This window comes from Shewanella sp. Actino-trap-3, assembly GCF_002836275.1.
Classification (GTDB): Bacteria; Pseudomonadota; Gammaproteobacteria; order Enterobacterales; family Shewanellaceae; genus Shewanella; species Shewanella psychromarinicola.
On the sequence record NZ_PJCE01000001.1, the window covers coordinates 3,056,587 to 3,171,929 of the forward strand.

The 115,343-nt window shown below is 42.6% G+C and carries 97 protein-coding genes, 3 pseudogenes and 1 riboswitch (2 of these 101 only partly in view); of the genes and pseudogenes, 57 read left to right on the top strand and 43 right to left on the bottom strand.

Annotation, left to right across the window (positions count from 1 at the left end):
• Window positions 1–263, bottom strand: the beginning of a protein-coding gene (gene rph / locus CXF80_RS13080; protein WP_101033273.1) for a ribonuclease PH. It extends 451 nt beyond the left edge of the window; the window shows 263 of its 714 coding nt (coding positions 1–263); it begins with the start codon at window positions 261–263; its stop codon lies beyond the left edge, outside the window.
• Between the two features lie 166 nt (window positions 264–429).
• Between rph and CXF80_RS13085 the strand changes: the two genes are divergently transcribed.
• The 5 genes from CXF80_RS13085 to CXF80_RS13100 all read left to right on the top strand — a co-directional run bounded on the left by CXF80_RS13085 (window position 430) and on the right by CXF80_RS13100 (window position 3,790).
• Entirely contained in the window at window positions 430–1,293 is an 864-nt protein-coding gene (locus tag CXF80_RS13085) for a YicC/YloC family endoribonuclease (protein ID WP_101033274.1), read from the top strand.
• Window positions 1,293–1,505: a hypothetical protein gene (locus tag CXF80_RS13090; protein WP_101033275.1), complete on the top strand. Its 213-nt coding sequence runs from the start codon at window positions 1,293–1,295 to the stop codon at window positions 1,503–1,505. The genes CXF80_RS13085 and CXF80_RS13090 overlap by 1 nt, the downstream gene beginning before the upstream one ends.
• 69 nt (window positions 1,506–1,574) lie before the next feature.
• Window positions 1,575–1,820: an Arm DNA-binding domain-containing protein gene (locus CXF80_RS20490; RefSeq protein ID WP_232772101.1), complete on the top strand. Its 246-nt coding sequence runs from the start codon at window positions 1,575–1,577 to the stop codon at window positions 1,818–1,820.
• 54 nt (window positions 1,821–1,874) lie between these two features.
• The gene (locus CXF80_RS20495; RefSeq protein ID WP_443019089.1) at window positions 1,875–2,606 is read left to right on the top strand and encodes a tyrosine-type recombinase/integrase; all 732 of its coding nucleotides are present in this window, start codon (window positions 1,875–1,877) and stop codon (window positions 2,604–2,606) included.
• A gap of 113 nt (window positions 2,607–2,719) precedes the next feature.
• Window positions 2,720–3,790 (top strand): Fic family protein, encoded by a 1,071-nt coding sequence (locus CXF80_RS13100; RefSeq protein WP_101033276.1) that lies wholly within the window; start codon window positions 2,720–2,722, stop codon window positions 3,788–3,790.
• 279 nt (window positions 3,791–4,069) lie between these two features.
• On the opposite strand, the gene tnpB is transcribed toward CXF80_RS13100, so the two are convergent.
• On the bottom strand, window positions 4,070–4,486 hold the full coding sequence (tnpB, locus tag CXF80_RS13105) for an IS66 family insertion sequence element accessory protein TnpB (RefSeq protein WP_101033277.1): 417 nt from the start codon (window positions 4,484–4,486) through the stop codon (window positions 4,070–4,072).
• Window positions 4,480–4,785, bottom strand: coding sequence for an IS66 family insertion sequence element accessory protein TnpA (tnpA, locus tag CXF80_RS13110; protein ID WP_101033278.1), 306 nt, complete (start codon window positions 4,783–4,785; stop codon window positions 4,480–4,482). Before tnpA ends, tnpB begins: the two co-directional genes overlap by 7 nt.
• Before the next feature lie 360 nt (window positions 4,786–5,145).
• Here tnpA and CXF80_RS13115 point away from each other — a divergent pair, with 360 nt between their 5' ends.
• From CXF80_RS13115 to CXF80_RS13140, 6 genes are all read left to right on the top strand, one after another.
• Window positions 5,146–6,432: an ATP-grasp domain-containing protein gene (locus CXF80_RS13115; protein ID WP_101033279.1), complete on the top strand. Its 1,287-nt coding sequence runs from the start codon at window positions 5,146–5,148 to the stop codon at window positions 6,430–6,432.
• Between the two features lie 31 nt (window positions 6,433–6,463).
• A complete protein-coding gene (locus tag CXF80_RS13120) occupies window positions 6,464–8,479 on the top strand; it encodes a CocE/NonD family hydrolase (protein ID WP_101033280.1) in 2,016 nt (671 codons plus the stop codon).
• Between the two features lie 421 nt (window positions 8,480–8,900).
• Window positions 8,901–10,124 carry a winged helix-turn-helix domain-containing protein gene (locus CXF80_RS13125; protein ID WP_101033281.1) on the top strand — a complete coding sequence of 408 codons (1,224 nt, stop codon included), beginning with the start codon at window positions 8,901–8,903 and terminating at the stop codon, window positions 10,122–10,124.
• Window positions 10,125–10,479: 355 nt separating this feature from the next.
• The gene (locus CXF80_RS13130; protein WP_101033282.1) at window positions 10,480–11,796 is read left to right on the top strand and encodes an anaerobic C4-dicarboxylate transporter; all 1,317 of its coding nucleotides are present in this window, start codon (window positions 10,480–10,482) and stop codon (window positions 11,794–11,796) included.
• A 313-nt stretch (window positions 11,797–12,109) separates the two neighbouring features.
• A complete protein-coding gene (locus CXF80_RS13135; protein WP_101033283.1) occupies window positions 12,110–12,436 on the top strand; it encodes a hypothetical protein in 327 nt (108 codons plus the stop codon).
• A gap of 239 nt (window positions 12,437–12,675) precedes the next feature.
• Window positions 12,676–12,888 carry a hypothetical protein gene (locus CXF80_RS13140; RefSeq protein ID WP_101033284.1) on the top strand — a complete coding sequence of 71 codons (213 nt, stop codon included), beginning with the start codon at window positions 12,676–12,678 and terminating at the stop codon, window positions 12,886–12,888.
• Here the strand turns inward: CXF80_RS13140 and CXF80_RS13145 are convergent.
• A complete protein-coding gene (locus CXF80_RS13145; protein ID WP_101033285.1) occupies window positions 12,860–14,065 on the bottom strand; it encodes a type II restriction endonuclease in 1,206 nt (401 codons plus the stop codon). The two genes, CXF80_RS13140 and CXF80_RS13145, sit on opposite strands and share 29 nt — an antisense overlap.
• A 164-nt stretch (window positions 14,066–14,229) precedes the next feature.
• On the opposite strand from CXF80_RS13145, the gene dcm reads away from it, so the two are divergent.
• On the top strand, window positions 14,230–15,906 hold the full coding sequence (gene dcm, locus CXF80_RS13150; RefSeq protein WP_101033286.1) for a DNA (cytosine-5-)-methyltransferase: 1,677 nt from the start codon (window positions 14,230–14,232) through the stop codon (window positions 15,904–15,906).
• Here dcm and CXF80_RS13155 read toward each other — a convergent pair.
• Window positions 15,903–17,009, bottom strand: coding sequence for a Fic family protein (locus CXF80_RS13155; RefSeq protein ID WP_101033287.1), 1,107 nt, complete (start codon window positions 17,007–17,009; stop codon window positions 15,903–15,905). The genes dcm and CXF80_RS13155 overlap by 4 nt on opposite strands.
• A 233-nt stretch (window positions 17,010–17,242) precedes the next feature.
• On the opposite strand from CXF80_RS13155, the gene CXF80_RS13160 reads away from it, so the two are divergent.
• Both CXF80_RS13160 and CXF80_RS13165 read left to right on the top strand, forming a co-directional pair.
• Window positions 17,243–17,980, top strand: coding sequence for a sulfotransferase family protein (locus CXF80_RS13160; RefSeq protein WP_101033288.1), 738 nt, complete (start codon window positions 17,243–17,245; stop codon window positions 17,978–17,980).
• Between the two features lie 609 nt (window positions 17,981–18,589).
• Window positions 18,590–19,999, top strand: a complete 1,410-nt coding sequence (locus CXF80_RS13165; RefSeq protein WP_101033289.1) for an FAD-binding oxidoreductase — start codon at window positions 18,590–18,592, stop codon at window positions 19,997–19,999.
• Between the two features lie 405 nt (window positions 20,000–20,404).
• Here the strand turns inward: CXF80_RS13165 and mdoH are convergent, their stop codons facing one another.
• The gene (gene mdoH, locus CXF80_RS13170) at window positions 20,405–22,618 is read right to left on the bottom strand and encodes a glucans biosynthesis glucosyltransferase MdoH (protein WP_101033290.1); all 2,214 of its coding nucleotides are present in this window, start codon (window positions 22,616–22,618) and stop codon (window positions 20,405–20,407) included.
• Between the two features lie 8 nt (window positions 22,619–22,626).
• Window positions 22,627–24,309 carry a glucan biosynthesis protein G gene (locus CXF80_RS13175; RefSeq protein WP_101034773.1) on the bottom strand — a complete coding sequence of 561 codons (1,683 nt, stop codon included), beginning with the start codon at window positions 24,307–24,309 and terminating at the stop codon, window positions 22,627–22,629.
• Window positions 24,310–24,737: 428 nt separating this feature from the next.
• Here CXF80_RS13175 and CXF80_RS13180 point away from each other — a divergent pair, with 428 nt between their 5' ends.
• Complete coding sequence (locus CXF80_RS13180; RefSeq protein WP_101033291.1) at window positions 24,738–25,499, top strand: substrate-binding periplasmic protein; 762 nt, start codon at window positions 24,738–24,740, stop codon at window positions 25,497–25,499.
• A gap of 348 nt (window positions 25,500–25,847) precedes the next feature.
• On the opposite strand, the gene CXF80_RS13185 is transcribed toward CXF80_RS13180, so the two are convergent.
• Together CXF80_RS13185 and CXF80_RS13190 are read right to left on the bottom strand one after the other, a co-directional pair.
• The gene (locus CXF80_RS13185; protein WP_101033292.1) at window positions 25,848–27,251 is read right to left on the bottom strand and encodes a methyl-accepting chemotaxis protein; all 1,404 of its coding nucleotides are present in this window, start codon (window positions 27,249–27,251) and stop codon (window positions 25,848–25,850) included.
• Window positions 27,252–27,641: 390 nt separating this feature from the next.
• Window positions 27,642–28,430 (bottom strand): AraC family transcriptional regulator, encoded by a 789-nt coding sequence (locus tag CXF80_RS13190; protein WP_101033293.1) that lies wholly within the window; start codon window positions 28,428–28,430, stop codon window positions 27,642–27,644.
• 106 nt (window positions 28,431–28,536) lie between these two features.
• Here CXF80_RS13190 and CXF80_RS13195 point away from each other — a divergent pair, with 106 nt between their 5' ends.
• From CXF80_RS13195 to CXF80_RS13205, 3 genes and pseudogenes are all read left to right on the top strand, one after another.
• Window positions 28,537–29,745 (top strand): MFS transporter, encoded by a 1,209-nt coding sequence (locus CXF80_RS13195; protein WP_101033294.1) that lies wholly within the window; start codon window positions 28,537–28,539, stop codon window positions 29,743–29,745.
• A gap of 379 nt (window positions 29,746–30,124) precedes the next feature.
• Window positions 30,125–30,378: pseudogene (locus CXF80_RS20500) on the top strand (catalase family peroxidase); the annotation flags it as partial.
• Between the two features lie 445 nt (window positions 30,379–30,823).
• Window positions 30,824–32,695 (top strand): methyl-accepting chemotaxis protein, encoded by a 1,872-nt coding sequence (locus tag CXF80_RS13205; RefSeq protein WP_101033295.1) that lies wholly within the window; start codon window positions 30,824–30,826, stop codon window positions 32,693–32,695.
• 196 nt (window positions 32,696–32,891) lie between these two features.
• Here the strand turns inward: CXF80_RS13205 and CXF80_RS13210 are convergent, their stop codons facing one another.
• Window positions 32,892–33,668 carry a class I SAM-dependent methyltransferase gene (locus CXF80_RS13210; RefSeq protein ID WP_198554828.1) on the bottom strand — a complete coding sequence of 259 codons (777 nt, stop codon included), beginning with the start codon at window positions 33,666–33,668 and terminating at the stop codon, window positions 32,892–32,894.
• Window positions 33,669–33,797: 129 nt separating this feature from the next.
• Between CXF80_RS13210 and CXF80_RS13215 the strand changes: the two genes are divergently transcribed.
• Window positions 33,798–34,643 carry a 23S rRNA (adenine(2030)-N(6))-methyltransferase RlmJ gene (locus tag CXF80_RS13215; protein WP_101033296.1) on the top strand — a complete coding sequence of 282 codons (846 nt, stop codon included), beginning with the start codon at window positions 33,798–33,800 and terminating at the stop codon, window positions 34,641–34,643.
• A gap of 127 nt (window positions 34,644–34,770) precedes the next feature.
• Here the strand turns inward: CXF80_RS13215 and CXF80_RS13220 are convergent, their stop codons facing one another.
• The 6 genes and pseudogenes from CXF80_RS13220 to CXF80_RS13245 form a co-directional block, all read right to left on the bottom strand.
• Window positions 34,771–36,141 carry a M28 family peptidase gene (locus CXF80_RS13220; protein ID WP_372491461.1) on the bottom strand — a complete coding sequence of 457 codons (1,371 nt, stop codon included), beginning with the start codon at window positions 36,139–36,141 and terminating at the stop codon, window positions 34,771–34,773.
• An 82-nt stretch (window positions 36,142–36,223) separates the two neighbouring features.
• Window positions 36,224–36,853, bottom strand: a pseudogene (locus CXF80_RS20630) (lytic transglycosylase domain-containing protein); the annotation flags it as partial.
• A gap of 370 nt (window positions 36,854–37,223) precedes the next feature.
• Window positions 37,224–37,760, bottom strand: a complete 537-nt coding sequence (locus tag CXF80_RS13230; RefSeq protein WP_101033298.1) for a hypothetical protein — start codon at window positions 37,758–37,760, stop codon at window positions 37,224–37,226.
• A 417-nt stretch (window positions 37,761–38,177) separates the two neighbouring features.
• Window positions 38,178–41,333 (bottom strand): efflux RND transporter permease subunit, encoded by a 3,156-nt coding sequence (locus CXF80_RS13235; protein ID WP_101033299.1) that lies wholly within the window; start codon window positions 41,331–41,333, stop codon window positions 38,178–38,180.
• Between the two features lie 9 nt (window positions 41,334–41,342).
• The gene (locus CXF80_RS13240; RefSeq protein ID WP_101033300.1) at window positions 41,343–42,491 is read right to left on the bottom strand and encodes an efflux RND transporter periplasmic adaptor subunit; all 1,149 of its coding nucleotides are present in this window, start codon (window positions 42,489–42,491) and stop codon (window positions 41,343–41,345) included.
• 326 nt (window positions 42,492–42,817) lie between these two features.
• Window positions 42,818–43,927 carry an MBL fold metallo-hydrolase gene (locus tag CXF80_RS13245; protein WP_101033301.1) on the bottom strand — a complete coding sequence of 370 codons (1,110 nt, stop codon included), beginning with the start codon at window positions 43,925–43,927 and terminating at the stop codon, window positions 42,818–42,820.
• A 96-nt stretch (window positions 43,928–44,023) separates the two neighbouring features.
• Between CXF80_RS13245 and CXF80_RS13250 the strand changes: the two genes are divergently transcribed.
• On the top strand, window positions 44,024–44,641 hold the full coding sequence (locus tag CXF80_RS13250; RefSeq protein ID WP_101033302.1) for a TetR/AcrR family transcriptional regulator: 618 nt from the start codon (window positions 44,024–44,026) through the stop codon (window positions 44,639–44,641).
• A gap of 17 nt (window positions 44,642–44,658) precedes the next feature.
• Here the strand turns inward: CXF80_RS13250 and CXF80_RS13255 are convergent, their stop codons facing one another.
• Entirely contained in the window at window positions 44,659–45,348 is a 690-nt protein-coding gene (locus CXF80_RS13255; protein WP_101033303.1) for a DNA-3-methyladenine glycosylase I, read from the bottom strand.
• Between the two features lie 135 nt (window positions 45,349–45,483).
• A complete protein-coding gene (locus CXF80_RS13260; protein WP_101033304.1) occupies window positions 45,484–46,014 on the bottom strand; it encodes a thioesterase family protein in 531 nt (176 codons plus the stop codon).
• A 276-nt stretch (window positions 46,015–46,290) separates the two neighbouring features.
• Window positions 46,291–46,465, top strand: a riboswitch (FMN riboswitch).
• A 93-nt stretch (window positions 46,466–46,558) separates the two neighbouring features.
• On the opposite strand from CXF80_RS13260, the gene ribB reads away from it, so the two are divergent.
• Window positions 46,559–47,215: a 3,4-dihydroxy-2-butanone-4-phosphate synthase gene (gene ribB / locus CXF80_RS13265; protein ID WP_101033305.1), complete on the top strand. Its 657-nt coding sequence runs from the start codon at window positions 46,559–46,561 to the stop codon at window positions 47,213–47,215.
• 141 nt (window positions 47,216–47,356) lie between these two features.
• Here ribB and CXF80_RS13270 read toward each other — a convergent pair whose 3' ends face one another.
• Genes CXF80_RS13270 through CXF80_RS13280 form a run of 3 tightly spaced genes read right to left on the bottom strand, consistent with a single transcriptional unit; the run spans window position 47,357 to window position 49,020 of the window.
• Window positions 47,357–48,220, bottom strand: a complete 864-nt coding sequence (locus CXF80_RS13270; protein WP_101033306.1) for an alpha/beta hydrolase — start codon at window positions 48,218–48,220, stop codon at window positions 47,357–47,359.
• 15 nt (window positions 48,221–48,235) lie between these two features.
• Entirely contained in the window at window positions 48,236–48,445 is a 210-nt protein-coding gene (locus CXF80_RS13275; protein ID WP_101033307.1) for a helix-turn-helix domain-containing protein, read from the bottom strand.
• Window positions 48,445–49,020: a DUF2975 domain-containing protein gene (locus CXF80_RS13280; RefSeq protein ID WP_232772104.1), complete on the bottom strand. Its 576-nt coding sequence runs from the start codon at window positions 49,018–49,020 to the stop codon at window positions 48,445–48,447. The genes CXF80_RS13275 and CXF80_RS13280 overlap by 1 nt, the downstream gene beginning before the upstream one ends.
• 330 nt (window positions 49,021–49,350) lie before the next feature.
• Between CXF80_RS13280 and CXF80_RS13285 the strand changes: the two genes are divergently transcribed.
• The gene (locus CXF80_RS13285; RefSeq protein WP_101033309.1) at window positions 49,351–49,707 is read left to right on the top strand and encodes a MerR family transcriptional regulator; all 357 of its coding nucleotides are present in this window, start codon (window positions 49,351–49,353) and stop codon (window positions 49,705–49,707) included.
• 58 nt (window positions 49,708–49,765) lie between these two features.
• The gene (locus CXF80_RS13290; protein ID WP_101033310.1) at window positions 49,766–50,143 is read left to right on the top strand and encodes a carboxymuconolactone decarboxylase family protein; all 378 of its coding nucleotides are present in this window, start codon (window positions 49,766–49,768) and stop codon (window positions 50,141–50,143) included.
• A 135-nt stretch (window positions 50,144–50,278) separates the two neighbouring features.
• Here CXF80_RS13290 and prlC read toward each other — a convergent pair whose 3' ends face one another.
• Complete coding sequence (prlC, locus tag CXF80_RS13295; protein ID WP_101033311.1) at window positions 50,279–52,318, bottom strand: oligopeptidase A; 2,040 nt, start codon at window positions 52,316–52,318, stop codon at window positions 50,279–50,281.
• 538 nt (window positions 52,319–52,856) lie between these two features.
• Here prlC and CXF80_RS13300 point away from each other — a divergent pair.
• The 3 genes from CXF80_RS13300 (at window position 52,857) to gorA (ending at window position 55,667) form a co-directional block, all read left to right on the top strand.
• Entirely contained in the window at window positions 52,857–53,621 is a 765-nt protein-coding gene (locus CXF80_RS13300; protein ID WP_232772105.1) for a hypothetical protein, read from the top strand.
• An 82-nt stretch (window positions 53,622–53,703) separates the two neighbouring features.
• Window positions 53,704–54,234, top strand: a complete 531-nt coding sequence (locus tag CXF80_RS13305) for a hypothetical protein (RefSeq protein ID WP_101033312.1) — start codon at window positions 53,704–53,706, stop codon at window positions 54,232–54,234.
• 77 nt (window positions 54,235–54,311) lie between these two features.
• Complete coding sequence (gorA, locus tag CXF80_RS13310; protein ID WP_101033313.1) at window positions 54,312–55,667, top strand: glutathione-disulfide reductase; 1,356 nt, start codon at window positions 54,312–54,314, stop codon at window positions 55,665–55,667.
• Window positions 55,668–55,800: 133 nt separating this feature from the next.
• On the opposite strand, the gene CXF80_RS13315 is transcribed toward gorA, so the two are convergent.
• On the bottom strand, window positions 55,801–56,433 hold the full coding sequence (locus tag CXF80_RS13315) for a TetR/AcrR family transcriptional regulator (RefSeq protein WP_101033314.1): 633 nt from the start codon (window positions 56,431–56,433) through the stop codon (window positions 55,801–55,803).
• A 122-nt stretch (window positions 56,434–56,555) separates the two neighbouring features.
• On the opposite strand from CXF80_RS13315, the gene CXF80_RS13320 reads away from it, so the two are divergent.
• Window positions 56,556–57,422 carry a LysR family transcriptional regulator gene (locus CXF80_RS13320; RefSeq protein ID WP_101033315.1) on the top strand — a complete coding sequence of 289 codons (867 nt, stop codon included), beginning with the start codon at window positions 56,556–56,558 and terminating at the stop codon, window positions 57,420–57,422.
• Window positions 57,423–57,492: 70 nt separating this feature from the next.
• Here CXF80_RS13320 and CXF80_RS13325 read toward each other — a convergent pair whose 3' ends face one another.
• Window positions 57,493–58,620, bottom strand: a complete 1,128-nt coding sequence (locus CXF80_RS13325; protein WP_101033316.1) for a hypothetical protein — start codon at window positions 58,618–58,620, stop codon at window positions 57,493–57,495.
• A gap of 41 nt (window positions 58,621–58,661) precedes the next feature.
• Window positions 58,662–59,906 (bottom strand): hypothetical protein, encoded by a 1,245-nt coding sequence (locus CXF80_RS13330; RefSeq protein WP_101033317.1) that lies wholly within the window; start codon window positions 59,904–59,906, stop codon window positions 58,662–58,664.
• A gap of 387 nt (window positions 59,907–60,293) precedes the next feature.
• Between CXF80_RS13330 and CXF80_RS13335 the strand changes: the two are divergent.
• A pseudogene (locus tag CXF80_RS13335) lies at window positions 60,294–61,231 on the top strand (IS30 family transposase).
• A gap of 147 nt (window positions 61,232–61,378) precedes the next feature.
• Here CXF80_RS13335 and CXF80_RS13340 read toward each other — a convergent pair.
• The 3 genes from CXF80_RS13340 to CXF80_RS13350 all read right to left on the bottom strand — a co-directional run bounded on the left by CXF80_RS13340 (window position 61,379) and on the right by CXF80_RS13350 (window position 65,467).
• A complete protein-coding gene (locus CXF80_RS13340; RefSeq protein WP_101033318.1) occupies window positions 61,379–61,732 on the bottom strand; it encodes a cytochrome c3 family protein in 354 nt (117 codons plus the stop codon).
• 28 nt (window positions 61,733–61,760) lie between these two features.
• Window positions 61,761–63,281, bottom strand: coding sequence for a flavocytochrome c (locus CXF80_RS13345; RefSeq protein WP_101033319.1), 1,521 nt, complete (start codon window positions 63,279–63,281; stop codon window positions 61,761–61,763).
• Window positions 63,282–63,931: 650 nt separating this feature from the next.
• Window positions 63,932–65,467 carry a DUF3612 domain-containing protein gene (locus CXF80_RS13350; RefSeq protein ID WP_101033320.1) on the bottom strand — a complete coding sequence of 512 codons (1,536 nt, stop codon included), beginning with the start codon at window positions 65,465–65,467 and terminating at the stop codon, window positions 63,932–63,934.
• A 153-nt stretch (window positions 65,468–65,620) separates the two neighbouring features.
• Here CXF80_RS13350 and CXF80_RS13355 point away from each other — a divergent pair, with 153 nt between their 5' ends.
• The gene (locus CXF80_RS13355; RefSeq protein ID WP_157822232.1) at window positions 65,621–66,133 is read left to right on the top strand and encodes a malate synthase; all 513 of its coding nucleotides are present in this window, start codon (window positions 65,621–65,623) and stop codon (window positions 66,131–66,133) included.
• A gap of 140 nt (window positions 66,134–66,273) precedes the next feature.
• Here the strand turns inward: CXF80_RS13355 and ccoG are convergent, their stop codons facing one another.
• From ccoG to CXF80_RS13370, 3 genes are all read right to left on the bottom strand, one after another.
• Window positions 66,274–67,737 carry a cytochrome c oxidase accessory protein CcoG gene (gene ccoG, locus CXF80_RS13360; RefSeq protein WP_101033322.1) on the bottom strand — a complete coding sequence of 488 codons (1,464 nt, stop codon included), beginning with the start codon at window positions 67,735–67,737 and terminating at the stop codon, window positions 66,274–66,276.
• Window positions 67,738–67,908: 171 nt separating this feature from the next.
• Window positions 67,909–69,351, bottom strand: a complete 1,443-nt coding sequence (locus CXF80_RS13365) for a sigma-54 interaction domain-containing protein (RefSeq protein WP_101033323.1) — start codon at window positions 69,349–69,351, stop codon at window positions 67,909–67,911.
• 288 nt (window positions 69,352–69,639) lie between these two features.
• Complete coding sequence (locus CXF80_RS13370; protein WP_164839417.1) at window positions 69,640–70,278, bottom strand: paraquat-inducible protein A; 639 nt, start codon at window positions 70,276–70,278, stop codon at window positions 69,640–69,642.
• Between the two features lie 166 nt (window positions 70,279–70,444).
• Here CXF80_RS13370 and CXF80_RS13375 point away from each other — a divergent pair, with 166 nt between their 5' ends.
• Genes CXF80_RS13375 through CXF80_RS13385 form a run of 4 tightly spaced genes read left to right on the top strand, consistent with a single transcriptional unit; the run spans window position 70,445 to window position 74,084 of the window.
• Window positions 70,445–71,128: a methylamine utilization protein gene (locus tag CXF80_RS13375; RefSeq protein WP_101033324.1), complete on the top strand. Its 684-nt coding sequence runs from the start codon at window positions 70,445–70,447 to the stop codon at window positions 71,126–71,128.
• A complete protein-coding gene (locus CXF80_RS13380) occupies window positions 71,118–73,448 on the top strand; it encodes a putative bifunctional diguanylate cyclase/phosphodiesterase (RefSeq protein ID WP_101033325.1) in 2,331 nt (776 codons plus the stop codon). The genes CXF80_RS13375 and CXF80_RS13380 overlap by 11 nt, the downstream gene beginning before the upstream one ends.
• A complete protein-coding gene (locus CXF80_RS20510; protein ID WP_157822233.1) occupies window positions 73,448–73,597 on the top strand; it encodes a hypothetical protein in 150 nt (49 codons plus the stop codon). The genes CXF80_RS13380 and CXF80_RS20510 overlap by 1 nt, the downstream gene beginning before the upstream one ends.
• 37 nt (window positions 73,598–73,634) lie before the next feature.
• A complete protein-coding gene (locus CXF80_RS13385; RefSeq protein WP_232772106.1) occupies window positions 73,635–74,084 on the top strand; it encodes a group I truncated hemoglobin in 450 nt (149 codons plus the stop codon).
• Window positions 74,085–74,176: 92 nt separating this feature from the next.
• Here the strand turns inward: CXF80_RS13385 and CXF80_RS13390 are convergent, their stop codons facing one another.
• On the bottom strand, window positions 74,177–75,370 hold the full coding sequence (locus CXF80_RS13390) for an HD-GYP domain-containing protein (protein WP_101033327.1): 1,194 nt from the start codon (window positions 75,368–75,370) through the stop codon (window positions 74,177–74,179).
• Between the two features lie 415 nt (window positions 75,371–75,785).
• On the opposite strand from CXF80_RS13390, the gene CXF80_RS13395 reads away from it, so the two are divergent.
• Together CXF80_RS13395 and CXF80_RS13400 are read left to right on the top strand one after the other, a co-directional pair.
• Window positions 75,786–77,141 carry an isochorismate synthase gene (locus CXF80_RS13395; protein WP_232772107.1) on the top strand — a complete coding sequence of 452 codons (1,356 nt, stop codon included), beginning with the start codon at window positions 75,786–75,788 and terminating at the stop codon, window positions 77,139–77,141.
• Window positions 77,142–77,669: 528 nt separating this feature from the next.
• Window positions 77,670–78,350, top strand: a complete 681-nt coding sequence (locus tag CXF80_RS13400) for a 7-cyano-7-deazaguanine/7-aminomethyl-7-deazaguanine transporter (protein ID WP_101033329.1) — start codon at window positions 77,670–77,672, stop codon at window positions 78,348–78,350.
• 615 nt (window positions 78,351–78,965) lie between these two features.
• On the opposite strand, the gene CXF80_RS13405 is transcribed toward CXF80_RS13400, so the two are convergent.
• Both CXF80_RS13405 and CXF80_RS13410 read right to left on the bottom strand, forming a co-directional pair.
• Window positions 78,966–81,059, bottom strand: a complete 2,094-nt coding sequence (locus tag CXF80_RS13405; protein WP_101034778.1) for a sensor histidine kinase — start codon at window positions 81,057–81,059, stop codon at window positions 78,966–78,968.
• A gap of 56 nt (window positions 81,060–81,115) precedes the next feature.
• A complete protein-coding gene (locus tag CXF80_RS13410; RefSeq protein WP_101033330.1) occupies window positions 81,116–82,504 on the bottom strand; it encodes a sigma-54-dependent transcriptional regulator in 1,389 nt (462 codons plus the stop codon).
• A gap of 354 nt (window positions 82,505–82,858) precedes the next feature.
• Between CXF80_RS13410 and CXF80_RS13415 the strand changes: the two genes are divergently transcribed.
• The 8 genes from CXF80_RS13415 to mutM all read left to right on the top strand — a co-directional run bounded on the left by CXF80_RS13415 (window position 82,859) and on the right by mutM (window position 89,873).
• Window positions 82,859–83,623 carry a substrate-binding domain-containing protein gene (locus tag CXF80_RS13415; protein ID WP_232772220.1) on the top strand — a complete coding sequence of 255 codons (765 nt, stop codon included), beginning with the start codon at window positions 82,859–82,861 and terminating at the stop codon, window positions 83,621–83,623.
• Complete coding sequence (locus tag CXF80_RS13420) at window positions 83,620–84,327, top strand: ABC transporter permease (RefSeq protein ID WP_101033332.1); 708 nt, start codon at window positions 83,620–83,622, stop codon at window positions 84,325–84,327. The genes CXF80_RS13415 and CXF80_RS13420 overlap by 4 nt, the downstream gene beginning before the upstream one ends.
• Window position 84,328: 1 nt before the next feature.
• Window positions 84,329–85,078 (top strand): energy-coupling factor ABC transporter ATP-binding protein, encoded by a 750-nt coding sequence (locus CXF80_RS13425; RefSeq protein ID WP_101033333.1) that lies wholly within the window; start codon window positions 84,329–84,331, stop codon window positions 85,076–85,078.
• Entirely contained in the window at window positions 85,062–85,652 is a 591-nt protein-coding gene (mobA, locus tag CXF80_RS13430) for a molybdenum cofactor guanylyltransferase MobA (protein ID WP_101033334.1), read from the top strand. The genes CXF80_RS13425 and mobA overlap by 17 nt, the downstream gene beginning before the upstream one ends.
• Window positions 85,653–85,669: 17 nt before the next feature.
• Complete coding sequence (locus tag CXF80_RS13435; RefSeq protein ID WP_101033335.1) at window positions 85,670–87,487, top strand: bifunctional molybdopterin-guanine dinucleotide biosynthesis adaptor protein MobB/molybdopterin molybdotransferase MoeA; 1,818 nt, start codon at window positions 85,670–85,672, stop codon at window positions 87,485–87,487.
• Between the two features lie 8 nt (window positions 87,488–87,495).
• Window positions 87,496–88,482 (top strand): GTP 3',8-cyclase MoaA, encoded by a 987-nt coding sequence (gene moaA, locus CXF80_RS13440; protein WP_101033336.1) that lies wholly within the window; start codon window positions 87,496–87,498, stop codon window positions 88,480–88,482.
• 107 nt (window positions 88,483–88,589) lie between these two features.
• Window positions 88,590–89,048 carry a hypothetical protein gene (locus CXF80_RS13445; protein ID WP_101033337.1) on the top strand — a complete coding sequence of 153 codons (459 nt, stop codon included), beginning with the start codon at window positions 88,590–88,592 and terminating at the stop codon, window positions 89,046–89,048.
• A gap of 9 nt (window positions 89,049–89,057) precedes the next feature.
• Entirely contained in the window at window positions 89,058–89,873 is an 816-nt protein-coding gene (gene mutM / locus CXF80_RS13450; protein ID WP_101033338.1) for a bifunctional DNA-formamidopyrimidine glycosylase/DNA-(apurinic or apyrimidinic site) lyase, read from the top strand.
• Window positions 89,874–89,968: 95 nt separating this feature from the next.
• On the opposite strand, the gene CXF80_RS13455 is transcribed toward mutM, so the two are convergent.
• The 3 genes from CXF80_RS13455 to CXF80_RS13465 all read right to left on the bottom strand — a co-directional run bounded on the left by CXF80_RS13455 (window position 89,969) and on the right by CXF80_RS13465 (window position 92,862).
• Window positions 89,969–91,471: a capsule assembly Wzi family protein gene (locus CXF80_RS13455; RefSeq protein WP_101033339.1), complete on the bottom strand. Its 1,503-nt coding sequence runs from the start codon at window positions 91,469–91,471 to the stop codon at window positions 89,969–89,971.
• Complete coding sequence (coaD, locus tag CXF80_RS13460) at window positions 91,468–91,983, bottom strand: pantetheine-phosphate adenylyltransferase (protein ID WP_101033340.1); 516 nt, start codon at window positions 91,981–91,983, stop codon at window positions 91,468–91,470. The genes CXF80_RS13455 and coaD overlap by 4 nt, the downstream gene beginning before the upstream one ends.
• 123 nt (window positions 91,984–92,106) lie before the next feature.
• Window positions 92,107–92,862, bottom strand: coding sequence for a glycosyltransferase family 25 protein (locus tag CXF80_RS13465; RefSeq protein ID WP_101033341.1), 756 nt, complete (start codon window positions 92,860–92,862; stop codon window positions 92,107–92,109).
• Window positions 92,863–93,373: 511 nt separating this feature from the next.
• On the opposite strand from CXF80_RS13465, the gene CXF80_RS13470 reads away from it, so the two are divergent.
• Both CXF80_RS13470 and rfaD read left to right on the top strand, forming a co-directional pair.
• Window positions 93,374–94,375, top strand: a complete 1,002-nt coding sequence (locus CXF80_RS13470) for a glycosyltransferase family 9 protein (RefSeq protein ID WP_101033342.1) — start codon at window positions 93,374–93,376, stop codon at window positions 94,373–94,375.
• A 57-nt stretch (window positions 94,376–94,432) separates the two neighbouring features.
• On the top strand, window positions 94,433–95,386 hold the full coding sequence (gene rfaD, locus CXF80_RS13475; protein ID WP_101033343.1) for an ADP-glyceromanno-heptose 6-epimerase: 954 nt from the start codon (window positions 94,433–94,435) through the stop codon (window positions 95,384–95,386).
• A gap of 94 nt (window positions 95,387–95,480) precedes the next feature.
• Here the strand turns inward: rfaD and CXF80_RS13480 are convergent, their stop codons facing one another.
• Both CXF80_RS13480 and CXF80_RS13485 read right to left on the bottom strand, forming a co-directional pair.
• On the bottom strand, window positions 95,481–95,873 hold the full coding sequence (locus CXF80_RS13480; protein WP_101033344.1) for an adenylyltransferase/cytidyltransferase family protein: 393 nt from the start codon (window positions 95,871–95,873) through the stop codon (window positions 95,481–95,483).
• Between the two features lie 8 nt (window positions 95,874–95,881).
• A complete protein-coding gene (locus CXF80_RS13485; RefSeq protein ID WP_101033345.1) occupies window positions 95,882–96,940 on the bottom strand; it encodes a CDP-glycerol glycerophosphotransferase family protein in 1,059 nt (352 codons plus the stop codon).
• Window positions 96,941–97,158: 218 nt separating this feature from the next.
• On the opposite strand from CXF80_RS13485, the gene CXF80_RS13490 reads away from it, so the two are divergent.
• Window positions 97,159–98,274 carry a glycosyltransferase family 9 protein gene (locus tag CXF80_RS13490; RefSeq protein ID WP_101033346.1) on the top strand — a complete coding sequence of 372 codons (1,116 nt, stop codon included), beginning with the start codon at window positions 97,159–97,161 and terminating at the stop codon, window positions 98,272–98,274.
• 42 nt (window positions 98,275–98,316) lie between these two features.
• Window positions 98,317–99,165, top strand: coding sequence for a glycosyltransferase (locus CXF80_RS13495; RefSeq protein ID WP_101033347.1), 849 nt, complete (start codon window positions 98,317–98,319; stop codon window positions 99,163–99,165).
• Window positions 99,166–99,207: 42 nt separating this feature from the next.
• Here the strand turns inward: CXF80_RS13495 and CXF80_RS13500 are convergent, their stop codons facing one another.
• Window positions 99,208–100,239, bottom strand: a complete 1,032-nt coding sequence (locus CXF80_RS13500) for a glycosyltransferase family 9 protein (RefSeq protein WP_198554764.1) — start codon at window positions 100,237–100,239, stop codon at window positions 99,208–99,210.
• A gap of 109 nt (window positions 100,240–100,348) precedes the next feature.
• Between CXF80_RS13500 and CXF80_RS13505 the strand changes: the two genes are divergently transcribed.
• Entirely contained in the window at window positions 100,349–101,077 is a 729-nt protein-coding gene (locus CXF80_RS13505; RefSeq protein WP_101033348.1) for a 3-deoxy-D-manno-octulosonic acid kinase, read from the top strand.
• A gap of 78 nt (window positions 101,078–101,155) precedes the next feature.
• Here CXF80_RS13505 and waaA read toward each other — a convergent pair whose 3' ends face one another.
• Window positions 101,156–102,418: a lipid IV(A) 3-deoxy-D-manno-octulosonic acid transferase gene (gene waaA, locus CXF80_RS13510; protein ID WP_101033349.1), complete on the bottom strand. Its 1,263-nt coding sequence runs from the start codon at window positions 102,416–102,418 to the stop codon at window positions 101,156–101,158.
• Window positions 102,419–102,535: 117 nt separating this feature from the next.
• On the opposite strand from waaA, the gene CXF80_RS13515 reads away from it, so the two are divergent.
• The 5 genes from CXF80_RS13515 to glpG all read left to right on the top strand — a co-directional run bounded on the left by CXF80_RS13515 (window position 102,536) and on the right by glpG (window position 107,104).
• Complete coding sequence (locus CXF80_RS13515; protein WP_101033350.1) at window positions 102,536–103,195, top strand: TetR/AcrR family transcriptional regulator; 660 nt, start codon at window positions 102,536–102,538, stop codon at window positions 103,193–103,195.
• Between the two features lie 330 nt (window positions 103,196–103,525).
• On the top strand, window positions 103,526–104,719 hold the full coding sequence (locus tag CXF80_RS13520; RefSeq protein WP_101033351.1) for a glycine C-acetyltransferase: 1,194 nt from the start codon (window positions 103,526–103,528) through the stop codon (window positions 104,717–104,719).
• 94 nt (window positions 104,720–104,813) lie between these two features.
• Window positions 104,814–105,839 carry an L-threonine 3-dehydrogenase gene (tdh, locus tag CXF80_RS13525; protein ID WP_101033352.1) on the top strand — a complete coding sequence of 342 codons (1,026 nt, stop codon included), beginning with the start codon at window positions 104,814–104,816 and terminating at the stop codon, window positions 105,837–105,839.
• 108 nt (window positions 105,840–105,947) lie between these two features.
• The gene (gene glpE, locus CXF80_RS13530; RefSeq protein ID WP_101033353.1) at window positions 105,948–106,256 is read left to right on the top strand and encodes a thiosulfate sulfurtransferase GlpE; all 309 of its coding nucleotides are present in this window, start codon (window positions 105,948–105,950) and stop codon (window positions 106,254–106,256) included.
• On the top strand, window positions 106,253–107,104 hold the full coding sequence (glpG, locus tag CXF80_RS13535) for a rhomboid family intramembrane serine protease GlpG (protein ID WP_101033354.1): 852 nt from the start codon (window positions 106,253–106,255) through the stop codon (window positions 107,102–107,104). Before glpE ends, glpG begins: the two co-directional genes overlap by 4 nt.
• Before the next feature lie 93 nt (window positions 107,105–107,197).
• On the opposite strand, the gene elbB is transcribed toward glpG, so the two are convergent.
• Window positions 107,198–107,851 carry an isoprenoid biosynthesis glyoxalase ElbB gene (gene elbB, locus CXF80_RS13540; protein WP_101033355.1) on the bottom strand — a complete coding sequence of 218 codons (654 nt, stop codon included), beginning with the start codon at window positions 107,849–107,851 and terminating at the stop codon, window positions 107,198–107,200.
• A gap of 530 nt (window positions 107,852–108,381) precedes the next feature.
• Here elbB and polA point away from each other — a divergent pair.
• Window positions 108,382–111,138, top strand: a complete 2,757-nt coding sequence (polA, locus tag CXF80_RS13545) for a DNA polymerase I (protein WP_101033356.1) — start codon at window positions 108,382–108,384, stop codon at window positions 111,136–111,138.
• An 867-nt stretch (window positions 111,139–112,005) separates the two neighbouring features.
• On the opposite strand, the gene yihA is transcribed toward polA, so the two are convergent.
• Window positions 112,006–112,662 (bottom strand): ribosome biogenesis GTP-binding protein YihA/YsxC, encoded by a 657-nt coding sequence (gene yihA / locus CXF80_RS13550; RefSeq protein ID WP_101033357.1) that lies wholly within the window; start codon window positions 112,660–112,662, stop codon window positions 112,006–112,008.
• Window positions 112,663–112,925: 263 nt separating this feature from the next.
• Here yihA and CXF80_RS13555 point away from each other — a divergent pair, with 263 nt between their 5' ends.
• From CXF80_RS13555 to yihI, 3 genes are all read left to right on the top strand, one after another.
• A complete protein-coding gene (locus CXF80_RS13555; protein ID WP_101033358.1) occupies window positions 112,926–113,549 on the top strand; it encodes a c-type cytochrome in 624 nt (207 codons plus the stop codon).
• An 838-nt stretch (window positions 113,550–114,387) separates the two neighbouring features.
• Window positions 114,388–115,050 carry a methyltransferase domain-containing protein gene (locus CXF80_RS13560; protein ID WP_101033359.1) on the top strand — a complete coding sequence of 221 codons (663 nt, stop codon included), beginning with the start codon at window positions 114,388–114,390 and terminating at the stop codon, window positions 115,048–115,050.
• 55 nt (window positions 115,051–115,105) lie between these two features.
• Window positions 115,106–115,343: the beginning of a Der GTPase-activating protein YihI gene (yihI, locus tag CXF80_RS13565; protein ID WP_101033360.1), read on the top strand. It continues 311 nt past the right edge of the window; 238 of the gene's 549 nt are visible here — the first part of the coding sequence; the start codon lies at window positions 115,106–115,108; the stop codon falls past the right edge of the window.

The window sequence follows — 115,343 nt, forward strand, 5'->3', positions numbered from 1 at the left end:
TGAGTACGGCCAGATTGCTTACCACGAGCGGCTTCACGGTCCATACGGCTATGAGTTGAACGCGGTAACATACCGTATTCAGCTGTTACCCAGCCTTGACCCTGACCTTTAAGAAAACGCGGCACGCCTTCGGTAAAGCTCGCGGTACATAACACTTTTGTGTCGCCAAATTCGACTAAAACAGAGCCTTCAGCATGTGCAGTAAAAGAACGCGTAATAGTGATCGGGCGAGTTTGAGCAGGTGTACGGTTACTTGGGCGCATGAAAAGTCCTGTAGTCGATTTTAGATCATATTTGAGGGCGTATTATAGAGCTTCATGCCGTTAGATACTATGCCAAGCCAAAAATCTATCGACTAATCCTTTAACCTAGTCACCTAAAACGGCTATAATCAACTCACATTCGCGTAATAATATAACAGGACATTTCATGATCCAAAGCATGACAGCCTACGCTCGTATCGAGCACAAAGCACAATGGGGTACCGCCTCATGGGAAATCCGCTCAGTCAACCAGCGCTACTTAGAAACCTACCTGCGCCTACCTGAGCAGTTTCGCAGCTTTGAACCTGTCTTACGCGATCGTCTACGTAAACGCCTCAACCGCGGCAAAGTAGAAGTTAATTTACGTTATGAACTCGTCGACAGCAGCAATAATGAATTGCAACTTAATCAAGATTTAGCCAAACAGTTACTCAGCGCGGCGAACTGGTTAAAACAAGAAGCCGGACAAGGCGAACTTAGCCTAACTGACGTATTGCGCTGGCCTGGGGTTCTCTCCGCTGCTGAACAAGATATGGACAGCATGGGTGCCGAGCTAATGACCGCGTTTGACAGCGCTGTCGATCAATTTATCGAAGCCCGCGGCCGCGAAGGCGAAGCCATTAAAGACATGCTACTGACCCGCTTAGACGGCGTAATGAAGCAAGTGACGATTGTGCGTGAACACATGCCAACCGTGATGCAGTACCAACGCGAAAAACTCACTAATCGCTTAGCAGACATCGTCGGCGAATTAGACTCTACCCGTGTAGAACAGGAAATGGTGTTATTGGCGCAAAAGCAAGATGTCGCCGAAGAAATGGACCGTCTTGAGGCCCACGTAACAGAAGCCCGCCGTATCCTCAAAAAAGGTGGCAGCGAAGGCCGTCGTTTAGATTTTATGATGCAAGAGTTTAATCGCGAATCAAATACCTTAGCCTCAAAATCAATCAGTGCAGAAATCACTTCTGCCGCAGTAGAGTTAAAGGTATTGATTGAGCAAATGCGCGAGCAGATCCAAAACGTAGAATAATGTCCACCCGCGTCCTCAACGGTACCGAACACGCTGCTTTTAAAGGGTTTACTATAACCCCAGTCCGTAGAGGTCCACTGTTACCCACCGAAATCGTTAACGAACTGGTGGGTAATATGCTGGGTAGGTTAGTATCTAGTCGAATGCAAGAGTGGGTAAAAATCCCCACTCTTGAACTTACATTGGCTGGTGCTTATTTATGGGCGACCTAACCGCAAAAGAAGTTACTGCAAAATCCAAAGGAGTACCTGTCCGTTCCGCTGATGGTGAAGGCCTGTATTTTGTGGTCCAAATCCGGAAAATCTTTCTGGATGCTCCGCTATACGGCCAACAATAAACGCAAAGAAATGACGCTGGCTAAATACAGTGATCTTTCTCTTGCTGATGCACGTGCCGACGCCGCAGTTAAAATGAAGCAGTTTCGAGATGGCTTAGCCCCTCTTATCGCCAAGAAACGCGCTGAACAAGCCGAAATTAAAACCGTCGATGACCTCTTCGCCGATTGGCATATCGGTAACGTTAAATGACTCAAACATCACGAAATTCCCGAACGTATCTCCCGCAAAGACATTACCCCACATATAGGCTCCTTCAACGTCGATAGCGTCAACGCTAGAGACATAAGAGCAGTATTGAACGCCATTGCCGCTTCTGGCCGTCCAGCGATCGCTAATGATGCTCTTATGCACTGCAAGCAGCTTTTCAATCACGGCATAAAACTGGATCTGCTTGGCGCAAATCCAGCGAGTGCATTTTCGGTTTCTGATGCTGGTAACGTGGAAAAAAGCAAAGAAAGGGCCTTAATTATTGAAGGGCTCACTCAGTTCTTTAATATCGCACGAAGCAACAGCGAAAGTTTCAGCCGTGAGAATTATCTCGCTTGTGCATTACTGGTGACATTAGGCATTAGGAAGTCAGAATTGGCAGAAGCGCCGTGGAAGGACTTTGATTTAGAGAAGCAGGTTTGGAACTTATCGAAAGAATGCAGTAAATCTGGTGTTGGCATTGCTATTCCATTACCTGAAGTTGTCATGAACTGGATACAAGAGCTAAAAATAAGGGCTTGTGGTTCCGAATATGTTTTTCCAAGCCGCAGAACCAGCAAGAATCCGCACATGGGCGCAGATACGTTAAACAGAGCTATCACCAAGCTTTTTGGACATGAAGCCAGTAAGAAGAAACAACCCACCAACAAGATGGAAGGCATGCCCCACTTCACCGTCCATGACTTACGGCGCACATGCCGTACTTTATTGGCTACGACATGTATAGCAATCGACTATTTACTATATAGGTTTTGTCGACATGTATAGTAATTGGCACTTTTCTATATATATTTAGCTTGATATGTATAATAATGGCCGAAATCTATACATATTAGTTGATAAAAGCTAAATCTAGTGCTGAGTCTACAAGTAGGATAAATATGTACCCAATTGCCAGCTTACCGCTACCCGACCCAGAACAACTTGAAACTCGAGCCGTACTCAAAAAGCTTGCAACGGCTCATCGTTACCTCGCAGAACTTAAAGGCGTGGCAGCAAGCATTCCCAATGAGAATATTCTGATCAGCACCCTGACTTTACAGGAAGCAAAGGACAGTTCAGCAGTTGAGAATATCATCACCACCCATGATGAGTTATTTAAAGCTGAACTGTTAACAGAGCAAACCAGCATCGCTGCAAAAGAGGTACGTGACTACTCTGCGGCACTACGACAAAGTTTTACCACTGTTCGTCAGCAAAAGTTATTACGTCTAAGTGATATTTTAGAGGTACAACTCGCGCTCGAAAAAAATCGGGCAGGCTTTCGAAAGGTCCCAGGAACAGAACTAAAAAATGCTGCTACTGGAGAGGTTATCTACACGCCGCCGCAAGATGCTAATAAAATTCAGTCTTTGATGGAAAATTTAGTTAACTACATCAATGACGATGAGTGCTGCGAGTTAGATCCATTAGTCAAGATGGCGCTTATCCATCATCAGTTTGAGAGTATCCATCCTTTCTATGATGGTAATGGCCGAACTGGCCGCATCATCAATATCCTCTACTTAGTAGCAAAAGGCCTGCTCGATCTACCAGTGCTATACCTCAGCCGCTACATTATTCAAAACAAAGCCGACTACTACAGTCATCTGCAAACTGTTCGTGAAGATAACAACTGGGAACCATGGTTACTGTTTATCCTTGAGGGCATCGCACAAACGGCGCAACAAACTATCGGCTTGATTGAGCAAATAAAACAGCAGATGAATAATGTGAAACATGGCATTCGTACAAAGCTACCAAATATCTATCGCCAAGAGCTGTTAAATAACATCTTTAGCCACCCATACACCAAAATTGACTTTATCATGCAAGACCTTGGAGTCAGTCGTATCACCGCAACTAAATACCTGGAACAACTGGTTGAACATGGCTTCCTAGTCAAAGAAAAAATCGGTCGTAGCAATTACTATATCAACCAACCATTGTTTGCCCTGTTTGCTGTAAATTAACGCTTGCTCAAACAAAAAGAACCAACAGATAAACTAAACATTATAGCGGTGCTAATGGCATCCAGAATGATTGAATATATAAAAAGAACCTAATGAGCACTTCAAGCAACAACGATATCGTCCAAAAACGTTGGCATCTATGTGACGTGCTGCGCGACGATGGTATTAATTATTCCGTGAGCATCCGGCGAACTACGCCTTGCCTAGATTAACGCGCCAGGGTAATAGGCTATTGAGGTCGCAGTTAGGGTAAGATAATTTCTCTAAACAGTGTTCAATTTAATTGAATGGCGTTAGCTCATTTGCTTTGGCCGTTTCTATGATGCTGTATAAAATGGCACTGGCCTCAGCCCCACGAATCAAGCCTTCAACATGCTGATGGCCTAATACGTCAAATCCTGAAAGTAGCCAATGAAACTGCTGCTCAGATAAGCGCATACACTCATCTTCGCTTTTAGTCGGCCACTTGAATTTAGCCTGTTCGAGGCGTTTATACCAAAGCGCAAAACCGGTGCTATCCCAGTACTGGATTGTTAATTTATCACGGCCTTTATTACAAAAGACAAACACGCTGCCGTCGGTGGCCTGTCGCAACAATTGCTGCTCAACGATGATAGCCAAGCCATTTATTGATTTACGTAAATCCACGGGTTCTCGATGCAGATAAACACAAGGAAGCTGTTGAAACATCAACATGCTTGCAGGCCTTTTATTATTTCAAGCAGATAACTTGAAGGCAACGAGCAGGGAAAAGTCCATAAACCTGTTTGATGCTGTAAGCAGATAGTCTGCTGAGAAGCGCAAACCTTTGTCGGCACAGCGACGGCTACTTTAACAAAAGGCATAACCGATTTTATTTTAGCCTTGTCGGATTTACGGGCATAAAAGGTGCTGATACTGAGCTTATGCTGACGACAAAAAGTGGTGATAGTCAAGCCGCTAGCGGGCTGCTGTTTTATCAAAGCTGCCCAATCTTCATGCGAACGTTTAGCCATGTTAACGCCTGATGTATATGGTCAGTCGTTAAGATAAAGGTTCCATGAGTTCTACTGAAGATGTACTTGCCCAGACGGTTACGACTAAAATAGTGACTAAATTGATTAGTTACCACTTTCAAAAAACGCTAGTTTCCCATTTGAACTTAAGCTAATAAATATCAATGCCGATTATGTATCAATGTGCTAGAGCCCAAAGCACATCAGGCATTAAGCATTATAGTTAGGCCAATTTCGCCCCATTTATTAGACAAGAAGATCGCCATCAACTACCCTCATATATGCCATTAAAGTAAAAATTATCTCGTTAAGCGCTGCTATTAATGGCAATGAAGAGATAACAAAGCAGGGGACCGAAAAATGAAAAATATTTTTGTTTTTGCTGCGGACGAATTCAACCTTTCCCTAATGCGTTCGCTCGATTCTGCCCATGAATATTGTTTTCATGAGCTTTATCAATATTCAGAGGTAAAAACAGGAAAAGAATTTCCGGTCAAAACCTTGTATGAGGGCGCTCTAGTGCGATTGAACAGCTATCCTGGCTCCGTAGATGCCATTGTCGGCTATTTGGATTTTCCCGTTAGCACCATGCTCCCTCTATTGTGTCAATCTTTAGGCTTGCCCTCTCCCAGCTTTGAAGCCGTACTCAAATGCGAGCATAAATACTGGAGCCGGTTGGAGCAGCGCCGCGTGATCCCAGAATATATCCCCGATTTTTGCGTAGTGGATCCTTTTAAAGATGATTATCAGCAGCAGATCACCCTCGATTACCCTTTCTGGCTTAAGCCGGTAAAAGCGGTTTTATCACACCTCGGGTTTATGGTGCGTAATGGTAGTGAACTCGACATGGCGATTACGGAGATCCGCAAAAAAATCTACTGCTTTGCCAAACCCTTCAACTACTTACTGCAATTTGCCGACCTGCCAGATGACATTGCCGCTATTGATGGCTATCACTGCATCGCCGAAGGGATCATCTCCGATGGCCAGCAATGTACCCTTGAAGGCTATGTTTTTGATGGCAAACTGTGTGTCTATGGGGCCGTTGACTCAATACGTGAAGGTGAGCATGATTCCAGCTTTTCTCGCTATCAGTATCCATCATCGATCCCACAACCTGTTCAGGACAAAATGATCGCCGTCACCGAGCGCTTCCTTACCGCTATCGATTTTGATAATGGCCCATTCAATATCGAGTATTACTGGGACAAGGAGAGTGACCATATCTGGTTGTTGGAGATCAATACCCGTATTTCCAAGTCCCATTCGCCATTATTCCGCAACGTCGATGGCATGTCACATCACCAGGTCATGCTGGCTTTGGCCTTAGGAAAACAGCCTGTCTTTCCCTATCGTAAAGGCTTATATCAATATTCGGCCAAGTTTATGTGGCGCACACATGCAGATGCAATGGTTAACAAGGTACCCACAGAGCAAGAAGTACAGGCAATTACCCAGCGCATTGCGGGTACTGATATCGAGCTGCATGTCTGCAAGGGAATGCGTTTGTCTGAGCTTAATTATCAAGACAGTTACAGCTACGAGTTAGCGACCGTGTTTATCGGCGCTGATAGCGAGCAAGAACTGTTGCAAAAATACCGTGATGTGCAACAAGCGTTACCGCTGGAACTTGTGCCACTGCTTTAAATGATCTGCACGATAACCATAAGGAGGAAGTATGACGGTTGCCAAGCACTGCGCCTACAAAATCCGCCATATCGAACATTGCTGGATCCCGATGGCCGACGGCATTCGTCTTTCTGCCCGCATCTGGATGCCAGAAGGTGCTGAAACAGAGCCAGTGCCAGCTATTTTTGAGTTTATTCCTTATCGTAAACGTGATGGCGTCAGATTGCGCGACGAAACCATGCATCCATATTTTGCCGGACACGGCTATGCCTGTATCCGTGTGGATATCCGTGGAAGCGGCGACTCAGAAGGTGTGCTAACGGACGAATATCTGCAGCAGGAACTCGACGATGGTGTCACTGTGATTGAGTGGCTGGAAAATCAACCGTGGTGCGACGGTAATATTGGCATGTATGGGATCTCATGGGGGGGATTCAACGGCCTGCAAATTGCGGCAATGCAACCACCACAACTTAAGGCTATCGTTAGCGTGTGCTCTACCGATGATCGCTATGCCGATGATGTGCACTATATGGGAGGTTGCCTGCTCGGTGATAATCTTTCGTGGGCCTCGACGATGTTTGCCTACAACTCCTTACCGCCGGACCCACAAATTGTCGGTAGCAAGTGGCGCGACATGTGGTTTGAACGCCTTAAAGGCAGTGGCTTATGGCTCAATACCTGGCTTAATCATCAACACCGTGACGAATACTGGCAGCATGGCTCGATTTGCGAAGATTTTTCTAAGGTGCAGATCCCAGTAATGGCAGTCAGCGGCTGGGCCGATGGCTACAGTAATGCGGTTTTTCGCCTGCTCACCCACTTGCCCGGCCCGAGGCAAGGATTGATTGGCCCCTGGAGTCATAAATATCCGCATATTGGCGTGCCCGGCCCGGCGATAGGTTTTTTGCAGGAATGCCTACGCTGGTGGGATAAATGGCTCAAGGGGATTGAGACCGGCATTATGGACGAGCCCATGCTGCGGGCATGGATGTTAGACAGTATGCCTCCGTCAACGTCTTACCATCAACGCTACGGCCGTTGGGTCAGTGAACCATCTTGGCCGACACCCAATATTGGCACGCTTGTCTTCAAGCTTGATCGATATCGTCTGGTAGACGAATTCGCCGAAGTTGATGAGGAGGAGCTGAGTTTGCAATCACCCTTGAGTAACGGTTTGTTTGCCGGCAAATGGTGTTCATATAGCACCACGCCAGATCTCCCCCATGATCAGCGTGAAGAAGAAGGTGGCGCGTTAGTTTTCACAAGTCAGCCTTTGGACACTGCACTTGAGATCATGGGGGCCGCGGTGATTGAGTTAGAATTATCGGCCAGCAAACCAGTGGCAATGATCGCTGTGCGTCTATCGGATGTGCATCCTGATAACAAGAGCTCAAGGGTAACATACGGCCTGCTGAACCTGACCCATAGGGATAGCCATACTAATCCTACACCGCTGCAACCAGACAAGCGCTATCGGGTAAAAGTTCAGCTTAACGGCACCGCGCAGACCTTTCCCAAGGGCCACCGGATTAGAATTGCCATTTCTTCCTCTTATTTCCCGCTGGCATGGCCTTCACCTGAGTCGACGCGGATCAAAATTTACACGGGTTGTAGCCGAGTGATATTGCCGAGTCGAAATCCACGTCATCAAGAGACGATCTCTTTCCCTGCGCCTGAGGCTTCCACCAGCGGTGCCAAGCAGCAACTTATTGAGGGACATCATAACTGGCGAGTGATCCGCGAACTGGACAAGGATTTGTCTACTTTGGAAGTCATTAACGACAATGGTACTTATCACCTCGAAGATATCGACCTGATTGTAAATCGCGAGGCCAATGAGTGGTACACCTATCAGAGTGATGACTTCCAGTCTGCACAGGGCAAGACTCTCTGGCGATGGGGATTTAAGCGAGGAGACTGGGCAGTACAGACCGTCACCCGCACCTTACTGCACTGCGATGAGTTTTATTTTTATCTGGATGCTGAGTTAGACGCTTATGAAGGAGACAAGCGAGTTTATTCGCAAAACTGGAATCTTCGTATTAATCGTAATTTGGTTTGATGTTAAGGTTGAGGATAAGGTTGAGGCCGGTATTATATATCGCCTCAATTGATCCTGGTATTATCCACAATCACTATGCCACTGCACACTACACTGTACTCATTACCCAGTGTCCAGTACCCAGAACGATTTGTTAAGGGCATTAAGACTAAACGAGAGCAGAAACAAACTTAGCCTTTTATGGCTTAATGAATCTATACACCAATATATGGTCGACTGCGAGGGAATGAATAATGAGAGGGAATACCAGATTAAGCCTGTTTAAAAATGGTAAAACGGACTAAGAAATGATTATCTATCCACGCCAACATCAACCAGCCTTATCATCAACAGCTTGTGTACTCTGCGGTAAATTTCAGTCTACAATGCAATGCATCACTTGCGCATCCATACGCATTATCACTTACAGCAAAGGCGTTTAATGACAAACCCTTACTCAGCTAAACAGTGGCTCCAACTCAATATACAGCAACAAGGGTTATTACAACCCGCCACCTCGTTAAGCGCATTACTGCAGCAATTAAGCTATGTGCAAATCGACTCCATTAATGTGGTCGAACGCGCACATCATCATGTACTGCACACTCGTCTGCCCGATTATTCTGCATCTATGTTGGACGCAGCAATGAGCGATAAAACCGTGTTTGAATATTGGTCTCATGCGGCGGCTTATCTGCCTATCGATGATTACCGTTTTAGCTTGTACCGTAAGCAGCAATTACAACAAGGTGGCACACATTGGTTTGAACCCGAACATAAAGTCATGCGCGAAGTTAAAGCCCGCATTAGCAGCGAGGGTCCATTAAAATCCAGTCAGTTTACCCATAGATCAGATACCCCCAATGGCACTTGGTGGGACTGGAAACCAGCTAAAAAAGCCCTTGAGCAGTTGTTTATGCAAGGTGAGTTAATGGTTGCTAGGCGTGACAAGTTTCAAAAGGTGTATGACTTAACCGAGCGAGTGTTACCCAAGCATATCGACACCACAGTGCCTAGCGATACCGAATTTGCCCAACATTTGATCCACCGTTATTTATCTGCACACGGCTTTGGTAATTTGCAGCAAATACAATATTTACGCAAAGGCCTTAAACCGCTACTCAGTAAAACATTGGCGCAAATGTGCGAGCAAGGTGATATCGCCAGCTTCACTGAATCCAGCGCCACCACACAACAAGTTTATTTTTACCAACCCACGCAGGCATTACCAACAGCAATCCCCAATAAAGTCTGGCTGCTTAATCCGTTTGATAATTTAGTCATTCAACGCCAAAAGCTTAAGCAGTGGTTTGGGTTTAACTATCAAATCGAAGTGTATGTGCCCGAGGCAAAACGTCAATTTGGCTATTACTCACTGCCCATTTTATGGCGCGACCGTTTTGTTGGCCGTGTTGATGTCAAAGCCGACCGTAAAAATCAGTGCTTGTTACTGCAACAACTCAGCTTTGAAGCAGATGCTTTTGATGATCACTCTACAGATATGAGCATGAGTGACACTAACGATAGAGAGGCGTTTATAGCCGCATTTGTCGATGCCATTGAACACTATGCAACATTCAACAACTGCCAGCACTGGCAACTGGTGCAATGTAACGACGCAGCCATTCGTTATTTATTGGTTAAAGCCAGTAAGCATAGGCCGTGATTGTCAGATAAAAACGGCTTGTGTGACTTATCAATCGTAATGAATCGTTGTTCAGTATTTAGCTTGTTTAACGAAAAACCTCCACTCTTACTGTAGATTTTAATTCAATCTACACGTTCCACATTGCCTTTAGATAGTGACTTTCGAATAACGTAAACCGATTAAATGCACTGATCAAGACCTACGCGGATCGAGTACAAATAAAAGTACCCTAAGGTTTGTCATATCGTTCACATTTATAACCTTTGCAATAACATACAACTCAATTACTTGAATTAAATCACTAACGGAAAAATACATTGTGATATACCTTCTCAAGGCTAACGAATGCCTAAATCCATTGGGAGAGAACACAATGTTTTATATACACATGCTGCTGTTATTAGCGGTGATCTTTGTTGGTATACGCCACGGCGGTATTGCCTTTGGTTTACTCGGTGGATTAGGCGTTTCGGTACTCGCATTTGTCTTTGGCATTGCACCAGGCACACCGCCGGTCAGCGTAATGTTAATTATTCTGGCGGTTGTAGCAGCCTCGGCGACATTAGAAGCCACTGGTGGTTTAAAGCTGTTGGTAACGTTTGCGGAAAAGCTGTTACGTAAACATCCTGAACATATCGTTTTTTTAGGCCCACTTTGTACTTATTCTTTAACCGTACTGGTTGGCACAGGCCATTCCGTTTATCCCCTTCTTCCTGTTATTTACGATGTGTCATACAAGAAAGGTATTCGACCTGAACGTCCATTAGCCATGGCGACCGTTGCTTCACAAATGGGCATTACTGCTAGCCCAATTGCAGCCGCAGCGGCTGTGGTGCTTGCCACTGCCGTTGATAATAATCTTGATATTAACTTAATCGATGTACTGATGGTGACCATTCCAGCGACCTTAACGGGTTTGCTAGTGGCGTGTACTTGGAGTTTAAAGCGCGGTAAAGATTTAGATAAAGACGAACAGTTTCAGGCGCGCCTGACTGATGAAGAATTTCGTGAAGCATTAACCGATCCAACAACTGACGCAGAACAAACCCCACAAGCTAAGTCGACGGCAAAGAAAGGCTTAATCGTGTTCTTACTCGGTATTCTTGCCGTTATCATGGTGGCGATGTTTAGCAAGCAAGTACTACCAGATGGCGTAAAAATGTCAGTCGCCATTCAGTTTATGATGCTGTCTGTCGGTGGCTTGATATTACTGGCCACTAATATATCACCGAAAAAAATTGTCACCAGTAACGTGTTTACCGCCGGTATGACTGCAGTGATTATTATCTTCGGTATAGCCTGGATGAGTGACACCATCATCGAACACCATAAAACCTTTTTGGTTAGCGCGGTTAGCGACATTGTCAGTGTTTATCCATGGACATTTGCTATCGCCATGTTTGTGTCATCGATATTCTTAAAAAGTCAGGCGGCAGTATTAACCATTATGTTGCCATTAGGGTTTTCATTAGGCATCCCAGCACCGGTATTAATCGGGGTACTGCCAGCTTGTTATGCCTACTTCTTCTTTCCATTCTACCCAAGCGATTTAGCGGCCATTAGTTTCGATAGAACCGGCACCACTCATATTGGTAAATACGTACTCAACCATAGCTTTATTATTCCAGGCTTTATCGGTGTAGGTACTGCAACGGTTGTTGGTTACTTCCTATCGATGGCAATTAACTAATCTCAGCGATATTTAGGCTAAAAAAACAAAGCGATTAACGACTTGTCACTCGCGGGTATACATAGAGAAATGGCAACCAATATGGTTGCCATTTTTGTTTACATTGTTAGGTTATAAATTTAACGCCAGACAACTTTCGCCATTAGTAGATAGTCACAAGGTATAAATTTAAGATATTGATAATAAATGTAAAAATAGATAAAAAATCTTGTATATCAAACTCTATTTTTACTAATAAAGTCACCCACAACCCTATAATAATAACGATTTAGACTATAATTAATGTACCTTATAAAACAGAATAAATTAAATTATGCAGCCGTATTTACAAGCTTTTGGAACTCAGTTTACTTTGGGATTTAACCCTGATGATTATCCATTTTTAATTGATAAAAGTTACGGTAACGACACTTGTGTAAGCTTCTATTTTAAACAAGGTGATCAATACAGAATATTGTGGGTTGACCATGAAATAGCTAACGACCGTGAAGAAGACTGCGCCCGTTACACTATCGTATCAGCCACTAATGAAGGTGATGATGAGTATCCGGAGATCTATTCTGAACCTGATTCACTTCAAGTTTTTGAAAGTGAAACAAGCAAAGAATTAATAGAATATCTTAATCTAATTTCCGCATAGCTATTCATCACGCCCACCAGATCGTCCTCTGCAACACGCCGTAAACCCATCCATGGGGGCTTGACGAAAACATCCTGTTTTCAACAGCTGCAGATGCCGATATGGCTAGCTTCGACTGTTGAATGTCATCAACCTACATCAAGATTTAGAGAATTTCACTTCCAATGTGACTCATAGTCCGTGGACTTACAATTGAATAATGCCGACAATAAAACATGTATTTTATTGGAGATAACACCATGTGTGATGATTCAGATACCGAAATAATTGAAGAGACTATTGATGGTTTTGATATTTATATTGAACCCAATCCCGACCAATACCGTGACGGCTATATTTGGTCGGTTTCTAAGGATGATGAAGAGTTAAATTCTGGGTTGGTTTTTACTGTGGATGATGCTTTAGAAGAGATATTTAACAACATTAATTCAAATCAAAACAATTACCTTTAACATCTGTCATAAATTCAACAAGCGATAATATATCACCCCTAATTTGTTCCGGATAACAGCGATGTAAAGATTTCGGCACAACTAGTTTAACTCCGGCCAATTTCATCTCAGCATATTGATTAATTGAAACCCCTTCTTGCAGGGTAAATAAATGCTTTATTTTGATATCATCAGCCTCATTAATAATCTGTCGCCATCTATCTTTACATGTGGTTTTTACAGCCAGCATTCGCAACTTTTGCCTAGGAAATTGCTTATTATGGTAAGAGTCACCGGAAGGAAAAATGAAATCAGGTTTTTTATTGGCTTCCGTGACGCATTGTGAAGTAAAGTTTGTAATACCATTCTCTTGAAATATGTGCTCTAAATGTAATTCCAGTGACTTTCCGGATCTAGATTTACGTCGGTTACTCACTGAATTTGCAAGATTCACAAAGTCATCAACAGTATCAAAACCATCCCTAATTTTATCAAGCACGTGAAACTCTTCAATTTTCTTAAATGCAATATACTCAACATCTCTACGCTCAATAAGTAAGTCATCTGGTTCAGCGGCTTTAAATGTATAAACTTCAGCTAAATGCTTAATCAATTCTTCACCGGAAGGAAATTTAAGCCTCCAAGCATCTGGTATTTCGTACAGATTCGATTCTTTAGGGGTTGTGCGCTTAAAACCACTTAACAGATTATTTGATGGACCAAATAAACATTCTCCGGGTAAAACTTCACCGATAGATTTCTCAAGGAAATCTTCATCTTCAACAGTACGACATACCCATACCTGAACAGTTGCACAATCAGATTCATTCCCCCGCACAAATGCAAATAGAGATAAGGCACCAGTATTATCAGGATTTTGTAATGGTGATTTCTTTCCACCCCAACCAGTGATACGTTTTTCATTCCTTGATTTACCGAAAAATCTATTATTGTAATAAATAGCTCTTACTTGTTTATCATCAAATTCATGTGACAAGGTTACTGCTTTAAAATACAGGTCAGGGTTTAATCTATCTATGACATTCAGTGATGGAAAAAGATTATCCATCACATTTTTCGGTACATAAACTCCAACTTGATGACCGCCACTAGCGCCGGTATCATTGGCAGATAATCTTTTTATGTAAAGTGAATAATCAACAGATGAAATGCTTGATAACCAATCAGAAAATAGCACTTTATACCTCGTAGTTAAAAAAATTTAAAAACCTAAATCAATGTACCTCATAACATCTTGTTAGTCAGCAGATCAAACCAAAACTTATAGATATCAAAAACCTCAACAATCTGGGATTTTTGTGTGATAGAATCTCACACAAATCCCCCCCTAAAATTATAGTCATGGTTAAAGATATTATAACGCTTGGAGATGAACTCAATGAGCACCTTCATAAAGATGACGAAATTGCCACACACTCATTATTCAAGTTACTAATTGAAATATATGACCAAAAGAATCTAGCTATAAAATTAAGTGAGATTGGCATTGGTGTAAGCCGTGAAAATCTAAACAAATGGTCTAAAGATTCAAATTCTGTAAGTATAAACTTGGACAAAAAAACTAGGCGATTTATCGAAAGTCATTTGTTACCCAAGAAACCATCACACTGGGATAGTCCAGCATTCACATTCATAGATCTTTTTGCCGGTATCGGTGGTATTAGAAAAGGATTTGAAGACTTAGGTGGTAAATGTGTATTTACAAATGAGTTAGATCGAAAAGCTAGAAAAACATATCTTGCTAATTACTATGTTGATAAAGATGAGTTACCGTACTTTCTTGACAAAGAAGGCGATAATCCCAGAGCAAATACGTCTTTTATGGATATAACAAAGGTCACATGCAGTAATAGCCAAATTATATCCGAATCAGAAAAGGCGTCACATATACTTAAACATGTTCCACAACATGATGTACTTTTAGCCGGTTTTCCTTGCCAACCATTTTCTATTGCTGGTGTTTCAAAAAAAATATCCCTTGGCAGAGCACACGGCTTTGAGTGCGATACACAAGGAACTTTGTTTTTTGATGTCGAGAAAATTATTGAAGCTAGAACTCCAAAATTTTTTGTTTTAGAAAATGTTAAAAACCTAAAAAGTCATGATAAAGGTAACACTTTTGCTACAATAATTAGGACATTAGACCAATTAGGCTATTGGTTACTTGATATAACTAACGCAGGCAAAGATATTGAAGAAGCTATTGTCAATGTGAGAAAAAGAAAAGTTGAACCAACTATTATTGATGGTATTAATTTCACACCTCAGCACCGTGAAAGAGTTGTTATCGTTGGTATCAGAAACGATATTATTCAGAAATTCCCTGATTTAAAAAAACTTTCGCTTTCTCAAATAGAAAAACCAAAAAGTCGCTATACTCTTGACGAAATTTTGTCAGAATTAAGCAATGCTGAAATTGAAAAATATACATTGACGCAAAACCTTTGGAATTATCTTTATCATTATGCTTTAAAACATAAAACTAAGGGTAATGGCTTTGGTTTTGGACTTGTTGATCCTAGGGATGAAAATGTTACAACTCGCACACTTTCGGCGCGGTATTACAAAGATGGTTCCGAGATCTTAATAAATCAACAAGGACTTGAAGATGACTACCTAGAAGGTAAGAAGATACATGCTATTTTCAAGAACCAAGAAAGAGAAGAATTTGCGACTTCCCATGCTTTAAAATTTCTACATGTAGCAGACCAGTCCGAACAGTATAAGAAACTAATAAAAGACGGGGAAAGTATTTATGATGAAAAGTTTGGACGCTACGCAGTAGAATTTAATCCCTTATATAAAACACCGAGAAGCCTAACCCCAAGCGAATGTGCGAGATTAATGGGATTTGAAAAACCTAAATTTGATCGAACAAAAGACGATCATGATTTTAAAATAGTTTGTGCTAATGCTAGTGCGTATAAGCAATTTGGTAATTCAGTTGTTGTACCGGTATTTAGAGCTGTAGCAAAACTTCTAAAACCTGCAATTGAAATTACAAAGGGATTTGATTAATCAAATAACACATACCTTGTGCTTCTACCACCCGCGCCGGTTTTGACCAAACACTGTTGTTCGACTAGTTGAGCTAAATGGCGGGTTGCGGTGGCGCGGCTGACTTTAGCGACTTTTTGATATTGGCTACTGCTGATCCCATCACTAAAGTCACCCTCTAGCAGTCGGTTCAGCACCTTAACTTGTTCTGTTGTTAACGCTGGGGTGAGTGAGCGCCTACCGACACGAAGCCAGAATTGGGTTTTCGCGATGGTTTGTTCAATGTTATCGAGTGTGTGTTGAACAGCATCATTTAAGGTGTCTAAAAACCATAATAGCCAAGGTGTAATATCGAGGGACCCCTGTTGGGTAGACTCTAGTATCGCGTAATAAGCTTTACGTCGCTCAAGTATGCTAACTGACATAGCGTAAAAATGAATCGAACGATGTTCAGCTTGGGCTAAAGCTACATCGGTGAGTAAACGGGTGATACGTCCATTACCATCATCAAGCGGATGCAAGGTGACAAACCACAAATGAGTGATGGCTGCCCGTACTAACGGATCAAGGTCTGCCTGTTTTCGTGATTGATTAAACCACTCAATAAACTGGGTTAAGCTTTTGTCTAGCGTATCTCGAGGAGGCGCTTCAAAATGGATTGTCGGTTTGTCTAAACGCCCCGATACCACCTGCATAGGCTCATCGCCGCGTAGCTTACCGCCAACCACAGGATTAAACACTGCTTGGTTACTTGAAAACAACAGAGCATGCCAATCTAAAATACGCGTTAGGCTAAGTGGCTGTTGCCAGTTTCGTAACGCATCTAAGGTGATATCTGCTAAACCATCTGTTTGTGCCGTGGTGGGATAAGGGTTTTCTTCACTCACACCAAGTTTATTGGCCAAAGATGAACGTACAGACAATACGTTGAGCTTTTCGCCTTCTATCGCACTTGAATGAACGATATTGGCTATCATGGTATCGAGTGTCCATTGACTAGCCGATTCAGTGCCTATTTTACCCAGTAGCAAACCTTGGTTAAATTGAATTTGACGCAATAAAGAATTAATACGGCTATGATCCCATACAAAGTTGGGCCATTCTTGCTGTTGCCAAATCCACATATTAACCTCCGTTTAGCTGACTTAAATACTGTTTTGATGCAAATACCAAGCTATTCTACTCATCAAATGAGGCAAATAGCAATTTATTCGCCTCACTCAATGAGGCGAATAGGATGGTTAATTGCCTCATGACTCTCATTAGCCAGCTCAATAACACCTTGGCTAGCATTTCGGTATAATCATTTACTGTTTCTATAACCTTCAATTTCTATAACCCAATGCGACTGTAATTAATGACATCCAAGCCGACTGAAGTATCGACATCACCACAAGCCGCTATGCCTAAACCGACTTTGGCAAATAAGCTGCCCCATAAAGTGTTTATTATCGGCTTGCCGCGAACGGGTACTACCAGCGTGAGTGTAGCCTTGCTTGAGCAAGGGTTAACGGTTGCCCACCAAGCCTTTACTAAGCAGGCGTTTATGTTGGCCGATGCGGTGTCGGATGCGCCGTGCTTTAGTGATTATCAGCAGCTTGATGTGTTATTTCCCAGCGCAAAGTTTGTCTATTTAGACAGGCCGTTAGATAAGTGGCTGCCGTCGATGCAAATGTTACTCAGCAGAATGATGGTGCATTTAGATAACCACAATGGCCGCTTTCATCCGCTGATGAAGCGCAGTTTTAACCATTGCTTTGATATATGGCAGGTTGAAGATGCACTAGATGAAGCCCATTTAAGAGCATGTTATCAACGCCACCAGCAACAAGTGTTGAGTTACTTTGCTGGCCGCGATAACTTTATGGCGATTGATATTAGTGTTGCTGGCAGCTTTGCCGCGCTATTGCAGTTTATCGGCTTGCCTCAGCCAAATGAGGTTAAATTTCCGCTACTTCAATTTCCACAACTGAATTTTCCGCAGCTAAATATGGGCCGCAATGTCGCTAGCTGGGATGAATATAAACACCCCAACAAAATTAGCGCCAATGCCTCAGGGCCCGATAAACGCAAGTTTTTTGATTATCGATTATAACCTTGTCAGTTAACGGCTTTAGCAACCCACAAGCTAAAACCGGATCGGCCATGCTGACTCAGCGCGCTAAATTTGAATATCCATTTCCACATGCTGTTTTTAGAAGGCGCACTAAGTGAAGATAGAGTGCACTTTTTATGTATATGGTATCGAGTACTTTTGACTATATATCCATATTAATCACCCTTTAATGTAGGCAAAAGCTAGCTTTGCACAATTCATGTTTGTTCAATTTGGTTTTATTGAGAGCTTTATTATTCAAATTATTTTATTAGCTTTCAACGGTTAGGTTAATAAACAAACGATTTAACATCAATTAACGTTAAGCGGTTACTCACTTTTCGCTGCATACCACCCAAGATAAACTATGCTTTTTATATTGCGGGTCGGATAATCTTGCTCATTGCTGATTATCAAAGCCTTGCCCCGTAAAAATCAGTATCCAAGGTCAATTCAATAAAATTCAATGACCTACTGGATTGGGTGGTTTTGATCTCGGCATCATTATGCAATGACTGGGTAAACACTGATGTTTATAGCTTATTCAAAACCTCGAATATAGAACGATAATCTTGAAGTTGAGCAGTAATGGATAGGAGTAATAAGCATATGAATACAATACGTTTTAAAAAAATGGATGGTACGGCAGTAGCATTAAAGAAAAGCGACATTAACAACTCTCTATCGGGAGAGATCATCATGCCTGACTCAAAAAAATATGATGACGCCCGCGCCCTATGGAATGGCATGATTGATATAAAACCGAGTTTATTTGTTCGCGTTAGCGATGAACAAGCGGTGGTCAAAGCTGTCAATTTCGCCCGTACCCATGGCATTTTGTTAGCGATAAAATCGGGCGGCCATAATATCGCCGGTAAGGCATTAGCGGATGGTGGACTGGTAATTGATTTTCAAAAGATGACAGATGTCATCGTTAACCAACAACAACAAACCGTCAAGGTCAGCCCCGGCGCAACCTTAGCGGATGTTGACAAGGCGACGCAACAATATGGTCTGCTGGTGCCAACTGGGATCAATTCAACCACGGGGATTGCGGGGTTGACGCTGGGCGGTGGTTTTGGCTGGACAACCCGAAAATTTGGTTTAACCATCGATAGTCTGCGCTCGGCTAAGCTGGTCATCGCAACAGGCGAACTACTCGAGGTTAATGCCAACCAACATGCCGATCTCTTTTGGGCAATACGGGGTGGTAGCAGTAATTTTGGTGTGGTCACTGAATTTGAATTTAATTTGCATCAAGCTGGCCCAGAGGTATTAGCTGGCATGGTAGTACACCCCTTTAATGATGTGAAAAACGTGCTGCAACAGTATCAAGCCGCCATCGATAAGGCTCCTGAAGAGCTGAGTTGTTGGGTGGTGATGCGCAAAGCACCACCTTTACCGTTTTTACCGGAAGAGTGGCATGGTAAAGAAGTGGTGGTATTGGCTATGTGTTATGTGGGCGATATTGCCCAAGGTCAGGCTGCCACAGCAGAAATTAGAAAAATTGGCCAACCCATTGCCGACGTGGTGGGGCCGATGCCGTTTGTTGATTGGCAAGCCGCATTTGATCCCTTGTTAGCCGAAGGCGCCAGAAATTATTGGAAAAGTCTTGATATGGCGCAGCTCAACACTGAAACCGTGACCGAAATAGCACACGCCATCCAAACCTTACCCAGCGATGAGTGTGAAATTTTTATTGCTCACCTTGGCGGGGCGATGACAAAGGTGGCGCCGCACGCAACGCCCTGGCTCAATCGTGATGCACACTTCACCATGAATATTCACACCCGCTGGCAACATGCACAAGACGACGATCTTTGTCGACAATGGGCGCGGCAGTTACATGCAAAGTTAACTCAATATTCAATGGGCAGTATTTACGTGAATTTTATCCCAGAAGGCGATGACAACAGTATTGGCGAAGCCTATGGCTCGAACTTTGCTCGGCTCAAAAGCATAAAACAGCAATTCGACCCCGCCAATCTATTTAGGATTAATCAAAATATTGTCCCCTAAATATTATTCCCTAAATATAGTCCCCTAAATTAGCAAGCAATAGCGTCAGCCGAACAAGATTTTCGGCTGACGCTAACCAAGCCTTCAAAGACGGGGTGATGAATAAAAGCAAGGTCAACGGCATTAGCACGACAAAGTGTGTTAACTAACCTGTTTGTAAAATAGATTTTTTATCAGCTTAATCGACAAAGCGTCGCTGGGTCGTTCACATCTAGGCCGAGGCGGATTAAACAATCGTTTCTGCGTGCCAGAACGCCTTGTCCAACCCTGTTTAACAAAAAGGTCAGTTTAAGGGGGTGCGACGACACGTTACCACCAATGTAGCGCCTAAATGGTGAATTGGATCCACCATCTTATTTTGTAGGTCATTCATTATCCGAGCGGGATAATCCGCCCAAAAATCAGCTAACAAAAAGACACTAAGCCCTCGATAACAAACTCCTCAGGCAGCTTTTGTAATTGTTTTAACAATAAAGGGTTACCCAGTAAATACGCCAATTCTTGACGGGTAAACAGGTTGGCAATGTTGTGTTGGCATTGTGCCTCTTGCACTTTTACGCGAGTAATCGCTTCGAGCGACTCAACCGCAGAACCTGGTAAGCGATGAGGTTTTTTATCAATAATGGCTAAATGAAGCTCCATTAACTCTGGGTCTTGCAGCAGTGTTGATAAGGTCCACGGCTGAGCAATGGCGTTAATATAATCTTCACGGCGAGATAACGAGTCTAGGCTGAGCTTTGGCGCACATATTTCTTCCGGTGTGGCCAAAATTTGCAGACGCTTGACCCACAACCCCAAACGCTCTGATCCTGTCATGCCAGAAAGCGGCACCGCCAGCCACAAACCAATTAATGCCGGGCTCATCCAAGCCAGTAAGGTAAGTGAATCCAGCACCGCAGCGTAACCTAATAGCGCACCAACCAACATGTGCCAACGATGGCGGTAAATCAGGGTTAACCAGGGTAAGCTGCCGTCGTCACGTCGTTGTGGCGACCAACCGCTATCGCGTCCTGCTAAAATCGATATTACCGCGCCGCAATGGATTAGCATCATTATTGGCGCAATGAGTGCCGACAAAATCACCTCAACTACCACGCTAATCATGGCTTTGCCTCTGCCACCTAATTGTTTACTCATGGTGCTATTTTTCAGTAATAACACCACCCCAAGAATTTTGGGGCCGAACAATATCCCCATAGTGATATAGAACAACCGCAGGGCACGATCTGAGTCCATCACTGGCCAAGTCGGAAACAACGAGAATTGATCGGTGAAATATTCTGGGCGAATAAAATGTGCCTGCAATGCCAGCATTAATCCCGACAAGATCAGCATTAACCAAAATGGCGATGACAAATAGGCCATAATTCCGGTGAGTAAATGTAAGCGACTAACCCAATGCAACCCTTTCGTAAACAGCACTCGAGTGTGCTGTAAATTACCTTGGCACCAACGTCGATCGCGCACGGCTAAGTCGACAATCGAAGGCGGACATTCTTCATAAGAGCCTGGCAGGTCTGCGGCAATTACCACACTCCAACCCGCACGGCGGATCAAGGCTGCTTCAACAAAGTCGTGGCTCATAATATGGCCACCAAAAGGCGGTTTACCTGCAAGGTTGGGCAAGCCTGCGGCACTCATAAACGCCTCAGTACGAATGATGGCATTATGACCCCAAAAGTTGCCTTCTTTGTGCGCCCACCAAGATAGCCCCGTACCAATAACAGGACCATAAATTCGCGCAGCAAATTGCTGTAACCGCGCCATTAAGGTATTGCCATTGATTAAATACGGAATGGTTTGGATAAGTCCGGCGTCTGGATCGGCCTGCATGCGCTGAGCAAGGCTAACGATAGTATGGGTTTCCATTAAACTATCTGCGTCTAGCACCAAAAGGTGATCGTATCTGGCGCCCCAACGTTTACAAAAGTCGGCCACATTACCGGCTTTACGGGCATCATTTTTACGACGACGTCGGTAATAAACCCGCGCATCTTTGCTCACTTGATGACGCAAAATCAAAAAAGCCTGCTCTTCAGCCAACGCAATATCGGGATCGGTAGTGTCACTTAATATAAACCAGTCAAAAGCATGTGCTTCGCCCGACGCCGCCAGCGCCATGGCCATCACTTCAACCGCGGCAAAAACGCGATCGGGTGATTCGTTATAAGTCGGCATTAATATCGCGGTTCGGGTATGCAGCGCTACGGTTGCCGCAGGTACAGATGAGGTGCTTTTCAATAGAATAACAAAGCCTGCTATGCCACCACTAAACGCCAACGCTATCCAACAAAAGTTAACCGCAAACAAGACTAAAACGATGTATTCAAGCGGCGTAATACCGCCGACATTAAATACCGACACCATTTCATAAATCGCCATCACCGAGATAATAAAAGCACTCCCAACCACCCAAAATCGACGTAAGCCGTCAGACTTTACCCCATTGGCAATGGTGCTTTTACGCGGCATGCCTTCAGACAGCACGCGTAAACTCTGCGGCGCCATTGGGCTTGGTCGCTCTAGTGGCATCACTGCGCCGCCGACCAAGTTGATTTCGGTGTCGCTTATCCTAATGTCGCGGGTAATAGTGTCGCGAGTAATAGATTCAGTCTGCATCATGTTTGCTATGACCGAGTCCAACGGTAAAGCCAGGTTTCGACTTCGCGTGGGCCAGTAAACTTAAGCTCAGCACGCAGCTCAATCAATTCCGCATCTTGTGGGTCCATTTCAAATGCCAAACGATAACCATTGTTTTTTGGCTGACGAGACACGACTGCATTGGTGATAACGCCCGCTGAACTTTGGACTTTCACAACGGGCATTTCATCGTTATTGCCGGCTTTAACTTGATAGTCGATAACAAACAAGCGCCTTGGCGTGGCTTTAGCAATATCAGCTCGGCCGCTAGCAGTGCGCGCAATAATAACAGTGCCATCATCTACTTCGGGCTCATCACCCCAAATTAAACGATAGGTAAAATGAAACTCGCTGCCTGCGGCGATAGGTTGTTTGGGTTTCCAATAACTGACGATATTGTCATGAATTTCAGAATCAGTCGGTATTTCGGTCAACACCACCTCACCTGCACCCCAATTTCCGACCGGTTCAACCCATAAACTTGGGCGACGTTCATAGTGAGCTTCGAGGTCTTGATAAGCTTCAAAACTGCGTTCGCGTTGAATTAAGCCAAAACCTTGAGGCGAGTTATCCATAAAGGCACTCACCTGTAATTGCTTTGGGTTAGCCAATGGCCGCCATAAGCGTTCGCCACGACCGTTTAATATTAATAGCGCATCGGAGTCGTGCACTTCAGGCCGGAAATCATCGGTGTTTTGACGACCATTCATCGAGTGTAAAAACATACTCGTGCTAGGAGCCAAGCCCACTTTGACTAACTCTTTGCGCGGAAATAAGGTCGCTTCCACATCGATATGAGTATTATCGCCAGGCCTAACAGAAAATCGATACGCCCCAGCAACGCTAGGACTGTCTAGCAATGCATGCACCACGATTAAATTGCTGTCACTGTTTGGGCGTTCAACCCAAAAGGCACGAAATATAGGAAATTCTTCGCCTTCAGGCTCTGCGGTATTTAACGCTAAGCCCCTTGAAGACAAGCCGTAATCGCTACCTTTACCCAAGGCACGGAAATAACTCGCCCCTTGGAATACCATTAATTCATCAAAATACGCTGGGTTATTCAGCGGGTAATGAATGCGTAAACCTGAATAGCCAATATCTTGTGTCGGTAACTTTTGGCTAAGCACATCGCCAGCAGTAAAAAACCCCGAATTATAGGCCAAATGGGTGGCTTGATTGCCTTCGACCAAGGCAATTTCAATTAAATCTTGGAAATAGAAACCACGATGAAATAGCTGCATTTGATAAGGTAAGCCTTCGGCTTTCCAAATGGAGGCTTCTGGCTTAAAGCGAATATCTCGATATTCATCATAAGAGATTTTGGCCAAACCAGGCGGTAATGGATCATTAAGAGCCACATAAGGTTTTTGGGCTAGTCGGCGGGCTATTTTAACCACGGAATCAGGATCAAAATTGGCCGTTTTCGCAAAACGCACTTTAGTTGGCACTTCTTCGGTATTTTGCGCTTTAAGCGGTAATTTTTCATCTGCGTAAGTCTGCAGCGGTATGGTCACACTCGGTGAGACAGGGACAGTGATAGGCGTGTTTGATTCTTGCGCCGTAAGGTTAAAACAAAGTCCTGCGGCAATGGCTAACGACAAGCTCGTCAGCCCTTTTTTTAGCGTTTTAGATGAAACAAATATGCGAAAATTCAGTAAGCTAACCATAGATAGGCAACCCAAAATAAACAGCGTTAACGTGCATTTTTTAACGCGGTAATTGCTGCAAAATATCTTTGGATACAACCCCACATTAGATTGCGCGAAAGATATCAGAATGGCAAAAAATTGCACAGGCATTTATAGATAAAGCCCACTAACGGTAATAACATTTTAATCTATTGATATAGCCAAATATCACACTTGCTTGCATGAAAAATTAACATAATAATTTTTATATGGTTAAAGCAATCCTAATGTCATCAATCCCAACTACAATTAAATCTATACGACAGATTAATTATTGTTTTTATTACTCATTTTTATGCTGTTCTAGTGTCTGAGTGACAGTGTCTCTTTATTGATTATTGATTATTGATATTAATCATTAGAATTTATAGTTTTATAACAACAAGGTAATAGGTTAGGGAGACAAAATGATTTCAGCGTTATCAGCTAGGTTCAACATCTTGTGCTTAAGTGCATTATTCACTTTGATAATATCTTGTAACGCTATGACTGAAACACTGGAACTCTCCACTCTTGAATGGCCACCATTCACAGGATCACAATTAATTGATGCTGGAATTACCAGTCAAATAGTTGAACAAGCATTAAGCTATGAAGGGCATAAGCTTAACGTCACGGTTTTACCCTGGAATCGTGCCATACGAATGGTGAAGATAGGCAACATTGTTGGTTATTTCCCTGAATATATGATGACTTCAAATGATTTTCTATTTTCTAATTCTTTAGGAATGAGTCCGATAGGCTTACTTGAACGTAAAGCAAAGCCTATCGTTTGGAGTGAAGAGAGTGACTTAAACCAATATGTATTAGGGGTTGTTAATGGCTTTGTGAATACGGTAAAAATCGATAAAATGATACTCGATGGAAGTCAGAAATATGAAACAGCCAACAATGAGAGACAAAACATATTGAAATTGGCAGCTGGACGTATTGATACCATAGTGATTGACGTCAATGTCTACCAGTATTTGAAGTCAGATCCACAAGTAGCAAAAATTACCCCTCTTGTGCAAATGAACAAAAAAGTTCTAAAACAGAAGAGTTTACACATTGCATTTGGTAATAATCCGCAGGGGGAAAAGTGGCTAGCGATTATTAATAGAGGCCTATCAAAATTTGATGTCCAAGCCACTATGGATGCTTCAATACAGAAGACAATTCAGCCGTAATGGGGATAGGGTATTAGGTAAAGGCTCCCTAAGATGTTGTCAACGCAAGCTAGTTGATGTGGAACCACTGTGCTATATGGAGTGTCTATGCATGGCCATGTTGCTTCATCTCGGGCCACTGGGCCGAAAATCACACTTGGCAAACCTATCGGCTAATGCCGAAATTCGCTTAAGCTAGGCGCTATTGAGGCAATTCTTGCCCTTATTATATTACCGCCAAAAAATAAAGTTAATCATTAATCGTTAATCGTGAGTTAGGTGACCGCAAAGCATCACCATGAGAAATAACACCATTAAGAGGGCGACGCCAATAACTGAAATCGCCCCAATAAATGCTTAAATTAATGCTTAAACAATCAGATCCTTCATTAAACCTTCCAACACATCCGCCTGACGGCTCAAACGCTCGATTTCTGAAGCCGTGGTAGTCACTAAGTCCATCACTTGAATCGAGCTACTTCTGACAGAGTCGACATCACTGGCAATATTATCGGCCACAGCACCTTGCTCTTCAGCCGCGGCGGCAATTTCTAAACTTCTATCGGAGATATGCTGATTTTGCTCGGCAATCTCACTAATACTTTGGCTGGCATAAGTCATCAACTGTTCGCTTGACCCCGCTTCGGTGACTGTTTTCGCCATCACGCTCATCACACTTTGGCTATTGGTCTGCAGGGTTTCAATGATTTTTTGGATCTCTACTGTCGCCGTTTGAGTTCTACCCGCTAAGGTTTTCACTTCACTGGCAACCACTGAGAATCCGCGGCCATGTTCGCCTGCTCGAGCAGCTTCAATTGCAGCATTAAGGGCCAGCAAGTTAGTTTGGTCGGAGATGGCATTAATCGTTGCAATCACATCACCAATTTTAGTCGCACTGGTATCGAGTTCAGCAACGGCAACAGAGGCACCACGAACTTCGCCAGCCAAATGATTAATCTCTACTAATGTTTTTTGGATCTGAGCTTGTCCTTGCGTGGTTTTTTCTGTTGCACGCGATATTTGCGTCGACGATTCTTGGGCGTGACTGGCAACCTCTCTGATAGAGACCGCCATTTCTTCAGTGGCACTGGCTAGCGAATCAATGCGGTCTTGCTGCACGCTGGCCAACTGGGTATTTTCATCACTACGAACACGTAACTGGGCACTAATTTGTTGAATAAGCGCAACCGCTTCTTGAGTGGTTTTCACCAACAGATGTTCACGTTCTGAAACCCGATCAACGGTTCTGGCGATCAAATTGAATTCATTTCGTGATGGCGCATAACCAATACGAGCAGCAAGATCGCCCTCGGCTAACTTTCTCAATGCTTCATAAATATGAAATAGGCCGCCGCCAATAAACGTCTTAATATAGTGGGAGCAAACAAGCATCAACAATAAACTAAGGCATATAGCAATGATGTGCCACAGGCCTAATCCAGTCAAAAAGCTGTTGCTACCAACATAACTGAGTGAATAATCCTGACCTGACACCTGAGCTGAAATATCAGTATTACGGTCAATTTTGATCGCGGAATGTTGCAGTACTGGCGCCAATTCGGCTGCGGATAATTGAGTAGCAGATGCCAATTTGGCAATCACATCGACTTGTTTTTGCGCCTCCACAGTACGCTGCGAAGATGCGGCGTCAGTCAAACTCACGCCAATAACCACAATAGCAAACAATGCAGTGAAGAAAAGAACAAGAAAATTTTCCTGTAGTTTTACGTTGATCAGATACTTATCTACCCAACGGAATGCAACCTCTTTCACGATGATATCTCCAACAAAAAAATGAAACAGTGACTACCGAGTGTGGCTTACAAGGTTCCTTCAGCCAGTATTGTTGATATAAAAAACACTCAACTCGATGAATGTTATAAACAATATATGACTATCTCTATCAGATAATTCTAAATGACTAAAGTGATGCCTAGATCACAAAGAATGTTACTCATGACACTTATGGCAACTGAATAATCACAAACTGATAACCTTAGCAAAAGGGGCTTTGTGGTATAAAGAATCGTAAGTATGTCCCGAAATATTGCCTCAGCAAGCTACGCCCGCAATAAACGAACCCAACAAAAAATGACTTAGCGGATCCCGTCCTTGCAAGATTAGAGATAACGTTATCATTATCCCGAGCTTAGGTGAGTATCATTAGTAAGCATTTAACCCGTTCATATATTTCATCGGTGATGTTTTCATGACTTTTTTAAACATGGTAATAAACGCACTTACCGACTCATAGCCTAATAATTCAGAAACCTGTTGCACACTTTGCCTATCTGACAGCGCTTGCAGCGAAGTAATAATATGCAGCTGCGTTCGCCATTTCCCAAATGTCATCCCGGTTTCTTTTGTAATAAGTCGCGCCAATGTGCGCTCTGTTAATGCAAATTGTTCGGCCCATTGCGGCAGTGTTTTTCTCTCGCCAGGCTGACTTATCAATTGTTGGCTCATCGCCTGAATGACCCTATTTTTAGAGAGTACAAAATCTAAATGCTGAATAGGCATCTCAGTAAGTTGCTCAAATAATACCTGCGCAAGCCGGGCGGTTTTGCTGTGTGAACCGTAATGCTGATTGCTCCCAGCAAGCGCAAACATCAGCTCTTTAACTAAGGGCGTAATCGCCAAGGTGCAGGTATTTTGTGGCATACCGGGCATATTGCCATCAATAAATAAGTGGCATAACTCAGCGTTATCTGACGCGCGGTTACTATGAACTTTATTTGCTGGGATCCAAATAGCACTATGGGTTGGCACCATCCACATTTTTGCCGATACCTCACAGGTGACATAACCATGCAAAGCTAAAATTAGCTGCCCTTTGGGATGAGTGTGTAAAGGAATTTCATGGCTAGCACAAGCCTGCTCTATTTTGGCTATAATGGGTTGGTCCATATATTCAAAATTTTTGATTTCATCCCAGCCAATGGTTTCAAACATAGTTTTGTCAGTTTTTAGTTATTTAATGTCACTATTTCTAAATTATATCGCCCGCAAAATCTTTATACTAGCGGCCATTATTTTGCTATAAAAACAAAAGCACCTTATGACGGCACTTACGTTAACTCAAAAACCGCAATCTCGCTTCTCAGGCATATTGCTGGTGATAGGTATTTTGCTTATTGCGGCTAATTTACGCGCCCCTTTTACCGGTATTGCGCCAGTGCTGGAGCAAATTATTAGTCACTTTGGCCTAACCGATCCTCAAGCAGGTTACTTAACCACATTACCGTTAATTGCCTTTGCCGTTATTTCACCGATGGCGGCTTTTTTTGCTCGAAAACAAGGCTTAGAGCATGCCTTGTTTGCCGCGTTAATCCTGATATTGTTAGGCATTGCGACTCGGTTTATCAATTCATCAACCATGCTATTTATCGGTACCGCCATTATTGGCGTAGGCATTGCGATTGCTAACGTATTATTACCAAGCCTCATTAAACGTGATTTTGCCACTAAAGTGGCACTCATGACCTCGGCCTACGTGCTGACGATGGGGGTAACATCAGGTGGTTTTTCAGCGTTGGTATTCCCGCTTAGCCAACTAAACGGTTTGGGCTGGCAACTGGCACTTGGCTCGGCAGGCATCATCACGGTTGCCAGCTTAATTGTGTGGACAGCACAACTGGGCAAACACACTAAACCGACCTATTGCGCACACCAATCGGCACCGTCAAAAAGTGTATGGCGTTATTTACTAGCCTGGCAAATTAGTTTGTTAATAGGCCTAAACTCATTTCTGAATTACATCATCATTACTTGGTTGCCAAGCATATTGACCGATACCGGCCACTCAGCCGTTGAAGCGGGGGCGTATCATGGCGCTTTTCAAATAGCGACAGCATTACCTGGATTAGTATTAATACCACTGCTGGCGAAGTTAAAAGATCAAAGCGCGCTGAGCTTTATTCTGGCACTACTGAGCGCCGGCAGCGCACTTGGACTGCTGTATATGCCTCATTTTGCCTTTGTATGGACGCTAATGTTGGGCTTTTGCTCTGGGGCGTGTTTTATTTTGGGGCTGTCGTTTATTAGTTTACGCACCGATGACCCGCATCAAGCTGCGTCACTTTCTGGTATGTCGCAAAGTGTCGGTTATTTACTGGCGGCAGTTGGTCCCATGGTGGCAGGCGCGCTGCACACTGCAACAGGCAATTGGGATGCGCCATTATGGTTATGTGCTATTGCAGCTGTGTTGTGTGCGTTATGCGGTTTAGCTGGCGGCAGAAATACCACCTTACATAAGTCGGCTAGCTAGTAACTATAACTATGGCCGCTTACTGAACGCAGGTTTTCTATTAAAATTTGTTAGCGGCTTGGCCTATCGTTGCCAAAAACGTTAAGCGATGCGACAGCCTCAAACAAAAGACAATTTTTAGCTCAATGATTAGTCAAATACTTAAGTATTAGAAAATAACAGGATATCCATAATCAGTTAGCGATGCCGTATTGTTTAAACCTAAGTGAATATCGCGCTTTTTATGCCTTTTAAGCCGATGTATAAAATAAAATATCTTAACGGTGAAATATTTCACTCAGTTAATCTGTCTATACTGATTACTTATCCCATTAGGAACAACACTAATGGCTACTCGTCGATATAAAATACTGTCAAAAATCTGCTTACTTTTCAGTGTTTTTTTGCTGGTAATTTAGACGATTTATTTACTTTTCAAGTCAAAGTAAAACAAGGGCCTGAAGGTAAGCAATGGCTAATCGATAACAAACCTGATGCTAAAGCATTTTTTGACTTCGTAAAACAGCTGCCACCCGCTGCCAGTTTGCCAATAGCCCGTATTTCGGTGTGAACAGCTTTTTATTCACAACCAGGAATAGCGGCGTAGTATCAGGGCGTTGGATTTTTGAACCGGTCGACGGTGTGGTCAATTTATAATGTTGCCACAACAGTATTGCGAACAAAGTTAAAAGTAGGATAGCTAAATGATAGCGACTAAAGACTAGAGTAATGGAGAAATATTCCGGCAGATTATCTTGACGCGCCAGTTTTAACCTCGTTGTATATTAATACACCCCATGTAGCGGCTTACAACACAAAACATACAAGTATGCTTTATATAATCACTTAACTTTACATCAACAGGTGTCTTAATTAAAAATTAACATTATCAGTTAGTCAAACAAGCTTGTTAATGTAGCAAACGCTAAATTAACACTGTAATACCTTGATTCTAATTTTGTTCGTTTATTATGTATGCGAAAATAACGGCAAGATCGAGATGATTCCTCCTTTCGATTCATATTCTAAATTCAGCTGCCAAATGGCTGTATTTATTTCCGTATTTAAATTTAAGTAAACGGCAGTAATAGTACTCAATATGAATTCATATTCACTAAAGAAAAAGATATTGTTATCGGTTGTCCTTGCCCTTACCGTTGTCATTACATTGCTATCGTGGCACAGCTATTCAACCCAAAAAAACTTGTTACTGCAAAGTAGTGTTGATCAGGTAAGTGAATCGGGTAAACAACAAGCGATGCGAATTGAACAATGGTTGGCTGATCGCCAGCGTGTTATCACCTCAGTTGCCACTAAGGTCGAAGGCGATACGCTCAATGCATTGCAGCAAGCACAAGTATCTGGCGATTTTCAGTTGACCTATTTTGGTGACAGCAATGGCGTAATGGTCGACTCAGATCCGAGTATTGATCGTACCGGCTACGATCCTAGAATTCGTCCTTGGTATCGTCAAGCACAACAAGCTCGTGGAGCCATCATTACCAAGCCTTACTTGGACGTAGCCTTCAATGTATTGGTGGTTACTATCGCCCAACCAACTCGTAATGGTGTTGTCGGTGGTGATGTATCTATTGCCAGTTTAGTGGATAGCGTCAACAGTATGTCGCTGCCAGCCAACGGCTATGCCATCATGATGCATAAAGACGGTACCGTAATTGCCTATAAAGACTCGAGTAAATTGATGGGTAAAGTTACCGGTATTGACGCTCAGCTAAACAGTCAATTAATCCAATCGAGCCACCAGTCAGGTCAATTTGCTCCAGCCTATTTTGACTCTGAAGGCCGAGATAAACTGCTATGGGGCGAGGAGATACCTAATACAGATTGGCAGCTCGTTTTTGTACTCGACAAACAAACTCTAGAAGCACCACTGGCTAGTTTAATGTTTACCCAATTAGGCTTGGCTGCGTTAGTACTGATGATAAGTGTGCTATCAATTTCATGGTTATTAAGTCTGTTACTTGGACCATTAAGCCGAGTGTCTCAAGCGCTATCACGTATCGCTGACGGCAATGGTGATTTAACCCAACGCATTACAGTCGACAGTCAGGATGAAGTAGGCATATTGGCAGACAGCTTCAACCGCTTTGTGAGCAGTCAACATCAACTGATCAGTCATATTCGTCAACTGGCGACTGAACTGGATTTAGATGCAGAGCAGAGTCTACTCACCAACCAAGCGAGTGTTGATAAGTTACAACGCCAACAGCAAGAAGTGGCAATGGTTGCCACTGCCGTGACTGAAATGTCGAGCGCGACGCATGAAATTGCAGCCAATGCAGAAAGTACGGCAGCGGCGGCGCAGCAATCAGCCCAGAGCAGCACTCAGGGTAAAGGTTTGGTTGATAAAACCCGCACCACGATTAATTCATTAGCATCTGAAATCGATGAAACCACTACCGTGATGGGTGAATTGAGCCTGCATGCACAAGCCATTTCTGGCATTTTAACTACTATTCAGGGGATTGCTGAGCAAACTAACTTATTAGCACTCAATGCAGCCATTGAAGCTGCTCGTGCCGGTGAGCAAGGCCGTGGTTTTGCTGTCGTCGCAGATGAAGTGCGAGTGTTATCGCGCCGAACTCAAGACTCTACCGCAGAGATTTATACCACTATTGAAACCTTGCAAAATACCACCAAACAAGCGGTTAACTTGATGGATAGCAGCAAGGGATTAGCCAATAACAGTGTTGATGATGTTAACGCTGCTGCACAAGCCCTCGAAGAAATTACTCAAGCGGTGAATGTGATTTCTGATATGGCGGGTCAAATAGCCATAGCAGCAGAGGAGCAAACACAGGTAACGAGCGAAATAACGAAGAATACAGTCGCGATAAAAGATGTCACCGATGAGATCACCTCGTCGGCTATGACCCATTTAGACCAAGCTAAAATGCTCAAAGACCGTGCGACAGATTTGAGCAAAAAAGTCGCCACCTTCATTTTGTAAACATGTTTTACTGGTCTAGTGCAGGCTTATTACTAAGCAAGAGCATCCTGCCTAGTGCCAGTTAATATCTGGATAAGTCTTTTGAGGTAAAAGTGAGTTGGCTTTGCCTCAAAGATTTACCAACACAATCCATATTCAAAACCTCAAAGCCATCAGTAATAACTTAATACACTAATATTTAACGCTAAAATAGTGCCTATTTCATCGCGGATTTGACATAAACGTCAAATCGATTTTTCTTAGTTGCGATAACCATCGACGGTTTTACCCCATCAAGATCTTCTGCATAATCGGGACGCTTTACGACCACTCGTTTTGTGGCTAACGCCATTGCAGGCGCCAGCAAACCATCGGCATCTAGGTCTGCGCCGACAAGGGTTTGAAATACGCGCATCTCTTTTTTAACCAGAGCTGATTTTTCGCGGTGTGGGTACATGGGGTCGAGGTAAACCACATCAATTTCGGTGCCAGATGCTTGAGCGGCGTCTGCTAATGCACTAATACTTGAACCGTGAAATAAGCTCATAAGATCGCGCATCCACTCGCCTATTTCAGCATCTTCATAGGCTCGACGTAAACCGTCTTCTAACAAGGCTGCGACCACGGGATGACGTTCAACCATAATCACTTTGCAACCTAGGCTGGCCAATACAAAGGCATCACGGCCTAAGCCAGCAGTGCCGTCGACAACGGTTGGCGTGACGCCTTGCTTTAGTCCGACCGCTTTGGCAATTGATTGGCCTCGACCACCACCAAACTTGCGTCTATGCGCCACCGCACCAGAGACAAAATCGACACTAATGCCGTCAAGCTTAGGCTCATCACGCTTATGCAAACTTAAGCAATTTTGCTCAAAACGTAATTCAAAAGCAGCGTCGTTGTCCCACACCAAGTGCCAGCACTGGGCGATATCGACTAATGAAGGATACTGCTGATTAAAGAAGATAGGTGTCTGCAACAAGATGATTACCATGCCAATGTAAGAAACTACGCCATTATGCCAAAAGCCATCACTAGTGAACACCTATACCTCGCGCGCTAGACCACTTATAATGTCACTATTACACAGTTTTACTGTCTCATTTAGTTAATGGAAACGCCCATGCTCAGTTATCGTCACGGTTATCATGCAGGCAATTATGCCGATGTACTTAAGCACGCAATGCTTATTCAAGTATTAAAAGCGATGCAGAAAAAAGATAAACCTTATGTGTATATCGATACTCATGCAGGCGCAGGCGCGTACTCGTTAACCGATGAGTTTGCCCAAAAGACCGGTGAATACTTAGAGGGTGTTGCCAAATTATGGGACCACGCTAATTTACCCAGCGCATTAGCCGATTATGTTGAATCGGTACGACACTTTAACGCTGAATTTGATGGCGAGTTAACGGTTTACCCTGGCTCACCGGCCATTGTCGATGTTGAACTTCGCCCGCAAGACCGTATGGTGTTACACGAACTGCACATTACTGATCATGAATTACTTGAAAATTATTTTATTAAAGACAAGCAAGTCAAAGTCATTAAAGGCGATGGTTTGCAGGGATTAATTGCCGCGGTACCGCCATTAGAGCGCCGCGGAGTAATATTAATTGACCCTAGCTATGAAATGAAAACTGACTATCAAGATGTTGCAGAAACCATGATTAAAGCCCATAAGCGTTTTGCGACTGGGACATTTATTTTATGGTATCCGGTGGTTAAACGTGAGCAAACTGAGGCGATGTTAACCCTGCTCAAAAATAGCGGCATTAAGAAACAACTGCGTATTGAGCAAGCGATTAATGCCGACAGTGATGAGTTTGGCATGACGGCTGCAGGTTTATGGGTGATTAATCCTCCTTGGCAAATGGATGTATTGGCTAAAGAAGCACTGGATTATTTAGCACCTTTATTAGGCCATGCCGACGGAAAAACGACGGTAAAATGGGAAGTGGGCGAATAATTTACCCTCTCTAGGGTTTATTTCTGCTGTGCAATATTAATCATGATGCCTGATATATCAAGATGCCCAAACAGCAGCAACTGTTTGGGCATTTTTGATGATTATCTTTAATATACATTACGGATTTTTATTTAAAAAATGCCCCTGCAGCGCCTGGAAATACCACTGGGCTGACATTACCATTGGCAGCGACACTCGCGACGCCAAATAGATAGTTGTCGATAACCATATTATCTAAGGTGAACTGATCCACTTTGCCGACATAGCGACTATGAGTCCATTGTGGCACTGTCGTTAATCGCCAATAAATGCGATAGCCGACAATGGTTTTATCGTCACTCTTTGCCCAGCTTAACGTAGTGCTCGGTGACACTTGCCCTGCAATGGTAACCTTGGTTGGCGGCGCGGGCGCCCACGCCATTGAGGCTAAACTAAGGGCATTTAATGTGGTGAGCTTAGCAGTAAAATCAAAATCTACCCCGTCAATCACATCACCATACGCAATGCCGTTTTCAACACGAATATCTTGATGTTGGCGATTATAGTTCTCGTTGGTTTCCATGATACGAACGGCAGGTAAACCGGCCTGATTAAACGGTAAATGATGACCACCACGGCCAAAGCGGTCGAGACGATACACTAGCATCACCTCCAAATTAGTCATGTATTGGTCAGCTAATGACTTAATTTTACGGGCTAGATTACGTGACGCGGAATCATTCTCGCCGCCGCTAAAATAACGCTGTTTGGCTTCTTCAGCGGTTTCGGTAAAACGTACCCCCTCAGAAAACACCCGTACACTACTATTATTAATCACCCCATTAATGCCAGAGATATTGCCAATCATGTCATTGTTTAATACTGCTTGAACCTGCCAATTTTGCGCTTTGGCATAGTCAGCTAAAATATTACCGCCATACAAGCCTTGCTCTTCGCCCGACAACGCCGCATACACAATCGTGCCGTTAAATTGATATTTTGACAATACTCTGGCAGCTTCTAGCGCTCCAGCAACACCCGATGCATTATCGTTTGCACCAGGAGAAACCGACGTCGCATCCAATACATCACTGACACGCGAATCAATGTCACCGCTCATCATCACTACGCGCTTAGGGTCGGTTTTACCGCGTTGAATGGCGATAACGTTAACCACTTCAGTTGGGTTCGCAATTCGCTTGCCTTGAACTGTGTCACCCACAGTAATAACCTCTAAACAACCGCCGCACTCTGTTGATATCCGCTTAAATTCTGCTTCAATCCAACGCCTTGCCGCGCCAATACCTTGTTTGTCCGATGCAGTATCTGACAAGGTATGGCGGGTACCAAAACTGACTAAAGTGCGAAGATCTTGTTCAATTCGTTTGGCTTGTGGTGCGCTAGCAATGTCGTATAAACGCATATCTTCTTGTGATGGGGCGACTAGCGATGATTTGTCTGCAGCAAATGCGGGTAACGCCGCAGCCCCTAATACCAATAGCCCAGTAATACTGGCCATACAATAACCGTTAGTACGACTCATTTTAACGCGCTTAGGTTGAACGTTTTCAATTAGTTGATTCATCAATAAATACCTTAAATTAACTGGATAATGCTTTTTGGTAACGTTTTAATAAGATTTTTACCCGCATCACATAAGCTTGTGTTTCAGGATAGGGCGGTATACCGCTGTATTGCATCACAGTAGTCGGACCGGCATTGTATGCCGCACAGGCTAAGTCGATGTCGCCGTCAAACTGACTTAATAACTGGGCAAGATAACGGCTACCACCGCGAATATTTTGTTGCGCATTAAAAGGATCATCCACCCCCATGTCCTTGGCAGTCCCTGGCATTAATTGCATCAGGCCTTTGGCGCCAGCTTTTGATAGCGCTCGCATTTTAAATGCCGACTCTGCATGGATAACGGCGCGGATTAATGCCGGGTCTAACTGATATTGGCGCGCAGCCAACGCAACGTCGGTAGTAAAAGGTGAGGTAAATAGTGGGATCTTATACCAGTCGATAACCGAATCGACTCGACACGCAAAGCATTCATACAGTAAAACTTGAAAGTCTTGATGTGATGGTTGCTGATCACTAAATACCATCACGCCGTTGGTTTGCTTGTATTGATATACTTTACGTTTTTCAACGCCAAAATCACTGACAATACCATTTTCGGAGTAAAGGGCCTTCACCCTAGGCTTACTTGGAACCCCGCTCGGTTGCGTTAACGGATAATCATTGGTCAGGGTGCGTTGTTGCGGTGTTTCGCCGACAAAGCCGGCGTCCAATAACCATTGATCATTCGCAGGCTGATCATTCACCGATGTAGTTTTACCTTGATTCATCACATTATTCACTTCGAGAGTCGGCGCGATGAGATTTTCAGTAGTAGTACGTTGAGATGGTTGTAACGATAACTGTTTTTTTACTGTGGTTTGCTCAGGAATAAACTTAGCGTTGATTTGCGGTTTTACAACCTCTTCTACGGCAGGATGAACCACTTGTTTGGCTTGTACATGCACTTGTACACAAGCACAAGACAACAGCATACCGATACCCAATAGCGTCTGCCGATTACGCCATATCATTGGGCTAATCATGCACTTGATCAAATATCGGCATCGGCGCGATACGAGCCAATTTAGCCACAGCAGCACCAGGGAAAATTTTAACGCCACTGTTCAACTCATCGACAGCTTTACGATAAAAATCTTCTGCGTGAACAAAATCGAGTTCTAATTGTAAATATTCGGCAAGCTTGTCTTCACTCAACTTGTCTTTATTCACCGTAGCTAATAACGCCTCTAAACCTTGATCAATTTGTTGCCAAGCAGCAATCGATACTGACAAAGAGCCGCCCGTCACGTTTGACGCTTCAATGGGTTGTCCCCAATCATGCTGAGGTTGCAGTTGTTTTAGTTGCTGTAATTGGGCTTGCTGATCATCCGTTAAGGGATGGTAAGACGGTCTGGCCTGACACAGCTCAGTAAACAGCGTCAATCGCATATCAATTCTTGAGTCGATCACTTTTAGTGCTTCAATGGCTGAAGTGCGTTTTTTAAGTAAACTGGCATACCAAAGATAAGCCAAAATAGTGGCTAAAGTAAGGCTAAGTAACAGCGCCTGCATGATGACATCCTTTATTCTTGTTATTAGCTATCATAATCATAATTTAATCAAAAGTTCATCTTTATCGGCGCAACCTTAGCGAAAAAACAACCACTAAAGTATAAACCCTGTGCCTATAGATGTTAATAAACTGTTTTGATTAAGATCTTAACTATAACACAAGTATCCGCACTGGCACGGTCAAACATTCTACAGTTAAATTTTTAATGTTTAGCTTTATCAACCACCTAAATCAATGTTGATAAGGGCGTTTTTTAAACACTCTTACAGTTTTCTATCGAATAATAATAAGAATATCGTTAAATAATGCTGACTTAACACCCTTTAAGCAATTTATTAATGACGATACCGACATCTACACAATAGACACAAAAAAGCCCAGCAAAACTGGGCTTTTAAACTTAACGATTTAAAAAATTAAATATCTTTTCTATCGTTATCGACTTTCTCATCTTCTTCTGCAGTGGGCTTTTCACGCTTACTGAAAAGGCGCTCAACCACCACAAAGAATAGCGGCACAAAGAAAATACCTAAGAATGTCGATGATATCATACCGCCTAATACCGCAGTACCAATGGCATTTTGACTACCAGAACCCACTCCAGAACTAATGGCTAATGGCAGTACACCTAGACCAAATGCTAATGAAGTCATCAGAATTGGACGTAAACGCACTCGCACCGCATGCAAGGTGGCCTCGATTAATCCCGACCCTTTTTCGTAGTATTCCTTAGCAAACTCGACAATTAAGATGGCGTTTTTAGTCGCTAGGCCCACCGTAGTTAACAAGCCGACTTGGAAAAACACGTCATTAGGTAAACCGCGAGCACTCATTGCCAATAGCGCACCGATAACCCCAACGGGAACCACTAAAATAACTGACAATGGTACCGACCAACTTTCATACAGCGCCGCGAGTACCAAGAACACGATTAACACCGACAAAGCATATAAGCTCGGTGCTTGGTTACCCGATAGACGTTCTTCGTACGATAAGCCATTCCACTCTAAGCCATAACCAGGCGGTAGTTTCTTGGCCATCTCTTCTAACGCATCCATTGCAGCACCGGTACTATAGCCTGGTACTGTTGAGCCCTGAATATTGATTGCAGGTACACCGTTAAAGCGTTGTAATTGCGGCGAACCGAACTCCCAAGTACCTGATGCAAATGCCGAAAACGGCACCATTTCGCCAAGGTTGTTACGCACATACCAAGAGTCTAAGTCGCCAGGCTGCATACGGTATTTAGCCTCACCTTGAACATAAACTTTTTTCACTCGGCCACGGTCAATAAAGTCATTTACATATGACCCACCCCATGCCGTTCCTAAGACACTGTTGACGCTGTTGATATCAATGTCTAAAGCACGCAATTTAGCGTGATCGACATTAATTTTGTATATCGGCGCATCTTCTTGACCATTTGGACGCACCCCAACAAGGTTAGCGTTTTGTGAGGCCATGCCTAATAATTGATTACGCGCCTCAATTAACTTGCTATGCCCTTGACCGTTTAAGTCTTTCAGATAGACGTCAAAACCATTTGCAGTACCCAGTTCAATGACTGATGGTGGCACAAAGGCAAATACTAACGCCTCTTTGATTTGCGAAAAGCGGCCCATGGCTCGACCCGCCAACGATTTCACATCTTCACCCGGCGCCTCACGTGTAGACCAATCTTTTAAGCCCACAAACGCAAGACCCATATTTTGCCCAGAACCGGCAAAACTAAAGCCTGCAACGGTAAAGACTGAATTTACAATGTCTTTTTCTTCAGTAAGGTAATAATCAGAGACCTCTTTTAAGACCTTAACCGTGCTTTCTTGAGTTGAATTGGTTGGCAAAATTGCTTGAGTGAACAAGATGCCTTGGTCTTCATCAGGTAAGAATGCGGTTGGCATGCGTAAGAAAATCCAACCCACAGCGATAACCAAACCAACGTAAATCAACATGACTCGAAAAGAACGTTTAAGAATACTGCCCACACTCGATTCATAACGCGATGTCATTGCATCAAACTTGCTATTAAACCAACCGAAGAAACCCGTATCGGCATAGGTATGGCCTTTTTTAACAGGCTTTAGCATGGTGGCGCATAATGCCGGTGTCAGCACAATAGCCACAAATACCGATAGGGCCATCGCCGATACAATAGTGATCGAGAACTGACGATAAATAACCCCAGTGGAACCAGACATAAAGGCCATTGGGACAAACACCGCCGACAAGGTCAAACCGATCCCGACTAAGGCACTGGTGATTTGGTCCATTGACTTGCGGGTGGCTTCCAGCGGGCTTAAGCCCTCTTCAGACATGATCCGCTCAACGTTCTCAACCACCACAATCGCGTCATCCACCAGCAAACCAATGGCCAATACCATGGCAAACATGGTTAAGGTATTGATGGTAAAACCTGATGCAGATAACACAGCAAACGTTCCTAACAGCACCACCGGAACAGCAATAGTTGGAATAAGTGTGGCTCTAAAATTTTGCAAGAACAGATACATAATCAAGAACACCAACACAATGGCTTCTATTAGTGTCTCTACAACCCCTTCAATGGATTGCTCTATGAATGGCGTGGTGTCATAGGGATAAACAACTTCAAGCCCTTGAGGGAAAAACTCTTTCATCTCATTGACTTTAGCCTTAATACCTTCCGCCGTATCTAACGCATTCGCACCCGTGGCTAACTTAAACGCTAAACCTGAGGCAGGCTTACCATTATAGTATGAGTCAACCGCGTAGCTTTCTGCGCCTAATTCGACTCTGGCGACATCGCCTAAATAAACATTGGCACCTGATGAGTCAGATTTAACAATAATTTGCTTAAATTGCTCTGGGGTTTGTAATCGACTCTGCGCTGATACGGTCGCGTTAAGTTCTTGGCCTGCAACCGAGGGAGCACCACCTAATTGACCTGCTGATATTTGTGCGTTTTGCTCACGTACCGCTGCAATAACATCAATACTTGTTAATTTGTATTGGGTTAACTTAAGCGGGTCTAACCAAATACGCATAGCATATTGCGCACCAAAAAGGGTGATCTCACCAACCCCAGGTACACGACTCATTGGATCTTGAACATTGGCAGCAACATAATCAGAAATATCGCTTTTGCCCATTGAACCATCAGCAGACACAAAACCGAGTACCATTAAAAAGCCCGAACTGGACTTGTTAACTTGTACACCTTGTTGCTGAACTTCAGTAGGTAACAAGGGGGTAGCCGCTTGCAGCTTATTCTGAACTTGCACTTGAGCAATATCAGGATCGGCCTCAGCGTTGAATGTTAACGTAATCTTGGTATTACCAAAACTGTCACTGGTTGAAGAGATATAGCGTAAGTGATCAAGTCCCGTCATGCGCTGCTCAATCACCTGAGTAACCGTGTCTTCCATGGTTTTAGCCGAAGCTCCAGGATAGAAAGCACTGATCACCACAGTTGGTGGTGCAATGCTCGGATACTGTGCAATGGGCAAGCCTCTAATGGCTAGTACACCCGCGAGCATAATCAATAATGCAATCACCCATGCAAAGATAGGGCGATCAATAAAAAAGCGAGCCATAATTATTCCCTATTTCTGTGGTTGGTCAGCCGTTAAAACCTGTGGTGAAACCGGTACACCAGGGCGGATTTTTTGTAATCCTTCAACAATTAATTTATCACCAGCAGATAAGCCATCAACAATACGCCATTGATGGTCAATCACTTCGGCTGTTTTTACTACACGCATTTCGACATTGTTGTCTTGATTGACAATCATTGCGACGGCTTCACCTTTGGAATTACGCGTAATCGCACGTTGCGGCACTAAAATCGCTTGTGGATCTTGGCCAGCATTTAATAGCGCACGAACAAACATTCCAGGTAACAATATGCCGTCAGGGTTAGGGAACTCTGCACGTAAGGTTACCGAACCGGTAGTTTCATTAACATTGACTTCAGAAAATTGAAGTATGCCCTCTTGTTCGTAGGTCCTGCCGTCTTCAAGCACCAAGGTCACTTCGGCATTGTTACTTTTCAGTAACTCACCAGAACGTAAGTTCGCTTTTAAACGCAGTAGTTGTGCGCTCGACTGAACGATATCGACATTAATCGGGTCAAGCTGTTGAATAGTCGCTAGCGTGGCACTTTGATTGGCGGTAACTAACGCGCCAGCGGTCACAGCTGATTTACCAATACGACCTGAAATAGGTGCTTTCACTTCAGTATATTCAAGGTTAATTGTCGCTGTATTAATGGCGGCTTTAGCAACCGTTACGGAAGCTTGCGCTTCTTTATACGCCGCTTCTGCTTCATCAAAGTCTTGCTTACTAATGGCATTGGTTTTCACTAACTCGGCATAACGCGCCGCTTTCGCTTTTGCTGAGACTAACCCTGCATTTGCACTCGCAAGAGCGGCTTCTGCACTGACAAGAGCTGCACTATAAGTAGCTGAATCAATTTGATACAGTGATTGACCTTGCTCAACTTCGGTCCCTTCTGTAAAAGCTCGTTTGGTTATAATACCAGAGACTTGTGGACGCACTTCGGCTTCTAAAAATGCTCGACTGCGCCCGGGTAGCTCAACTTGAATCGATTGCGAAATCGCTTCAACGGTCATCACGCCAACAGGTGTAGGGGGCCGCGGTTGTTGTGATTGGGCATTTTCATCCCCTTGACCACAAGCGGTAATCCATAATGCTGCAGAAATAACTGCGGCGACTTTCAATGCTTTGTGCATGAGTGCTCCTACTCCAATATATTTTCAATATGTCACCCTCAATGTTGAGCAGCCCATTTGAAAGTAGCTAATATTAAACTGTTAAATTTTCTGTGTACTTTATCGCATAGGTGTAAAAACCAAACAACTCAGCTCATGCGAATAAATTGTAAATAAATAATAAGCTTACGTTTTTCATAGCTAAATGTTGATTTATTGTAAACGCAGGGCGAATAATCAAACAAACTAGAGCTATTGATTCATGAAATACACTATTAGATAACATCTTGGTAAAATTAATTTGTCGTTTAACAATGCTTATCGATATGCACTGTTAATAGATTAACTTAGTTGTTATTCATGACAAGCTTATTTACTTCATCCGCCTTTTGTGGCTCAAGCATAATAGTACGCCACCACAACTCGTCAGCGTGTGGATTTGCCAACATCACCGCCTGCCCAAACTTAGGGGTCAGCAAAGTAACGTCATTGTGTTTAGCCAATTGACTAATGCGTTCAAAAGGTTCAAACCAATCATGCAGGGCTAAATCAAAGGTGCCATTGTGTACTGGCATCATCGCCTTTGCGCGAACATCAAGATGTGCTTGTAAGCTTTGTTCTGGCAACATATGGATTTCACTCCACAATTCATTATAGGCGCCGGTTTCAATCATGCTGAGGTCAAACGGTCCATAACGCTCACCAATTTGTTTGAATCCATTAAAATAGCCACTGTCACCGCTGAAAAATACTTTGTACTGTAGCCCTTGGATCACCCAACTCGCCCATAGGGTTTGATTGCGATCAAGTAGGCCACGGCCAGAAAAATGCTGTGCCGGGGTGGCGGTAATGGTCAGCCCATTTAATTCAACCGACTGCCACCATTCCAGTTCGGTCACTTGAATAGGATCGATTCCCCAAGCCGTTAAGTACTCACCCACGTTAAGTGGGGTAACAAAATGCTGCACTTTAGTCGCCAATTGTTCAATCGCGGCCTTATCAAGATGATCATAATGATCGTGGCTAATAATAACGGTTTTAATCGCCGGTAAATCGGCAATACTAATGGGTGATTGATGGAAACGCTTTGGTCCAGCCCATTGCACTGGAGATGCTCGCTCGCTAAACACCGGGTCAATCAGCAAGTATTCGCCATCGATACGCATTAATAACGTTGAATGGCCTAAACGATATACGGCATCTTCTGTCGATTGCGCCAATATCTCTGGGGTTAATTCGGCTAATGGAATCGCATCTTGGGGAATGGGCGCTTGGCGCTTTGTCGACCAATACGCTTTGGCGATAGGCCATAAACTGCTAAAACCGGCTTGGTAGACTTTTTCGGTATTGCTGAAAATTTGCGTTTTATGTCCACGAGATGTAGACCAACATTTACTGAGCCAAATAATAGCAATCAATACACCAAGCACTAATAAAAGACTGATTAATATTTTCATCTATCGCTTCCAAAAGTAAACTACACGGTGTAGTTTAATAATGAATTGCTAAAAAGTAAACTGCTCAGTGTAAAATATTACAATAAGATGGCTTAGATGAAACCAATGAAACCAGAAAAGCAAACATGCAGCCAAATAAAACGCGCCGCGATTATTGAAGCCGCCAGAACAACCTTTAAAGAATTAGGGGTTGCAGCAACCAGCATGGATAAATTAGCCGAAGTGGCTAGTGTGTCGAAGCGAACAGTGTATAACCACTTTGCCACCAAAGAAGCCTTAGTGATGACCTTGATGACTGACTTATGGCAACAAGCGTTATCGCAGCCATCTGTTGTGTATAACTCACATCAACCTTTGGCTGAACAACTGCAGCAGCTGGTGCGTTTTGATATGGACTACATTCAATCAGAAGAGCACATTGAAGTGTCGCGAATGGTGATTGGCCATCTCTTTTATACCACTGAGATGCAGCAAGAATTGCAAAAAATCATCAAAGAAGAAACGGCTATTTTACGTTGGATAAAAGCGGCAACGCTGGATGGACGCTTAACGGTGACCAATGTTGAACAAGCCCAAACAGAAGTACAAAGCTTGATTAAAGGCCAATGTTTTTGGCCATTAATATTTAGAGTTGAATCGCCATTAAACGATCAGCAAAAAGATGACATTGCGACTGAAATCGCTAAAATGTTTTTATGTCGCTATCAAGTATAACGACATAAAATACCCCATTAAACTCGATTATCGCCCACGCCTAACGAAATAACCCGACTGATATGCGCTAAGCTCAATCCTGACTCTTGTTGCCATTGATTAAACGCCGCTTGAGTTTGGCGCAACGCGGTTTGCGATGTGAAACCTGCATCAACCACGTTATGGCCAGTTAAATACGCCTGTACATCTTGGGTGAGTAAAAAAGTATCTTTGCCCATGGTACGCAGAAAATAAGGCCCAGTATTGCCACCTAAACGGGTGCCGCGCTTTTTGAGTATTCGCCATAAACCAGTAATATCATCAGTTGGCCACTGGGCGATAAATGCTGCAAAACTTCCGTATTCAGCACTGATGGCTTGTACCATATAAGCGTTATCAACAATGGCTTGAGTTTTCTTTTGGTGCCTAATCAATGCAGGATCGCTAGCGCGTTGTTGAATTTGATCAGGTGATAGCATTAGCACCTTCATCGGTTCAAAGTCAAAAAAGGCTTTTTCGTAAGCGGGCCATTTATTGACCACCACTCGCCACACAAAGCCACTTTGAAACACTTGTTTGCTGAGAGCAGACAATAGAGTGGCATCTGAATAATCGCCAATATCATCGGCCGTTAAGGTGTGTGGTAATAATGACTTTACCGCTTCTGGGCCGCCTTTTCGTTCGCAAGCACGCGCCCACATATCGTTGAACTTTTCTAATGTCGCCACACTTCATCCTCACTACCATATTCATTACACGCCAAAATGCATTACACGCCAATATTCATTCACGTCAACACTTGCCACTGATACGTGACTACCTATAATCCAGTTTACTTTGAAGTGTATTTCAATTCTCGGCGATTAAATATTACGTTGTTTTTTAAGCTGTAAAAACTGTTTCCATTTAATCACTTCTGCTGGCATTTCAGGCGCACCATTGGTGTAGCCTGCTGCGGTAATTAAGGTTTCAATGGGGACTTGCTTGCCTCGACACATAAACACTCCACGTACATGGGCAATGCAATGCAGGCCACGGTCGGTGAGTATGCGATGCTCAATATAAAAGTACTTTTCGTCCCAACCGACAATTTTAGTTTCGATGGTAAACTTTTCAAACGGTTTGATATCGCGGATATAAGTAAACTCTGCGGCATTGACGATGGGAAACCATTTATTTTTTATAAACGGCTTCATCAAACCTATTTCGGCAATCAAATAGGTTCGTGCTAAATCAAAAAAAGCAGGATAGCGAGAGTTAGTTAAATGCAAATTGATGTCGCAATCTAACGGCAAAACACGATAATTAATCCGGCTAGAATCTATAAAACCTATTTTTTTACAATGACCTATTCGCCATAAAAACAACCAAATAAAACGAAAATACAGGTTCATGAACAGTTTACTCCTAATGTAAGCGCAACAGGCTAACAAAGGTCATACCAGTGAGCAAGCTTGTCCACCTGATTAGACTAATAATACTCCCATGCAGCACTTAACATGATTGAGCAATAGTATTGTTCTTTTCTCATAAAACAGTTATTAGCAACGCTTTATTACATTAATGCGACCGATCCCCCTTTTCATCTTAATCTGAACTGATTACCATAGCGACGCGTACTTTGGTGAGCAACACTTTGAGCTCCCATCCCATAACGCACACTTATTGTTTTTAATTCTCAGGGCGGGGTGCGATTCCCCACCGGCGGTATACTTGAAAAAGTGAGCCCGCGAGCGCTCGATTCGTCGAGGTCAGCAGATCTGGTTACTTAGGCCATTACTCTTAAATTAGTCATGCCTAACAGTCCAGAGCCGACGGTTATAGTCCGGATGAGAGAGAATAAAGATACATCATAAGCCTCGGCTTTTAGGTGCAATTTGTTTTGGATTTATATCCCTCTTTATAAGCCCTGATTCTGGTCATTTTAGGAGTACAACCATGAATCAGTTATCACTACTTGCCGAATTTGGCGAACCAATCATGCGTGTCGAAAACGCATTAGCTGCACTAAGAGAAGGTCGAGGCGTATTGCTTCTAGACGATGAAGACCGCGAAAATGAAGGCGACGTTATTTATTCAGTCGAACATTTAACCACACCGCAAATGGCGTTAATGATCCGCGAATGCAGCGGCATTGTGTGTTTATGTTTAACTGACGCTCACGCTAACAAGCTTGAATTGCCACCGATGGTTATTAATAACAACAGCGCCAATCAAACCGCATTTACCATCTCCATTGAAGCAAAGCTTGGTGTCACCACGGGTGTATCGGCTCAAGACCGCGTGACCACCATTAAAACTGCGGCAAACCGCAATGCCAAAGCATCTGACTTAGCCCATCCTGGACATGTGTTCCCATTACGCGCTCGCGCTGGCGGAGTAATGTCACGCCGCGGCCATACCGAAGGTACAGTCGACTTAATGCAAATGGCCGGATTAATGCCTGCCGGGGTGTTATGTGAACTGACCAACGAAGATGGCACCATGGCTAAAGCACCTGAAATTGTCGCTTTTGGCCGTAAGCACAATATGCCAGTACTGACCATTGAAGACATGGTGATGTACCGCAACCAGTACGATTTAAAGCTGGCGTAATTGGCAACGAATAAGTCATCGGTACTGCGTCACTAAGAGTGATGCTCATCAAGTGACAAACGACGAGAGGCGCATAAGCGCCTCTTTCTAATTATTCTGCTAGTGCTATAAACTGAACGTTAAGCTAATTGCCAAATAAAATCACAGCGAACGAACAAATGCCTGATAACGCTTCATGGTTTCAGGAGCATCTAACATTTCAACATGGCCTGCATCTGGCACAATAATCAGTTCCTTTTGGGCAGATTGACTGGCAGCATACAATTTTTCAGCAAGCTCTGGCGGCACTTCTTCATCATCCTCTCCTGCAATGACTAATAATGGCCCTTGATAATATTGCGCAACCACTTGCTTATTATCTGTTTTACGAAAATCTTCTGACATTTCCAAAGTCATAAACGGTGCCATATACCAAGGTGTTTTTTCATCAACCCAGTCGTCGGCATTAGTTGCTGAACCGTGTAAAACCAGCGCATCTATTTTATTATTTTTTGCTAAATCAGCGGCAATAAAACTGCCTAGTGAGTAACCGTGCAATATCACTTTTTCAGGCTGATATTGCTGATGTAAATAATCCAGTTGTTGCTGTGCATCTGCAATAATATTGTTAATGCTTGGTTGGCCTTCACTTGCCCCTAATCCACGGCGATCCATCACTAAAATGTCGGTATTGAGCGTCAATAATGTGCTAAGTACCGACAGGCCATGTGGTTCGATTTTCATGCCGTTGCCTTGATAAAAGACCAAGGTTGTAAGGCTATTGGGGTTATCGATATAAAAACCATTTAACTTAACGTGATCACTTGCCTCTAAGCTGAGTTGGGTAATCAAATGATTAGGCATCGCCTGCTGTAATTGTTGAGTAAACTCAGCGGTAAAGGCTGCGGGGACTTCATCGCTGGCAATAAAGGTGCTTTCACTTAAGCGCATAGTACATGCTGAAGTCATCAGTATTGTGGTGCCTATCATTGCACCTGTAGTGATTTTTTTTAACAAACCTTGCATGTCATCTTCCTTAATTTATTCATCGTCCTTGTGGACTAAAATGTCACCTGGCGAACATTGTAAATGCCGACAAATAGCGTCTAGAGTCGAAAATCGAATGGCTTTTGCGCGGCCACTTCTAAGCACTGACAAATTTTGAGGGGTTATACCTATCAATTCTGCCAATTCAGTGGACTTCATTTTTCGCCTTGCCAGCATCACATCCAGCTCAATAATTATGGCCATTAAATTGTCAACTCCACCTCTTCTTGAAGCTCAGTTGCATGCTTCATTACCCATGCCACACAGTAAAAAATCATTCCGAAAAGTGCATACTTTAACTCTTGGCTGCCAAGGCTAAAATAAACAGGTACCGCACTTGATGTACCGCTAAAGTGCAATGTAAATGCGATGATCATCGGGTAAAAAAGGCTGAGTAAAATCCAGACTAAAAATACCAAGGCAATACGGCTCAAGCAGCGGAAGTTACTTGGGGTAAACACATGACCTTGCTGATACAGCCCAAAAAGTTGGTAGAGAAAATAGTAAATAAACAGGTAAGGTAGAATTTCAACACTGCCCAGAATGATCCCCGGATGAAATCCCGCATCATAAAGGCTTTGAGCGAGTGCTTGCCAAGGTGTACCAAAGTCGACAGCTAGATAACTACTAAACCAACCCCACCAGTCAATCGTTAACACATATTCGCCCGCTTGGAATTTTCCGAACACCATAGTGCCGCTATAACTAGTGACTTGTAATAAAGCTAAAAATACAATTAGCAATTTAATCCATTTACTTAACGAGACAATTCTATCCATGATTATTCTAAGCTGGTTAATGTTAAAGCAAAGTTAACACACAAACCCTTTACCAGCAATAAATTATCGATAAACGATACTTTTTGACTATTAATATCTATTGGGCACAGCCAAATCATTTGTTTGAATCACCATTAAAGGCTATCGTATTAAATGACGAAAGTGCCTATATGGTTGATTAAAAATGAGTGACATAATTTCGTTGATAATATTCAAAAGTCTCTATCAGATAGCCTTGTTTCACATCAGCAGCACATAAGAGTAAAGTCAGTAAATCTCTATAATAAAAGCTTTTTAACAGATAGATAATTAGTGACGCAAGGGGCAATTATGAACATGAAAGCGTTCTCGACGTTAGTCGGATTATCAGCTTATACACTGCGTTATTATGAGAAAGTCGGTTTACTCAACAATATTCAGCGCAATAGCAGTGGCCATCGAGCCTATACAAGCAAAGACTTGGAATGGGTTAATTTTGTCAAACGCCTCAAAGATACCGGTATGCCTTTAGCCGAAATCCAACAATACGCCCTATTACGAGAGTTAGGTTCAAGTACAGTGTTAGACCGCCAACAACTACTTGAGCGTCACAAAGACCAGTTGCAAGCTCACATTGAACGACAGAAAAATCATTTACTGGCGCTAGAAAGCAAAATTAGTTTGTATAAAGCCAATAAAGTCAGTTGACTTAGAGTTAACTCTAACTTGTAAGGTGTGACTTCTACTTATCGATAGGAGTACATCAATGCCAAACTCAAGATTCACTTTAGGCTTGGAGCAGTTGTCAAAAATTGACGGCGAAGCGGGTCACAATGTAATCGAAAGCCTGCAAGATATTTGTCCTGACTTAGCCCGCTTTACTATTGAATATCCATTTGGCGATATCTATAGCCGACAAGCATTAGATGTAAAGTCACGAGAAATAGCCACCGTTGCCGCTCTAACCGCCTTGGGTAATTGTAGGCCTCAGCTCAAGGTTCATTTGAATGCGGCTTTGAATGTTGGATGCAGCGAAGATGAAGTAAAAGAAGTACTGTTACAAATGTCAGTTTATGCAGGCTTCCCGGCGGCGTTAAATGGTATGTTTGCGTTTAAAGAAGTCCTTCAAGAGCGACAGGCATAACAAATGACAAATAAGGCTTAATAGGCAACGAATATCGCTCTACATTATTTGAGTATATAAGTCTTAAAAATAAGTAAAAAAAAGCATAAACCGAGGTTTATGCTTTTAACGTTTTAACGATGTTTATTCGCAGGTTTACACCGCAATACCGCTGTGGCGCAATAACGCATCGGTATTGGGTTCACGGCCCATAAAGCGTTTAAACAACTCCATAGGCTCTTCGCTGCCGCCCATTTCAAGAATATTGTTTAAGAAGCTCTTACCCGTTTCGGAGTTGAAAATACCTTCGACTTCAAAACGCGAGAACGCATCGGCCGATAACACTTCTGCCCATTTATAGCTGTAATAACCTGCGGCATAACCACCGGCAAAAATATGCGCAAAACCATGTTGAAAACGATTAAAGCTTGGCGGGGTTAATACCGCAATTTGGCTACGTACTTCATCTAAAATACCTTGAATGTCGACGCCTTTAGCTGGGTCAAATTCATGGTGCATTCTAAAATCGAACAATGAAAGCTCAAGCTGACGCACCATCATCATGCCTGAATGGAAGTTTTTGGCGGCTAACATTTTATCAAGTAGCACTTTAGGTAATGGCTCGCCTGTTTCATAGTGGCCAGATATTTCCGCTAACGCTTCTTCTTGCCAGCACCAGTTTTCCATAAATTGACTTGGTAGCTCTACTGCATCCCAAGGTACGCCATTAATACCCGACACGCCGCCCACATCGACTTTGGTTAGCATGTGGTGAATGCCATGGCCAAACTCATGGAACAAGGTGGTGACTTCGTCATGGGTAAAGAGTGCTGGTTTGCCATCAACAGGGCCGTTAAAGTTACAGGTTAAATACGCCACTGGCTTTTGCAGACCAGTGCTGGTCACACGGCGACCACGACAATCGTCCATCCATGCACCGCCACGCTTACCGCTGCGAGCATATAAATCTAAATAAAAGCTACCACGATGTGTTTTTTGATCGTCAAAAATATCAAAGAAACGCACATCTTTATGCCAAGTATCTACGCCTTTTTGTTCACTGATGGATAAGCCAAATAAGCGGTTTACCGTGTAAAATAAGCCTGACAAGACTTTGTCTTCAGGAAAGTACGGACGCAATATCTCTTGCGACACTTCATATTTGTACTGCTGCAGTTTTTCAGCGTAAAAGCTTAAGTCCCATGACGCCATTTCGGTCACCTGGTAATGCTCTTTAGCAAAGGCACGCAGTTCGGCTAATTCAGTTGCCGCTTGGTCTTTAGAACGCTCACCTAACTCGTTTAAAAAGCCTAATACTTGCGCTGGGTTTTCTGCCATTTTGGTGGCTAACGATTTATCTGCGTAGCTGGCAAAACCGAGTAAATTAGCTAACTCGTGACGCAGTGCCACAATTTCATTCATGTTATTGGTGTTATCAAACTCACCGGCATTTGGGCCTTGATCAGACGCGCGAGTGACAAATGCACGATAACACTCTTCGCGTAACTCACGGTTTTCGCTGTAGGTCATTACAGGCAAGTAAGACGGAAAATCGAGGGTAAATAACCAGCCCTTCTGCTCTTTGGCGTCGGCCATTGCTTTGGCGGCGGCGATGGCTGACTCAGGTAAACCCGCTAAGTCCGCTTCGTCGGTGATAAGCTTAGTCCACGCTTCTGTTGCGTCAAGCAGCTGGTTAGAAAAGTTGCTTGTGAGTTCCGATAAGCGTTTAACAATTTCGCCATAGCGTGCTTTTTGGCTGTCATCTAAGCCAATACCTGATAATTCAAAGTCAAGTAAGCTTTGTTCGATCAGCATTTTTTGCGCTTGAGTTAACTGGGCAAAATCTGCCGATTCATGGATCGATTTATACGCCTCGTATAAGCCCTGATGCTGACCCACATAAGTGCCATAATCAGACAAAAGCGGTAAACAAGCATCGTGAGCATCGCGTAATTCATCACTACTGATCACCGAGTTCATGTGTGACACCGGCGACCAAACTTTACTTAACTCATCATCGACTTCTTCAAGAGGCTCAATCAGATTATCCCAAGTGTATTGGCTATTTTTTGCTAATAGTACTTCAATGGTCTCACGACATTTGGCAATGCCTTGCTCAACCGCAGGCTGAATGTGTTCAGGTTTGATTTTTGAAAATTCTGGTAATTCTGCGCTACTTAGCAATGGATTGCTCATAAAGATTCCTCGAGATATTTCGCGTGAGTATTTAGCTCGTAAGTATCCCAATTATATTGGGCTTATTTATTCATTTTTCAAGTTTGATGCTGATTAAATCAAGCCTAATCATATTTTTCACAGCAAAAATCTCCCAATCAGCGACCACAAACCATCCAAAACCTGCTTAAATTTGCTTATCCCTAGGCCACCTCGACATGCAGGATCCAACATGTCGAGAAGTGACAGAGTTCAAGGTCGTTATACTATTTTCTGTTTTATAACCCACAAACATGTTGCTTCTCGCCTTGTCCTTCGGGAACGCGCATGTTGAAGTGGCTTGGTAATAGGCATCGAAACACACAGCGCCACTCTCCTAGCTAATTTGCGTTAGCCGTAAAGTGATTCTGCTCCCAAATTAACGAGACACGGCGCTTACAAAACAAATATTGACAGCTAGATCCCAAACGAGACTGATTATCATTTCATTTTTACTTGAATGGGCTACCATTCGCTTTATCGACAAACCTTGCCATTAATTAACATGAACGCAATAAACATGACCTTTACTTTTTGCCTTTTAAACCGCAACCATATTGGGCGCGTCGTTTTACTGCCAATGGCTGCCATGATGTGCTTACTGACATCCACGTCAGCATTCGCAATAGTTCAATATCAACCGACTGTCGGGCTTGATGTTGCTTGGGACAATCACTACATCACTGAAGGTCGTAACAATTTGGACCAAGGCGGTATTGCATGGGCAGTTGTCAATGTTGAACAAAATGACCTTGCCGTTTATGCCATAGTAGGCCGAGCAGACCAAGTCGATTATGTGGAATGGAACCTAGGGCTAGAATATACCTTGCATCTAGCCAATGATATTGATGCAACAGTCGGCTACCAGCACTTAGCATTTTATGGCGATGAGCCTTGTTCTGATAATGAGTTTTTCGGTGCGTTAACCATTAATGGCCTAACCTGGTTTGTGCCAGCCATCAACTATACCTATGCAACCGAAGCCGGCGGTTATTTTGTTGAACTGAGCATACATAGCCCATGGGAAATTAATCAATACCTCACTTTGACACCGTACATAGTGCAAGGATTTGATTTTCAATACAGCAGCGAGCAACACAAGGGTGCTAACCATTTCCAATTTGGCCTAGAAGCCGAACATCAACTCAATGATTCAATGGCACTGTCGGCACACATTAGCCACAGCATTGCCCAAGAAGACATTAAGCAACAAGCCCGGGTCGACGAGATTCAAGGCAGCTTAAATCAAACCTATGCTGGGGTACATTTCAACTTACGTTTTTAGAATATATGAACTGGCATTTTAGCATTCCAAGACTAGACTAAGGAGGCAACTGGAAATCTCTTTTACTCAAGCAAGGAAGCTTATGTTAACTCGACTTACTTATATCCTATGTAGCTTATTAGCTGTTTTGATGATGCTATTAACTAGGCCATTACTTGCCAGCGAGCTCAGCAAACTGATTATCAAAGAGCCCGATAAACGCCCCCCATTAACCAATGACAATGCCAACTTGCTCCCGTCGCAGTACGCGACCGATCATCAAGGTAATGTGATTATTATCCCCACAGAACAACGCTCAGCATTAGAATATCGAGCCGACGATATTTACCTTAAACCGAGTCAGAAAAAACCAACTAACACGCAAACCAACACGCGCTCATCAATAACGGCCAGTTCTGGGGTAAACAGTACAACAATCGCTAATGATCCAAGTTGTCGCTGGCTCAATAACCGCATAAAACACCTACAGAAAAAACAACGTCAGACCCAAAACAGTCAATTTAGTCATTATCAAGATGAAATTGATATTAGGGAAAGCGAATGGACCTGCCTTAAGTGTGCAACCAGCGGCCCTAATAACGTTGACCGTGGTGAATGCCAATATAAACGCTAACAATGCATTAGTTTAACGACTAGATTGCAAACACAATCCCCCCTACAATGGATGCATTAACCGTAGTGGAGATCATCATGGCTCAACATTTTGACTATATCGCGCTTGGCGCAGGCAGTGGCGGTATCGCCTCAGCAAACCGTGCCGGAATGCGTGGCGCAAAAGTACTCATTATTGAAGCAAAACAAGTTGGCGGCACCTGCGTGAATGTGGGTTGTGTTCCCAAAAAAGTCATGTGGTATGGCGCTCATGTCGCAGAAGCGCTGAACCTATACGCCAAAGACTATGGCTTTGATGTCACTATCAATAAATTCGACTGGAGCACTTTAGTTGATAATCGTGAAGCGTACATTAGCCGTATTCATGACGCTTATGGCCGTGGGTTTGCGAGCAATAAAGTGACCTTCTTAAATGGCTATGGCCGCTTTATCAATAACAACACCATTGAAGTCGATGGCGAGCACTACACCGCCGACCATATTGTGGTTGCCACTGGCGGAGCACCCACCATTCCTGATATTCCGGGCGCCGAATACGGTATAGACTCCGACGGTTTCTTCGCCTTACGCGAGCAACCTAAACGGGTTGCCGTTATTGGCGCAGGTTATATTGCCGTTGAAGTTGCTGGTGTATTGCATGCGCTAGGCAGCGAAACGCATTTATTAGTGCGTAAGCATGCCCCATTGCGTAATTTCGATCCGATATTAACTGACGCGTTAGTTGAAGCAATGGCAACTGATGGCCCAACGCTGCACACTCACAGCGTACCCAAATCGGTCACCAAAAATACCGATGATAGCCTGACCTTAGCGTTAGAAAATGGTCAAAGCTTAACGGTTGATTGCCTCATTTGGGCTATTGGCCGTTCACCGTCAACAGGCCATATCGGCTTAGAAAATACCGATGTACAGTTAGATGCAAAAGGCTACGTGATTACTGATGAGCAACAAAATACCACCGCCAAAGGCATTTATTGTGTTGGCGACATTATGGCGGGCGGCGTTGAATTAACTCCCGTTGCGATTAAAGCGGGTCGTTTATTGTCAGAGCGTTTATTTGGTAACATGCCAGACGCTAAAATGGATTACAGTTTAATTCCAACCGTGGTATTTAGTCATCCTCCAATCGGTACTATGGGCTTAACGGAACCAGAAGCTGCCGAAAAATATGGCCAAGACAAGATTAAGGTGTACGCCTCAACGTTCACCTCTATGTACTCTGCAGTAACCGCGCATCGCCAAGCCTGTAAAATGAAGCTAGTTTGTGCCGGTGATAATGAAGTGGTTGTGGGTATTCACGGGATCGGCTTTGGTATGGATGAAATACTCCAAGGTTTTGGCGTAGCGATGAAAATGGGCGCCACTAAAGCAGATTTTGATGCCGTGGTTGCGATACATCCAACGGGTGCTGAAGAGTTTGTTACACTGAAATGATGGACTAGAAAAGTCACTACCACATGTTTAAAAATCTAGAAATTCGAGGTTCTGGCGTTTAAAACTTAATGAGGTAAGCACTTAATACTGAATATAAAAACTGTGAGTAGCTTGATAAGCCTTCACGGTTTTTTTATGCCTGCTTATCCGCGAGCCATTGCAAGAACACCTTAATTGATGGCATGCGCTTATGTGAATGGCCCATAAGTTGAGTCATGGCATAGCTATATTGATAATACATTTCAGCATCATTGGGATGTTTTTGTGCATCGTCACTGTTGATCATCGCGCCGCGTAAATAGTCACAAAGCAACTCGCCACGATTGAATCCGTCCACCTCACCAATTTCTGCCAGGGTTTGTGCATTCCATTGTGCATACTGATTAAGCACTCTATCGAAACGCTCGCGGTAATAGTCGCTGGCTTGTATTAATATTGACTCATTAGGGATAACTCTGGCAATTACGAATGATTGCTCTGATAAAATGTGGTACAAACGTTGGCAATGATGAAAAATAAACCGTAAATAGGGGTCACTATATTGCAGCTTGTCTTGTTCGGCTTGGGTTAACCAATGACGATAATCTGCACTGGCTACGGCCACAATCAAATCGGCCTCAGAGGTAAAATGATTATAAATAGTGCCTTTGGAGATCTGGCTAGCTTGGACTAAATGCGAGCGACACAAATCAAAGGTTTTACGCCCTTTCAGGCAACGTTGTGACACTTCAATCAGATAGTTGCCGCGTTCTTCCCAGCTACTCATTTTAGACTCCACCATACTTGGGTTAAATAAACCGTCATCATCTCACACTTACAGTATAGCAAGCTTTATGGATACCCCAGATTGAGTAATACTGATACCACTATGAACTTATCCAATAGCCCATGTTAAAAATAGAATTGCTTGAAACTTTTATCGCTATTGCTGAATGTGGCAACTTGTCAAAAGCAGCAGATAAAATTTGCCGAACCCAATCAACACTGAGCTTACAAGTTAAGAAACTTGAAGAGAGTGTCGGCCAATCTTTGCTGATAAGGGACAACAAAGGTGTCACCTTGACTGAGTCAGGTGAAACCCTACTTAACTACGCCTATAAAATGATGCTACTTAACTCACAAGCACTTGATGAGTTAAAAGATTGTCAAAATCGCGAAGTGATCCGTCTTGGTGTACCCACAGATTTTATAAAGTGTTATTTAAGCAGTTGCTTATTAGAGTTTATTCGCGAGTTTACCAATATAGAATTAGTTATCGATACCGATGTGAGTGGCAATTTATATAAACGACTTCATCAAGGTGAGTTTGACGTGATCGTTGCCACTCACTGGCAACTGCCCATAAACGGCGAACTGCTATTTACACGTCGCTTTCATTGGGCTGCTGCAGCTAACGGTAACGCCCATAAAAGCAAAACAATTCCAGTTGGCTTATACCCAGAAAACTGCCCAATTCGAGCACAGGTATTTGCTAATCATCAATTGTCTATGCGTCCTATTAAGGTGTTATTGTCGACGCCATCACCGCAAGCATTATGCATGGCAGTTGAGAATGACATAGTGATTGCGCCAGTAGCCGAATTTAGAATTAACGATCAAATGCAAATTTTAGATCCTGTTGTGCATGGCTTACCACCATTACCGGTGTTTAACGAGTCGCTTTACCTCAATCCAGAGACCCAAACAGATGCGACGCTGCAACTCATTAATTTAATAAAAGCCAATGTTGAACACAAAGGCTATCAACTCGACTAGCCCCCATCATCTCGCCAAAAATCGTTGTCGTTAACCCCATCTCTTAAGTCGAGTTGGGGTTATCTAGCGATTAAAAATAGTAACCAAAGTTGATATTGATGCGGTGATCCCAGCTGTCACCCATTTCAGGTAAGCCAATATGACCATTATCTTGGGTTGAGGCGTACATGTTTTTACCCATAATAAAATCGACCATGGTATAAATTGGGCCTGAAGCCAGCGCAACACCAGTGACATTTTGGTAACTGTTATCATAGTCATCATTGTCAACATCTGGAGTCACTACACCAAAGTCATTATAAAGCTTAACACTGCCCCAGCTGGTGGCGATCGTTTTAGCTATGTTTATGCTATACGCTTGCGCTTTAGAAGCAATTTCGTACTGCCAATCATAAGCTGATACGGCAATCTTGTTACTGTCTAACGCATCTGCAGCATCATACTCATACTGCATAGCCTGCAACTGCAGCGCCCAACCATTGTAGCTACTGTCAAGATGCAAGGCGACGGCATATCTGTCACCATTATTGCCAGTATTACTATTATAAATTTGTCCAACCTCGACCGAAGCACCGACCACGGTTTTACCGCCTTCATACTCCATCGCGTAGGTTTGACGTAAGTTTAATTGATTGGTTTCTTCGTTATAATATTCAGTGCCACTTACCTGCCCTGAATATAAATCGGTTGAATAACGTTCGTTGCGACTGGCACCGTATTCAGCATTTTTATAAAATGCAAACTCAGTCCCCCAACCGTCATTCGAATAAACTGTTTTAATACCTGTATCATAATCATCTTCAAAGCCTAAATAATACGGTACGCCGAACCAGAAACTATTTGAAATAAACCCAGGGTTACCAAATGGCACTTGATTTATACCAACTTGAACTTGCACTTCTGGTGAGTAATCATAAAAAACATAACCATACCGTAATGCTTCCCAACCATCATAAAATCGATATTCAGATGATAAACCCCAATCATCTAATTTACCGTTAAATTTAACTGATGCCATTTCAAAGGTCAAATCACCTGCTTTATCTTTAGACGTTTCGCTATATTCTTTATATGAATAATTAGCTCTTAATGTACCTGTTACATTAATTCCATCGTCAACATCTTGTGCAGTAGAATAAAAAGACACCATGCACAGTGACACTAATGAAGATAATAAAGACAACTTAAATAATTTCATTTTATGTTATTTCCCAATTTTTATATTTTTTAAGATGGTGATTACCATTTTAATTTGGTTAAGTCACACTGAATAACTTCATCACTATGAGCTGGTGTGCCTGGATTTTTAGCTGACTCACAAAGCAGTGTTGTGCCATAGTCATTACGTTTGTCATTAGCATTACTTCTTGCCCAAACAGACACAATGGCACGCTCTTCTGGTTTAGCTTCACAGCTGCCATCAACTTCAAAGGCATGGATAGTATTTTGATGAAAGTACATAAGAGGATCGTGTTCTGCACTACTCGATAACCACTGACTTTGGGCATTAAATTGACCCGCATCAAATTGTACGGTTCTAACGTTACTGTCTTCACGCACTGTGGTGACAAGCTTAGAGTCTTCACGCACTGCAAAGGTCGTAAATTCATTCGCACAAGCAGGAACTCGCATGTTGTAATAAATTTCAGATATTGCATGGTTATGGTATGGATATAGGGTATCGACCGACTGAACTGTCATACCAACTTCGGCACCCACTTTTTGTTTATTGATCTCATCTATGCGTAACAATCCCCAATGACCAAAGATTTCGGCATAGGCATAGCCACCACGGATATTATTGAAATTTTTATCATTGCGTTTGCTTTCTTGTGCATACATAGGGAACCAACCGGCGGCAGCCCATAAGTTAGGCAATGCATTGGCACTGATATCGGTAGGAAAAGCTGAAGGCATTTTGACTTCGTCGCCCATCACCATTTTGGCAAAGTTTTTGGTAAACTCTTTACCAATTTTACGGACATCTTTGTTGGTCACTTTGTTATCAAAAAAGCTGTTAAATGATTCGCGTTTAAGCCATTTCGCAACCGGAGAGTTTTGCTCTAATTCGCCACCAGGACTGTATATCCAATTGACATCTTCGCGGGCGCCAAAACACTTTTTCGCTTTATTTGGATTATTGATAACTTGATAAATATTTTTAACCATTAACTTCATGTCTCTTCGATCCATGATGCACATGTTCTTACCGCCTTCGGTAGAATCATACATCGCTTCATCGGAGTTTAAGCATGGACCATTTTCACTATTGGTTAATGCTACCGCATAAGACTCTAAATATTGCAGTGTTTCATTCCATAATATATCGACATACTTTTGATCATCTTCATTATACTGTGACTCTTCACCTAAACAGGTAAACTCAGCATTATTGATATCGTTTTGGTCTAAAAAACTAGGTAACTCACTTGCCATAGCAGAACTAGACAACAGCATCATCACTAACAACGTATTATATTTCATAACATCCCTCTTTCATTATTATTAAACGCGGGAAGATATTACGCTTGGAATTAATTCCAAAAACTTACACTCAAGAGGTTTGTAATAAAAATATTATTACAAACAGATAATAGATAACAATATAGAAGCAGTACATTAATTTATAAAAACTAATAACTAAAAATCTAATAACCAAGAAACTAATATCTAAAAATCTAATATCTAATAAGCTAATAAGCTAATAAGCTAATAAGCTATTAACTAGAAATCTAATAAGCCAATTAGTTAATAAATAAATAAGAAGAGCCCGAATTCAGATAATAACTGCGACACTCATAGACTAGGTTAGAAGAAGCCAACTGCTGAAAGTGGTAGGCTTTATCTCGCCAAAGAAAAAAGAGTATCACTATGAGTTATCAGCAGTTGACTGAGGGTAGAAGATATCAGATATCAGATTTCAGTCCTTTTAGACCAAGGCATTTCAATTGCCTTGATTGCAAAAACCATCAATTGTCATCGCGCTACTGTCTATCGAGAACTAAAGCGTTGTAATGGCCAGTTGGGTTATTGTCCTGACCATGCTCAAACCAATGCCTGTGATATGCGACATCATTCAGCCAAATATACGATACCCGATACAAGGGTAAGCACTGTCCGCTTCCTATTAAAACATGACTGGGGTCCAGAGCAGATTTCACAGATGTGGTCTGGAATGGACCAAGCCGTCAGTCATGAATGGATTTATCGGTTTGTGGCAAGGAATAAGCATCAAGGTGGCAAGCTATACCGTCATCTACGTCAAGGGTATAAACGCTATCGCAGAGGCAAAAAAGAGAAGGCTCCAGTGATTAAAAATGGCATTCCTATCGAATCTGTCGATACCCCCGACCGTTTCGGTGATTGGGGAAATCGATACCGTATTAGGCAAGCATGGCACAGGTTCAATAGTGACGATACTGGAGCGGAAAACCCGTTTTTACTTGATAAAGAAAGTGGCCTCAACATCTGCTGAGGATGTGACTAAAGCCACGATTGAATTATTAATGCCGTACAAGCAGCATGTGCACACAATAACAGCCGATAATGGTCGCGAGTTTGCTCATCACCAAGCCATTGCCAAAGCGTTAGACGCAGAGTTTTATTTCGCTCACCCATACAGCTCTTGGGAGCGTGGCGCCAATGAGAACGCCAATGGCCGGTTAAGACAATATGTAAAAAAAGGGATCGACTTGAGGACAGTAAGCGATGACATCATCTTGTTTGCGCAGAACAGGATTAACTATCGGCCCAAGAAATGTTTGAAGTTTAAGCCGTCAGCGGTTGTTTTTAAACAATTAGCGGCTTAATTTGCCGAGTGTCGCACTTCGGAGTTGAATTCGGGACTAATAAACTAATAAATAAGAAGGGTAATTCTATTAATCATTAAAAATATAAAAGCCACATATTAATCACTTAATATGTGGCTTATTAAACTAATATGAATTTAAATTAGTTTATCCTTTATGCTTGTCAAACTTGAAAGTATGACAGTTGCTGCATAATGGTTCTTTAGGTGTATGTTCACCATGGCACTCTTGGCAAGGTACTTCTTTACCATAGTGAAGATTGTTATGTGGGTTTTGCCACTTGTCTTCTTCACTTCTAGCCGTCTGCTTTGCTAAGTCATCAACATCATGACACTGCAAACAGGATTCATCAGATGGGAACTGCTTTATGCCATTGTCATGACAAGCTTTACAGTCATTACCGATTACGTCTTTGTGGTAGTCACGGATCTCTGCTGACTGTACTGATAAACTGGTTAGCCCAAGTAGTACCAGCCCAAGTATAATATTAAAGTTTTTCATTAATGATTCCTCTTGTTCACGGGTCTAGTTAAACTTTCATAAGACTTCTAGCGGCCGTCATGCCCATCACCATACATTCTGGGATAGAACAACTACCTAAACGGCTAACGCCATGAATACCACCGCAAACTTCACCCGCGGCATAAAGACCCGGAATAGACTTACCAGTAAAGCTATCTGCCACTTCGGCTTTAGTATTTACTTTTACACCACCTTGACAGTAATGTACTTTTGGCCATAAACGCACGACAGTAAAGGGTGCTTCAATATATTTGCCAGCCGCCTTAGTCATGTTTTTACCAAACTGCTTATCTTCGCCAGTTTTAACATAGCCGTTGTATTCAGCAATTTGTGCTTTTAAGCCAGCTAAAGGCACACCAAAGTGTGTTGCTAACTCTTCAACTGAATCAAACTTCCAACCGACATTGTATTTAATAACTTTTTCGGTATTTGGATGTGCTTTAGAATCTTTAAAACTGGTGATCAAAAGCGGTGGTACAGGATTGCCTTTTTCATCACGATTTTCTAATTCAGCATCGGCACGTGTTTTACGATCCGCAATTTCATTCATGAAACGCTTACCGGTTGTACGGCTAACCGCCATTGAATGAGGCAAGTTGAAGATAGAATAGTTAGACACATAACCAAAGCCACCTTCATCAGGTGAAGCCCAAGGGCCTGATTGGATATAAGCCAAATGCGTAGGGATAGCACCCAAACGGAACATTTCATACATGCCCTCGCCTGTTGCACCTGGTGCATTAGTACAACCAACGTCTGCCGTTAAGGTTGGATCTTGCGCCATACGTAAATCTACGTTTTGCGCAAAGCCACCAGTGGCCATAATCACACCACGTTTGGCGCGAATATTGAGAACTTTACCTGGTTGGTCTTCACCAAAGTGGTAATTGGTACGCATCTTAACACCAACAACTTCGCCTTTAGCACCGACGAGGAACCCTTCAAATTTTGAACGGTTGTGGGTATTAACCCCAATGCGTTTACATTCTTTAAACAATGGCTGGGTGATACCTGCTCCACAACTCACCGTAGTTTGGTAAGTACGTGCAACCGAATGACCGCCTAATTGTTGTAAGTAAGGGTGGAATTCAGAACCTGCGTCTAACGTCATTTGCAACGCTTCAACCGCATGAGATGCAACATGACGTAATAAACCCTCATCAGCAACACCACGGCCAGACAATAGTTGGTCATTGACCATTCTGTCTACCGAATCTTCAACACCTTCTGTCTTTTGCATCGGTGTTCCTGGTGCAGCAAAAAGCCCACCATTAATAGCTGAGTTTCCGCCAAAATATGACATCTTCTCAAACATATGAATGTCTTTTGCACCTTTTCTAGTGGCTTCGATTGCGGCAGCTAAGCCCGCAAATCCAGAACCAATAATGACAATCTCAACTTCTTTGTCCCATTTTACACCATCAGCTTTCTCAGACACTGCCATTGCGGGTGCTACCATCGCTGCACCAGCAGCAATACCTAGACCTGCAATAAACTTACGGCGCCCTAATAGATCTATATTGCTCATAGGTTATCACCCCTTTTTGTAATTGACGGTTTATCATATCCTTGGAATTGATTCCAAAACGGGAACTATTGTTAATGTTTGGTGAAAAAAACCGCGAATGTGAACTAATCAATTGTAGGTAGGGGTTTTAGTAACATTTGTAACAGCACATAGATTTTGGACTGTAATCCAAACTGTGAATCATCTTACTATCAGATTTTTAACATATTAACCTATAACATTATCGACTGAGGTTAACCTTAACCTAAGTAACACTTTAGGACTATGTTGAGTGCTTATTCTATTGGCTTCGGAGAGGCGCTATCAACATATTGAGTTAAAATATGACGGTTTATCAAACGGTTTCCACTTTATTAAAAGCCATCACCACAGCCTATCACGTAAGTCAAAATGGGCTTACACGGTATGCTACTGTTTAAGATTGGCCATCGTCGCCAGCGGATCCAATCAATCTTGCGTTACGATGCTGTTTGCTCATTTAGGCCATTAAGATATAAATAACCTCATTCCAGGATAATAAACGTTTATCAAATAGGACAAGTATTCTGCTTTGGGTTAATTTATCCCATCCCCCAAAACCGAGTTGAGATTAAATAAATAACGCCTTTTCGCCGCATCAACTTGTGCTGATGCGGCTTTAAAAAGACTATTTACCCCTGATTTCCCTCGCATAAATTACGCCCAGCGGCATAACAACTTGGCTGACGAGGACATACTGCGCCACGCGAGCAAATTAACTGCGCATCTTTTTTTATCCCGCGCTCAATCCAGTTAATATTGAGGATTTTAGCCACACTGTTGAGATCTTTTTGGATGTGTTTGGGGATAATGATTGAACCACCGCCCGCGGCACAAGCTTGTTTAAGATCGTAAGCAATCGACTGCGCATCTTTTCCTTGCGCCTCAATGGCTGGGTTTAAATCTATGCCAGCACATAGAACATGCGGATTACCCGCAGAGTCGTCGACCTTAATCGATTCACAGCAATAAATCCGCGGTTCATTGCCGACATTTAAAATCGATATTTGCGCAGAGGTGCCTTCTACCGGTTCGTTGATCATTCTAAACACAGCCCAATGCTGGCAAGGGTCTTCAACCAAGCGCATGTTACCCCAAGGCAGAGGGATACCATTACCGCGGTAAACCGCTTTTAACTTACCCGGCGCATAGGCATCAAAATAATGCCAATGTGGATAAGGTGACACCACCGTCATACGACGCATGGCGACAGAAGCGGATACCTGCAATTGTTTATGCACGCTAATCTCATAGCCATGACGGTCGAGTAACTGCCGATATGGCACTTTAGGACACAATAAGGCGCCGGCAAAAAAGCTTGATTCAAAATCGCGCCACGCATGCAAAATATCTTGTGCATTCAGAGTATTAGATTGTGGTATAAGCGCATCATCAAAGTCATCACGGCGACCCGACATCATCACACTCTTTAAGCCATCTTTATTGTGTAACACACAATGACCTATGTGCACCGCCAAATCATACTTCAACCTACTGGGTCTATTTTTCAGAATATTACTGATATAAATGGTACCGGGCGGTTCAAAAAATGACGTCACCAACTGCTTAGAACTTATGCCCATTTCGTTGATGACTTCTTTAGGAACACGGTCAATCCATTTAATTTTTAAGCCCATGCCTTTAGCAATATCAATAATATCTTCGGTGGCCAGCGGCATACGTTTTAAGCCGACTTCCTCGGCGGCGCGCTCTAAATCAGGGAAATGATTTTGATGATGTTCTTGGTGGGCGCGAATAAGCAAATGGGCAAATTGACGGCCACTGGTGCCGGTTTGCGACAACATTTCAGGGATAGCAATTTGTAAGATGTCATTAGAAAACAAAAAGCTTGGCTCAAGTGGCATACCACTGACTCCGCCTTTACTACCCTTTTCGGGGGTAATCGCTTCATCTTCTGGTACGTCATCAAGAAACCAGCCCACATCTTTCTGGAAAACAACTGCTATTACCGCCAGCATATCGGCGCTTGGTACCCGCTTCCCGCGCTCGATCATTGACAAATATGACACTGATGGCGAATTACTTGAGTCAACACGCACACAACGAGCAGACAAGTCTTCCATGGTTAAGTTGTTGCGCTTACGCAAGTTTCTTATCTTTGTGCCCAAAAAATGGGTCTTTCGCATTAAGCTTTTATCATTTCTCATTTTGTATAATTCACACTGTAAAATTTTTATTGTGAAATTGTTTGTAAAAATAGCATAGACTAAAAATCAAGCTGCTAACAGAGCTTAATGATAAACAATAATTAGAAAGGTTTTCTGACCTACAACAATACGAAGAGGAATAAGGCGATGAATATGTCTACTCAAGCAAGCAATACAGCCACCCAAAACCTTAACCGCTTCATTGGTGAGCAATTTGTGGCAACGACCAATCAACAGGATCGCAGCACAAACGCAAAAGACTTTTTGGATACACATTGTCCATTAGCCAATGGCTCACACCAAGACGTCAGCAGCTATGTTGTTTATTACAATCACTTATTGGCGTTTTTAAAAGATGGTTCACAGTGTGGTTTACAAAATCCATGTCAATTTGTTGCATTGACCGGCCACAAAAGTGACCCCACCTCTGTGGTATTGAAAAATAACGATACCCATGTTGAGATTTGTTTCGACCGCCAAGGAAAAATGGGCACCACAGACCAAGCCAATATCGAAGATATTCAGGTTGCGATTCCAATTAAGAATTTGCCAACGCCATACAAGCAATGGATTAGCTTAATCCACACAGGCTGTCAGCCTACTGAAGGTAGCTGTAAGGTATTTACTGCTAAAGATGGTAGCGACTACGCACTACATCAGCGTTAATGGCTTATTGCGATAACACTGCGACCATTTAGCAAAAAAGGCTTGTCCCATTAATAATGCGACAAGCCTTTTTGTTGGGTAACCATTTTGCTGCGTAGCATCCCATAATGTCGGCACGCCTTTATGCCGTCATACTGAGATTATGGCCAAAAGAATCGTGATGCTTGCGAGATCTGGTTAGCAGGTTCCGTTGGCGTTGGATTTTCCAAGCTTTGAATTTGGGTCACCTTAAATTGCAGCGTTTGTTGGGTGCTATCACTCGCTCGGTTACTTAAGCGGCCACTGACGGTCAACGGATAATTTAGTTGTTCTGCCGGTTTTATCACAATCAAGCTGTCGGTGATTATTTGCAATGCTTGCCCTTGTGGATCCTTGCTGCTGATACTAATTTGATAGAAAGCCATTTGTTGAGTTTTATTGCGAATTTTAAGTTGATAGCTATTTTCAACCTTATCGACACCCACTTGACGATACAAGGTTTGACGGTCACGGATCACATTGAGCTCAATATCCTTTAAATTGCTTAAATCGCCAATAATCAGTGCAACCATGATCAATAATGCACTGGCGTAACCCAGAGATTTTAGCGATAACAGGCTGGCTTTGGGTTGTCCTTTTAAGGCATTTTCGCTGGTAAAGCTTATTAAATTGGGTGCATAGCCAAACTTTTCCATGGTCTGATTACAGGCATCAACACAGGCACCGCAGTTAATACATTCGTATTGTAAGCCGTTACGAATATCAATCCCAGTTGGGCAGACATCAACACACAAATTACAGTCTACACAGTCACCTAGCTCAGTTTTTTGTGAACGTTTACGGGGTCCACGAGACTCGCCTCGCTGCGCATTATAGCTCACCGTTTTAGTATTGGCGTCAAACATCACCGCTTGAAAACGCGAGTAAGGACAACAATGTAAACACATCATTTCACGCATCCAGCCGGCATTTACATAAGTGCATATGGCAAAAAACCACACCCAGGTGCCAGTCCAAAAACCACTACTCATGCTAAAAATATCAACATACAACTCGCGTGCAGGCATAAAGTATCCGATAAACCCGCAGCCAGTTAGCAAGGCGAACACTATCCACACCCCATGCTTCGTCACTCGTTTACGCACTTTACTTAATGACCATGGGGCTTTATCTAACGCCTCACGATGATGGTGATTGCCCTCTATTTTGGCTTCAACCCACATGTAAATAAAGGTCCACGCGGTTTGCGGGCACAAAAAGCCACACCACACTCGGCCCCAGTAAACCGTGACAAAAAATAATGCAAAAGCAGCGGCCATAAAAAACCACGCTAATACGGTAAAATCTTGTGGCCATAGGGTGATATTGAAGAAAAAGAATTGCTGTTCGGTGACATCAAACAGAATGGCTTGTCGGCCTTGGTAGTTGATAAATGGGATCAGGAAAAAAATCGCAATCAGTAAAGTATTGCTGTGCTGACGCAGCCGTTGAAATACGCCCTTCTGTTCTCGAACCTGAATTTTTGTCGACGGCGTAGCAATTTGCACCACTGGGATCCGCTGTGAAACGGCAGCGTTATCAACTGGCACTGTCGCTGCCGGAGTTTGAGATGATGATTTGGGCATAAATGTATTCCTATAACACAATATTGCCCTGTTATAGCAAAGATTAAGCCAACTTAAACATTGATATAATCACTTGATTTTAAACAATTAAAATAAAAAATTATAAAATAATGTCACGACATATCACTTTTTACGTGATATATCGTGACCCAGTAAAACCAATGATAAAAATTAGCGCGTAATGGCTAACTTTTTCATCCGAGATCGTAAGGTACTCGCCGGCATATCTAGCATTGCAGCAGCGCCATACGGACCAGAAATACGCCAATGGCTAGCATTTAAAACCGCAATAATATGCGCAGCTTCGGCTTGTGCCATGGTTAACGTGCTGGTAGCTAATGGAGTGGCAACCACTAAAGGTAAAGTATTAAACAGTAAATGGCCGCTTTGCGATAAAATCATTTCTCGCTCAATCAGGTTTTGCAACTCTCGCACGTTACCAGGCCAAGCATATTGTTGTAAATTCTTCAGCCCTTTGGCGCTCACTTTAGTGATTTTTTTACCGAGCTTTTTACTCATTGATTCGACTAAATCACTGACCAATGGTGGAATATCTTCGCGGCGTTCTCGTAAAGGAGGCACGGTAATTGGAAATACGTTCAAGCGGTAATATAAGTCCATGCGAAACAAGCCTTGCTCTACTCGCGCGGCTAAATCGTGATGAGTAGCAGCAACTAAGCGAATATTGACCTTAATGGTTTCACTACTGCCAACGCGCTCGAAGCTTTGCTCTTGGATCACCCGCAACAATTTAGATTGTGCCGATAAACTCAGCTCGGCAATTTCATCTAAAAACAAGGTGCCATTATGGGCTAATTCAAATCGGCCTTTGCGACGCGCTGTGGCGCCAGTAAATGCGCCTTTTTCATGACCAAACAACTCACTTTCTAGCAATGCCGTCGAAAATGCGGCGCAGTTTACACTTACCATAGGTTGGTCTTTGCGATGGCTTAATCGGTGTAAGTTACGCGCAACTAGCTCTTTGCCAGTGCCGTTTTCACCACAGATTAAGACCGTACTGTCGGTATTAGCGACCAAGTGGATCTGTTGCATGAGCTGATTGATAGGTTGGCTGTTACCCGATATTCCTGACGCGCCTTGCTGGCCTTGTAGCTCAGTGAGTAAGTATTGATTTTCTGATGCTAACCGTTCTGACAAGGCCTGCACTTGTGCCAAGGCTTGTCTTAACGATTGCTCGGTATGTTTTTGCATACTCACATCACGAAATATCGCAATAACACCGACGAGTTGTTGCTGATCATATACTGGGGTTGAGCTGTAATACACCGGAAAGCTGCTGCCATCTTTACGCCAAAATACATCTTCGTTCACTTGCCGAGGGATGGCATCATGTAAGGTACGATAAATGGGGCAGTCATGTTGAGGATAATGACTACCATCGGCATGACTATGATGATGGCAGTCGTGAATATTTCTGCCAATTAATTCGGCACTTTTCCAGCCCGTCATTTGCTCTGCTGCGGGATTAATAAATACTGCATTACCCGCTAAATCAAAACCATATACGCCCTCTGTCATGGCATTAAGCAACAGAGTATTTTCAGGAAGAAAATGCTCGGAGCCACTATACTCAGTGGTTGTAGAGTCAGCCATAGTCAATCTTAAGGTTACTAATGCATGGACTCATTATAACCATCGTAAAATATAAGTCGCGAAATATCGCGGCTTATATTCCCATAACAATAATCACTTGTTATCGTGATATCCATGACTCATCCAGATAATAACAATCTCATTTTTTAACAAAAATCCTTCACCACCAGTAAAGTAATGAGCTGATTTAAGCACTTTTTACGTTAACGTCGTACTTAATAACATTGTAACTTGACGTCGTATCTCAACGTCGTCAGCTCACAAGCCTAGCAGCCTCTGTCGTTAATACTAATTAGTGATGATCTGTGACTTTTGCGTTTGTGTCATATCGATCATCATCTGGCTGGCGATTGAAAAAATACAGTAACCTAAAAAATAATAGAAACCAATTTCAAACTGGGACTGAGTCTTGAGCGTGTCACCCATGCCGGCTGACGCATTACCTGCCATGTAAGCCACAATAATGGCTACGACAAATACATCGGCCATAGACCACTTGCCGATAACACTTATCATTGTTCGAAGCCGTTGTTTTATTGAAGGTGCCACTGGCAGCAGTAAAATTAGCATGGTGATTAACTTAATGGTAGGGATCACAATACTGAATAACCCGACTAATATGGCAACGACAAAGTTATGTGATTGATATAGCGCCGTAATGATATCGATGATACTGCGGCTATTACGAAAGACCTCTACCTCACCTTGAAGCGTATCCAACCCAAACAGACTCGCAGCGACATCTAAGATCCCGCGGGTATTAGCACGAGAATCTTCTGTTAGATCTTGGGTTAACATATCTTTGCCCGTATCGACTAACTGTGATTTTTCAATAGTGCCCGTCATCGTTAGCATGGGCTCGGTCACCCCCGGGATCAGCAGGATTAACGATATGAGTACTAAACTGATGGATAGATACACTTTCATGGATACCTCGAGTGATAATTTTTGATAGCGATGAGCCAGCATAGTGAAACAAATTGTCGTGTTTTGCCGTGAAGATGATAACGTGTTTGCGATCCTTGTAGCTTATGATGCCATATTGGTCATGTTATTAACCATTACGCGACACTCTTAATAATGAGACAAATACATGCAAAGGATCCAATTTACGACATGTTTGCTCTGGTTAAGTTATTTTTTTTCAGCCCCCCTCACTGCGGCGACCTTAACCGTCAATGTTAACGATACTCAAGGCAATATGCTCAGCGATAGCGTGATAGAGCTGATCCCCACCACGCCTCCTGAAGCAAGGGTATCGACCTTAGCACATTATGAAATGCGTCAACAAAATAGAATATTCTCCCCTTTTGTCTTGGCTGTGCCACAAGGAGCAAAAGTTGATTTTCCTAATTTAGATCGCACTCGGCACCATGTTTACTCATTTTCTGACGCTAAACAATTTGAACTAAAATTGTCTATTGGCGCTACCGGGGATCCTATCGTCTTTAATAAAGCGGGATTAGTTATCATCGGCTGTAATATCCATGACGATATACAGGCATTTATTTACGTCTCAAAAAGTGCTTATTTCTCGGTAAGTAATGAAGAGGGTCAAATGCAGTTAACTGATTTACCTACCGGTGAATATCAAGTCAATATCTGGCATCCTTGGCAAGTTAACATTCAGCAACCGACTTCACTCACCCTTAATGATGGTGACAATAAATTAACAATTCGCATCAATATTGACCACCAAGATAAACCATCGTCGCCACCTAGCGGCTTTGTTACTGACCATTATCCAAGCGATACCACGGGACAACATGCCAACTAGTTTTCGCAACCGACTAATTATTGCCTTCCTGTTTATTTTAACCCTAACGCAATTAACCACTGCAGTGTTTGTGTTAAGTGCAACTCAACGTGATTATCGTCAGCAACAAACTCAAAATCTTAAGATTGGATCAAATGTTTTTGTTGATATGCTGTCTAACCGGAGCGAGCAGCTTAACCAAAGTTTGTCACTGCTCAGTGCTGATTTTGATTTTAAACGCGCGGTAGCCACTGGTGAGCAAGACACAATATCTTCCGTTTTATCTAACCATGGCAGACGCATTAATGCCGACGCAGCTATTTTGCTATCGCCGCAGGGAAAATTACTGTCATCAAGCTTGCAAGGTCTGACTAAATTTAATGTCGATGAGCTATTTGCATTAACCAAAAACCGCTTAACGACTTTCGACATTGTTAATTATGACCACAGCAGCTACCAATTTGTGTTGCAGCCAGTCAAAGCGCCAACATTAATCGCTTGGGTTGGAATGGGTTTTTCGATGGATAAAAACGTCGCAGACCAAGCCAAAGCCATTACTGGAATTGATATCAGTTTTATCAACCAGTCAGCCGGCAGAATTAACATCGTCTCGACCCTACCTGAAGCTCAGCAACAAGATGTTTTAACGCGTATTAGCCAGCTTGCAAAAACGGTTGATGAGGTCAGTGATGACATATTATCAGGCTACCTATCCACCACCATTGCGTTAGATAACAATAGCGGACATCAATTAGCGCTGTTACATCAGTCAAATGCTAAGTGGCAGCAAAATTACGATGCCCTGCGTAATAACATGCTAATCGTGTTTGCGATAACCTGTTTATTGGCGTTTATGATTGCAGCTTGGTTTGCTGGAGGGTTAACTAAACCCATTTATGCGTTAGTTAATTTTGCCAGAAAAGTCGGTCAAGGCGAGGATCCTCGGCCCATTGAAGTTGCCCCGGCTGAATTACAAGTGTTAGCCAACACCTTATCGATAATGCGTAAAAATATTGAGTCGCGCGAAAACGATTTAGTTTATCAATCACAGCACGATAATCTCACCGGTTTATATAATCGCGTGGCCGCTAAACAACAACTCAGCCTACTGCTCAGTAAAATACATGGCAGTTTAGTCATGATAGACATTAAAAACTTTCGTCACTTAAACAACATCATTGGATTTGCTAATGCCGACGATCTGCTGGTGTTGTTTGCCAGTCGCTTAGAAAGCTTATCCCCTAACGCTCAGTTAATATCGCGCTTAGATGGCGACTCGTTTTTGTTGCTATTCCAACCGAGTATTCCTCTTGAAAAGCTTGATAACTATTTACGTCAATTAACCAACCCGTTTGCGATTCAGGGGGCAAAAATAAGTGTCAATGTGCGGGTAGGGATTGTTGATTTATCCAGTGACTATGACAGTAATGATATTGATACTTTAATTCGCCATGCCGAAATTGCATTAAACCAAGCTCGAGTTGAATCACTAGGCATTGCAACATATCAACAAGGTGAGGATGAACGCTATCTGCGTGAGTTAATGATCATCCGTGATTTACCGATTGCATTAATCCAAGGACAACTGCATTTGGTTTTTCAACCTAAAGTGGATATTCAGACCAATCATTGCCATAGTGCGGAAACCCTGATCCGCTGGCATCACCCTGAATTGGGATTTATCCCGCCTGATGAGTTCATTCGCTTAGCCGAAAATTCAGGTAATATCTCGATGATCAGCGACTGGGTGCTAACGACCACCATTAAACAGCTAGCCCTATGGCAGCAACAAGGTATTTCACTCACGGTGGCGATTAATTTATCAGCCCACGATCTCACTAATCCTCAGCTACCACTGGACATTGAACAGTTACTTATAAGCAATAACTTACCCATTACCGCCCTGTCGATAGAGATAACTGAAGGCGCTGTGATGAAAGATGCACAAACGGTGATTGCCGTTCTACAGCAATTTAGAAATATCGGTTTGGCGATTGCCATCGACGACTTTGGCACTGGACACTCTTCATTAGCCTACTTAAAGTTACTCCCCGTTAATGAAGTAAAAATCGATCGCAGTTTTATCAAAGATATTCATACTGATGCAACGGACTTAATGATTGTCGACACCAGCATTAGACTGATTAAGGGACTTAATTTATCCGTCGTAGCTGAAGGCGTTGAATCGGTAGAAGGGATCAATATTCTGCGCGAACTTAATTGCGATATAATACAGGGTTATGTGTATTCTAAGCCGTTAAAAGCAGAGGATTTTATTGTGTGGTTCCAACAGTTTAATCAATCCAATATTCACCATCCCAGTAAGGATACGCTGCGCTAATGTACCAATTAATATGCATTGTGTTATCGGTGCTATTAAGCCTCATAGCCACTTCAGCTCAAGCTGACACGAGCAAAATAATCGCTACTGGCGGCGCGACAACCATTGAAGGTCGTGCTGGGGTGAATAGTTCCTTGGGCAGTCATTAATGGCTATGCAAGCTCGGAAGAATGGTCTTTAGCCGCGATGAACACTACTCTCTATGTTGACGACTTTACCTTGCATTCTATTGGGGCGTCCATAAGCATTGATAATCGCGTTGAACTCAATATAGCCAAACCAACAACCCTTTATCAGCAACGGGGAAGAGATAAAGGGATCAGTATGATTACCGATGGTTTTCTCGCCAATTTATCCCAAGACAAACGCATTTTGCATCACTTTGAACAAACTGATATCAATATTTTTCGCCAACGTGTTATTGAACATTGGTGTGTGATCAGTGGCAGTGAATGTGTATATGAAGGTGCATCTATGTACGATGCGCACATAGGTTTTCACATTAGCCAAGCTGACTTTGATGCTGTTGTCGGTCATTTAATTGAAGCACTCAAACAACAGCATATCCCTTTAGCCACACGTAATGCGTTACTTGCTAAGTTAGCACCAATGTATCAACAGATTATTGATCATTAATCGTGTCTAACACCGTTTGATATAACATAGTTGGAGTATGCTGACTTTTACCTATTTACCCCATCCCTTAAACTGAGTGAGGCTTATATTGATTAGTAAAATGGGCTAGGATCAACATCGAGCATACTTGGCGATACACCTCGCTCAATATGTAACTCCGATTTAAATAGGTCAACCATGGTCACGTCGGTGTAACGTTTATATTTAATTGAATAAAAACACTTAACGATAGGATGCAACGCATCACGTCCCTTTGAGTCCCATACAATTCCAATACGGTGATCCGATAACTGAACTAATGAACCGACAGGATAAATACCCACGCAACGAATAAACTCATATACGAGCTTTTGATCAAGATGAAATGGCGTCAGGCTGATCATAATTTTAAATGCCGCCGCTGGGCTCATGGCCTCTTTGTAACAGCGAGTCGCAGTTAACGCATCAAAAATATCAACAATACAACTCATGCGTCCATGTTGAGGAAGTTGCTCGTCCTTAAGACCATTAGGATAGCCACGACCATCGAGTTTTTCATGGTGCATTAAGCACACATCTTTGCTGACCTGTGATAGTCCTTTTGTTTCATTCATGATTTCAATTGCATAGAATTGATGCAATTTAATGTGCTCAAATTCTTCCGGGGTTAACTTACCAGGCTTGTGCAATATTTCGTTATCGACTTTAATTTTGCCAATATCATGTAAAATACCGCCCACCGCCATTTGCTTGAGCAGTTCACGATCAAGATTAAGGTGTTTGCCGAAGGTCACCAATAAAAAGGCCACATTAATAGAATGTTCAAATAAATAAGCATCTTTGGTGCGCAAAGCAGAAATGCATTTAAAGGCATCTGTATCCCCCATAACCGACTCAATCATTTTGTCGGCGACAGCTTCAAATTCACCCACTTCGATGGCTTTACCACCGAAGGTTTCAGACATCACTTTTTTAATTAATCCTTTTGCTTCAGCAAGTAGCTTTTTAGCCTGCGCTTGCTGACCATCTCGAGTTGCCGTCGCTTTACGCATCAATGGACGAATAGCTGAACTCGATCGATTGGATTTTTTTAACCCGCAGGTATCAGATGATCGCTCAATATCGACCCACACAAACGCAATACTATTTTTTTTCAGTTTTAAAATTGCATCACGATGTTTGATTTGTCCGGGGTTACTAATAGCTACTTTGCTATACTGATGGTCTATCGCAGAAACAAACATGCCTAAAGCAAGTTTATCGATAGGGATTTTGATGACATTGCTTGATTCAATAGAATCATTCATTGTGCAAATTACTCCGGGAGGGGAAACTAAAAAGACGGGATCTTGATCACCTGACTACTGTTAGTATTTTGAACTATTTTACTGCATTCGCCTATTCATTTTGTGCCACTATTATCATTTCGTCACATAATTTATTATCAAACCTTTACACATCACTCAATGAATAGATGATTGTTTTATAGGCAAAATAATAAAAAGGCACTTATGTCCGCTAGGATATATCTAAAGAGATAAGCGCTACATAAAGTAAAGCCAGAGTATCTTATCAACGGAATAAGCCACTAATATGTCATTATCGGCGGTTATTGATATTATATTAGCAATTAAGATCACACGATTTAACCTTGCTAATTGACACTATTTCATCACTTTATTACCGTATAGTCTGTTGCTGTTATACGTGAGGTATTTCTTTTTGGGCCACTTCTTTTCATCACAATTCAGTGAACTGATCACTAAGCTGAAACAGCTTAGCAAAGTGCCTGCTCGCGAATCCATAATTCAACTTTCGGTAGAAGCCCCTGCATTGCCTTTATTGTCTTGGTTAGCAGCACAAAACCAATACCCCAAAATATATTGGCATGGCAGAGATAGAGACGAAGATATCGCCGCTATTGGAACATGTAAAAGTTTCTTTTTTAAAGACCAAGTTGACGATAATGACCTGGCAAAAATTTATCAACAACAGCGTAATAAAACCAGCCAACAAGACATTCGTTATTATGGCGGCCTGGCTTTTGACCGCACAGTAGAATGCTGGCCAGAATTTGGTCGCGCACACTTTATTTTACCGCGTATTGAGTTGCGCCGAAATAGTCGTACTCTCAAGATCCTCGTTAACCTAAACTTTGATGGCGTTGATCCTGACCAAGAAATTCAAGCGGCTATCGATGCCATTGAACGAGTACAAAAACCACAGCCTTTATCTCCACCCAATAAAATGAGCTTAATGGGTCGCAGTGATTTACCCAATTTTGAACGCTGGAAAGAGTTAGTAGAGCAAGTCACTCAGGCTAATTTTAATCGCTCAACGCCTAAAGTGGTACTCTCTCGTCATACCCAAATTGATGTGAACGACGATATCGATCCTTGGACAGTACTGGCTTGCTGGCAAGGTCGAAATCCCAACAGTTTTCAATTTGGATTCCAATTTAGCCCTGAGCGTGCGTTTATTTCCTGTTCACCAGAACGCTTGTATTTACGCCGCCAACAAGAATTGTTTACCGAAGCGCTTGCGGGTACCACGGTACGGGGACTCAATCCTGAAGAAGATAATTCTCTGGCACAAGCATTATTAGATGACTCTAAAAACAGTCATGAAAATCAGCTTGTTAGAAAGCACATCGTTGATGCGCTCACCCCATTAAGTCAGTATATAGGTGCCGACGAGAAGCCTAAAATTTTTAAACTGGATCATATTCAACATTTACACCGTTCGATTAGGGCACAGCTAAGGCCTGGGGTAAACGATTTTGAATTACTGCGCGCATTACATCCCACTCCTGCTGTCGGCGGCTTACCACGCAATGCCGCATTGAACTTTATTCGTCAAAGAGAAGGTTATGCTAGAGGCTGGTATGCTGGGGCTTGCGGCTATTTAAATCACCATGAATCAGAATTTTCAGTTGCGATTAGAAGTGCACTCATCGAGCCTAGAAGGATCAATTTATTTGCCGGAGCAGGCATAGTCGCTGGCTCAGATCCTGAGGCGGAATGGCAAGAACTGGAAAATAAATTAGCCACTGTACTGTCTATTTTGATCGACTTTTAATATCCCTCAGCTTACTGATACTTATCTCATTAACCGCAACTTGGGTTTATAGATGAGATAAGTAAGCTAACATTAAAATATGTCACCTATTTCATGTCACATTTGACATGTGTTTTGCTAATAAGGCGCCTTCACCTGTTAATAGCGGTGTTAATAGCTGCGTCATTAGCCGGTCTGTTGCAAGTCAATTCCACATCGTTAGCAGAACAAAGAGCTTGTTGGTAAGCGCTTATGATCTCGAGTTGAGGTGACTTAACCTCGACGATATCTTTCGCTTGTGCAAAGCCCATGCTATTATCCTGCCCCCGTGGCTGCTAACACTTATGTATTGCCTTGAAAAGGGTGGACTAACAGGTGAATTTAACGCCAGCACTGCCAATAAACTAAAATAATAATATTCTCTATAACAGACATTAGCTTATCTGTTTAACGGTGGCTAAATAGCATCGTTAGCACAGGCCAAGACTGTTAACCAAATTAATAGCGGGTTCCCTCACCCCGCGCTAACCCAATTAAAAAGGCCACAATATGTTGACGTTAACCCAGGCGAAATATCGCCGAGCACTGATGTTATTAGTCAGTTTTCACATCTTAATTATTTGCGCAAGTAACTACCTCGTTCAACTGCCATTTCAGCTATTTAGCTACCACACCACTTGGGGGGCGTTTAGCTTTCCATTTGTATACTTAGCAACCGACTTAACCGTTAGAATTTTTGGTCAGCGAGCCGCAAGAGGCATTATCGTCAAAGCCATGATACCGGCACTCGTGGTGTCGTATTTAGTGGGAGTGTTGTTTCATCAAGGCCAATTACAATCATTTTCGGCTTTAGCAGAATGGAATAATTTCGTGTTTCGTATCGCTTTTGCCAGCTTTGTGGCTTACTTAATTGGCCAGTTAATGGACATCACAGTATTTGCTAAATTACGTCAAGCCAAAGCGTGGTGGGTCGCACCAGCGGCATCGACGCTAATCGGTAATTTAGTGGATACCTTAGTGTTCTTTAGCATAGCGTTTTATGCCTCGAATGATCCCTTTATGGCAACTCATTGGCCAGAAATTGCGACTGTCGACTACGTCTTTAAGCTTATAGTGAGCCTAGGTTTGTTTTTACCGGCATATGGCGTGTTATTAAAAGTACTGCAAGACAAGATTTTACTTAATGCAGCCACCAATAATGACAATGTTGTTATCCAAGTATCCAAATAATCATCATGACTCTTTAATGATGGCGAGATGAGTACAAGCAACTGTCGGCTTCAATAGCTGGGCCGGCGGTGTGCTTTACTCGTTCGGCGTTTACCACACCTGCGACAGATGCAATGACGACGATTGTTATCTGGACTCCCTGTCAAAGAATACCTTAGGTTATCTGAAGCCGATTGACACTCATATTCGCCCTACACCTCAGGAATGAGCTAGTGCTAGTGCTAGTTAGGTTAATGATAAGAGTAAACCACAAAAGTCCACATTCTCTTTGAAGCGAGAACAACCTTTAAGGCCATAATAACCGCGTGAAAGACTCTCATTCTATAGCGCACATCTAAATATCTACCAACATGAAAGTGATATATAAAATAATTACTTTAAGAATCATAGGCTAAAGAGAACTTTTCGTTTATTGAATATAAAGAGTAGATTAATCATGATAAGCACTTGCAAATACAAATGAGAATGATTACTATTAATGCGCGTTCCAAAACTCGGTTAATCATTAAAGACTTCATCACCTTTAATTGGTTTTCAGAGTTCGCAAGCACGACATTGCTCACACACTCTTTGTGGCCGGGTTAATCACCCGGCTTTTTTTTGGCTGATTTTAGGTTAGCTATTGAATCCATCACCAAAATGCAAGCCTTCATATGGCCCAAGCTGTTGATAATCTTTAGCATTATGATAAAGCCCAATGGTAAATATAGTCCCTTTTCCTACCGTCGAATTGACTTCGATCGTACCACCAAGCCGTTTAATAATGCCATAACTCAGAGAAAGACCTAAACCGGTACCATCTTTACGCGTGGTATAAAATGGATCAAAGATACGACTCAAATCTTCTTTAGTAATACCTATCCCTTCATCTTCCACTTCAATTTTTACGCCTATAGGTTTGCCCTCTTCCAACCAGTCGTATGTTCGTAGCCAAATCCGGCCTTTATTTTCAATAGCATGAGCAGCATTAACCATTAAGTTAATGAGAACTTGTAATAGTTGAGGTCGATTGACTTCAACCGATCCCGTCGCGGTGAATTCCTTGATAAGCGTCACTTCTTGTTGCTCAATAGAATGGCGTGCTAATAACAGCATTTCTTCAACTATTTGCGTCACCGGTTGTAACGTAATAGGTGCATTGAACTCCCCAGGACGACTGTATTGCAACAGGCTTCGAATAATTGTAGTGATCCGACCCACTTGTTGGATCACCAACTCGATTTCTTCTTCTACCACAGTCGCATTGTCACCAAGCTCAGCTTTTAATAACTCCATGTTGCCCAAGATAACCGCTGTAGGATTGTTGATTTCGTGGGCAATACCGGCAATAAGTTCTCCTAATGCGGTAAGCTTTTCGTTAGTGACGAGTTGTTGTCTGGTCGCATGCAATAATGCGACATTACGTTCAAGTTCCTCGGTTTTATCTTGCAAACTGCGGGTACGCTGTTCCACTTTAATCTCAAGTTGCTCTGCAGCAGCTTGAATTTGGGCATTACGCCGCTGCAACTGATCAAGCATGCTGTCAAATTGCTCCGCTAAATGAGCCAGCTCATTCTCGCCATTTATGTCTAATTTACCAATTCTGACATTTCGCCCTGACTGAACGGCAGTAACAACTTGATGAATATGTTCAATCGGTTGCAATAAGCTATTCGCGCCTCGGTACACTAAAAAACCTGAGATCAATAACACCAGAACTAAAATGGTACCTAATTCAATAATATTGAGTAAATAATTATGTAAAAATGGCGATTCAGAAAATCCAGCATAAACCATCCCAATCCTTTGGCCGCGAACATCTCGTAAAGGTAGGTAACCCGAGATATACCAATCATTAAATACAAAAGCTCGATTTATCCACGTTTGCCCTTCAATCAATACTTGTTGATATACCTCATCAGAAACGAGTGTTCCTAGCGCTCTATTGGGTTTTTGATTTTCTTTCGGAAACAGCTCCATTGGCACATTGGTGCTAATGCGAATATTATCTAAAAAAAGGGTTACGGTACCAATTGAGCGTTCGGGTAAGGTCCCTTTGGCGTAGACTAAATCACGGATATGATCGACGATAATAGTATTATTATTAAACAGCATACCGCCGTCCAAATACCAAAATACATTTCCAGACTGGTCGGCTATGGGTAATAAGGTTCGGCTTAATAAGCCGCGTGTTTCAATACTTTTTTTAGGTTGCTTTGCATGCGAGGTCGGGATCAGCGTAATTTGAGCCTGCGTTGCTAAACTTGAATTAATTCTTTGGAGACGTTTGGCAGGCAAGACCATCAAACCCGACAACACCTTCTGTTCGGTTTGGTGTAACATCAAACGTAAGTCTGGGTCGGCGGCGGCATCTGCAACACTAATTAAGCGTAAGAAATCTAATCCTAATGTTTGCTGTTGCTGTGCTAATAGCATATTTAATGCACTAATTGCATTTGGATTAGGTTGTTGATCACTGTGTTTTATTAACCTAAATGCATGTTGAAAATCCCATGATTCACTTATCGAATCTAATTGTTCTTGTTGCCTTTCCTGCATTTGCATTAAGGTACTATTGGCCACAACCAAGTCAGCGTTCACTTTCATGAACAATTGCTTGCCTGTATATATTACATTCCAATAAATCGTAATAAACACCAAACTAACCAAGGTTAATAAAATAGGCAGTGATGTCAAAAACAAGATCCGATAACGTACTTTAGCTTGCATTTGCTGCCAACTAAGACCGAAAACTCGTGTAAAAATACCAGTAGAATGCACCACGTTTATTCTTCCTCAAGACCTTCGTTTTCGTGACTAAACCAATCTTTAAATTTTCGATCTAAGGTTTTTCGAGACACACCTAAATCCCGCGCTGCGGCAGACTTATTACCATTATGGTTATCAACCACTTTGGTGACATGTTGTTTTTCTACTTCTTTTAACGGCCAATTTAGCGGGTAACCCATAGCATCGTTAACCACAACGGACACAGGTTTTTTCCAATATTCAGCAGGTGGTTTTCCTAATAAAATACAACGCTCAATCATATTACGCAGTTCACGAATGTTACCAGGCCAATCATGTTGCTGGAGTACTTGTAGATCTTCATGGCTCCATATGACATCTTTTATCCCTAATTCTTGTGATAATTGTAGGGTAAAAAAGTGAGTAAGCTCAACGACATCTTCTGGCCTTGATCGCAAAGAAGGAATAACCATATTTAATACATTCAAGCGATAAAATAGATCACGTCTGAAACGGCCAGCTTCAACTTCATCGATCAATAAGCGGTTAGTGGCGGCAATGACGCGTACATTAATATCGATTTCTTTTTCACTTCCCACAGGACGGATGGCTCGCTGTTCAAGCACCCTCAGTAAGGCAGTTTGCATATTCATCGGCATTTCGCCTATTTCATCCAAGAATATCGTGCCACCAGAGGCATAGCTAAATAACCCTTCACGATTGCCTTTGGCCCCGGTAAACGCTCCCGCAGTATGACCGAACAGTTCACTGGCCAATAATTCAGGGGCTATTGCACCACAGTTTACCGGGACAAATGCACCACTTCGGCCACTAAGTTGATGCAATTGTCTGGCCACCAGCTCTTTGCCTGTGCCAGATTCGCCTTCAATTAATACTACGGCGTTAGTCGGAGCAATGCGTTCAATAACTTCTTTGACATCGCGAATGGCTTCACTGTTGCCAATAATGGTGGATGATTGTCCGTGCGACAATTCGCGCCTTAACATAAAGTTTTCGCGCTTAAGCAAGCGTTTTTCTATACAACGATCGACGGCGGTTATCATTTGCTCTAAGTGAAAAGGCTTCATAATAAAGTCAGATGCACCAGCACGTAATGCTTTGATTGCCACATCCATATCGGCGTAACCGGTCATAAAAATAATATCTGATTGGCGCTCGGGATCATTGAGAGCTTCATGCCATTCAATACCAGAGCGATCGGGCAATCGAATATCAACAATCAGTAAATCGAAATGGCCGTGACTTCGTAGCTCTTCTGCTTGGGCTATTGTGGAGGCGGTTTCAACCAGCGCAAACTTCTTTGACAAGGCTTTCATCAAAAAACTACGCATACCAGGCTCATCATCAACGATAAGTACTGACATTGTGGTCTTGCTTACTGGGGACATATGCTCATCGGGACTCATAAATGGACTCTTATTTGGACATTTTGACGCGCTTTGCCAATACTGTAGCACTGAATTCAAATGACTTGGTCACTATGAACCATAGAAAAGTGATCATGGGACAATTTGTCTGTCATAAATAATTGAAGCTTGGGAGCAAGTTCACAGTTTCAGTTTTATGCGTGAACTCTATTTGCATTAACACTGCTTGGCATCTAACTTGCTTATTGCGTTGGTAATTAAGCAAAATGGCTTAGTATTTTGTACATTGATTCATGATGGACATCATGACTATTAATATATCAAGGAGCGGCAATGTTAAAACTCAAAGCAAGCGCTAGTATTCTGTTAGCGGCATCAGTACTCAGCGGAGCAATGTTCAGCCCTACAGCACTCGCAAATGACGTGATCAAATTAGCGACCACAACCAGTACTGAAAACTCAGGATTACTCGGCGCCTTGTTACCTAAATTTGAAGCTGAATCGGGCTACAGTGTGCAGGTGATTGCAACGGGTACGGGTAAAGCGTTGAAGCTGGCAACTCAGGGAGATGTTGATGTAGTGATGACTCATGCCCCTGCGGCCGAAGCAAAATTTGTCGCTGACGGTTACGGTATTGAGCCTCGCGGGATCATGGAAAATGATTTCGTTGTATTAGGACCGCTAGATGATCCTGCTGCAATAAAGTCGAGCAAAAACGTGACTGAAGCATTCAGCAAAATCGCTCATAAGCCAAGTACATTTGTATCCCGTGGTGATAACTCTGGCACTAACATGAAAGAATTAATCATTTGGAAAAATGCAGACGTTAAACCTGAATTTAACGGCTATACTTCTGTTGGCCAAGGTATGGGTAAAACCTTATTAATGGCGAATGAATTACAAGCTTATACGTTAGCGGATCGCGGTACGTATATTGCTTATAAAGCTAAACTCGATCTTAATATTAGCTTTGAAGGCGGCGCAGAATTGGCTAACCCTTACCAAATCATGTTGATCAATCCAGAAAAATACCCAGATTTAAATCATAAAGGTGCAAGAGCATTAAGCGATTGGTTTATCAGTCCTGCTACGCAAATCTTGATTAATAATTATAAAGTCCAAGGAGAGCAATTGTTTAAGGCAACTTATAAAAAATGAGTGACGGCTGGTTAGTCCTATTGCAGCAAGCATTTAGTTTGCTGCTCTCTTTTGACCCTCATGTGTGGGCAATTATTAACATCTCATTTTCGGTGTCTTTTGCCGCATTGTTGATCACCATTATTCCGTCGATGATGCTAGGCTTTATCCTTGCATTTAGCCATTTTAGAGGCCGTTGGATCGTGACAAACCTGGTGCAAACATTGCAGTCGATTCCTACTGTGGTCATAGGTTTGCTCGTGTATTTATTGTTGACTCGTAATGGTGTTTTGGGTGATTTAAAGTGGCTATTTACTCAAAAAGGGATGATTTTAGGCCAAATGTTAATTTGTGCTCCGGTACTAATCGCATTGTCCCAGGCCGCTTTTGCAAGTGTGGATCGTAGAGCTTGGGAAACCTCTCGCACATTAGGTGCTTCATGGTTACGTGCGATTTGGACCTTGTGTCGAGAACTGCGAGGACCGCTATTGTTAGCCATTATTGCTGCGTTTAGCCGCATTTTGACCGAAGTGGGTTGCTCGATGATGGTGGGTGGCAATATTATGAATGTTACTCGTAATATTCCCACCGCAATTGCGCTTGAAACAAGCAAAGGTGATTTTGCCCAAGCTATCGCGCTAGGATTGGTGTTATTAATATTAGCCTTAGTGCTAAACTTCATTTTAGGTTCATTGCGAGGCAAGGCCCTCCCAAGGAGTCACTAAGATGACATTATCTCATCATTCAGACACACCATTGGTCAGTATTCATGCGACAAATCTACTGATAACATTTAATCAGCAGTTATTGTTTAGCGCAGACAATTTGCATTTTAGTCAGGGGGATGTCATCTATCTGCAAGGTGATAATGGTTCCGGTAAATCAACCTTAATGAAGCTCCTCGCGGGGTTAATTAAACCAAGTCAAGGCCAGATAACTAGCCAGGGATTTGCTCCTCAAGCATGGTGGAGATCGGCATCAATGCTGGGTAAAGCGGTCTATTTGCATCAACATCCTTATCTCTTTGAAGGCTCAGTAAGATACAACTTAACCTACGCCTTAGATCAGCGGGCTTTAGCGCCGGAACAACGAAAAAAGCGTATCCAACAAGCCATTCATATGGCTCAATTAACCGATTTACTCGATCATGATGCGAGTGATCTATCGGGTGGGGAGCGTCAACGTCTTGCTATTGCAAGAGCTTGGATAGCACAACCTAAACTATTAATGCTTGATGAACCTATTTCGAATATGGACAAGCACTCACAGCGTTTGGTCCTCGCGATGATTAATCAACTAAAACAAGACGGTACGGGACTGATAATCAGCAGTCATCAAACCTGTGGCCTGACCGCGTTGTGCCAACAACATTGGCATATAAAACAACGCACTATTCATACCAGTATTCATGTACCCCAATCAGACGATTTACATGATACCCACACTACGGAATTACATTATGGCACCTCAAATTGATGCGGTGATTTTAGCTGGCGGCATGGCTAGACGTATGGGAGGCAATGACAAAGGCTTAGTGGATCTCAATGGCCAAGCCATGATTTGTCACACTATTGATAAGCTAACGACTCAAGTTAACCAAATTCTGATTAACGCAAATAGAAACCAAGCTCAATATGAGCAATGGGGCTACACCGTCTTTAGCGACCAAGACAGTGGTTATTTAGGGCCTCTAGCCGGAATGGTCACCGCCTTAAAAAAGACTCAAGCCGATTATCTTCTTGTTGTCCCTTGTGACTGTCCTATGTTGCCAACTGACTTAGCAGCAAGATTGTTGACGGCTTTGGAGCAACAGCAGGCCGACCTTGCTGTGGCCAGTGATGGAGAGTATGAACAACCCGTAGTATTACTATTAAAACCTCATCTAGTGACATCGATGCAGGCTTTCTTGGATGCGGGAGAGCGCAAAATTGATTTATGGTACAACCAACATAAAGTGGCAGTAGAAAGTTTTGCCGACCAACCCAATGCATTCGTTAACATCAATACACCAGAACAAAAACACCAGTTAGCAAAGCAAATTGCCAAGTAATTCAGTAGAGGTACTTCATGACAGCACTATTTACCAACCCATTGCCGATCCCCGTTTTAGGCTTCTGTGCATACAGTGGCACCGGCAAAACCACCTTACTGAAACAACTTATTCCGTTATTGAATCAACGCGGTTTACGTTTAGCGGTTATCAAGCATGCACACCATAATTTTGATGTCGATATTCCCGGTAAAGACAGTTTCGAGATGCGTAAAGCTGGGGCAAGGCAAGTATTAGTGGCTTCTCATGTGCGCTGGGCGTTAATGACTGAAGATCTTGTCGATGACGATCCACAATTGCAACATTTACTCAGCCAAATTGATGCGGATAAAGTCGACATTGTCTTGGTAGAAGGGTTTAAAAAACTGGCGTTGCCTAAAATAGAATTGCACCGCGCGGCACACCATAAACCTTTGATTCATATTCATGATGACAATATCGTTGCTATCGCGTGCTGTGATGATACGACAGTGGATGATTCTTTAACTCGCTTAGACTTAAACAATATTGCGCAAATTGCTGATTTTGTACAACACTACCAACAGGCATGGCTGCCTACCGCGGTAAAATTACCAATCGATTTCACTGAAACACTGCAAACTGCAGCATCTGATGCGCAAAGTGGCCTTACTGTATCCCAAGGTATTGCTGAAGTATTAGCGCAAATCACGCCGCTTGAACGCATCGAGTCGCTTAACCTGATTGATATCGACAATAGAGTTTTGGCGCATGACATTATCTCTAGCGTGAATGTGCCGCAACAAACAAATTCAGCAATGGATGGTTATGCGTTCGCATTGAACGATCTAGCAACATCAGCAACGCTTAAGGTTGTCGGTGAAGTGCTCGCGGGTCATCATTACCCTGATATATTGCGCCCCGGTGAAGCGGTGCGCATTATGACTGGCGCGACCGTTCCTCAAGGTGCGGATACGATTCAGGCACGTGAATTGGTCTCGGAACACGATAGTATTATCACCATCCTTGAATCTGAACATGTGGTAAAAGGTCAACATGTTCGTTTAGCCGGAGAAGATATCGCTAAAGGTGACGTTGCGTTAGCGGCAGGCTCACGTTTAAGTGCGGCAGAACTAGGTTTACTGGCCTCGCTTGGCTTTAACCAATTACCACTGTTTCAACGTCCGGTTGTCGCGGTATTCTCAACCGGTGATGAAGTCAGCCAACCAGGACAAGCACTCAAACCAAACTGTATCTATGACTCAAATCGCTACACGATAATATCGATGGCTAAAAAGCTCGGTTGTCAGGTTATCGATTTAGGCATCATTGAAGATAATGAACAAATACTCACCGCCACGTTGCGCAGTGCAGCGAAACAAGCCGATGTGGTGATTAGCTCTGGAGGCGTGTCAGTGGGCAATGCCGATTACATTAAAACGGCACTCGCCAATGTTGGCAATACCCAATTTTGGCGAATTAATATGCGTCCAGGCCGCCCACTCGCAGTAGGGAACATTGATCGAAGCTTGTTTTTCGGCTTACCGGGTAATCCCGTTGCCGTTATGGTGGCCTTTTTACAGTTTGTGCAACCTGCTATCCGTAAATTGGCAGGTGAGTCTCACTGGCAGCCTCAATTTATTCCAGCGATGGCACAGCATGCATTACGAAGTAAAACTGGCCGCACTGAGTTTTTACGCGGTATTTACACTATTGGGTCAGATGGCAAAATCCATGTCAGTACCACTGGCGCACAAGGCTCAGGAATGCTTAGTTCAATGGTCAGTGCCAATTGCCTTATAGTCATTGACGATGACACCGCCAGCATACCTGCGGGTGAATCTGTGTTTATTCAGCCATTTGCTGATTTGCTGTAAGTGTTGATATGAGCCAGCTTATCGACAGCTTTCAGCGAAAAGTAGATTATTTACGCTTATCGGTAACCGATCGTTGCGATTTTCGCTGTGTATATTGCATGAGCGAAGATCCGACTTTTTTACCTAAATCACATGTACTTAGCTTGGAAGAGTTGTCGTGGATAGCCCAAGCTTTTACTGAGCTTGGGGTAAAAAAAATTCGCTTAACAGGTGGCGAGCCACTAGTGCGATCCGATTGTGACAAACTGGTCAAATTATTGAGAAAATTGCCAGGACTTAAAGAACTGTCAATGACCACTAATGGGTCTAGGTTATCTAAGTTAGCGCAGCCACTGTTTGATAATGGTCTTAGCCGATTGAATATCAGCCTCGATACCTTAAACCCCGATGTATTTGCGCAGCTAACACGTAACGGTAAACTAGAGCGTGTTATCGCTGGCATTGATGCCGCAATAGCGGCTGGCTTTCGTAACATCAAAATTAATGCGGTCATTCTGCGCGGACAAAACGATCATGAAGTATTAGATTTAGTTGAGTTCTGTCGCCAACGTCAACTCGATATTGCTTTCATTGAAGAAATGCCAATTGGACTCATGGATGATCGCCATCGTCACCGTCATTGCTCAAGTGACGAAGTCCGAAACATTATAGAAACGCGCTATCCCTTAATCGCTTCATCTAAACGCACAGGCGGCCCCTCTCGATATGTAAAGATGGCCGACAGCAAGATTCGTATCGGATTTATATCGCCACACAGCAATGACTTTTGTCATGAATGTAATCGCGTAAGAGTCACCGTTGAAGGGCAATTACTCTTGTGCTTAGGCAATGAGAATGCCATTGATTTAAAATCAATTGTACGACAATTCCCCGCTGACGTTGAACGTCTTAAACAAGCCATTACCGATGGAATGCAATACAAGCCGCAATCTCACCACTTTAATCTCGACGCTGCTCCACAAATACTACGCTTTATGAATGCCACTGGCGGTTAATTGTTTTTGCTATCGTCAATGGTACACTTATGCCATTATTTGCCGCTTCAAACTAGCGCGTTACATTGCCAGTTTGAGATAGTTTTTTATCCACGTTAAGGTGATTTATGGCTCTGTCACGTAAAAGTTGGAACTACATCATCATGGGGGCCAGCATATTTATGATTGCGGTGTTGTCTTTTATCAATGACAAAACCGCCAATGTTCCCAATGATACAGTGCCTTTATTTGATCCCCAGCTCCCCCTAAAACAATTACAACTTGATGGTATTTGGTTAAGCCAACAAGACGGCCTGTGGCAGTGTCATTCGCAGGTGCTCAATTGTCAGCAATGGGCACAGTCGTGGCAAAATATTAGTGTATCTCCATTAACGGATCCGCCGGAACATAGCCTTAAAGAGCAAAAATTATCTATTGCTATCGATAATATGCAAACGGCACAGCTATGGCGCTACTTTCCAAATGAAGGCTTGTTGCAATCATCCAAACAAAATTGGTATCAAGTGCCACCGAGTTTGCGCGTCGAGTTACAACCTATTCTCGCGATTCCTTCTCAATCAAAATAATGAGTCATTATGCCCGAATTACCAGAAGTTGAAGTGACCCGACAAGGGATCAGTCCATACCTTATCGAACAAACGGTGAGTGAATTGATTGTGCGTAATGCCTCGCTACGTTGGCCTGTACCTGCCGTTGCGCAAAACATTGTTGGCCAACGCATTAATAATGTTCGCCGCCGCGCCAAATACTTATTAATTGATACCGATGCAGGCATGACCATAGTTCATTTAGGTATGTCAGGCAGTTTACGTATTTTGCCACGCAATACCCCAGTCGAAAAACATGACCATATTGATTTAGTACTCGAAAACGGCCGCATGTTGCGCTTTAATGACCCCCGCCGCTTTGGTGCATGGTTATGGTACGAATTGCCCGAAGAAGCTCACCCACTGCTATCAAAACTCGGCCCAGAACCACTGAGTCAGCACTTTACGCCAACACAATTGCAAGCGGCATTAAGCGCTAAGAAAAAAGCGATCAAACTGTGCTTAATGGATAACCACATCGTGGTGGGTGTGGGTAATATTTATGCTAACGAAGCGCTCTTTGCGGCAGGAATACACCCACAGGCAGCAGCTGGCAGTATTGATTTAGAACGGTTAACGATCCTAGTAAATGAAGTAAAGCAAATTTTGGCTCACGCTATTGAGCAAGGTGGGACAACCTTAAAAGATTTTACCAATGCCGATGGCAAGCCAGGTTATTTTGCCCAAAAGCTACATGTTTATGGCCGCGGTAGAGAAACCTGTACCGCCTGTGGCAATTTATTAACTGAGATAAAATTGGGCCAACGTACTACGGTATTTTGCGGTCTGTGTCAGCAACGATAGTCCCATAAGTAATACCATTTTGATTAGCAAATAAAAAAGGGAGCCATTGGCTCCCTCATATCATCAACCTCAACTCGGCTAATCAACAATAACGCTTAAAATTTATATTCGTAAGTCGAAAAAGCTGTGCCTTGAGTATCATCGTCTTGGACGTCAAATTCAGAATTAGCCACACTACCACCTAAGGTCAACATGCCATTAAACATCGGCAAACGATATGATAACTCCAGCATCATGATATCTTCTTTTAAGGGTTGCGGCGCCCACACACCACCGCGATTAGCACCATCTTTATTCAGTTGAGCATAACGGAGTATCGAGGTAAAACCATGGCTATTATCGAACTGACCAATTAACCCTAATGCATAAACATTGGCATCACTGTCATAGGTACTGCCAAAAGCGCGGCCATAATATCGCGAGCCACTTTGATAAGTGGAGTGTTCATAAAAACAGTTAAACTGGTCTTTATCTTCACCGCAATACACCATGGTATCGGTGTACTCGACAAATAATTTATATTGTTGTTTGGCAATATTAAAGCGCGTGTCCGCACCGACCATTTTGCCGCAGTCAACAATTTGCCATGGATCGCCTTTTGAATCTTCACAGGTGCGTTCTAGATACAAGCCCACAGGCACATTAAACCATGTATCAGCATATCTAACATCGAAGCCCGCCATCTGATTGCCATAGTTTGAACAGCCTACTTCATCAACATTATCTGCTCGACAGTCTCGCTGACCAGTAATTGATTTAATGGCGGTATTAAAGCTACATTCTTGACCTTCACCACAAAACTGTGTGGTCCAAGATAAACCAATTTCTAACTGCTTAAATGGCTTAATGGCACCACGAAGATTCCATAATAGGGTATGCGGAGCATAACGATCTTCTTCGGTCACACTCACGCCACCAGTTAAGCTCCAATCGCCTATCCATGACAGCCAAGGTGTTTCAAATGCTTGCGAATTATTACGACTGACCATTAAAGACGGCATTGGCCGGGCATTGTTTGATTTATGAAGTGAGGAGTCAAATCCAGGTCCCCACCACTGGCCAACACTGCCGGCAGTCACAATCCAATTACCTAGCACCACCGCAATATAAGAATCATCTAAACGGATTTCTTCGTCGTCTGCAGGGTTATAATTAGCAGATGCTGAAATTTTATAAGAAAATCGCTCACCAGTGTATTCGTGTGAGCCTTGTAACTGGCCCTTTTCACGATAATCAGAGCCAAAATGCTGAAAACGCGCCGCATCTGTTGCCGCGGCCACTTTTATACTGGTGTTACCACGATTGCCAACGGCATTTTGGTAGTAAAAATTAACCCGAGCAAATGCATCCACCAAATCAGGTGTTAATAACGCCGGTTCAGCTTGAGCTAGATCAGCCCCTATACCAGACCACATCAATGGAAACGTATTAATTGGCGCACTAATCACTCCAGCATCCGCTAAAGCTTGAATATCTGCACGTAAATAGATGTCAGAGGTATCGACCCATGGTGCCGCTTGAGCACTGCTATAGGTCATCATAGCGCTTAACCCTATTGCAGCGACCACATTAGTTAACCGACTAAATCCTTGTATCATAATATTACATCGCCCTTATTATCAGCTTGATTTTGCGCTACTTTTTGCTTTAATGCAGCGGCGATCTGTGGATGAACAAATTGACTCACATCGCCGCCGTGTAATGCCACTTCTTTCACTAACGTAGAAGAAATAAATGAATTTTCTTCCGCGGGTGTCAAAAATACACTTTCAAGATCAGGGCTTAAACGACGATTCATGTTTGCTAACTGAAACTCATATTCAAAATCGGATACTGCACGCAGTCCACGAATTAACACACTCGCTCGCTGTTCTTTGGCAAAATCAACCAACAACCCCGTAAAACCGACAACCTCAACATTGTCTAAATGTGCTGTCACCAAATTAACTTGGGCGACACGCTCTTGAAGAGAGAAACGAGGTTGCTTAGAAGGATTTGATGCTATACCAATAATCACGTGCTTGAATAAGCGTGCTGCACGTTCGATTAAATCGGCATGACCATTGGTTACAGGGTCAAAGGTTCCTGGGTAAACCGCTCTTCTGTGCATAATATCGCCTTTACCTTACCGTTATAATCGCTAGTTTATCTACTTTCATCGCCATTCATCGCCATTCATCGCCAGGATAAATCACCATCACGTTAACGTATTGGCAAGTGTCACATGACTAAATTACTGTCTTTTTGTTCTGGGAAGTGGTGGCAATTGTTTTTTATGCTTCGATAATTTCAGCTCGTATTTCACTTTTTGCCAAATACGCAGCAAATGGTGACGCTCAGCGTTATTGCGTTTCCCGTGGCGACTGATATCACTTTCGAAATCGGTACCGATCACAGGGAAAGGTCTAACAACAAAGCAACGCAAGTGTTTTTCGTACCAATACTGAATATCGATATCAACTGGGCGAGCAATAGGGTATGTCGTTGCCAATAATTTTTGTGCTCCGGCCAATGACACACACTGACCGCGAGTAGAAGCCGGCAACTTTAAGCACGTAGACAGACTAAAACGATCATCAAGCGCTATCGATTTTACAATGCCTTTCTGTTTACGCCCATGACACAGTTTGATGTAATCCCAGTCAGTAGAAAGATTATCAATATGCTGCATAACCGTCATTAATCCGGGATCTAAGACAGAATCATCCTCAAGAATTAATGCGTAATCTAACTGCTGTTCAACAATCATTTGCCAGCATTGGACATGGCTAAGATAACAGCCAATCTCACCCAAATTAAGCATTTTGTCGTACTTTTGGAGGTTTGTTTGCGGATCGTATACTTTAGCAATATCGACATCGCGTAACTCTTTACCGTATACGGCAGAAATACGCTGGTACTGGATACCTAACTGTTTGAGCTGTTCATCCATGAACGTAAACCGTTCAGTACTGCTATCTAAATTAATTAAAAAAACTTTAAATTTCATAATATTACTAACCCAAAAACAATTTTAATCTTGTTGAACTACTGATATTTAAGCCTAAAATATTCAGTAATAACAACAAACTGCTGAATAAAATGGTAGATGCTACAGTTAGGTTACTTTGCCTAGTGACATTTTATTTAATCCATTGAATAAATTGAAGAAAAACCTTTATCAAGTCAGTAGTTATTTTACGTCCTTTCACTCACGTGCATTTCACCATTATGACAGTGAGAGATTTGAGAGTATATCACTAATAATCGGGCTTTAGCTTGTTGTTAAAAAATTCCTAGCAACAACTTTATTAGCCAAAAATAGCACGCCAAAACGATAATAGTTAACCCTAGGGACAATTACTAATGCAAAACTATCAACAAACCGTCTTGAGTTGATATACTCTGTCAAAACCCTTACTCCAGTCATGATAATGGTTGAGTAAATCGTTAGTATTGACAATATAATGAGCCCCATCATCCGATGGAATTGAGTTAATTTTTACTTTTTAGATATTCTCATGAAAAAAATCTTAGTCATTAAGCACGATAAAATTGGTGATTTTGTACTGACATGGCCAGCACTTTACCTACTCAGGAAAGCGATGCCAGATGCAACAATTGATGTATTTGTCGCGCCGGTTGTTAAGTCTTTTGCACAAGCCTGTCCATACGTAGATAACACCCTCATCGACTCACAAGATGATGCAAGTATTGCAGAGCACATTGCGCAGCAACATTACGATGCAGTAATAGTCCTTTTATCAGAATTTCGAATTTATAAAATCCTTAACAAAAGCAACATTCCTTATAAATTAGTTCCCAAACATAATTGGTATCAGTATTTATATCAGCATCGGGCAAGCAATGAATACTTAAACAGTGAAGGTTGCTGGCGAGGAGCGTGCATGCTAGTGGAGCACTTCTTAACTCACCACGGTTATGCCATCCCTGCACTGCCCAATAGATTTTGGGATATGAGTGCTCGTAAGCAATATTGGCAAGAATATTACCAAAAATTAGCCAATGAAAAGCTGATTTTTATTCATCCTGGTACTGGCGGGTCTTCTGGTTGCGTCCCGATAGAAAAGCTCGTTAAGTTGATCATAAATATTGATAAAATGACCCAGTCAGCATGCCACTTCGTTTTAACATTCAATGGCAGTGAACGGGAGCTTGCAGAAGAAATTCAAGCTCTACTGGCCAATACTTCAATCAACATATCGTTAGCTAAACCGCTTGATCGTTTGATTGATTTTTCCGAGTCATTGGTCGCAGCAGATATGTTTATTGCTGGCTCAACAGGGCCGCTACATATCGCGGGGTTACATAATGTGCCCACGGTTGGATTTTACGCAGGAAGACGCTCAACACCCCATATTAGGTGGGGAACATTATCTGAACCCAGCAAGCGATTTGCTTATACGCCCCCAGTAGGAAAAAGAACCGGTCGTAATATGGCATTAATCAACTTTGATCAGGTATCGAATGACATAGCCGACTTTTTGAACAAACAATCTTAGATTGTCGCAGTGTGTTAAATTAAGCTCATCGCGAGCAACAATAATGGAAATACGAATATGATAGTTGTGACAGGCGCAGCCGGGTTTATTGGTAGTAATTTAGTAAAACAACTTAATGCCATGGGGCGTAATGACATTATTGCGGTAGACGACTTAACTGACGGTACGCAAATGTTTAATTTGGCCGATTGTGAAATCGCCGACTATCTCGATAAAGACGACTTCATCCAGCAAATCAAAGCCGGCGACTTTGATCATAAAGTAGAGGTCATTTTCCATCAAGGCGCTTGCTCATCGACCACCGAGTGGGATGGCAAGTTTATGATGGCAAATAACTACGAGTATTCAAAAACGTTATTACATTATAGCCAAGCCAATGACTGTCAATTTATCTATGCCTCTTCAGCCTCAGTCTATGGCGGCAGCGAGAAATTTATTGAGCAACGTGAACTTGAAAAACCACTCAATGTTTATGCTTACTCTAAGTTCTTGTTTGATCAGTACGTGAGACAACAAGAACTGACCAGCCAAGTCGCTGGTTTACGTTATTTCAACGTCTATGGTCCCCGTGAACAACATAAAGGCGGTATGGCCAGTGTTGCCTTCCACTTTAACAACCAGATTAACGCCAACGGCATATGTCGCTTGTTTGAGGGTGTTGATGGATATGATAATGGTCAGCAACTGCGCGATTTTGTGTTTGTGGAAGATGTGGTAAAAGTTAATTTGTGGTTATGGCAGAATCCATCTGTGTCAGGGATTTATAATTGCGGTACCGGCCAAGCACAAAGCTTTAATGATGTAGCCAATGCCGTCATTGCGTATCATGGAAAAGGACACATTGAGTACATTCCTTTCCCTGACAAGCTTAAAGGTGCTTACCAAAGTTATACCCAAGCTGACTTAAACCAGTTAAGAGCGGCAGGTTACCAAGGCGAGTTTAAAACGGTTGAACAAGCTGTACCTGAATATTTAAACTGGCTTAAAACCCAGCACTTTATTGGCCAGTAAGTAATGGGTTAACCCTCGTACTGGTCGACAATAAAAAATGCTATGGTATTTTCATATCCATAGCATTTTTTTGTACATAAAAATGATTAACTTATTATCTAATTTCTTTAACCACTTCTATCAGCATGGTTGTTGAAATGGCTGGTGTCCTTGGTAAATAGATCACTTTACACAGATGAGATAGATGGTCAAAACGTCCCGCCCAATCATCACCCATAACCAAGAAATCAGCATTATTCCGTTGAATATAATCAGCTTTCAACTCTAACGACTCTTCTAAGAAAACATTATCAACACACGCCAACGCAGCAACAATCCTCATTCGGTCTCTTTCATCACAAATTGGATTTCGGTGTTTTTTACTAAAATTGAGCGCATCAGATGACACTCCAACAGTCAATGTGCCACCTAATTCTTTCGCTCTTTCTAAAATATTTAAATGACCAATATGAAACATGTCAAAAGTACCGAATGTAATAACGTTCATCTAGATCCTTAGCTTAATAAATAGTCGGCAATTCGCTGGCTACAAAGGCCATCAACAACACCCACTAGTTCTGCAGTATATTGCGTCCTTTGGGGGGCAAATAACCCTGGGTCTGCTATCTGTTGGTCAACAACTTGCTTTAATTGTTTATATGTTTTGGCATGGGCAGCAATGTCTGCGTAGCGGTATAAATCTTGATCAACACGATTTTTAAATCTAAATTTAAAAATCCCCCGATAAGACCACCGTAAGTGATAAAAATCACACCAAACAACAGGTTTATTTAATGCTGCAAACTCAAATAATGCCGAAGAAGCATCACTTATTAATACGTCTGCTGAGACCATAAAAGGCAATAAATTAGCTTCTTCAGCTGGCGCTAAATAGACATTATCAAAACTAGCCCAATGAGTAAGCAGCGCTTTTTGTTTTTTATAATTTGATTTGCTCAACGAAAAATAATGCGGTTTGAGCAAAATATTATATTCAGAAAATTCAGCGGGCCAATTTTTAGCCATTGCCTCAATACTGCTTGGGTAAAATGTCGGCGCGTATAATAAGGTTTTTTTACGGGTATCTAACCCTAAAGAGGCTAAGTCTAAACCCGGTTCATCGCCTTGAATAATGGGATCTAACTTGGCATACCCCGTATCAATGAACACTTTTTCAGGAAACATATTCTGTAACCGCTTCAAACGGTATTGCCCTTCCACAAAGCGAACTTCAATATCGCCTTTTGAAACAGTATAATACACCGACTTTGGCCCGACACCATGCTGCATCAAGGCAGTCTGACTGATCCCTTTTAAGCGTGACGCTGAAGCAAATGCATTACCGAACACAATCCATTTGGGCTTGTTCAATAAATAAAATTCGAGCGCTTCAACTTCATCATTGACCCACACTACGTTTAGTTGGTGCTTGTTCACAAGCGATTCCAATACCGACTGCTGATCAACACTCTTGTAAATTACATAGGTAACTGAAACCGAACGCTTCTTCAGCTCAGCAGCAACAGGGAAATATTGTGGTAAATAATAGGGATGTAACACATCAAAACAAATCATCGCAAGTTAATTCCTATCAATCATTCCGCATCAGAGTTTACAAAGAGCACTAGTATAAATGATAACACACCTCAATCTACCTCTAATCCTCTTAACCAACTAATCAGATATTAAATGAAATCAATACTTCTGGTTCATTTTCTCAAGGTATTGATTCAAAAAGTGCTCTTTTCAAGGTATTATTTCAATTATAACTATCAACTAAGCTGTCTATCCATATGCCAATAGTTTCCACAAAGCAATTACAAACGTGTAAACGCTTACTGTTTATTTCGCCAGTTGCGCTAGGTGACTTTCTTTACTTAAAAACCTTTCTTATTGCTTTAAAAAAGCAATATGGTCATATAGAAATCGACATCTGGTTAGATGATATTCGTTGTAATAGTGATAGTTGGCGCTTATCTCGAAGTAAAATCTTACAACAATGGATGGATACTGAGGGCGTATTTAAGCTAACTTACGGCTGCACTGATTCAAAATCAGCCATGCAAAGCCATATTGAGCAGGCAAAGCTGCGTCAATATGACATCATATTCTGTCATTCAGTCAGTAAAAGTCGACAATATTCACACATAGCTCGCAGCATAAGCGACAGTGCTTTTATTGTGTCTAGTATCCCTAAAAGTGCTTCATTTGGATGGTTAAACAAACTGTTTTTTGGTCACTCAAACCATATTTTTATATTGAACGAAAACAGCCTTCCTAAGTCTCATCATATTACTGATAGATACAATATGATATTTAATCAGGTTTTGGGACTGAGCTTACCACCTGAGCAATTAATGCCTACCTTAAAGGTTCCTGAGGCCATTGAGCCCATTACTCAGTCGTGGTTAAACGGCAAATTTAGTGACCTAAAAAAGCAAGGAAAACTTATCTTTTTAAATCACTTATCGACTAATGATAAAAAAGACTGGAAATTATCGCAGTTATTTTCCCTGATTGAAAAAATATCAGCAATGGATCCGACTCAGCGTTTTATTATCAATGTTACTCAAGAAAACTTTGAATCGGTTAGTGTTGAAACCGAAAAATTTACCACACTAACAAATACACAAGCGGCTGTTTTCACCGTAAACGAACATTTTTTTGAACTACCATCACTCATTGCACACGCTGATTTTGTGGTAACAGTCGATACGGCAATATTGCACTTTGCTTTTGCTGCTCAACGGCCTTTATTAGCGATGATGCGTGAGAAAAAGCCTTATTGGGCGCCACCGGAAAGTGAGGTGTCGCACGTAATGTATGCAACAGAAGGTAGAGGTTACATCGAAGACATCAGCGTTGATCGAGTATTCCAACAATATAAAGAAATGAACTCTCTCAGTTAAATACTTAACACCAAAATACATAAATCTAAGCAAGGTGAACGGATGAAGAAGGCTATTTTTACACTCGCTATTGGCGATAATCCAATGTATCGCGCTGCCATTTCAAGCTTTAAAGCTTATGGCCAAAGAATTGGGGCTGATGTCATCGTTTCAGATCAACTGCATTATAACATTCATGTAAGTAACCCTAAATTTGACTCCAGTCCGGCATGGTCTGAAAAACTATATATTGCTGAAATACTCAAACAATATGACCGAGTACTGTATCTAGATGCAGATATTATCGTGACGCCATGGGCTCGAGACGTATTTGAACTCTATCCAGATCTTGATACCGTTTATATGTTTAACGAAGGTTGTTATCGGGATCGTGGCGAGCAAGCGGTACAAATCAATACTATCTTAGGCGAAGTCGACTGGCCAAAAGAAGACGATAAGATCGTTTATTACAACTCTGGGATGTTTCTCGTCTCAAAAGAAACAGGCTTATTTGATAAAGCCAATATTGAAGAAATGCAGGCCATTTGCAACAAGGTTAAATTTTACGACCAAACCTATATTAACTATCTCATAAGAAGAGATAATATAAAAAGCATAGGTGTGGAAGCTAACTTTAATCGTATGCAGTTATTAGGTTACGATAATTATCAAAAATCTGATTTTATTCATTATTCTGGCAGAGGTTATCGTCAAGATATCCCGATGAGAGAATTAAAATACATCATAGATTACTGCGATATGTTTAACGATACGTTAACTAAAGCACAAATTATTGAGTATAAAAAACAAGCTTGGCATTGGTATATGCTTAAACAGCATCGAAAAACAAAGCTCCCCATACCACTGCTGAGTGCAATATTTGGTTTATTCCGTGGCAAATATAAATATTAAACCCGAATTCAGATAATGACAGCTCGCTTAAAGGCGAGCTTTTTACTGCTTAATGAATTTATCAAACTGAGCCTTAACCTCATCAACCTCTATCAGTGCCATTAAATGCTCACCTTTAGCACGCGTGCCCCATTTCACTGGTGCATCAAATTGAATGGCTATCACTTGCGGGTAAACACTGACGGTGTATTGACGATAAAAATAGGGTCCTGTTCGTCCGGGATTAGAATGAGCATACAAACCAATAACAGGTGTGCTTTGAGTGACCGCCATATGCAATGGCCCGGTATCAGGTGCGAGCACTAGCTTGGCTTGTTTTAACACAGCAAGTAGCTGAGTTAGCGATGTCTTGCCTACTTGGTTATCCAATGGATGTTGGCTATGAGATTGGATAACATCGGCTAAGGTTTTTTCTAGTGCGCTTGGTCCGCCGCACAACATCACTCGATAACCTTGCTCAGCCGCATAATCGGCTACTGCAGCATAACGCTCTGGTAGCCAATTTCGATCGGCTTTACTGGCAGCAGCACAAATCACCAACACCTTATCGTCGCCCACCAGCTGTTCAGCAAAATCAGTGTCTGCTTGGGGTACTGGAATGTTCCAACTAGGGGTTAAGTCTTTAACGCCAATGGCGTTAGCAAAGCCCATAAACCCCTCTAATACATGCGGAGTGGCCAATGGCTCAACAGCGTGGTTGGTTACCAGCCACTGACCTTCTTTGGCTCTTGCCTTATCAAATCCGACACGCACTCGCGCCTTAATCATTAATGAAGCTATGGTTGCGCGCAGGGCAACTTGCATGTGCAGCAACACATCAAAGCGCTGACCGTGTAAATCACTGCGTAACTGCACATAGCTTCGCCAGCCCTTGGACTTATCAAAAATAACAAACTCAATGCCAGGTAAGTGCTTGAGTAATTGATATTCAACCTTACCAATAATCCAAGTAATGCTAAGGTCTGGATACTGTTTTTGAATCGCCTGCACCATTGCTACAGCGTGGCATACATCACCAATAGCAGATAAACGCAGTAAACATAATGAACGTATCGCACTAAAGTCAGCTTTCATTGATTATCCAATATGCTTAAGTGAAGAATAAGGCTGTTAAGGCAAGTGAGTGATCTTAAGGTATAATGTTATTTCGATCCACAATCTCACCAATGCTATTGATAATTAGATGCACATAAAAACCACTCAACTTGGCCATATTGCCTGGTGTGAAACCACTGCCCAGCACTTAGCACCACAAGACTTTGCCGTCGATGGTTGGCAGAAAAAAAATGCCGTTGTCGGTCAGTCTAAGGGCCGCTACACCACCTGGTTTGTCAAAACCGCTGATCTCGACTCACCGCAAACATGGGTGTTACGTCATTATTGGCGTGGTGGGATGATGGAAAAATTCAGCCGTGATGCCTATCTCTATACTGGCTTACAACGAACCCGCGCGGTGGCTGAATTGGCCATACTCGAAACCTTATATCAACAAGGATTTGCGGTTCCACGCCCAATAGCAGCGAATGTTGAACGATTTGGATTATGGTATCGAGCCGATATTATTATTGAACATGTTGCTGGGGCAAACGATTTAGTGGCGCAGTTAAGTCATCACCCCATGACAGAGTCACTGTGGTATTTACTTGGTGAAACCATTGCCCAATTTCATCAGCGCGGGGTATATCACGCCGATCTCAATGCTAAAAACATCTTACTGGCTCACGGAAAATTTTATTTAATAGATTTTGATCGCGGTGAGTTACGTACACCGCAAGCTTCGTGGCAACAAGCTAATCTGGACCGTTTGTTACGTTCTTTTAAAAAAGAGCTCGCCAAACTGACAACGCTGCATTTTAATCAGCAACATTGGCAGCAATTACTTACCGGTTACCAGAGCATCAACCCGATTTAAACCTAATCAGTGTGTAATCTTGTCATTGAAAATAGACCCTTCTCTGGGTCTATTTCCAAATTAATCAACGCTTAAATGCTAAACGATGAGCTTATTGATTAGCGTAAATTGCTTCAATAACGCACCACGATTTTGTTCCACCACAGCGAGAGCCGCCGAGGATGCTGCATGATACATCTGGCTATCGGTAAATTTATGTTGTAACCCTTGCGCTAATTCATCTGCAGAGGTAATGCAGGTTAATGCTCCGGCGTCAGCAAGCAATTGGGTGATTTGAGCAAAGTCCCAATGATTAGGGCCAACATAAACAGGTAATCCCATGGCCGCTGGTTCAAGCGGATTATGGCCACCGTTATTAATTAATGTGCCGCCAATAAACGCTTGATCTGCCGCACCATATAACATCACCAACTCACCCATGGTATCGCCCAGCAATACTTGAGTCTGGCTATTCACCTCATCATTCATACTGCGTCTGGCTAACGTCAATCCAGACTGGGTTACGGTAATAGCGGCTAAATTAAATTGTTCTGGGTGTCGTGGCGCCATAATCAATAATGCCTCAGGGAAAACAATTAATAGCTGCTTATGGGCAGTCAAAACCGCCTCAAACTCACCAGGATGAACACTCCCAGCAACCCAAATCGGTGAATTCAGCCGATCCCACTGGGCACGAAGCGTAGTTGCTTGGTGTTTTTTTGTCGGGTCAATAGTGAGATCAAACTTTAAACTACCACACACATGTATGCGTTGAATGTCCACGCCCAAATGTATAAACCGATCGGCTTCACGTTGAGTTTGTACGGTAATCAAGTTGAGTTTGTTTAACATAGGCACAGCCAAACGACGCTTATTAGCGTATTTATCGGCTGACTTTTGCGACAGTCGAGCATTGGCCAAAATCAATGTCACTTGTTGCCTGTGCGCAAAATGGACCAAGTTAGGCCACAGCTCGGTCTCCATAATAATGCACACTTTGGGTTGTAGTTGGCGTAAAAAACCTTTGATGGCATAGGAAAAATCAAACGGTAAGTAACAATGCTGCACCTTATCACCAAAGGCTTTTTTCACTTCAGCCGATCCGGTAGGGCTGGTTGTTGTAACGGTAAACGAATACTGAGAATGCGCAGCCATAAGCTGCTTAATTAACGGAATAGCCGCCAAAGTCTCTCCCATAGAGACACAGTGGATCAGCACATCGGTTTGAGTGACATGGGCAAAACCAAAGCGTTCAGACCAACGACTCCGATAGTCGACACTTTTTATCGCCCGAAATGCTAGATAGACAATCACCAGCGGAAAAAACAAATAGAGAAAGAAAGAATAAACAATACGGTTCATGTAAGATGAGTCATCGATTTTTGCTTGTCAGATAATCACAATGCTAACATACTCAGATCAAGACAGCTTAACGAATTATTTGAGCGACAATAAGCCAATAATGAATGTGGAAACCCCATGAAAACTCGCGATAAAATCATTTTTGCCAGCTTAGAACTGTTCAATGAACACGGTGAGCGCAGTATTACCACCAACCATATTGCCACACACTTAGGCATTAGCCCGGGCAATTTGTACTACCACTTCCGTAATAAGGAAGACATCATTAATTCAATTTTTAGCTTATATGAAAGTCATTTAGAGTCAGGCTTTAAGCTTTATGACGATGAGCCTATTACAATCGAATTATTAATGGGTTACTTTGATGCCATGTTCTATACCTTATGGGAATTTAGGTTTATGCATGCCAACTTGGCCGATATTTTAAGCCGTGATGATGCCCTCAAAAAACGCTACTTACACGCGCAACAACAAGTCCTAACTCGTTCAAGTGATGTGGTCCGCAAACTCAAAAAAGATGGTTTCCTTGACATCGAAGATAGTAAAGTTACCGCGCTTGCCGACACGTTGAAAATGATGGTCAGCTTCTGGATTAGCTACCAATTAACCCAATCCAGCACATCAACCATCACGAAAGCCACCTTATACGATGGCTTATTAAGAGTGTTGATGATTTTTAAAGCTTACTCGACCCAAACTTCTGTCGCCACATTCTGCCGCTTAGAACAGCATTATTTAGACATCGCCAGCCAAGAGCGCCACAACGCAGCGCAATAGAATGCCGATATATTGGTTAATCAAGTATCAGTAACAGATCTTCTACTTTGCGAATAACCGACTACAATTGAGATCAGAATAGTTGTTATTGAGGTGTTCGCTACCCCCTATTTCCACCCAAGTCACTCACCATGTTAATGATTAGTTTTTTTAATGTGAATAAGTCGCTAGCCCTAAACTAATTCATCTTGGTCTGACGACTAAAAAAACACTGTAGAGCAACAAAAATAAAGGTTAGAATGCCAATAACTCCAAAACACCCTGTCATTTATCGCAGTGTTTTACTGCGTGATTTGGATAAGCATAATAACCATATTTAGGAGAACACAGGTGGCATCTACCTCTTTTTACGACCGAATTAATCAGCAAATTGTCGATGTAAAAGCCGATGGCTTATACAAAAGTGAACGCATCATTGCTTCCGCGCAACAAACCGCCATTGAGGTTAACAGTGAAGAAGTGATTAACTTCTGCGCCAATAACTATTTAGGTTTAGCCAACCATCCTGAACTTATCAAAGCAGCAAAAGCCGGTTTAGACAGTCACGGATTTGGTATGGCGTCGGTACGATTCATCTGTGGCACTCAAGACATTCATAAGCAATTAGAAGCCAGCCTAAGTGAATTTTTAGGCATGGAAGACACCATTTTGTATTCGTCTTGCTTCGATGCTAACGCGGGTTTATTTGAAACCCTTTTAGATGCTGAGGATGCGATTGTATCCGATGCACTTAACCATGCCTCAATCATTGATGGCGTGCGTTTATGTAAAGCTAAGCGTTTTCGTTATGCCAACAACAACATGGCCGACTTAGAAACCCAGCTTATTGCGGCCCAAGCTGCTGGAGCGCGGAATATTTTAATTGCCACTGACGGTGTATTCTCAATGGATGGCGTGATTGCTAACCTTCAAGGCGTATGTGACTTAGCCGATAAATACGGTGCATTGGTGATGGTCGATGACTCTCATGCCGTAGGCTTTATCGGTCAAGATGGCCGTGGAACCCATGAATATTGCAACGTAATGGATCGTGTCGACATTATTACCGGTACATTAGGCAAAGCATTAGGCGGCGCGTCGGGTGGATTTACGGCGGCGAAAAAAGAAGTGGTTGAATGGTTACGTCAACGCTCGCGCCCTTACTTGTTTTCAAACTCCTTAGCCCCTTCGATTGTTAGCGCCTCAATTCGCGTGCTTGAAATGCTAAAAACAGGTCAAGATCTACGTGAAGCCGTTTGGGAAAACAGTCGTTATTTCCGTGAACAAATGTCTGCAGCAGGTTTTACCTTAGGTGGTGCAGATCATGCCATTATTCCGGTAATGATTGGCGATGCTAAATTGGCTAGTGACTTTTCCAACCGTTTATTGCAAGAACATATTTACGTGGTCGGTTTCTCATTCCCTGTGGTACCCAAGGGCCAAGCGCGTATTCGTACTCAAATGTCAGCGGCGCACACTCGCGTTCAACTTGATCATGCTATTGCTGCCTTTACCCGTATTGGTAAAGAAATGGGCATTATCTAATCTAACCTAGATTCATTGAAGCATAGATTGATAACAGCATCTCGTAACAATAGCCCAGGCTAAAGATAGTTCCGACTAAAAATAGGTCATCAACATGAAAGCATTAAGTAAGTTAAAGCCTGAAGAAGGCATTTGGATGGTCGAAGCACCAAAACCAGAAATGGGTCACAATGACCTGTTAATTAAAATTCGTAAAACGGCTATCTGTGGTACTGACGTCCATATCTACAACTGGGATGAATGGTCACAAAAAACTATCCCTGTACCTATGATTGCCGGCCATGAATATGTCGGCGAAGTCGTCGATGTGGGCCAGGAAGTTCGTGGGTTCAGTATTGGTGACCGCGTATCTGGAGAAGGTCACATCACCTGTGGTCATTGCCGCAACTGTCGTGCTGGCCGTACTCACTTATGCCGTAACACTTCAGGTGTTGGGGTTAACCGTGATGGCGCATTTGCCGAATACTTAGTGCTGCCTGCTTTTAACGCCTTCAAGATCCCTGCTGATATTTCAGATGATTTAGCCGCTATATTCGATCCATTTGGTAACGCCGTCCATACCGCGTTATCGTTTGATTTAGTCGGCGAAGACGTATTGATTACCGGTGCAGGCCCTATTGGTATTATGGCTGCGGCAGTGTGTAAACACGTCGGCGCACGTCATGTGGTGATTACTGATGTGAACGAATACCGACTTGATCTTGCTCGAAAAATGGGTGCAACCCGCGCCGTCAACGTCGCCAACGAAAACCTTAACGATGTCATGAAAGAACTTGGCATGACAGAAGGCTTTGACGTGGGTTTAGAAATGTCAGGTGTGCCATCGGCATTCCACGCAATGTTAGACACCATGAACCACGGCGGTAAAATTGCCATGCTCGGTATTCCTGGCGGCGAGATGGCCATTGATTGGAGTAAAGTCATTTTTAAAGGCTTGCTCATCAAAGGCATTTATGGCCGTGAAATGTTTGAAACTTGGTACAAAATGGCCAGTTTAATCCAATCAGGTTTAGACTTGTCCCCTATCATCACTCATCATTTTAGTGTCGATGATTTCCAGCAAGGCTTTGATGCGATGCGCTCAGGTCAGTCTGGAAAGGTTATCTTGAGCTGGGATTAAACGTTAATATCTGAGTTACCCACACCAACAAGGGGTTGTATTTATACAACCCCTTGTTGCAAACTAAACCAAGTCCAATCGCTATTCGTATACTTTATAGGTTATGTCATGTCAGGTTTTAAACATTTGTCTATTAATGAGCTTATCCATATGTCCACGGAATCTAACGACGTACAAGTTGTTGATATTCGTGATGCGGCCAGTTTTGCCGCCGGTCATATTGAAGGTTCAACCCATTTAACTAATGAAAATTTAGCTCAATTCACTAGCAGTGCTGATATGGATAGACCTTTGGTCGTCGTTTGTTATCACGGCATGAGCAGCCAAAGTGCCGCTAACTACTTAAATGAGCAAGGTTTTGATGATGTTTACAGCCTAGATGGCGGTTTCAGTGCTTGGAGCTTAGCGAACTCATGATAGAAATTGGCCAACTCGCGAATGCACGTGCTGCACAAGCATTTATTGATTACCTCAAGGGGTTAAATATTCAATGTCATGCCGTGGCTCATGCTCAGGGTGTTAGCCTAGAGATTAATAACCCAGCTGATGAAAACCGAGCCCGCGCCGAGTTAATTGAGTTTACTAAAAACCCATACGACAGTAAGTATTTACAGGCATCTTGGGATAACGGCGCTACCAATACTAGATTTGACTATGGCCCGGGAACAAAAGGCTTAATTCAACAGTTTATGAAAGGTGCTGGCCCGCTGACGTTAATCTGCTTTTTTGTTTGTGTTGCCATTTTTGCTGGCATGAACCTTGGTTTTGCCAATGCTATTTTCACTCAGTTATCTTTTTTCGGCGCCGTTGCGGACAGTGGTTTAAACCAAGTTTGGCGAGTGTTTACGCCAAGCCTAATGCACTTTTCTGCTATGCATATCATCTTTAATATACTGTGGTGGTGGTACTTAGGCGGTAAAATTGAAACCAATTTGGGTACTCGACCACTACTGTTTTTATTAGTTGCAGCGGGCACTTTGCCTAATATTGTGCAGTTTTACATGACAGGACCTAATTTTGGTGGGCTGTCTGGCGTCGTTTATGCTGTAGTGGGTTACACTTGGTTAATGGGTATTCGCAAACCTAGCTGTGGTATTAATTTACCACAATCTTATATGATTTTTATGCTCATTTGGTTAGTCTTGGGCTTTACTGATGTGCTTGGAATGCCAATTGCAAATGGTGCCCACATTGCGGGGCTCTGTGTCGGGTTAGCTCAGGCATTATTTGATAGCAGAAAATCACAACAAGCTAAAACCAGCTAATCACCAACTAATCACCACTAATAGCGCCACCTTAGGTGGCTCTTTTTTTGACATTAATGGGCTCATATAAACCGTGCTTTTCAACGCCAATCGTTAAGCCATTTCGAGTACTTTATTGACCAGTTTCTCAATACCAATATGTGCCTCTAATATCGATGTCGCTAACATATACCCTGGCGTACTGACGATTTTATTCACTTCATCAACAACAATATCTTCAACTTGCACGTCTTTATGCTTACCGCCCATTTCATTAAAAGCATGAGCCGTCTCTGAATCTGTGCCAATGGTACCAATGGCTCCTTTGCCGTAAATGTTAGGGATCATCACAGGTGAAATACACACAAAACCAACAGGCTTGTGAGCCAAAGAAAACTCACGAATAAAGTTCTCTACAACAGGCTGAATATGACAATTACTGCCAGTAGTTGCAAAGTTGGATAAATTTTTAGCGGCACCAAAACCACCGGGAATAACCAAACCATCAAATTGACTTATCTCTAAGGTGCTGGCATTGAGTACTTCACCACGAGCAATTCGTGCAGACTCTACTAACACATTACGGGTTTCGTCTTTGTTGACCTCACCCGTTAGATGATTCACCACATGCATTTGGGTCATGTCCGGAGCAAAACATTGATATTGTGCTCCCGCTCGCGTTATCGCCAGCAAGGTTAATACAGCTTCATGAATCTCAGTTCCATCAAACACCCCACAGCCACTCAACAACACAGCAATCTTTTTCATGACATCCTCCTTCAACTTTTAAGTGATAATGTAAATATTACAACAAAAAAACAACAAAACGATTGATCTGATTAAAAATCGTGCTAAGTTGGTCCGTCGAATTTAGTAGATGAGCTTTTTGTAACCAAAAAACATCACTAAATTCCATAGTGACTTAACTGACATCAATAAAAAAGTCCACAAATTAGTAATATTTATGAGAATTAATATTTAGCTCACAAAAATAAAAATAAACACCTTAATTCAACTAGTTACAGATTCCATTTCAAGTCGTAGGAAAATCTATCCAGTAAGGTTGATTAATTCACTCACAGACTTATCCACAGGCTGTGAATCTTTGTCGCGCCTGATAGTTTGCTTTTCTCTATAAAATTACCCACAAAACCTCACTGGATACGCCACTGGTCAGACGTTACGGTCATTGAGCACTATCTTGGGTAAATAACTGACAATCTCACAAGCATCTTGAGGTGCTGTGGGTATAATGTCATCCTATTAGTCTCGCAAAATACTGAACACGAATATTAATTATGCCAACGATTCCCAATAATCCGCTCATCCTCGTTGATGGATCATCTTATCTTTATCGCGCTTATTATTCGCCGCCTCATTTAACCAATTCAAAAGGTGAAGCGACAGGCGCGGTTTATGGTGTCATTAATATGCTTCGCAGTTTATTAAGCCGCTACAGCCCAAGTCATATCGCGGTGGTGTTTGATGCCAAAGGCAAAACCTTCCGCAACGATATGTACGACGAATATAAAGCCCAGCGTCCACCGATGCCTGATGATCTGCGCACTCAAATAGAACCCTTGCACAAAATCATTCACGCGATGGGTTTACCACTGATCAGCATTTCGGGTGTCGAAGCCGACGATGTGATCGGTACCATTGCGCTTCAAGCGAGTAAAGAAGGCCGAGCGACGTTAATCAGTACCGGCGATAAAGATATGGCGCAACTCGTCAATGAGCATGTGACGTTAATCAATACCATGACAGACACCATTATGGGGCCCGAAGAGGTCAAGACGAAATACGGTGTTAACCCAGATAGAATAATCGACTTCTTAGCACTCATGGGCGACAAATCTGACAATATTCCGGGCTTACCTGGTGTCGGCGAAAAAACCGCTTTAGCCATGCTCATCGGAGCAGGCAGTGTTGCCCAGCTATTAGCCGATCCTCACAGTGTTGTCGACATGGGTTTTAGAGGCTCGAAAACCATGCCGGCTAAAATTATCGACAATGCCGATATGCTAAGGCTGTCTTACGAGCTAGCCACCATCAAAACAGATGTCGAACTCGAACAAGACTGGCATGAGCTCAATGTTAAACCACAAGATCGAGATGAACTGATTAAATGCTTTGGTGAAATGGAGTTCAAGCGTTGGTTAGCTGAAGTATTAGATAACAAGCAACCTCGCGGCACTGTTAGCGACGCTAACTATGAAGAAATTGCCGTATCGCCAACCATTGAAGCTGAGTATGAAACGATTCTGACTATGGAAGCGCTCGATAAATGGATCGAAAAGCTCAATAACGCCGACCTTATTGCGATTGATACTGAAACCACCAGTCTCAATTACATGGAAGCAGAACTTGTCGGTTTATCATTTGCTACCGAAGCAGGTAAAGCGGCCTATTTACCGTTAGCTCATGATTACCTTGACGCGCCGCAGCAAATCGATAAAGCCAGTGCACTTGAAAAGCTGCGCCCAATTCTTGAAAGTGACACTCTCCAAAAAGTCGGTCAAAACCTGAAATATGATATGAGTATTTTAGCCAATGCAGGCATTACTCTCAAAGGTGTACGCTTTGATACTATGCTCGAATCCTATGTGTTTAATTCAGTCGCATCACGTCACGACATGGACGGTTTAGCATTAAAATATCTTGGTCATAAAAATATTAGTTTTGAAGAGGTCGCAGGTAAAGGCGCAAAAAAACTGACCTTTAACCAAGTTAATTTAGATATAGCAGGCCCTTATGCCGCCGAGGATGCTGATATTACCCTGCGTTTACATCAACATCTATGGCCAAGACTTGAAAAAGAACCTGAACTTGCCAGTGTATTTAATGAGTTAGAACTGCCATTAATTCAAGTATTGTCAGACGTCGAGCGCCAAGGTGTATTAATCGACTCAATGTTACTTAGCCAGCAAAGTGGTGAGTTGGCCAAAAAGCTTGATGAACTGGAAATTAAAGCCTACGAAATAGCAGAAGAGAAGTTTAATTTAGCTTCACCCAAGCAGCTGCAAACGCTCTTTTTTGAAAAACTAGGTTACCCAGTCAAAAAGAAAACGCCTAAGGGTGCACCATCAACAGCTGAAGAAGTGTTAGTTGAACTGGCACTAGACTACCCTTTACCTAAAATCATCCTTGAGCATCGCAGCCTAGCAAAACTAAAGAGCACCTATACCGATAAACTGCCGCTAATGGTTAACGCTATCACGGGTCGTGTTCATACCAGTTACCACCAAGCTAATGCTGCGACCGGCCGTTTGTCATCGAGTGAACCCAACTTACAGAATATTCCCATTCGCACCGAAGAAGGTCGCCGTATTCGTCAAGCCTTTATCGCTCCTGCGGGTCGTAAGATTTTAGCGGCCGATTATTCGCAAATTGAACTGCGGATCATGGCGCATTTATCCCAAGATGCAGGCTTATTAGCGGCTTTTGCTGCAAACAAAGATATCCACAAAGCCACTGCGGCTGAAGTGTTTGGAATACATTTTGAAGAAGTGACCACAGAACAACGTCGCCGCGCCAAAGCGGTTAACTTTGGCTTAATTTATGGCATGTCTGCATTTGGTTTAGGCAAACAGCTGGATATTCCACGTAACGAAGCACAAACGTATATCGACACTTATTTTGCTCGCTACCCAGGTGTGCTTAAATACATGGAAGAAACGCGAGCCATCGCTGCTGAATTGGGTTATGTGTCAACATTATTCGGACGTCGTTTATACTTACCAGAAATCCGCGATCGAAACGCATTACGTCGTCAAGCTGCTGAACGCGCGGCGATTAATGCGCCCATGCAAGGTACTGCCGCAGATATCATCAAAAAAGCCATGATATCCATTCACCATTGGATCAATACCAGCACACAAGGTGAAATCACCTTGATCATGCAAGTACACGATGAATTAGTGTTTGAAGTTGATGAGGCGCAAGCTGAAACGCTCAAAACAAAAGTGTGCGATTTAATGGCTCAAGCGGCATCATTGGACGTGACCTTATTGGCTGAGGCAGGCATTGGCGACAACTGGGGTGAAGCCCACTAGTCATTGAGGGTCACTAGCGGGCCTCGTATCAGCAAAGGCTGCTAGACCATTCAAACAAGTTTAACGATTATGCCACCTCACTGACGGTGGCATTTTTATGCTTCATTTTTTTAGAAAGTAATTTGTTAGAAAGTAATTTGTTAAAAAGTAATCCCTCCTAAAATAGACGATAAAGCCTCGATCATAAAAGACATATCCATCTGTTAGAAAGTGTTACCCCACCTTATTTGCTATCAGTTCAATCATTGGATGGCGATGAACAAGCAATTGATGAACCTCAAATCAGAGTTCAAATCTGTCTAAAACCGGTGCTAAAATCCGACAAGTTTTTGCGGACTACCGAAAAAACTCAATCTGTATAACATGCCAAGCCGTTATGGTTAACAAAACAGCAATGTTTTGGGTCTAAAATCACACTATTATATGTCTATATGAAAAACAGTTTTTTATTTTCAGGTTAATAGGCTATTATAATTGTCGTAGGGTACAGAGGTTAAGATGTTCAATCTTTCAAACCTTTATTTCACTAGCAATAGTGACTAGCCAAATTCGGCGCCCCAGCAATTTAGGTTGCTGGGGCTTTTTTTGATTTTTTTTCGACCTAAAAAATATTTAGAGCAAATACTTTAAATGTCGTTAGAGATCGGTTATTATATTGCTATTGAGCGTCATCAAATTGAGTTGATGGCACTTGAGTCTTGTTGAATTTAGCTTCTCCCCAAAAGAGCTAATTTATTTGTACCGATGGCCGTTTGGTTATCGGTTTTTTTTGCCTAAAAATCAAGATCCCTATACCAAAGACGAAAAAAAGCCGACATGTGTGTCGGCTCTTAGTGCTTGCTGGCAATCGATTATATCACTCAGTGGTTACTCAGGTTCTTGCTCAGCCTTCTCCTCAGCTAACCATTCAGGATGACACCAATCATTTAAAATGCTCAGCACCTTAGGTTTACCGGTGCCTTTCAATGACGACAAGGTCTCCACTTGTACCTTATCACCAAAATCCTTTAGGGCTGAACGCACCTCATTGATGGTTTTCATTTTGGTACTCTGGGTTAACTTATCAGACTTAGTTAACAAAGCTAATACCGGAATATTACTTAATACTGCCCATTCAATCATCTGCATATCAAGATCTTTCAATGGATGACGAATATCCATCAATACCACCAAACCACTTAAACAAGCACGTTTTTGTAAATACTCACCAAGCGCCTGTTGCCATTTATTTTTTAATGCTAAAGGGACTTGCGCAAAACCATAGCCCGGTAAATCGACCAAGCGACGATCATCATCCAACTGAAAAACGTTAATCAATTGGGTTCGACCTGGTGTTTTACTGGTTCGAGCTAAACCTTTTTGCTCCGTTAGTGCATTTAACGCACTGGACTTACCGGCATTAGAACGCCCAGCAAACGCAATCTCAACCCCGATATCCCCAGGAAGATACTGATCTAAATGCGCAATATCTGGCGCACTGATTAAAAACTTAGCCCTACGGAAATCGATACGAGATTCAGTCACTCTTCACTCCAATTAAATTACTACTAGTAACGCGTTACCATAAATTTTTAACAATTGCTTACTTTTGCACATTTTCGTGTAAAATATTAGCTTGATCACATTATATACCCAAGCAATGCTGATGTGTGTGATGTAGTCATAAATGATTTTGCTCTAACCGAACAAAATAAACTGCATAAAAAGCACTTGGAAAATCATTTTACCACGCTTGCGGGTCTTCCTAGTAAGCTCAGGACAATAAATTAACTAGAAGTTGGAACGCCATGAAAAAGTTAGCTCTTGCGCTGTCTGTAGTCGCCGCTATGTCATCACCAGTTATGGCTGAAGGTAATGCTGAAGTAGGCAAAACTAAAGCAATCGTATGTTCTGCCTGTCACGGTGCTGACGGCAATAGCATGATTGATATGTATCCTAAATTAGCAGGCCAACACCCTGCCTATCTTGAAAAACAATTAACAGAGTTTCGATTAGCGGCCAAAACAGGTGGCGCAGAGGGTCGTATGAACCCCATTATGATCGGTTTTGCAATGGGACTCAGTGATGAAGACATTGCTGACATTTCAGCATTCTTTGCTAGCCAAGTACAAGTTGTTGCCGATGTTGCCGATGTACCTACTGCAGGCGAGAAACTGTATAAAGGTGGTGATGCCGCCCGCGGTATTACCGCCTGTGTTGCTTGTCATGGACCTGAAGGCCAAGGCGCCGCTGCTGCAGGTTTCCCTGTGGTGGGTGGTCAGCATGCTAACTATATCAGCATTCAGCTAACACAATTCCGTGATGGGATCCGTCATAACGATTTAAATGGCATGATGCAAGATGTCGCGAAAAAGCTGTCTGATGCTGATATCGAAGCATTATCTAAATATATTTCAAGTATTAAGCATTAATACTACTGAATATTAGCTAATAAAAAATGGGCTTTCGAGCTCATTTTTTACCCCCTAAAGTTGACGTTGACGTAAACTTCATCGATTATTACTTGACAGTGTTCACACTTTTAGCGTTAAATACACCCCGTACCGAGATGAACCCATCTGTTTGTAACATAAAACTAATAACATCAAGCAGGTTTCGGACTGATACATTTAAGATATAAGAATAAAGTTAATTTATAATAATAATAATTTAAGACCGCTCACTAATAATAACAACATGAGTCGATATTTCATTTTGAAATACAGGTCGTAAAATTTGTAAGGAATAGACCGATTGGTCGACATGCTATTTAGCACTGCCTTACACAACAGAGTGACTGATAACCCAGAGCATTATTTGAAGGATTCAAATAATGGCATACAAAGCTTATTGCTGAGGATGCATCCACTGGAGGCTTTATCGCTCGAAGGTACAAAGTAACAAGGATGGTTAACTCTTGTCATTGAAGACAATTAGGATAATGATGCGTCATTGAAGACCATCTACGGAAGCTGTAGTCAGGACGGCAACAGAATATAAAAGTGTTATGGATGACCAATAACAACTAGAAACGGCATGGAAAGCAGAAGAAATAAAGATCTGACCGGGATAGTCACATAGCAAGTAAGGATACTTGGAATTAGAATAAAGTGCGTTAGGCACTCTTTTACGAGGTGGCAGTTATACTGCCACCTTTTTTTATGCCCAAAATAACCTCAATATTGACTTGATTTAAAATACTTACTTTTAATTAGCCCCATTCGCTATATAATCGTTTATTAAGTCAATACTTAGGCACTGCTGTATTTGATGAACGTATGCCCGCTTTGTAATCATGGTGCTCATTTTTTTGTTCAGGACAAAAAAAGAGCTTTCTACAGCTGCGAACGGTGTGGTTTAGTCTTTGCTAACCCAAAATCACATCTAATGCCTGATCTTGAACGTCAGCGTTACGGTCGTGCACAAACGTCATCGAAACAGAAACCATTATCGCAATTTATTCTGCCACTGCTTGAGCAAATATCTCAGAAACAGACAGGTGCATTAACGGGCCTGAATTTTGGCCGCTTACTTGATGAACAAAGTAAGCAATCCATCGCAGACGCCGGTCATCTTGTTAATCAGTACGACCCGTTTTTTGCTGCTGATCAGTCGGTACTGAAACAGCGCTATGATTTTGTATGCTGTTATCGAGTATTTGAGCACTTTCGTCACCCTCATCGAGAATGGATGTTGCTTAGTCAATTAATTAAACCCGGTGGCTGGTTAGCAATAAGTACGCCTTTATTGACCGATAAAGACCACTTTGCTAAATGGCATTACAAAAACAATCCAACTCATGTAAGCTTTTATCAGCACTCGACATTCGAATATTTAGCATTAAATAGTGATTTTGAGCTATTATTTGCATCGAAAGCTCTAGTTTTGATGCAAAAATCATCAAAATCTGATATAAAGCGCATCCTTATTTAGTGTCTTGCAGAAATTGCTCTGCAAGAACGTGTTTAGAAAACCTAACGAGAACATTATGGCTCGCAGCAAAAAAACTCGCAAAGTCGGCGAAAACAGCGCTAAGTTTGCCCCAAGAGAGAAAAAAGTCGATCGCAATGTGGTGGATGGTAAAAAATCTGAAACAGGCCGTAAATCAGGCAGCCGTCATAATGAAACTTTACTTAAACAAGCATCAGATAGCGCAACAGTTAAGAGTAAAGATGCACGCCATGGCAGTAAAAAGCCGGTAGCATTAACATTACCGACATCAATTA

Excerpts from the sequence above, each read along its gene's own strand:
- CXF80_RS13515 (WP_101033350.1), top strand. The coding sequence starts at position 102,536 with ATGAAAACTCGCGATAAAATCATTTTTGCCAGCTTAGAACTGTTCAAT.
- CXF80_RS13355 (WP_157822232.1), top strand. The coding sequence starts at position 65,621 with ATGTCTACTCAAGCAAGCAATACAGCCACCCAAAACCTTAACCGCTTC.
- moaA (WP_101033336.1), top strand. The coding sequence starts at position 87,496 with ATGAGCCAGCTTATCGACAGCTTTCAGCGAAAAGTAGATTATTTACGC.
- rfaD (WP_101033343.1), top strand. The coding sequence starts at position 94,433 with ATGATAGTTGTGACAGGCGCAGCCGGGTTTATTGGTAGTAATTTAGTA.
- CXF80_RS13320 (WP_101033315.1), top strand. The coding sequence starts at position 56,556 with ATGTTAAAAATAGAATTGCTTGAAACTTTTATCGCTATTGCTGAATGT.
- CXF80_RS13350 (WP_101033320.1), bottom strand. The coding sequence starts at position 65,467 with ATGAGAAATGATAAAAGCTTAATGCGAAAGACCCATTTTTTGGGCACA.
- coaD (WP_101033340.1), bottom strand. The coding sequence starts at position 91,983 with ATGCACAGAAGAGCGGTTTACCCAGGAACCTTTGACCCTGTAACCAAT.
- CXF80_RS13205 (WP_101033295.1), top strand. The coding sequence starts at position 30,824 with ATGAATTCATATTCACTAAAGAAAAAGATATTGTTATCGGTTGTCCTT.
- CXF80_RS13305 (WP_101033312.1), top strand. The coding sequence starts at position 53,704 with ATGTTAACTCGACTTACTTATATCCTATGTAGCTTATTAGCTGTTTTG.
- polA (WP_101033356.1), top strand. The coding sequence starts at position 108,382 with ATGCCAACGATTCCCAATAATCCGCTCATCCTCGTTGATGGATCATCT.
- CXF80_RS13495 (WP_101033347.1), top strand. The coding sequence starts at position 98,317 with ATGAAGAAGGCTATTTTTACACTCGCTATTGGCGATAATCCAATGTAT.
- CXF80_RS13455 (WP_101033339.1), bottom strand. The coding sequence starts at position 91,471 with ATGATACAAGGATTTAGTCGGTTAACTAATGTGGTCGCTGCAATAGGG.
- waaA (WP_101033349.1), bottom strand. The coding sequence starts at position 102,418 with ATGAACCGTATTGTTTATTCTTTCTTTCTCTATTTGTTTTTTCCGCTG.
- CXF80_RS13275 (WP_101033307.1), bottom strand. The coding sequence starts at position 48,445 with ATGGCCATAATTATTGAGCTGGATGTGATGCTGGCAAGGCGAAAAATG.
- CXF80_RS13285 (WP_101033309.1), top strand. The coding sequence starts at position 49,351 with ATGAACATGAAAGCGTTCTCGACGTTAGTCGGATTATCAGCTTATACA.
- CXF80_RS13560 (WP_101033359.1), top strand. The coding sequence starts at position 114,388 with ATGAACGTATGCCCGCTTTGTAATCATGGTGCTCATTTTTTTGTTCAG.
- mdoH (WP_101033290.1), bottom strand. The coding sequence starts at position 22,618 with ATGCAGACTGAATCTATTACTCGCGACACTATTACCCGCGACATTAGG.
- dcm (WP_101033286.1), top strand. The coding sequence starts at position 14,230 with ATGGTTAAAGATATTATAACGCTTGGAGATGAACTCAATGAGCACCTT.
- CXF80_RS13290 (WP_101033310.1), top strand. The coding sequence starts at position 49,766 with ATGCCAAACTCAAGATTCACTTTAGGCTTGGAGCAGTTGTCAAAAATT.
- CXF80_RS13135 (WP_101033283.1), top strand. The coding sequence starts at position 12,110 with ATGCAGCCGTATTTACAAGCTTTTGGAACTCAGTTTACTTTGGGATTT.
- CXF80_RS13115 (WP_101033279.1), top strand. The coding sequence starts at position 5,146 with ATGAAAAATATTTTTGTTTTTGCTGCGGACGAATTCAACCTTTCCCTA.
- CXF80_RS13325 (WP_101033316.1), bottom strand. The coding sequence starts at position 58,620 with ATGAAATTATTTAAGTTGTCTTTATTATCTTCATTAGTGTCACTGTGC.
- CXF80_RS13390 (WP_101033327.1), bottom strand. The coding sequence starts at position 75,370 with ATGAATGATTCTATTGAATCAAGCAATGTCATCAAAATCCCTATCGAT.
- CXF80_RS13215 (WP_101033296.1), top strand. The coding sequence starts at position 33,798 with ATGCTCAGTTATCGTCACGGTTATCATGCAGGCAATTATGCCGATGTA.
- CXF80_RS13490 (WP_101033346.1), top strand. The coding sequence starts at position 97,159 with ATGCCAATAGTTTCCACAAAGCAATTACAAACGTGTAAACGCTTACTG.
- glpG (WP_101033354.1), top strand. The coding sequence starts at position 106,253 with ATGATAGAAATTGGCCAACTCGCGAATGCACGTGCTGCACAAGCATTT.
- CXF80_RS13140 (WP_101033284.1), top strand. The coding sequence starts at position 12,676 with ATGTGTGATGATTCAGATACCGAAATAATTGAAGAGACTATTGATGGT.
- CXF80_RS13405 (WP_101034778.1), bottom strand. The coding sequence starts at position 81,059 with ATGCAAGCTAAAGTACGTTATCGGATCTTGTTTTTGACATCACTGCCT.
- CXF80_RS13365 (WP_101033323.1), bottom strand. The coding sequence starts at position 69,351 with ATGGCTGACTCTACAACCACTGAGTATAGTGGCTCCGAGCATTTTCTT.
- CXF80_RS13385 (WP_232772106.1), top strand. The coding sequence starts at position 73,635 with ATGAACACTACTCTCTATGTTGACGACTTTACCTTGCATTCTATTGGG.
- CXF80_RS13345 (WP_101033319.1), bottom strand. The coding sequence starts at position 63,281 with ATGAGCAATATAGATCTATTAGGGCGCCGTAAGTTTATTGCAGGTCTA.
- CXF80_RS13330 (WP_101033317.1), bottom strand. The coding sequence starts at position 59,906 with ATGAAATATAATACGTTGTTAGTGATGATGCTGTTGTCTAGTTCTGCT.
- glpE (WP_101033353.1), top strand. The coding sequence starts at position 105,948 with ATGTCAGGTTTTAAACATTTGTCTATTAATGAGCTTATCCATATGTCC.
- mobA (WP_101033334.1), top strand. The coding sequence starts at position 85,062 with ATGGCACCTCAAATTGATGCGGTGATTTTAGCTGGCGGCATGGCTAGA.
- CXF80_RS13375 (WP_101033324.1), top strand. The coding sequence starts at position 70,445 with ATGCAAAGGATCCAATTTACGACATGTTTGCTCTGGTTAAGTTATTTT.
- CXF80_RS13250 (WP_101033302.1), top strand. The coding sequence starts at position 44,024 with ATGAAACCAATGAAACCAGAAAAGCAAACATGCAGCCAAATAAAACGC.
- CXF80_RS13555 (WP_101033358.1), top strand. The coding sequence starts at position 112,926 with ATGAAAAAGTTAGCTCTTGCGCTGTCTGTAGTCGCCGCTATGTCATCA.
- mutM (WP_101033338.1), top strand. The coding sequence starts at position 89,058 with ATGCCCGAATTACCAGAAGTTGAAGTGACCCGACAAGGGATCAGTCCA.
- CXF80_RS13245 (WP_101033301.1), bottom strand. The coding sequence starts at position 43,927 with ATGAAAATATTAATCAGTCTTTTATTAGTGCTTGGTGTATTGATTGCT.
- CXF80_RS13505 (WP_101033348.1), top strand. The coding sequence starts at position 100,349 with ATGCACATAAAAACCACTCAACTTGGCCATATTGCCTGGTGTGAAACC.
- ribB (WP_101033305.1), top strand. The coding sequence starts at position 46,559 with ATGAATCAGTTATCACTACTTGCCGAATTTGGCGAACCAATCATGCGT.
- CXF80_RS13240 (WP_101033300.1), bottom strand. The coding sequence starts at position 42,491 with ATGCACAAAGCATTGAAAGTCGCCGCAGTTATTTCTGCAGCATTATGG.
- CXF80_RS13315 (WP_101033314.1), bottom strand. The coding sequence starts at position 56,433 with ATGAGTAGCTGGGAAGAACGCGGCAACTATCTGATTGAAGTGTCACAA.
- CXF80_RS13420 (WP_101033332.1), top strand. The coding sequence starts at position 83,620 with ATGAGTGACGGCTGGTTAGTCCTATTGCAGCAAGCATTTAGTTTGCTG.
- tnpA (WP_101033278.1), bottom strand. The coding sequence starts at position 4,785 with ATGGCTAAACGTTCGCATGAAGATTGGGCAGCTTTGATAAAACAGCAG.
- CXF80_RS13280 (WP_232772104.1), bottom strand. The coding sequence starts at position 49,020 with ATGGATAGAATTGTCTCGTTAAGTAAATGGATTAAATTGCTAATTGTA.
- CXF80_RS13175 (WP_101034773.1), bottom strand. The coding sequence starts at position 24,309 with ATGGTTAGCTTACTGAATTTTCGCATATTTGTTTCATCTAAAACGCTA.
- CXF80_RS13220 (WP_372491461.1), bottom strand. The coding sequence starts at position 36,141 with ATGGCCAGTATTACTGGGCTATTGGTATTAGGGGCTGCGGCGTTACCC.
- CXF80_RS13500 (WP_198554764.1), bottom strand. The coding sequence starts at position 100,239 with ATGAAAGCTGACTTTAGTGCGATACGTTCATTATGTTTACTGCGTTTA.
- CXF80_RS13160 (WP_101033288.1), top strand. The coding sequence starts at position 17,243 with ATGACATCCAAGCCGACTGAAGTATCGACATCACCACAAGCCGCTATG.
- tnpB (WP_101033277.1), bottom strand. The coding sequence starts at position 4,486 with ATGTTGATGTTTCAACAGCTTCCTTGTGTTTATCTGCATCGAGAACCC.
- CXF80_RS13085 (WP_101033274.1), top strand. The coding sequence starts at position 430 with ATGATCCAAAGCATGACAGCCTACGCTCGTATCGAGCACAAAGCACAA.
- CXF80_RS13165 (WP_101033289.1), top strand. The coding sequence starts at position 18,590 with ATGAATACAATACGTTTTAAAAAAATGGATGGTACGGCAGTAGCATTA.
- CXF80_RS13300 (WP_232772105.1), top strand. The coding sequence starts at position 52,857 with ATGACCTTTACTTTTTGCCTTTTAAACCGCAACCATATTGGGCGCGTC.
- CXF80_RS13180 (WP_101033291.1), top strand. The coding sequence starts at position 24,738 with ATGATTTCAGCGTTATCAGCTAGGTTCAACATCTTGTGCTTAAGTGCA.
- gorA (WP_101033313.1), top strand. The coding sequence starts at position 54,312 with ATGGCTCAACATTTTGACTATATCGCGCTTGGCGCAGGCAGTGGCGGT.
- CXF80_RS13260 (WP_101033304.1), bottom strand. The coding sequence starts at position 46,014 with ATGAACCTGTATTTTCGTTTTATTTGGTTGTTTTTATGGCGAATAGGT.
- CXF80_RS13190 (WP_101033293.1), bottom strand. The coding sequence starts at position 28,430 with ATGTTTGAAACCATTGGCTGGGATGAAATCAAAAATTTTGAATATATG.
- tdh (WP_101033352.1), top strand. The coding sequence starts at position 104,814 with ATGAAAGCATTAAGTAAGTTAAAGCCTGAAGAAGGCATTTGGATGGTC.
- CXF80_RS13415 (WP_232772220.1), top strand. The coding sequence starts at position 82,859 with ATGTTCAGCCCTACAGCACTCGCAAATGACGTGATCAAATTAGCGACC.
- CXF80_RS13195 (WP_101033294.1), top strand. The coding sequence starts at position 28,537 with ATGACGGCACTTACGTTAACTCAAAAACCGCAATCTCGCTTCTCAGGC.
- CXF80_RS13090 (WP_101033275.1), top strand. The coding sequence starts at position 1,293 with ATGTCCACCCGCGTCCTCAACGGTACCGAACACGCTGCTTTTAAAGGG.
- CXF80_RS20510 (WP_157822233.1), top strand. The coding sequence starts at position 73,448 with ATGTACCAATTAATATGCATTGTGTTATCGGTGCTATTAAGCCTCATA.
- CXF80_RS13465 (WP_101033341.1), bottom strand. The coding sequence starts at position 92,862 with ATGAAATTTAAAGTTTTTTTAATTAATTTAGATAGCAGTACTGAACGG.
- CXF80_RS13445 (WP_101033337.1), top strand. The coding sequence starts at position 88,590 with ATGGCTCTGTCACGTAAAAGTTGGAACTACATCATCATGGGGGCCAGC.
- CXF80_RS13130 (WP_101033282.1), top strand. The coding sequence starts at position 10,480 with ATGTTTTATATACACATGCTGCTGTTATTAGCGGTGATCTTTGTTGGT.
- CXF80_RS13235 (WP_101033299.1), bottom strand. The coding sequence starts at position 41,333 with ATGGCTCGCTTTTTTATTGATCGCCCTATCTTTGCATGGGTGATTGCA.
- CXF80_RS13210 (WP_198554828.1), bottom strand. The coding sequence starts at position 33,668 with ATGGTAATCATCTTGTTGCAGACACCTATCTTCTTTAATCAGCAGTAT.
- CXF80_RS13485 (WP_101033345.1), bottom strand. The coding sequence starts at position 96,940 with ATGATTTGTTTTGATGTGTTACATCCCTATTATTTACCACAATATTTC.
- CXF80_RS13155 (WP_101033287.1), bottom strand. The coding sequence starts at position 17,009 with ATGTGGATTTGGCAACAGCAAGAATGGCCCAACTTTGTATGGGATCAT.
- CXF80_RS13410 (WP_101033330.1), bottom strand. The coding sequence starts at position 82,504 with ATGAGTCCCGATGAGCATATGTCCCCAGTAAGCAAGACCACAATGTCA.
- CXF80_RS13435 (WP_101033335.1), top strand. The coding sequence starts at position 85,670 with ATGACAGCACTATTTACCAACCCATTGCCGATCCCCGTTTTAGGCTTC.
- CXF80_RS13480 (WP_101033344.1), bottom strand. The coding sequence starts at position 95,873 with ATGAACGTTATTACATTCGGTACTTTTGACATGTTTCATATTGGTCAT.
- CXF80_RS13340 (WP_101033318.1), bottom strand. The coding sequence starts at position 61,732 with ATGAAAAACTTTAATATTATACTTGGGCTGGTACTACTTGGGCTAACC.
- CXF80_RS13425 (WP_101033333.1), top strand. The coding sequence starts at position 84,329 with ATGACATTATCTCATCATTCAGACACACCATTGGTCAGTATTCATGCG.
- CXF80_RS13100 (WP_101033276.1), top strand. The coding sequence starts at position 2,720 with ATGTACCCAATTGCCAGCTTACCGCTACCCGACCCAGAACAACTTGAA.
- prlC (WP_101033311.1), bottom strand. The coding sequence starts at position 52,318 with ATGAGCAATCCATTGCTAAGTAGCGCAGAATTACCAGAATTTTCAAAA.
- CXF80_RS13470 (WP_101033342.1), top strand. The coding sequence starts at position 93,374 with ATGAAAAAAATCTTAGTCATTAAGCACGATAAAATTGGTGATTTTGTA.
- elbB (WP_101033355.1), bottom strand. The coding sequence starts at position 107,851 with ATGAAAAAGATTGCTGTGTTGTTGAGTGGCTGTGGGGTGTTTGATGGA.
- CXF80_RS13230 (WP_101033298.1), bottom strand. The coding sequence starts at position 37,760 with ATGCAGGCGCTGTTACTTAGCCTTACTTTAGCCACTATTTTGGCTTAT.
- CXF80_RS13270 (WP_101033306.1), bottom strand. The coding sequence starts at position 48,220 with ATGCAAGGTTTGTTAAAAAAAATCACTACAGGTGCAATGATAGGCACC.
- CXF80_RS13370 (WP_164839417.1), bottom strand. The coding sequence starts at position 70,278 with ATGAAAGTGTATCTATCCATCAGTTTAGTACTCATATCGTTAATCCTG.
- ccoG (WP_101033322.1), bottom strand. The coding sequence starts at position 67,737 with ATGCCCAAATCATCATCTCAAACTCCGGCAGCGACAGTGCCAGTTGAT.
- CXF80_RS13120 (WP_101033280.1), top strand. The coding sequence starts at position 6,464 with ATGACGGTTGCCAAGCACTGCGCCTACAAAATCCGCCATATCGAACAT.
- CXF80_RS13400 (WP_101033329.1), top strand. The coding sequence starts at position 77,670 with ATGTTGACGTTAACCCAGGCGAAATATCGCCGAGCACTGATGTTATTA.
- CXF80_RS13125 (WP_101033281.1), top strand. The coding sequence starts at position 8,901 with ATGACAAACCCTTACTCAGCTAAACAGTGGCTCCAACTCAATATACAG.
- CXF80_RS13380 (WP_101033325.1), top strand. The coding sequence starts at position 71,118 with ATGCCAACTAGTTTTCGCAACCGACTAATTATTGCCTTCCTGTTTATT.